General features: G+C 54.0%; 103 protein-coding genes and 1 pseudogene (1 of these 104 running past the window's edge). 62 read left to right on the plus strand and 42 right to left on the minus strand.

Annotation, left to right across the window (positions count from 1 at the left end; all coding sequences use genetic code 11):
- From HZU72_RS07735 to HZU72_RS07760, 6 genes are all read left to right on the plus strand, one after another.
- On the plus strand, positions 1 to 435 hold a 435-nt coding region (locus HZU72_RS07735), incomplete at its 5' end, for a beta-barrel domain-containing protein (protein WP_180091260.1).
- A 37-nt stretch (positions 436 to 472) separates the two neighbouring features.
- Positions 473 to 3205, plus strand: coding sequence for a M16 family metallopeptidase (locus tag HZU72_RS07740; RefSeq protein WP_180091261.1), 2733 nt, complete (start codon positions 473 to 475; stop codon positions 3203 to 3205).
- A gap of 130 nt (positions 3206 to 3335) precedes the next feature.
- Positions 3336 to 3710: a hypothetical protein gene (locus HZU72_RS07745; protein WP_180091262.1), complete on the plus strand. Its 375-nt coding sequence runs from the start codon at positions 3336 to 3338 to the stop codon at positions 3708 to 3710.
- Positions 3697 to 4014 carry a hypothetical protein gene (locus tag HZU72_RS07750; protein ID WP_180091263.1) on the plus strand — a complete coding sequence of 106 codons (318 nt, stop codon included), beginning with the start codon at positions 3697 to 3699 and terminating at the stop codon, positions 4012 to 4014. The genes HZU72_RS07745 and HZU72_RS07750 overlap by 14 nt, the downstream gene beginning before the upstream one ends.
- Positions 4015 to 4362: 348 nt before the next feature.
- On the plus strand, positions 4363 to 5511 hold the full coding sequence (locus HZU72_RS07755; protein WP_180091264.1) for a JmjC domain-containing protein: 1149 nt from the start codon (positions 4363 to 4365) through the stop codon (positions 5509 to 5511).
- 66 nt (positions 5512 to 5577) lie between these two features.
- Entirely contained in the window at positions 5578 to 7677 is a 2100-nt protein-coding gene (locus HZU72_RS07760) for a peptidase domain-containing ABC transporter (protein ID WP_268896291.1), read from the plus strand.
- Positions 7678 to 8260: 583 nt separating this feature from the next.
- Here HZU72_RS07760 and HZU72_RS07765 read toward each other — a convergent pair.
- From HZU72_RS07765 to HZU72_RS07775, 3 genes are read right to left on the minus strand one after another with little or no spacing between them, the layout of a single operon-like run.
- Positions 8261 to 9487 (minus strand): nucleoside permease, encoded by a 1227-nt coding sequence (locus HZU72_RS07765; RefSeq protein WP_180091266.1) that lies wholly within the window; start codon positions 9485 to 9487, stop codon positions 8261 to 8263.
- A gap of 40 nt (positions 9488 to 9527) precedes the next feature.
- Positions 9528 to 10604 (minus strand): sugar phosphate isomerase/epimerase family protein, encoded by a 1077-nt coding sequence (locus tag HZU72_RS07770; protein WP_180091267.1) that lies wholly within the window; start codon positions 10602 to 10604, stop codon positions 9528 to 9530.
- Positions 10605 to 10606: 2 nt separating this feature from the next.
- Positions 10607 to 11785 (minus strand): Gfo/Idh/MocA family protein, encoded by a 1179-nt coding sequence (locus tag HZU72_RS07775; protein WP_180091268.1) that lies wholly within the window; start codon positions 11783 to 11785, stop codon positions 10607 to 10609.
- Positions 11786 to 12049: 264 nt separating this feature from the next.
- Here HZU72_RS07775 and HZU72_RS07780 point away from each other — a divergent pair, with 264 nt between their 5' ends.
- The 12 genes from HZU72_RS07780 (at position 12050) to HZU72_RS07835 (ending at position 27073) form a co-directional block, all read left to right on the plus strand.
- Positions 12050 to 13048 (plus strand): LacI family DNA-binding transcriptional regulator, encoded by a 999-nt coding sequence (locus HZU72_RS07780; RefSeq protein WP_180091269.1) that lies wholly within the window; start codon positions 12050 to 12052, stop codon positions 13046 to 13048.
- A 121-nt stretch (positions 13049 to 13169) separates the two neighbouring features.
- Positions 13170 to 14180 (plus strand): DctP family TRAP transporter solute-binding subunit, encoded by a 1011-nt coding sequence (locus tag HZU72_RS07785; protein ID WP_180091270.1) that lies wholly within the window; start codon positions 13170 to 13172, stop codon positions 14178 to 14180.
- Between the two features lie 61 nt (positions 14181 to 14241).
- Positions 14242 to 14721 (plus strand): TRAP transporter small permease, encoded by a 480-nt coding sequence (locus tag HZU72_RS07790; protein ID WP_180091271.1) that lies wholly within the window; start codon positions 14242 to 14244, stop codon positions 14719 to 14721.
- Entirely contained in the window at positions 14711 to 16018 is a 1308-nt protein-coding gene (locus HZU72_RS07795) for a TRAP transporter large permease (protein ID WP_180091272.1), read from the plus strand. Before HZU72_RS07790 ends, HZU72_RS07795 begins: the two co-directional genes overlap by 11 nt.
- A gap of 311 nt (positions 16019 to 16329) precedes the next feature.
- Entirely contained in the window at positions 16330 to 17310 is a 981-nt protein-coding gene (locus HZU72_RS07800; protein WP_180091273.1) for a TAXI family TRAP transporter solute-binding subunit, read from the plus strand.
- Positions 17311 to 17467: 157 nt separating this feature from the next.
- Positions 17468 to 20062: a TRAP transporter permease gene (locus tag HZU72_RS07805; protein ID WP_180091274.1), complete on the plus strand. Its 2595-nt coding sequence runs from the start codon at positions 17468 to 17470 to the stop codon at positions 20060 to 20062.
- Between the two features lie 11 nt (positions 20063 to 20073).
- Positions 20074 to 20502: a universal stress protein gene (locus HZU72_RS07810; protein WP_180091275.1), complete on the plus strand. Its 429-nt coding sequence runs from the start codon at positions 20074 to 20076 to the stop codon at positions 20500 to 20502.
- Between the two features lie 325 nt (positions 20503 to 20827).
- Positions 20828 to 21646, plus strand: coding sequence for a DUF2189 domain-containing protein (locus HZU72_RS07815; protein WP_180091276.1), 819 nt, complete (start codon positions 20828 to 20830; stop codon positions 21644 to 21646).
- Between the two features lie 165 nt (positions 21647 to 21811).
- Positions 21812 to 22309, plus strand: a complete 498-nt coding sequence (locus HZU72_RS07820) for a putative pterin-binding protein (protein WP_180091470.1) — start codon at positions 21812 to 21814, stop codon at positions 22307 to 22309.
- Positions 22299 to 24545, plus strand: a complete 2247-nt coding sequence (locus HZU72_RS07825; RefSeq protein ID WP_180091277.1) for a hybrid sensor histidine kinase/response regulator — start codon at positions 22299 to 22301, stop codon at positions 24543 to 24545. Before HZU72_RS07820 ends, HZU72_RS07825 begins: the two co-directional genes overlap by 11 nt.
- Positions 24526 to 25692: a nitric oxide-sensing protein NosP gene (nosP, locus tag HZU72_RS07830; protein WP_180091278.1), complete on the plus strand. Its 1167-nt coding sequence runs from the start codon at positions 24526 to 24528 to the stop codon at positions 25690 to 25692. Before HZU72_RS07825 ends, nosP begins: the two co-directional genes overlap by 20 nt.
- Positions 25661 to 27073 (plus strand): ATP-binding response regulator, encoded by a 1413-nt coding sequence (locus HZU72_RS07835; protein WP_235976032.1) that lies wholly within the window; start codon positions 25661 to 25663, stop codon positions 27071 to 27073. Before nosP ends, HZU72_RS07835 begins: the two co-directional genes overlap by 32 nt.
- Here HZU72_RS07835 and HZU72_RS07840 read toward each other — a convergent pair.
- Complete coding sequence (locus HZU72_RS07840; protein ID WP_180091279.1) at positions 27070 to 27747, minus strand: response regulator; 678 nt, start codon at positions 27745 to 27747, stop codon at positions 27070 to 27072. The two genes, HZU72_RS07835 and HZU72_RS07840, sit on opposite strands and share 4 nt — an antisense overlap.
- Positions 27748 to 27863: 116 nt before the next feature.
- Here HZU72_RS07840 and exaC point away from each other — a divergent pair, with 116 nt between their 5' ends.
- Positions 27864 to 29384 (plus strand): acetaldehyde dehydrogenase ExaC, encoded by a 1521-nt coding sequence (exaC, locus tag HZU72_RS07845; protein ID WP_180091280.1) that lies wholly within the window; start codon positions 27864 to 27866, stop codon positions 29382 to 29384.
- A 137-nt stretch (positions 29385 to 29521) separates the two neighbouring features.
- Positions 29522 to 30550 (plus strand): alcohol dehydrogenase AdhP, encoded by a 1029-nt coding sequence (gene adhP, locus HZU72_RS07850; protein WP_180091281.1) that lies wholly within the window; start codon positions 29522 to 29524, stop codon positions 30548 to 30550.
- A 97-nt stretch (positions 30551 to 30647) separates the two neighbouring features.
- Here adhP and dauA read toward each other — a convergent pair whose 3' ends face one another.
- The 3 genes from dauA to HZU72_RS07865 form a co-directional block, all read right to left on the minus strand.
- A complete protein-coding gene (dauA, locus tag HZU72_RS07855) occupies positions 30648 to 32375 on the minus strand; it encodes a C4-dicarboxylic acid transporter DauA (protein WP_180091282.1) in 1728 nt (575 codons plus the stop codon).
- Positions 32376 to 32528: 153 nt separating this feature from the next.
- Positions 32529 to 34577: a choline BCCT transporter BetT gene (gene betT / locus HZU72_RS07860; RefSeq protein WP_180091283.1), complete on the minus strand. Its 2049-nt coding sequence runs from the start codon at positions 34575 to 34577 to the stop codon at positions 32529 to 32531.
- 205 nt (positions 34578 to 34782) lie between these two features.
- On the minus strand, positions 34783 to 35181 hold the full coding sequence (locus HZU72_RS07865) for a hypothetical protein (protein WP_180091284.1): 399 nt from the start codon (positions 35179 to 35181) through the stop codon (positions 34783 to 34785).
- Between the two features lie 191 nt (positions 35182 to 35372).
- On the opposite strand from HZU72_RS07865, the gene HZU72_RS07870 reads away from it, so the two are divergent.
- Entirely contained in the window at positions 35373 to 36335 is a 963-nt protein-coding gene (locus HZU72_RS07870; RefSeq protein ID WP_180091285.1) for an alpha/beta hydrolase, read from the plus strand.
- Here the strand turns inward: HZU72_RS07870 and HZU72_RS07875 are convergent.
- The 4 genes from HZU72_RS07875 to HZU72_RS07890 all read right to left on the minus strand — a co-directional run bounded on the left by HZU72_RS07875 (position 36320) and on the right by HZU72_RS07890 (position 42842).
- Complete coding sequence (locus tag HZU72_RS07875) at positions 36320 to 37015, minus strand: response regulator (protein WP_180091472.1); 696 nt, start codon at positions 37013 to 37015, stop codon at positions 36320 to 36322. The two genes, HZU72_RS07870 and HZU72_RS07875, sit on opposite strands and share 16 nt — an antisense overlap.
- Positions 37016 to 37102: 87 nt before the next feature.
- A complete protein-coding gene (locus HZU72_RS07880; RefSeq protein ID WP_180091286.1) occupies positions 37103 to 38509 on the minus strand; it encodes an ATP-binding protein in 1407 nt (468 codons plus the stop codon).
- A complete protein-coding gene (locus HZU72_RS07885) occupies positions 38509 to 41631 on the minus strand; it encodes an efflux RND transporter permease subunit (protein ID WP_180091287.1) in 3123 nt (1040 codons plus the stop codon). Before HZU72_RS07885 ends, HZU72_RS07880 begins: the two co-directional genes overlap by 1 nt.
- Positions 41628 to 42842, minus strand: coding sequence for an efflux RND transporter periplasmic adaptor subunit (locus HZU72_RS07890; protein ID WP_180091288.1), 1215 nt, complete (start codon positions 42840 to 42842; stop codon positions 41628 to 41630). The genes HZU72_RS07885 and HZU72_RS07890 overlap by 4 nt, the downstream gene beginning before the upstream one ends.
- 236 nt (positions 42843 to 43078) lie before the next feature.
- Between HZU72_RS07890 and HZU72_RS07895 the strand changes: the two genes are divergently transcribed.
- Positions 43079 to 43669 (plus strand): TetR/AcrR family transcriptional regulator, encoded by a 591-nt coding sequence (locus HZU72_RS07895; protein ID WP_180091289.1) that lies wholly within the window; start codon positions 43079 to 43081, stop codon positions 43667 to 43669.
- A gap of 22 nt (positions 43670 to 43691) precedes the next feature.
- Here HZU72_RS07895 and HZU72_RS07900 read toward each other — a convergent pair whose 3' ends face one another.
- Entirely contained in the window at positions 43692 to 44495 is an 804-nt protein-coding gene (locus HZU72_RS07900) for a helix-turn-helix domain-containing protein (protein ID WP_180091290.1), read from the minus strand.
- A 108-nt stretch (positions 44496 to 44603) separates the two neighbouring features.
- On the minus strand, positions 44604 to 45614 hold the full coding sequence (locus HZU72_RS07905; RefSeq protein ID WP_180091291.1) for a zinc-binding alcohol dehydrogenase family protein: 1011 nt from the start codon (positions 45612 to 45614) through the stop codon (positions 44604 to 44606).
- A gap of 122 nt (positions 45615 to 45736) precedes the next feature.
- Here HZU72_RS07905 and HZU72_RS07910 point away from each other — a divergent pair, with 122 nt between their 5' ends.
- Positions 45737 to 46621 carry a LysR family transcriptional regulator gene (locus tag HZU72_RS07910; RefSeq protein ID WP_180091292.1) on the plus strand — a complete coding sequence of 295 codons (885 nt, stop codon included), beginning with the start codon at positions 45737 to 45739 and terminating at the stop codon, positions 46619 to 46621.
- Between the two features lie 118 nt (positions 46622 to 46739).
- Positions 46740 to 47624 carry an alpha/beta fold hydrolase gene (locus HZU72_RS07915; protein ID WP_180091293.1) on the plus strand — a complete coding sequence of 295 codons (885 nt, stop codon included), beginning with the start codon at positions 46740 to 46742 and terminating at the stop codon, positions 47622 to 47624.
- Between the two features lie 27 nt (positions 47625 to 47651).
- Here HZU72_RS07915 and fabF read toward each other — a convergent pair whose 3' ends face one another.
- Positions 47652 to 48923, minus strand: a complete 1272-nt coding sequence (gene fabF / locus HZU72_RS07920; RefSeq protein ID WP_180091294.1) for a beta-ketoacyl-ACP synthase II — start codon at positions 48921 to 48923, stop codon at positions 47652 to 47654.
- A gap of 81 nt (positions 48924 to 49004) precedes the next feature.
- Between fabF and HZU72_RS07925 the strand changes: the two genes are divergently transcribed.
- Together HZU72_RS07925 and HZU72_RS07930 are read left to right on the plus strand one after the other, a co-directional pair.
- Positions 49005 to 49646, plus strand: a complete 642-nt coding sequence (locus HZU72_RS07925; protein WP_180091295.1) for a TetR/AcrR family transcriptional regulator — start codon at positions 49005 to 49007, stop codon at positions 49644 to 49646.
- A 191-nt stretch (positions 49647 to 49837) separates the two neighbouring features.
- Positions 49838 to 52021 carry an OsmC domain/YcaO domain-containing protein gene (locus tag HZU72_RS07930; protein ID WP_180091296.1) on the plus strand — a complete coding sequence of 728 codons (2184 nt, stop codon included), beginning with the start codon at positions 49838 to 49840 and terminating at the stop codon, positions 52019 to 52021.
- A gap of 76 nt (positions 52022 to 52097) precedes the next feature.
- Here HZU72_RS07930 and HZU72_RS07935 read toward each other — a convergent pair whose 3' ends face one another.
- Positions 52098 to 53000, minus strand: coding sequence for a LysR family transcriptional regulator (locus HZU72_RS07935; protein ID WP_180091297.1), 903 nt, complete (start codon positions 52998 to 53000; stop codon positions 52098 to 52100).
- A gap of 100 nt (positions 53001 to 53100) precedes the next feature.
- Here HZU72_RS07935 and HZU72_RS07940 point away from each other — a divergent pair, with 100 nt between their 5' ends.
- From HZU72_RS07940 to HZU72_RS07950, 3 genes are all read left to right on the plus strand, one after another.
- The gene (locus tag HZU72_RS07940; RefSeq protein WP_022522320.1) at positions 53101 to 53316 is read left to right on the plus strand and encodes a DUF2798 domain-containing protein; all 216 of its coding nucleotides are present in this window, start codon (positions 53101 to 53103) and stop codon (positions 53314 to 53316) included.
- 185 nt (positions 53317 to 53501) lie between these two features.
- Positions 53502 to 54965 carry an alanine/glycine:cation symporter family protein gene (locus tag HZU72_RS07945; RefSeq protein WP_180091298.1) on the plus strand — a complete coding sequence of 488 codons (1464 nt, stop codon included), beginning with the start codon at positions 53502 to 53504 and terminating at the stop codon, positions 54963 to 54965.
- A gap of 38 nt (positions 54966 to 55003) precedes the next feature.
- On the plus strand, positions 55004 to 56017 hold the full coding sequence (locus tag HZU72_RS07950; protein WP_180091299.1) for an asparaginase: 1014 nt from the start codon (positions 55004 to 55006) through the stop codon (positions 56015 to 56017).
- Between the two features lie 5 nt (positions 56018 to 56022).
- Here HZU72_RS07950 and HZU72_RS07955 read toward each other — a convergent pair whose 3' ends face one another.
- The 8 genes from HZU72_RS07955 to HZU72_RS07990 all read right to left on the minus strand — a co-directional run bounded on the left by HZU72_RS07955 (position 56023) and on the right by HZU72_RS07990 (position 64746).
- Entirely contained in the window at positions 56023 to 56889 is an 867-nt protein-coding gene (locus HZU72_RS07955; RefSeq protein ID WP_180091300.1) for a DMT family transporter, read from the minus strand.
- 164 nt (positions 56890 to 57053) lie between these two features.
- Entirely contained in the window at positions 57054 to 58283 is a 1230-nt protein-coding gene (locus HZU72_RS07960) for a spore maturation protein (protein WP_180091301.1), read from the minus strand.
- 87 nt (positions 58284 to 58370) lie between these two features.
- Complete coding sequence (locus HZU72_RS07965; RefSeq protein WP_180091302.1) at positions 58371 to 59708, minus strand: four-carbon acid sugar kinase family protein; 1338 nt, start codon at positions 59706 to 59708, stop codon at positions 58371 to 58373.
- Positions 59705 to 60973, minus strand: a complete 1269-nt coding sequence (locus HZU72_RS07970) for a ribulose-bisphosphate carboxylase large subunit family protein (protein WP_180091303.1) — start codon at positions 60971 to 60973, stop codon at positions 59705 to 59707. The genes HZU72_RS07965 and HZU72_RS07970 overlap by 4 nt, the downstream gene beginning before the upstream one ends.
- A gap of 18 nt (positions 60974 to 60991) precedes the next feature.
- Positions 60992 to 62266: a TRAP transporter large permease gene (locus HZU72_RS07975; protein ID WP_180091304.1), complete on the minus strand. Its 1275-nt coding sequence runs from the start codon at positions 62264 to 62266 to the stop codon at positions 60992 to 60994.
- The gene (locus HZU72_RS07980) at positions 62263 to 62793 is read right to left on the minus strand and encodes a TRAP transporter small permease (protein ID WP_180091305.1); all 531 of its coding nucleotides are present in this window, start codon (positions 62791 to 62793) and stop codon (positions 62263 to 62265) included. Before HZU72_RS07980 ends, HZU72_RS07975 begins: the two co-directional genes overlap by 4 nt.
- 67 nt (positions 62794 to 62860) lie before the next feature.
- Complete coding sequence (locus tag HZU72_RS07985) at positions 62861 to 63859, minus strand: TRAP transporter substrate-binding protein (RefSeq protein ID WP_180091306.1); 999 nt, start codon at positions 63857 to 63859, stop codon at positions 62861 to 62863.
- A 59-nt stretch (positions 63860 to 63918) separates the two neighbouring features.
- Positions 63919 to 64746: a phosphogluconate dehydrogenase C-terminal domain-containing protein gene (locus HZU72_RS07990; protein ID WP_180091307.1), complete on the minus strand. Its 828-nt coding sequence runs from the start codon at positions 64744 to 64746 to the stop codon at positions 63919 to 63921.
- A 239-nt stretch (positions 64747 to 64985) separates the two neighbouring features.
- On the opposite strand from HZU72_RS07990, the gene HZU72_RS07995 reads away from it, so the two are divergent.
- On the plus strand, positions 64986 to 65696 hold the full coding sequence (locus tag HZU72_RS07995) for a transcriptional regulator NanR (protein WP_286902811.1): 711 nt from the start codon (positions 64986 to 64988) through the stop codon (positions 65694 to 65696).
- 218 nt (positions 65697 to 65914) lie between these two features.
- Here the strand turns inward: HZU72_RS07995 and HZU72_RS08000 are convergent, their stop codons facing one another.
- The 3 genes from HZU72_RS08000 to HZU72_RS08010 form a co-directional block, all read right to left on the minus strand.
- Positions 65915 to 66847 carry a LysO family transporter gene (locus HZU72_RS08000; RefSeq protein WP_180091308.1) on the minus strand — a complete coding sequence of 311 codons (933 nt, stop codon included), beginning with the start codon at positions 66845 to 66847 and terminating at the stop codon, positions 65915 to 65917.
- Positions 66848 to 67489, minus strand: a complete 642-nt coding sequence (locus tag HZU72_RS08005; protein ID WP_235976033.1) for a hypothetical protein — start codon at positions 67487 to 67489, stop codon at positions 66848 to 66850. It abuts the gene before it with no gap.
- A gap of 173 nt (positions 67490 to 67662) precedes the next feature.
- Positions 67663 to 68586: a 2-hydroxyacid dehydrogenase gene (locus tag HZU72_RS08010; protein ID WP_180091310.1), complete on the minus strand. Its 924-nt coding sequence runs from the start codon at positions 68584 to 68586 to the stop codon at positions 67663 to 67665.
- A 304-nt stretch (positions 68587 to 68890) separates the two neighbouring features.
- Between HZU72_RS08010 and doeA the strand changes: the two genes are divergently transcribed.
- From doeA to HZU72_RS08055, 9 genes are all read left to right on the plus strand, one after another.
- A complete protein-coding gene (doeA, locus tag HZU72_RS08015) occupies positions 68891 to 70090 on the plus strand; it encodes an ectoine hydrolase DoeA (protein WP_180091311.1) in 1200 nt (399 codons plus the stop codon).
- A 37-nt stretch (positions 70091 to 70127) separates the two neighbouring features.
- The gene (gene doeB / locus HZU72_RS08020) at positions 70128 to 71147 is read left to right on the plus strand and encodes a N(2)-acetyl-L-2,4-diaminobutanoate deacetylase DoeB (RefSeq protein ID WP_180091312.1); all 1020 of its coding nucleotides are present in this window, start codon (positions 70128 to 70130) and stop codon (positions 71145 to 71147) included.
- 8 nt (positions 71148 to 71155) lie between these two features.
- Positions 71156 to 71632 (plus strand): Lrp/AsnC family transcriptional regulator, encoded by a 477-nt coding sequence (locus tag HZU72_RS08025; protein WP_180091313.1) that lies wholly within the window; start codon positions 71156 to 71158, stop codon positions 71630 to 71632.
- A gap of 221 nt (positions 71633 to 71853) precedes the next feature.
- Positions 71854 to 73350 (plus strand): NAD-dependent succinate-semialdehyde dehydrogenase, encoded by a 1497-nt coding sequence (locus HZU72_RS08030; RefSeq protein ID WP_180091314.1) that lies wholly within the window; start codon positions 71854 to 71856, stop codon positions 73348 to 73350.
- A gap of 138 nt (positions 73351 to 73488) precedes the next feature.
- Positions 73489 to 74922, plus strand: a complete 1434-nt coding sequence (locus HZU72_RS08035; RefSeq protein WP_180091315.1) for an aspartate aminotransferase family protein — start codon at positions 73489 to 73491, stop codon at positions 74920 to 74922.
- A gap of 129 nt (positions 74923 to 75051) precedes the next feature.
- Complete coding sequence (locus HZU72_RS08040) at positions 75052 to 75729, plus strand: haloacid dehalogenase type II (RefSeq protein WP_180091316.1); 678 nt, start codon at positions 75052 to 75054, stop codon at positions 75727 to 75729.
- A gap of 61 nt (positions 75730 to 75790) precedes the next feature.
- Positions 75791 to 76138 carry a putative quinol monooxygenase gene (locus HZU72_RS08045; protein WP_180091317.1) on the plus strand — a complete coding sequence of 116 codons (348 nt, stop codon included), beginning with the start codon at positions 75791 to 75793 and terminating at the stop codon, positions 76136 to 76138.
- Positions 76139 to 76155: 17 nt separating this feature from the next.
- The gene (locus HZU72_RS08050; protein WP_022522331.1) at positions 76156 to 76623 is read left to right on the plus strand and encodes an S-ribosylhomocysteine lyase; all 468 of its coding nucleotides are present in this window, start codon (positions 76156 to 76158) and stop codon (positions 76621 to 76623) included.
- Between the two features lie 162 nt (positions 76624 to 76785).
- On the plus strand, positions 76786 to 77397 hold the full coding sequence (locus tag HZU72_RS08055; RefSeq protein WP_180091318.1) for a LysE family translocator: 612 nt from the start codon (positions 76786 to 76788) through the stop codon (positions 77395 to 77397).
- Between the two features lie 114 nt (positions 77398 to 77511).
- Here HZU72_RS08055 and HZU72_RS08060 read toward each other — a convergent pair whose 3' ends face one another.
- Positions 77512 to 78666 (minus strand): methyl-accepting chemotaxis protein, encoded by a 1155-nt coding sequence (locus HZU72_RS08060; protein ID WP_235976034.1) that lies wholly within the window; start codon positions 78664 to 78666, stop codon positions 77512 to 77514.
- Positions 78667 to 79129: 463 nt separating this feature from the next.
- Here HZU72_RS08060 and HZU72_RS08065 point away from each other — a divergent pair, with 463 nt between their 5' ends.
- The 3 genes from HZU72_RS08065 (at position 79130) to HZU72_RS08075 (ending at position 83083) form a co-directional block, all read left to right on the plus strand.
- Complete coding sequence (locus tag HZU72_RS08065) at positions 79130 to 81058, plus strand: diguanylate cyclase (protein ID WP_180091319.1); 1929 nt, start codon at positions 79130 to 79132, stop codon at positions 81056 to 81058.
- Positions 81059 to 81169: 111 nt separating this feature from the next.
- Positions 81170 to 82207 (plus strand): CNNM domain-containing protein, encoded by a 1038-nt coding sequence (locus HZU72_RS08070; RefSeq protein WP_180091320.1) that lies wholly within the window; start codon positions 81170 to 81172, stop codon positions 82205 to 82207.
- Positions 82208 to 82432: 225 nt separating this feature from the next.
- Positions 82433 to 83083, plus strand: coding sequence for a peroxiredoxin (locus tag HZU72_RS08075; RefSeq protein WP_180091321.1), 651 nt, complete (start codon positions 82433 to 82435; stop codon positions 83081 to 83083).
- Between the two features lie 161 nt (positions 83084 to 83244).
- Here the strand turns inward: HZU72_RS08075 and HZU72_RS08080 are convergent, their stop codons facing one another.
- Positions 83245 to 83448 (minus strand): zf-HC2 domain-containing protein, encoded by a 204-nt coding sequence (locus tag HZU72_RS08080; RefSeq protein WP_180091322.1) that lies wholly within the window; start codon positions 83446 to 83448, stop codon positions 83245 to 83247.
- 16 nt (positions 83449 to 83464) lie between these two features.
- Positions 83465 to 84034: a sigma-70 family RNA polymerase sigma factor gene (locus HZU72_RS08085; RefSeq protein WP_180091323.1), complete on the minus strand. Its 570-nt coding sequence runs from the start codon at positions 84032 to 84034 to the stop codon at positions 83465 to 83467.
- A gap of 173 nt (positions 84035 to 84207) precedes the next feature.
- Between HZU72_RS08085 and HZU72_RS08090 the strand changes: the two genes are divergently transcribed.
- On the plus strand, positions 84208 to 84984 hold the full coding sequence (locus HZU72_RS08090; protein WP_133729851.1) for a ZIP family metal transporter: 777 nt from the start codon (positions 84208 to 84210) through the stop codon (positions 84982 to 84984).
- Here HZU72_RS08090 and HZU72_RS08095 read toward each other — a convergent pair.
- Positions 84981 to 85460: a MerR family transcriptional regulator gene (locus HZU72_RS08095; RefSeq protein WP_180091324.1), complete on the minus strand. Its 480-nt coding sequence runs from the start codon at positions 85458 to 85460 to the stop codon at positions 84981 to 84983. The genes HZU72_RS08090 and HZU72_RS08095 overlap by 4 nt on opposite strands.
- Positions 85461 to 85528: 68 nt before the next feature.
- On the opposite strand from HZU72_RS08095, the gene HZU72_RS08100 reads away from it, so the two are divergent.
- Positions 85529 to 87763, plus strand: a complete 2235-nt coding sequence (locus tag HZU72_RS08100) for a heavy metal translocating P-type ATPase (RefSeq protein WP_180091325.1) — start codon at positions 85529 to 85531, stop codon at positions 87761 to 87763.
- Between the two features lie 14 nt (positions 87764 to 87777).
- Here HZU72_RS08100 and HZU72_RS08105 read toward each other — a convergent pair whose 3' ends face one another.
- Positions 87778 to 88791, minus strand: coding sequence for an isocitrate dehydrogenase (locus HZU72_RS08105; protein WP_180091326.1), 1014 nt, complete (start codon positions 88789 to 88791; stop codon positions 87778 to 87780).
- A 500-nt stretch (positions 88792 to 89291) separates the two neighbouring features.
- On the opposite strand from HZU72_RS08105, the gene HZU72_RS08110 reads away from it, so the two are divergent.
- The 3 genes from HZU72_RS08110 (at position 89292) to cfa (ending at position 93041) form a co-directional block, all read left to right on the plus strand.
- Positions 89292 to 90782: a SulP family inorganic anion transporter gene (locus HZU72_RS08110; protein WP_180091327.1), complete on the plus strand. Its 1491-nt coding sequence runs from the start codon at positions 89292 to 89294 to the stop codon at positions 90780 to 90782.
- Between the two features lie 19 nt (positions 90783 to 90801).
- Complete coding sequence (locus tag HZU72_RS08115; RefSeq protein ID WP_180091328.1) at positions 90802 to 91659, plus strand: universal stress protein; 858 nt, start codon at positions 90802 to 90804, stop codon at positions 91657 to 91659.
- A gap of 221 nt (positions 91660 to 91880) precedes the next feature.
- A complete protein-coding gene (gene cfa / locus HZU72_RS08120) occupies positions 91881 to 93041 on the plus strand; it encodes a cyclopropane fatty acyl phospholipid synthase (RefSeq protein ID WP_371829537.1) in 1161 nt (386 codons plus the stop codon).
- Positions 93042 to 93058: 17 nt separating this feature from the next.
- On the opposite strand, the gene HZU72_RS08125 is transcribed toward cfa, so the two are convergent.
- From HZU72_RS08125 to HZU72_RS08135, 3 genes are read right to left on the minus strand one after another with little or no spacing between them, the layout of a single operon-like run.
- Positions 93059 to 94015: an arsenic resistance protein gene (locus HZU72_RS08125; RefSeq protein ID WP_180091329.1), complete on the minus strand. Its 957-nt coding sequence runs from the start codon at positions 94013 to 94015 to the stop codon at positions 93059 to 93061.
- 45 nt (positions 94016 to 94060) lie between these two features.
- Positions 94061 to 94447, minus strand: a complete 387-nt coding sequence (crcB, locus tag HZU72_RS08130) for a fluoride efflux transporter CrcB (protein ID WP_180091330.1) — start codon at positions 94445 to 94447, stop codon at positions 94061 to 94063.
- Entirely contained in the window at positions 94444 to 94845 is a 402-nt protein-coding gene (locus HZU72_RS08135; RefSeq protein WP_180091331.1) for a fluoride efflux transporter FluC, read from the minus strand. Before HZU72_RS08135 ends, crcB begins: the two co-directional genes overlap by 4 nt.
- 294 nt (positions 94846 to 95139) lie before the next feature.
- On the opposite strand from HZU72_RS08135, the pseudogene HZU72_RS08140 reads away from it, so the two are divergent.
- A pseudogene (locus tag HZU72_RS08140) lies at positions 95140 to 95337 on the plus strand (universal stress protein); the annotation flags it as partial.
- A 344-nt stretch (positions 95338 to 95681) separates the two neighbouring features.
- Here the strand turns inward: HZU72_RS08140 and HZU72_RS08145 are convergent.
- Positions 95682 to 97367, minus strand: coding sequence for a 2-isopropylmalate synthase (locus HZU72_RS08145; protein WP_180091332.1), 1686 nt, complete (start codon positions 97365 to 97367; stop codon positions 95682 to 95684).
- A gap of 263 nt (positions 97368 to 97630) precedes the next feature.
- Between HZU72_RS08145 and HZU72_RS08150 the strand changes: the two genes are divergently transcribed.
- On the plus strand, positions 97631 to 98116 hold the full coding sequence (locus HZU72_RS08150) for an Lrp/AsnC family transcriptional regulator (protein WP_180091333.1): 486 nt from the start codon (positions 97631 to 97633) through the stop codon (positions 98114 to 98116).
- 71 nt (positions 98117 to 98187) lie between these two features.
- Entirely contained in the window at positions 98188 to 98544 is a 357-nt protein-coding gene (locus tag HZU72_RS08155) for a RidA family protein (RefSeq protein WP_180091334.1), read from the plus strand.
- A 46-nt stretch (positions 98545 to 98590) separates the two neighbouring features.
- Here the strand turns inward: HZU72_RS08155 and HZU72_RS08160 are convergent, their stop codons facing one another.
- Positions 98591 to 99454, minus strand: coding sequence for a MurR/RpiR family transcriptional regulator (locus HZU72_RS08160; protein ID WP_180091335.1), 864 nt, complete (start codon positions 99452 to 99454; stop codon positions 98591 to 98593).
- Between the two features lie 214 nt (positions 99455 to 99668).
- Positions 99669 to 101024, minus strand: coding sequence for an aldehyde dehydrogenase family protein (locus HZU72_RS08165; protein WP_180091336.1), 1356 nt, complete (start codon positions 101022 to 101024; stop codon positions 99669 to 99671).
- A 198-nt stretch (positions 101025 to 101222) separates the two neighbouring features.
- Here HZU72_RS08165 and HZU72_RS08170 point away from each other — a divergent pair, with 198 nt between their 5' ends.
- From HZU72_RS08170 to lpxL, 12 genes are all read left to right on the plus strand, one after another.
- A complete protein-coding gene (locus HZU72_RS08170; RefSeq protein ID WP_180091337.1) occupies positions 101223 to 102371 on the plus strand; it encodes a GNAT family N-acetyltransferase in 1149 nt (382 codons plus the stop codon).
- A 155-nt stretch (positions 102372 to 102526) separates the two neighbouring features.
- Entirely contained in the window at positions 102527 to 102865 is a 339-nt protein-coding gene (gene ftsB / locus HZU72_RS08175) for a cell division protein FtsB (protein WP_180091338.1), read from the plus strand.
- A gap of 44 nt (positions 102866 to 102909) precedes the next feature.
- On the plus strand, positions 102910 to 103551 hold the full coding sequence (gene ispD, locus HZU72_RS08180) for a 2-C-methyl-D-erythritol 4-phosphate cytidylyltransferase (protein ID WP_235976045.1): 642 nt from the start codon (positions 102910 to 102912) through the stop codon (positions 103549 to 103551).
- A gap of 35 nt (positions 103552 to 103586) precedes the next feature.
- Positions 103587 to 104075 carry a 2-C-methyl-D-erythritol 2,4-cyclodiphosphate synthase gene (ispF, locus tag HZU72_RS08185; protein ID WP_208458005.1) on the plus strand — a complete coding sequence of 163 codons (489 nt, stop codon included), beginning with the start codon at positions 103587 to 103589 and terminating at the stop codon, positions 104073 to 104075.
- The gene (gene truD / locus HZU72_RS08190; protein ID WP_180091340.1) at positions 104068 to 105099 is read left to right on the plus strand and encodes a tRNA pseudouridine(13) synthase TruD; all 1032 of its coding nucleotides are present in this window, start codon (positions 104068 to 104070) and stop codon (positions 105097 to 105099) included. Before ispF ends, truD begins: the two co-directional genes overlap by 8 nt.
- Positions 105100 to 105268: 169 nt before the next feature.
- Positions 105269 to 106015, plus strand: a complete 747-nt coding sequence (surE, locus tag HZU72_RS08195) for a 5'/3'-nucleotidase SurE (RefSeq protein ID WP_180091341.1) — start codon at positions 105269 to 105271, stop codon at positions 106013 to 106015.
- Positions 106002 to 106679 (plus strand): protein-L-isoaspartate(D-aspartate) O-methyltransferase, encoded by a 678-nt coding sequence (locus HZU72_RS08200; protein ID WP_180091342.1) that lies wholly within the window; start codon positions 106002 to 106004, stop codon positions 106677 to 106679. The genes surE and HZU72_RS08200 overlap by 14 nt, the downstream gene beginning before the upstream one ends.
- The gene (locus HZU72_RS08205; protein WP_180091343.1) at positions 106676 to 107635 is read left to right on the plus strand and encodes a DUF368 domain-containing protein; all 960 of its coding nucleotides are present in this window, start codon (positions 106676 to 106678) and stop codon (positions 107633 to 107635) included. Before HZU72_RS08200 ends, HZU72_RS08205 begins: the two co-directional genes overlap by 4 nt.
- Before the next feature lie 6 nt (positions 107636 to 107641).
- Positions 107642 to 108721 carry a peptidoglycan DD-metalloendopeptidase family protein gene (locus HZU72_RS08210; RefSeq protein WP_180091344.1) on the plus strand — a complete coding sequence of 360 codons (1080 nt, stop codon included), beginning with the start codon at positions 107642 to 107644 and terminating at the stop codon, positions 108719 to 108721.
- 165 nt (positions 108722 to 108886) lie between these two features.
- Entirely contained in the window at positions 108887 to 109861 is a 975-nt protein-coding gene (rpoS, locus tag HZU72_RS08215) for an RNA polymerase sigma factor RpoS (protein ID WP_180091345.1), read from the plus strand.
- A 134-nt stretch (positions 109862 to 109995) separates the two neighbouring features.
- A complete protein-coding gene (gene alr / locus HZU72_RS08220) occupies positions 109996 to 111096 on the plus strand; it encodes an alanine racemase (protein ID WP_180091346.1) in 1101 nt (366 codons plus the stop codon).
- Positions 111097 to 111108: 12 nt separating this feature from the next.
- A complete protein-coding gene (lpxL, locus tag HZU72_RS08225) occupies positions 111109 to 112023 on the plus strand; it encodes an LpxL/LpxP family Kdo(2)-lipid IV(A) lauroyl/palmitoleoyl acyltransferase (RefSeq protein ID WP_180091347.1) in 915 nt (304 codons plus the stop codon).
- Positions 112024 to 112108: 85 nt separating this feature from the next.
- Here the strand turns inward: lpxL and speD are convergent, their stop codons facing one another.
- The 5 genes from speD to HZU72_RS08250 form a co-directional block, all read right to left on the minus strand.
- Positions 112109 to 112903, minus strand: a complete 795-nt coding sequence (speD, locus tag HZU72_RS08230; protein ID WP_022522363.1) for an adenosylmethionine decarboxylase — start codon at positions 112901 to 112903, stop codon at positions 112109 to 112111.
- A complete protein-coding gene (locus HZU72_RS08235; protein WP_180091348.1) occupies positions 112900 to 113328 on the minus strand; it encodes an OsmC family protein in 429 nt (142 codons plus the stop codon). The genes speD and HZU72_RS08235 overlap by 4 nt, the downstream gene beginning before the upstream one ends.
- A 71-nt stretch (positions 113329 to 113399) precedes the next feature.
- A complete protein-coding gene (locus HZU72_RS08240; RefSeq protein WP_180091349.1) occupies positions 113400 to 113822 on the minus strand; it encodes a gamma-glutamylcyclotransferase family protein in 423 nt (140 codons plus the stop codon).
- A 3-nt stretch (positions 113823 to 113825) separates the two neighbouring features.
- Positions 113826 to 114494 (minus strand): N-acetylmuramate alpha-1-phosphate uridylyltransferase MurU, encoded by a 669-nt coding sequence (gene murU, locus HZU72_RS08245; protein WP_180091350.1) that lies wholly within the window; start codon positions 114492 to 114494, stop codon positions 113826 to 113828.
- Positions 114491 to 115343, minus strand: partial view of an aminoglycoside phosphotransferase family protein gene (locus HZU72_RS08250; RefSeq protein ID WP_180091351.1) — the 3' portion only. It continues 158 nt past the right edge of the window; only the last 853 of its 1011 coding nucleotides appear in the window; its start codon lies beyond the right edge, outside the window; its stop codon occupies positions 114491 to 114493. The genes murU and HZU72_RS08250 overlap by 4 nt, the downstream gene beginning before the upstream one ends.

Genomic DNA, 115343 nt, shown 5'->3' on the forward strand with positions numbered 1-115343 from the left:
CTGAGGTACTATGAGAAATCCAGGCTAGCAAGCTTAATACCAAATGATTCAAAACTAAATGCCCATGTCTATGTCAGCGCGCGTCAAGCAGGTTTTATACAGGAAGGGCAAGAGGTGTTAATTCGGCACGCTGCTTATCCTTATCAAAAATTTGGGGTAACAAGAGGAAGCGTTGCGTCAGTTGCAATGACACCCTATGCAGCTCAAGAGCTTCCCGCCCATGTTGCTAGTACGTTGCAGCAAGAGATAGCTGATGTTTCCAGTTTGTTTTACCAAGTGGCAGTTAACTTGGATTCTCAGTATGTATCTGTATATGGAAAACCTCGGCAATTGCAGGTCGGGATGTTGTTTGAAGCGGATATTCTTCAGGACAAGCGTCGGCTTTATGAGTGGGTATTAGAGCCGATTTACTCGGTTCTTGGGAAAAGTGGTTAGTGGTCAATTTTAATTAAATTAGAGACTAGTAATAAGTATGCGGATAAAGACAGCATTTTGCTATGCAATAATTAATAAGCTGGCGGTAGCATTAATGCTATGTATATTGGCGGGCAATGCCAATGGTCATGATGCAAAGCTCGTTGGCGTTGGAAATGATATTTCCGCTTACCAGTTTGACAATGGATTGAAAATTCTGCTGGCTCCTAGTGCTAGTAATTCCATTTTTCTAAATGTTATTTACCAGGTTGGCTCTTTGGCCGACCCACAAGGGCAAAGCGGTACTGCGCACCTGCTGGAGCATCTAATGTTCAAGGGAACAGAGACGCACCCAGGAGAGCAGTGGGTTAATGCGCTTAGAGAACGTAGTTTAGCCTTTAATGCTACCACTAGTTTTGATCGTACGCGTTATACCACAGTACTCGAATCTAACCCCAACCAGTTGGATGCGCTGTTGGCCTTGGAGGCTGAGCGCATGACAAGTCTGTCTTTTAACCAGACCGCCTTGGCCTCAGAAATAGAGGTTGTATCGAGAGAACGAGAAGCCTCGCAAGAGGAGCCTTTTAACATACTAATCGATCAGATGTTTGCGGCAGCGACTCCAGGAGCTGGGTTCGGGAGGCAAGTATTGGGGCAGCCAGATGAACTAGAACGTATGACTGAAGAGAGTATCAGGCAGTTTCATGACCGTTACTATCGCCCTGATCGCGCATTTATTGTTATTACCGGTGGTTTTGAAGAAGAAACGGCTTTAAATGCGTTGGAGAACCATTTTGCCAAACTTGAACCTCCCTCGCTGCTGGATCGTGTTCCATTGGATTTGCCCAACATTGAGGGGCCAGTAACAGTTGAAGCGTATCAGGGAAGCGTCGCAAGTATTGTGCTGGGATACCCCCTGCCACCTGCTCAAGACGAAAGGCATTGGTCACTCTCCGTATTGGCGGATATATATGCTGGTGAGCCTCACGGCTCTCTTTACCAAGCGCTAGTGATGCCTGGTGATGCGCAGGGTGTGTTCGCAACGTACCTGCCTTTTGCCCAAGGCGGTTATTTTTTATTTGGAGCAACAGCGCCTCCAGAGCAGTCGCTGGAAGCGCTAGCTGAACAGTTACAAAACGCCGTGGTCACTTCCGGCCATGAGGCGATCAACGAAGAAAGCTTAAAGCGAGCATTGCGTGTAGAAAAGCAAACATTGGAGCACTTAACCAGTAGCCCCGAGATGCTCGCTGAGTATCTATCCGAGGCCGTTGTGCTGGGCGATTGGCAGCAATTGCTTTTGGGTTGGGATAGTTTGCCCGAGCGAACAGTAGAAGAGGTGCAGCGCCAAGCAGAGAATTTCTTAGTTGCTGAGCGCCAAATAGAGGGGCTGTTGCGTCCTGGCAATAAAAGAACAAATGATGTTGCTAATATTGCTAATGCAGTAATTTCCCAGCAGGAACAGGTTCATGAGCCCATTGAGCTGCCTCAACCACCCGAGATTGGCTTGGAAGGTGCGAGCCAGACAATACGTGATATAGAGCAGAGTATTGAGCGTCGCTTGATGTCTAATGGTATGCAAGTAGCGCTGCTGCCACGAAATGAGAGCGATCGCATTCAGGGAGTGATGACGCTGCACTTTGGTAACACCGCTAGTTTAAGAGGACAGCATGCCGTTACAGATATTCTAGGCACGCAGTTAATACGTGGCACGCAGTCTGCGAGCTACCAAGAAGTGGTTGACCAGATCAATCAACTGGGGGCAAGTGTATCAATCATACCCAATGGCGGCGTGCTAAAGATCCGTTTTGAAAGCCCCACGGAAAGCATAGAGACATTTCTGGGGCTATTGGCTGACATCTTGAAAACCCCTGCGCTGAGCCAGCATGAGTTCGATCTTGTCAAACGACAGCTACTTAACGCTGCGCAAACAATTGACCAGCGACCAGTGCAAGTAGCCCGCCGTGCGCTTAGGCACTATACCGACTCACCGCTCGAGCACGATGATATCCGTCGCCGACTGATGCACGAAGCCATGCAGGCGGCGATAGAAGCCACCACATTGAGTGATATTCGTGAGTTCCATGAAACTTTTTACGGTGCAGATCATGGCAAACTTGCCATCGTGGGGGACGTTGACTCAAATGCAATATTGACTCACTTAGAAACGCTGTTTGGCGATTGGAATAGTCAAGTCGCGCATGAGCGCCCGGTACGCCTTTATACCGACATGGAGCCTACGAGCCTGAATGTAGAGGCTGGCGGCACCGCTACGGGACATTACTTGAGGCGCTTTTATTTCCCCCTGACGATGGATTCTGAAGATGCTGTGCCCCTATTGGTGGCAACCCACATTTTAGGGGGCGACCCACTGAATTCCCGGTTGGGGCGTCGGATAAGAGAGCAGGAGGGGATGACTTACAACACCAGAGCGTCAGCACATATCGTGTCGCATGGGGATGCGAGCCGGATAACGATTCAGAGCCACTATCCAAAATCTGAAAAAGAACCATTTTTGGAAATAGTCAGAGATGAAGTAGACCGCTTTATAAAAGATGGGGTAACGCAACAGGAAGTGGAGTGGAGCAAAGCGACTCTTTTGCAGGGTGTTGGTGCAGCGCTGGATGATGATAATACGTTGGTTAACCTGCTACATCGGCAGCTTGAAAGAGGAATAACAATTGATCAAATGATCGAACATAGGAGGGACTTGTCAAAAGTGACAGATAAGCAAGTAAGCGAGGTGGTTGAACATTACTTTAGTGTGTTGTTTTCTGAGGTTATTGCCGATTAGATAAAATTCAAAAAATAGTATTTGTATTTCCTGTATTTAATATATTTTAAACATGACCAAGGTTGGGCCAGTTATGAGACTTTATAGTAGTGTTTTTTTCAATGTAAATTGTTTTATATGCGGAGTTTCTGTGTTGTTTGTTTTTTTAAACAAAGGTCTTAATTTTTCTGAGATTGCTTTTGTTGTTGTTGACTTGATAATGTCAATTTCTTTGTCTTTTGTTTCTTTAAGTCTTGTGGCTATTTTTTTTTATTGTGCTGGTTGCATTGGAGAACCAAATTATATGAGGAAAGTGAAAACTTCAAAAAGTATGAGTTTTCAGTCAGTTGGTTTTGGCTTAATGCTTATGATTATTGGGGTCGGAATAATTCTAATTATTCCAAACACATTTGGTGAAACATACACCTCTATCACGCAAGGAGTTTTATTTATATCTTTTGGGTTGCTTACACTTAGCGTAAGTATTTTTAGTTTTACTAAAGGGCAAAGAGATGAGAGAACTTAATCTTTATGAAATGGAGCTTGTTGGTGGTGGAGCTGATAGTGCTTCAGAAGCAGCAGCTACTGGTGTCGGTGGTTTAGCGGGTGGGAAGATTGGTGGGGCTATAGGAGGGGCGGCTGGATCAAGAGCAGGAGGTGTGGCTGGTAGTCGTTTCGGGCCTCCTGGTGTTATTGCAGGAACCGTGATAGGTCAAAGAGTAGGCGAATTCATGGGCACTGGCATCGGTGCAGGTCTCGGGGGATATGCTATGTCAAAAGCTTTTGACTCTGATGGAACCGATTATTGTGGAGACGGCACTGACTATTAAAATATTGGTATTTTATAGATATTAAGTGTTTTTTTATTCATTACTTATAATGTTTCCATGGCGATAGATGTTTTATCGCCATGAGTTGGGTGGGTTTTTTAGATTAGATAAAGTAATGAAAATAACTTTAGAATTTTTATGCTGAGCTTGTTTTGGTTTTATAATTATACGCTGATTATAGTTGAGTCTTCTATAATTTCGCATGATTTTATAAGCGTTTTTAGAGGGGTGGAGGTGATGGCGAGACATTTTTTAGGACTGATTTTTCTCCTTGGTATGCCTGCAAGAAATGCGTTAGGTGTGTTTTAAATTATAATATTTTACTCAACAGAAAGTGAGGAATGTTGAATGAAAATTGACTTCTGTTTTAACAAGGAGGATTTTTTTAATGAATATTTGTATAAAAATCCATGCTTATTTAAAAGAGCAATAAACGATATTGATCTCACTTGGAGTGATGTCAACGAAATATATGAGAGAGCGGATGCATCAGATAGAACGTTTAAATTAATGAATGGGTATGAGGTTCCAAAAAAGGAATATTTAGAATCATATATGAATGTAGGTAGATTGGAAACTCGTTATATAAAGCCTGTGATCTACGATTACATGAGAAAAGGTGCTACTCTCGTTTATAATAGGATTCAAAACGAACCTAAGATAGGTGAATTGGTGTATCAGATTGCAAATTATGCAGGTGCACAGACGATTACTAGTGGTTACGCTGCTTTTAGCTCAAAGTCATCCTATAAAAGTCATTGGGACACAAGGGATGTTTTTGCAGTACAGCTTCTTGGTAGAAAGCGCTGGATACTAAAGGCTCCTAGTTTCGATCTTCCTTTGTATATGCACCAAGCAAAAGATATGCCTTACATCGATGAGCCCGAAGAAGTCTATATGGATATAGTCATTGAACCAGGTGATATATTATATATACCAAGGGGATGGTGGCATAATCCCATCCCTGTAGGAGAGGAAACTTTTCATCTAGCTGTGGGTACATTTGCGCCAACTGGGTTTGATTTTTTAAAGTGGTTAATGAATTGCATGCCAGAAATAGAAGCCTGTCGCAAAAATTTTCATAATTACGAGAATGATAAAGAAAATCTAATTGCTATTAAAAATTCAATTAGTGATTTCCTAGATGATAAGAGTATTTATGAAAGCTTTATGTGTGACTATTTAGGCCAACAAAGAGTTGATTCTAAACTTTCGCTGGATGTGTTCGGAAATAATGAAGTCGGAGTTCTAAGTGAATCACAAAAAATAAAAGTTAACGCAAATACATTGCCCTTTTTCTCTGAAGGCTTTGTAGTGATTAATGGAAATAAAGTTAATATTGATAGTGTAAGTGGTAATCTTATTAAAAGCGTTTTTGATAAAGGTTTGTGCACAGTTGGTGACGTTGTGGAAAAATTTGACGGAAACTCTAAAAGTAAGATAAATACTTTGCTCTTTGAGCTTGGTATAAATGACGTTATCGAACTTGTTGATTGATGTTTTAAAGTAGAGGCTGGTTTTTTAGCTAGCCTTTTAATATGAATTATCTATTATTTGTTTTGAATGAAATTAATACTCCAGTCTGAGAGCCAAGAGTGTAGTTTGGCTTGTCTTGCAATGATTTCTAGCTATCATGGCTTGCACCATGATCTTATAAGCCTGAGGAGAAGGTTCTCCATCTCTCTTAAAGGCGCAAATCTTTCGCAATTAATTAAGTATTCACATGATTTGAATTTCTCTTCCCGTTCTTTGAGACTGGATCTTGGCGAAATTAAAAATTTAAGATGTCCTTGTATTTTACATTGGGACATGAATCACTTTGTAGTTCTCAAGAAAGTCGTTAACAATGTGCTGCATTTACTGGATCCTGCTGTGGGGGCTCGTAAGGTTACCGTCGATGATGCATCCCCACACTTTACAGGTGTAGCTTTAGAGTTAGTCCCAAACGCTGGCTTTGTTCCAGCAAAGTTAAAGCCTAAAATTCGGCTACGAGATTTAGTTGGTAGAGCTGTAGGTTTCAAACGAGCACTAATCAATATTTTTGCTATTGCAGTTACGATTGAAATAGTTTCTTTATTAAGTCCTCAAGTTACTCAGTGGGTAGTGGATGGGGCTTTAGTGTCAGCTGACTATGATCTACTGTTGTTGGCTGTTTTAGGTGGCGGGCTGCTTTTAATAATTGATTTTTTTCTTAAAATGGCTCGTGGATGGATGGGCCTACGCTTAAATCAGCAGCTGTCTTTACAATGGTCTTCTAACTTGATGCGGCATCTAGTAACTTTACCTTGGCCTTTCTTTGAACGGCGGCATTTGGGGGATATTACATCAAGATTTCAGTCTCTTTCAGCTATTCGTCAAGTTTTTGCGAATGGTGCTATCATGATCGTTTTAGATGGGTTAGTGGCAATGATTACTTTTGGTATGATGTTGTTATATAGCCATTTTTTAACGATGATTGTGGTGGTGGCGCTTGCTTTATACATGGTTTTGAGAGTCGCATTTTATCAACCATTGCGTAATGCTTCAGAGGAAAGAATTATCTTATCGTCAAGAGAGAATGCCTATTTTCTTGAAACTTTAAGAGCAATAGTTCCTTTGAAATTATTTAATCACTCATCTATACGATTGTCCAATTGGCAAAATATGATGGCTGATGTACAGAATAGAGATGTTACTACTCAAAAAATTCTTTTGGCATTTGCAAGTCTAAATACATTGATATTTGGTTTGGAAAGTATGTTTTTACTTTACTGGGGTGGCGTTTCAGTATTGGAGGGATCGCTTTCGCTCGGTATGCTACTAGCTTTCATTGCCTATAAGAGTCAATTCACCACGCGTGCCAGTCAGTTGATTGATATGGGATTGGAAATAAAGATGCTTTCTTTACATGCGGAGCGTTTGGCCGATATAGCACTTGAAGCGCCTGAAGAAGAGCCTGTAGCCGAAACTGACTTGTATCGTTTAGAGCCTAAGATAGAGTTTCGAGAAGTATCCTACCGTTACGCTGAGGGCGAACCATGGGTTTTGAAAAATATTTCTTTTATTATTGATGCGGGCGATTCTGTTGCGATTGTCGGACGTTCTGGCTCGGGAAAAAGTACACTATTTAAACTTGTATTAGGCCTTTTGAAGCCTACTGAGGGAGAAATTCTTGTAGGGGGCATCTCCACACGTCAGTTAGGAGCCAAGGCTGTACGTGAACTAATCGGGGCCGTCATGCAAGAAGACCAGCTAATGGCTGGATCATTAGCTGAAAATATTGCTTGTTTCGATCCTGAAGAAAATCAAGAGCATATAGAAAAAGCTGCTAATATAGCGCATATTCATAAAACTATTATTAATATGCCAATGGGTTATCAAACCCTTGTTGCCGAAATGGGCGGTGGTTTGTCAGGAGGTCAAAAGCAGAGGATCCTTCTAGCCAGAGCGCTTTACAAAAATCCCAGTATTCTAGCTTTGGATGAAGCAACTAGTCATCTCGACCTTCATAGCGAACAGCACGTCGTCCAAGCGCTGAACATTGCTAAAATGACAAGAATAACCATCGCGCACCGGCGCGAAACCGTGGCGTTTGCAAAGAGGATAATTGCAATGCATAAAGGAGCAATCGTAGAAGATATCCGTATTGAAGATGAACAGGGTTTGCTAAAAGAGTCTCATTAAAAATAGATGATTGGTTGAGATTGGTTTATTGAAGTTCCGATAGTCCAGGTTGCGTAGTTCACTTAATCCACTTGTATTGAGATGGTAACTCTTCTATATCGTGCTTATGAATTTATTTTTTAACTTTTGTAAATAGTTTAATCGCGTGTTGTATTTTAGAGATTACATATGAGCTAGGTTCTCAGTATAACTGTTGACCGGCTAGTTTATCTTTGGTAGGACAGAATGCTTCAAAACCTAGCAACGTTTAACCGAGGGAATTTTATGGACGGCTTTTTTGAAGAGATAGGCAGGGGGGGGGGTTAGGGGAATAGGTTACATACTGGCAGAGATATTCTTCAGAACAATTTGTTACTGGGTTGGCTGGCCAATCTGCAAGCTAGTTACTTTGGGAAAATATCCTTCGGCTTCTAAAGTGATATATCTCGATGAGCATAGGAGTCGAGCCGACGGCGCTTTGTGTGCAGTAGTGGGTTTGCTTGCGTTGATTGTGTTGGCTCTGTATCTGTTAGGACAGTTTTCGTACAAAGCTTAGTAAACCGGGTGCCGCCCACACACCCGGCTGTTTTTATGCTCTATATCCTTACACGTTAGGCTTAGCCGTTACGCTTTTATCGTTTTTAAAGGTGAGGTAGAACAATACCAGCACCGCGATAGCAAATACCGCTGGGAACATCCAGATGCCTTGCCAATCGTGCGCGCCGTTGGTGGAGAAGTGGTCGGTAATCTGACCGGCTACCCAGAAGCCTATCAGCATGCCTACCCCGTAAGTGGCCAGCGTGATCATGCCCTGAGCAGAGCTTTTAAACTTCTCTCCTGCGCGGGCATCGGTGTAGATCTGGCCGGTCACGAAGAAGAAGTCATAGCACACGCCATGCAGTGCAATACCGATCAAGAGCATAAACACCATCTCATCGGCGTTACCGAACGCAAACAGCGCATAGCGCAGCGCCCATGCCAACATGCCGATCAGCAAGGTTTTCTTGATACCAAAGCGGTGAATAAAGACCGGTAGCAGCAGCATAAACAGCACTTCTGATACCTGGCCCAGGGTCATTTTACCGGTTGGATTGGTCACGCCGATCTCGGCCAGAAATGGGTTTGCGTTTTGGTAATAAAACGCCAGCGGAATACAAATCAGAATAGAGGCAATAAAGAAGATGGCGTAGTTGCGGTCTTTTAGCAGGGCCAGCGCATCTAGCCCTAGCACTTCTTTTAAGCCCACCGGGCCATCTGCTTTAGGCGGCGTCGCGGGAAGGCTAAAGCTATATAGGCCAAGGGCTAAAGACGCGATGGCACACATCAAGAAGGTGTTACGCAGCATACCGTCGGCGATGCCTTGCGAAGAGTCCCAGGCGAATAAGTAGCTGATCCCCAGGCCAGCGATAATCCAGCCAATGGTTCCCCATACGCGGATTTTAGCGAACTCCTGGCCTGGGTCGCTCATTTGGCGGAAGGAGACTGAGTTAACCAGCGCCAGTGTCGGCATGTAGATAATCATATACATCAGCACCAACGGGTAGAAAGTGCTGAAATCGCTGGCGACATACAGGCCGTACATTAATGCAGCGCCCGCCAAGTGCAGAACACCGAGAATACGCTCGGCGTTGAAATAACGGTCAGCGATCAAGCCAATAATAAAAGGGGCAATAATGGCACCCCAGGACTGGGTGGAGAACGCCATGCCAATCTGGCCACCGCTAGCGTTGAGGTTGTTGGCCAGGAAGGTGCCCAGAGTGACAAACCAGCCGCCCCAGATAAAGAACTGCAAAAACATCATGATGCTGAGTCGTGTGCGTATCATAGCCATGACGTGATCCTTTGTTGTGGTTGTGATTTAAAACAGTCAATTAAAGGTGTGAAGAAAGACCAAGAATTCGGCGGTTGCGCGAAACACTGGTAGTGACACCGGCAAAATCATCGAAAGCGCGACCGGCGGGTTGAATCAGATGTGCCTCGATAAAGGGAGCACCCTCTGCAGCGCCTTGGGCGGCGTCTTTAATGCAGCACTCCCACTCAAGCACCGCCCAGCCATCAAACCCGTACTGCGTCAGGCGGCTAAAAATCCCGCTGAAATCAATCTGCCCATCGCCTAATGAACGGAAGCGCCCAGGGCGCTCTACCCAACCCTGGTAACCGCCATAAACGCCGCTGCGGCCATTGGGGTTAAATTCAGCGTCTTTAACGTGGAACATGCCGATACGTTCGTGGTAGCGGTCGATAAACTCGAGATAATCCAACTGCTGCAGCAGTAAGTGGCTGGGGTCATAAAGAATTTTCGCCCGAGGATGGTTGTCCACTGCCGCCAGGAACCGCTCGAAAGACGCACCATCGTGAAGATCCTCGCCAGGGTGAATCTCAAAGCACAGGTCAACGCCTGCCTCGTTAAAGGCATCCAGAATCGGTCGCCACCTCCGGGCCAGCTCGTTGAACCCTTCTTCGACTAGCCCATCAGGACGTTGGGGCCAGGGGTAAACAAAGGGCCATAGCAGCGCCCCGGAAAACGTCGCGTGAGCCGTTAAACCAAGTCGTTGGCTAGCTTTGGCAGCCAGTTGTAGCTGCTCAATGGCCCACTCGGTACGCTCCTGCGGCTTGCCGTGCAGCTCAGCAGGCGCGAAATCATCGAATAAGTCGTCGCAAGCGGGATGCACGGCGACCAGTTGGCCCTGTAAGTGGGTAGAGAGTTCGCTGATCACAACGCCGGCTTTTTCGCAGCGGGCGTTTAACTCATCGCAGTAACTTTGGCTTTCAGCGGCCTTATGCAGGTCGATAAAACGACTGTCTACAGTGGGTAGCTGAATGGCTTGATAGCCCTGTTCGGCCGCCCAGCGAGCGATTCCGTCGAGGCTATCGAAAGGCGCTTCGTCGCCGATAAACTGGGCCAGGAAAATGGCGGGCCCGCGGATGCCTTGGTGAGTGTCGGGCATGATTAGGCTCCTGGTAGTTGAGTAGCGGGTAGCGGCGTCCATTTCTGTTCGCTTTTGGCGCTGGTGGTGACTGCCTCGATAAACGCCATGCCACGTAACCCAGAGGCCATGCCGGGAACGCCCTCAACGTCGCCTTGCTTGCCTTGATGAATGGCGTGGGCAAAGTCGCGGTAAAGGTTGCCGAGTGCTTCCAGATACCCCTCGGGGTGGCCGCCAGGTAGGCGCAAGCGCTGCATCGCGCTGAGGAAAAGGTCGGGTTGGTCGATGCCCGCACGGAGGGTGCGCATCGGCGCTTGAAGCGGGCGGTAGAGCAGGCTGTTGGGCTCCATTTGATGCCACTCAAGCGCCCCTTTATCACCGTAAATACGAATTTTAAGTGCGTTTTCTTCCCCGCTGCAGACTTGGCTGGCAATGAGGGTGCCGCTGGCGCCTTGATCGGTGCGCAGCAGCACATCGCCGTCATCGTCCAATTGGCGGCCGTCGGCGTGGCTGGCAAGCGAAGCGCACAGCTCACTAATACGTTGCCCAGAGATAAACTCAGCGAGGCCGAAAGCGTGGGTGCCAATGTCCGCCATGCAGCCGCTGATACCTGCGAGCGTAGGGTCGGTGCGCCACGCGGCTTGCTTATTCCCCTGCTGTTCTAAACGCTCGCCTAGCCAGCCCTGGGGGTACTCCACATGAATTTTGCGAATGTTACCTATTTGGCCCTCGCTCACCATTTCCCGGGCTTGCCATACCATGGGGTAGCCTAAGTAGGTATGCGCCAAGCCATACAGGCAGCCGCTGGCATGCCAGCTTTCTGCTAAGCGCTGAGCTTCTTGGAGCGATACTGCCGCCGGTTTTTCGCAGAACACATGAAAGCCTGCCTGCATGGCCGCTTCCGCGATTGGCACGTGAAGGTGATTTGGTGTGGCGATCACTAATAACTGCATGCGTTGTTCGGCGGGAAGTTGCTGCTCGCTTGCGAGTAACTGCTGCCAGCCAGCGTAAATACGTTCGTCGGGTAGGTGGCACGCTTCGCCGCTCAGTTGGTTGTTATCCGCCGAGCGGCTAAAGGCGCCACATACCAGCGCGCAGGTGTCATCGAGACGAGCAGCTAAGCGGTGAACTTGGCCGATAAACGCCCCTTGTCCGCCGCCGATCATTCCTAAGCGGATGCGGGGTTGATTGGGTCGCGGCATAGAGAGGCTCCTGCTTTGATAAAACTTATGAATTTTCAGGTGGTGCTTGTCCAGACTGCGCTTGTATAGATGGTGATGTAACCGGTTACATTTGGCTTGAAATTAGGGCTTCACGCTATAAGCGTCAATGCGACAAAGGTCTATCGGTGTGTGCGAAGGGTTGGGAAATCGCGCGCTGAGTTTAACGCTGGGATACGTTAAGCTGATATCAATAATGCCGCGCAACCATCTGCTTACGGCGATTACCTAGTGATAAGGGAGGCCATGACCAATATACGTAAGGTCGCCGAGTTGGCGGGGGTATCGGTAGCGACCGTATCACGCGCTTTAAAGTCGCCGGATATCGTCTCACCCACCACCCGGGAAAAAGTGCTGAAGGCTGTTGATCAAGCGGGCTACAAACCTAATTTGATGGCGGTTCAGTTTCGCTCACAGCGCACTTATAACTTAGTGGTTTTAGTACCCACTATCGCAAATACCTTCTTTGCGCGGGTAATCAGCGGTATTCAGGAAGCGGCCCAAGAACGCGGCTACGGCGTTCTGCTGTGTAATACGCTCGGTAATGAGGCGATGGAAACCCAATACGCCAGTTTGGTCAGTACCCGCCAGGCAGATGGTGTGATTCAACTGCGTGCTTTTAACCCTTTTTCTGAAAAGGCGTTTCCCGATGGGGCGGTATTGCCCATGATCAATGCCTGCGAGGTGCTGGACGATGCGCCCTGTCCCACCGTCAAACTCGATAACCGAGCGGCAGCCCGGGAGGCCACCGAGCACTTAATCTCCCTGGGGCATCGTCGAATCGGCATGATTAAAGGGCCACGGCGCAGCCCCTTGACTCGTGACCGTCAACAAGGCTACCAGGATGCATTGAGCGCGGCAGACATTGCGTTAGATGAGTGCCTGCTTTGTCCTGGCGATTTCACGCCACGTTCTGGTTATCAGTCGGCTGAAACGCTTATCGCTTTAGCGGAGCGTCCCACCGCCATTTTTTGTGAAAGCGATGAAATGGCCATAGGCGCTATAAGCCGTATCAAAGAAGCGGGCCTGCGGGTGCCGGAGGATATTTCGGTGGCAGGCTTTGATGATATTGCGTTTGCTTCTTACAGCGACCCGCCGCTGACGACGATTGCCCAACCGGCGGAAGCCTTCGGACGCGAAGCTGTTGCGATGTTGATTGAGGTGTTGGAAGGGAGGCAAGTAGACAATTTGGTGTTGCCTTATACTCTGGTCTCAAGGGCCAGTACTGCCACATGCCGACCTTAGGCGACTTCCTTTCGCGCCCTAAGTGCATACAATAAGTGGGGCTTTCTCGAAAAGCTTCACAACTGCTGTCCACGCACACCACTAAACGCACATCATAAAAATAGCTAAAAAAGGATCTACCATGACGCTGACACGCCCAATGGCTCGTTTAACCGCTGGCTTGGCCGGTGCGGCTCTGCTGACCGCCTCCCTTTCTGCACAAGCACGCGAACTCTCGGTTTCTACGGTTTTGTCTGACGCTTTCCCCTGGGGGCAGGCGGCGGAGAAGTGGGCCGAACTAGTTGAGGAGCGTAGTGACGGCGAGTTAACGCTGCGCGTTTACCCCAACTCTCAACTGGTTTCCGGTGACCAAACCCGCGAATTTTCCGCCATGCGCTCCGGGTTGATTGATGCCGCTGTGGGCTCGACCATCAACTGGTCGCCCCAGGTGCCGGAACTTAATCTCTTCTCTTTACCGTTCTTCATTCCCGATGAAGCCGCCGTTGATGCGGTTACCGGTGGTGAAGCAGGGGAGTTGGTTTTTGAAGCAATCGAATCTCGTGGCGTTATCCCGTTAGCCTGGGGTGAAAATGGTTTCCGCCAGGTTTCCAATTCTCGCGGGCCGATTAGTCAACCAGACGACTTGGACGGCCTGAAAATCCGCGTTGTTGGCTCGCCGCTGTTCCAGGATACCTTCTCGGCATTGGGCGCCGACCCCACCCAAATGAGCTGGACGGACGCTCAGCCTGCGCTGACCACCGGCGCCGTTGATGGCCAGGAAAACCCACTCTCTGTGTTTGATGTCGCGCGCATTGATCAAGTCGGCCAGGAGCATTTGACACTCTGGAACTACATGAATGACCCACTGATTTTTGCGGTCAATCAGCAGGTATGGCAAACATTGAGCAAAGAGCAACAAACCCTGCTGCGCGAAACCGCGGTAGAAGCGGGTGAGTGGGAAATCGCCATGACCCGTGAAGAAGAGGGCGAGCGTCTTGCGGCGATTCAAGAGCGCGGCGTCACAGTAACCGAGCTTTCCGATGAGCAGTATCAGGCGTTTGTCGATGCCACCCAGTCCGTTTACGAAAAATGGGCGCCGCGGATTGGTGAAGAGGTGGTAGAGGCCGCACAAGCCGCTATCGACGCGCGTTAATTACCTTTGATGTTCAAACTCCCGGCCTTTAAGGCTGGGAGTTTTTTGCTGTGAGGCTGCCATGAAAGGCTTTCCTGATGCGCGCCCTGAGCGTTGGCTGGGCGCGCTGGCATTAATCATTATCTCATCGATTAGTCTTGGTAATGTGATTACTCGCTACTTAACCGGCGGCTCTTTTTCATTTACCGAAGAGTTTTCTGTGTTTTTGTTAGTAGTGCTGACCTTTGCGGGTGCCTCGGTGGCGCTGCGGCGTAACCGCCATATTCGTATTGGCTTTTTGGAACGGGCATTGCCGCTCAAGTACCGCCGTGCACTGATCCTTTTTCAAGCGCTTTGCGGTGCCACCGTGCTGGGTTTGATCACCTGGTATGGCGGCAAGATGGCTTGGCAAGAATATCAGTGGGAGTCGCTGTCACCAGGGCTTGGCTTGCCTCAGTGGTGGTATTTAGTCTGGCTGCCCGTGCTTTCTGCGGCCATGGTGTGGCGCTTATGTCAGCAAACCGCGGATCGTTTAACGGGGAGGCTCACCGATGAGCCCTGATGTGTGGATGATACTGGCGTTTGCGGGCCTGCTGATAGCGGGGGTGTCGGTAGCTTTTTCGCTGGCGCTCTCAGGGGCCGTTGGCATCGTGCTGGGTTTGTCACCGGACATGCTCGCAACGATGGGTACCAATACCTATAACAGTATTGCCAAGTACCCTCTGATTGCGATTCCTCTGTTTATCTTAACCGGGCTTATTTTTGAGCGTTCCGGCGTAGCGCTGCGTTTAGTGCGTTTTGCTCAGGCTTTGATTGGCCCGCGTCACGGTGGCTTGGCCTTGGTGGCGGTGCTGGTGTGTATGATTATGGGCGGAATGAGCGGCTCAGGCCCTGCTGATGCCGCGGCGGTGGCGATGGTGATGCTGCCGAGTATGACCAAAGCGGGCTACCCCAAGCCGTTTTCGGCCACGCTGATTGCCGCCTCTGCCTCGACGGCGATTCTCATTCCTCCCTCAGTGGCGCTGATTCTTTACTCGATCGTGGTGCCGGGCGTCGATTTACGCGCACTTTTCGCAGCAGGTTTATTTCCCGGTATTCTGGCGGGGCTGGCGCTACTGGTGCCCGCTATGCTCGTTTCCAAACGCTACGGTTGGGAGGGTGGCACACCAATCGAGGGCGCTGAACGGCTAAGTGTACGCACCACCTTTAAACAGGCGATACCGGCGCTGTTTGCCCCGGTGCTGATATTGGGTGGTTTGCGGTCAGGGCTATTTACACCCACCGAAGCGGCCGTGGTAGCCGTTGCCTATGGGGCTATTGTCGGTTTGTTTCTAACCCGCGAGCTGTCGCTGCGCGATTTATGGGAGCTATTGGGTGAGGCGGCGATTATCTCCGGCGTGGTGATGCTGATTATCGCCCTGGCGGGTATTTTTGCCTGGGCAGGCACCATGCTGGGCACCTTCCGCCACTTAGCGGAATGGATTATTAGCCTGACCGATAACGGCGTGTTGCTGCTAATTCTGGTGATGCTGGCGGTGCTGGTGGCAGGAATGCTGTTGGATGCGATCTCGATTTATTTGATCATGATGCCGATCTTGATCCCCGTGATGCAGCATTTTGAGTGGAACCCAGTGTGGTTTGGAATTCTGTTGGCGATGAATATCGCCATTGGTCAGTTTACCCCGCCGGTGGCGGTGAACCTGATGGTAACCACCGAAGTGGCCAAAATTCGCTTGGAACAGACCCTAGGATGGGCGCTGCTGTTTGTCGTTGCCATGGGCTGCGCACTAGCGCTGGTGGCTATCTTCCCTGCTATCGCGCTTTGGCTGCCGCGCGTTTTGGGCTATAACGTTGACTAATTTGGCTTACCCTATGCAAAGGCGGTATAGCAGTTAACGTTCCCTAAACGATGAAGACCGCTACACTGAGTATTAGACGTCAGCGAAATGCATTAATTAGCGTATTACATTTCGCTAATTAGGTTTTTTTCGCTAAAGTAGTGCTAGCAGGCAGCTATGAGTCGCCTGTAACCGTTTGTCTTGAAAATAGAATGTCTTGAAAACGTTTTGGAACAAGGGCACCTGAGGGAACGGTTCAACAGGTGAGACCAAAGCGTGCGATGCTCGTAATATCAAATACGCTCACAACATCAATACAAAGAGGTGTGTTCATGAAACGCCATGTATTTTCCACTACTGCCTTCTCCAGTGCGCTACTTGCCGCCGCTGCTTTCGCCTCACCGGCAATGGCACAGGATGACGAGCAATTCATCACCATTGGCACCGGTGGCCAAACCGGCGTTTACTACGTCGTGGGTCAGTCGATCTGTCGTTTGGTTAATCGTCTCGAAGACACCGATATTAAGTGTAATGCACCTTCTACCGGGGGCTCTGTTGCCAATATCAATGGCATTAAGTCTGGCGAATTGGACATGGGTGTCGCTCAATCCGATGTTCAGTATCAAGCCTACAATGGCACTGGGAACTTCGAAGGCGAGCCCTACGAAGAGCTGCGTGCGGTGTTCCGTGTCCACGGTGAACCGTTGACGCTGCTTGCGCGGGCTGACTCTGGCATCGAGACGCTCGATGATTTGGAAGGTAAGCGTGTCAATATTGGTAATCCAGGTTCGGGCCAGCGCAATACCATGGAAGTGGTGATGGAAGCCAAGGGCTGGACTGAAGATACCTTCTCGCTGGCATCTCAGCTTGATGCTGCCGAGCAAGCGGCGGCACTCGCTGATAATAACGTCGATGCCATGGTATACGTGGTTGGCCACCCCAATGGTTCCATTCAGGAAGCTACCACGACCGTTGATGCTAGTCTGATTCCGTTGAACGACGAAGACATTCAAGGCATCGTCGATGAATATCCTTACTACTCCGCATCGGTAATTCCGGGTGGCCTGTATCGCGGCAATGATGAAGATGTCGAAACTTTCGGCGTGGCAGCGACCTTTGTCACCACCGCTGAGGCTGACGAAGAAGTGATCTATCAGACCGTCAAGGCGGTTTTTGACAACTTCGATCGTTTCAAGCGTCTGCATCCGGCCTTCGAGAATCTTGATCCAGAAGAGATGGTGAGTGAAGGGCTTTCCGCGCCGTTGCACGACGGGGCAGCGCGTTACTACCGTGAACAAGGCTGGATTGAGTAAACCAGAAGCCTAAGGTGATACTACCTTAGTAAGAAATGCGCGGTTACCTCAGGGTGCCGCGCATTTTGGTTTAGAATGTTGATAGGGCGTTTAAAATGTTGATAGGGCATTTCGATATGGCAATGATGCGTCAATCGACTCGGAGCGGGGCAGGCAGATGACAGACGATAAGAACAGGCCTTCGGGAGCCGGAGTAGACTTGGAGGATATGGTCGCCTCCAGCGACACGGGAGCCCGCAAGCCAGCCGGCATGCCCGGGAAGCTTTTGGTAAGCATTGCGGCAGCGTGGTCTCTTTTTCAATTGTGGATCGCTTCGCCAGTGCCCTTCGTCCTTGGGTTTGGTGTATTTAGTGCCACTGAGGCGCGTTCTATTCACTTGGCCTTTGCGCTTTTTTTGGCTTATATGGCCTATCCGGCGCTTAAGCGCTCCCCGCGCGACCGTGTGCCGATTCAGGATTGGGTGCTTGCAGCGGCGGCAGCCTTCTGTGGCGCTTACATGTTTATGTTTTACGAGCAGTTATCCCAACGCCCCGGTGCCCCGATACTGCAGGACGTTATTATTGGTATAGCCGGGATACTGCTGCTGCTCGAGGCGACGCGCCGAGCGCTAGGCCCGCCGTTAATGATTGTAGCGTCGGTTTTTCTTCTCTATAGCCTGGCTGGCCCTTGGATGCCGGGTATTCTTTCCCATGGTGGGGTGAGCCTCTTTGGCTTGATTAATCACCAATGGTTGACGACTCAGGGGGTCTTCGGTATCGCTCTGGGGGTATCAACCAGCTTCGTGTTTCTGTTTGTGTTATTCGGTGCCCTGCTCGATAAGGCGGGTGCTGGCAATTACTTTATCAAGGTGGCGTTCTCACTACTGGGTCACTATCGCGGCGGACCAGCGAAAGCTGCCGTGGTGGCTTCGGCCATGACCGGTCTGATTTCCGGCTCCTCGATTGCCAATGTAGTAACTACTGGTACCTTCACGGTGCCGATGATGAAACGTGTTGGATTTTCCGCGGAAAAGGCGGGCGCTGTCGAAGTGGCGTCATCGGTCAATGGGCAGATTATGCCTCCGGTGATGGGGGCGGCTGCTTTTTTGATGGTCGAGTATGTGGGCATCTCTTATGTCGAGGTAATTAAGCATGCTTTCCTTCCCGCGCTGATCTCCTATATTGCGCTGGTCTACATCGTTCACCTTGAGGCCCTCAAGGCCAACATGAAGGGGCTGCAAAGCAGTAACCCACCTAAGCCGCTGGTCAATAAAGTGATTGGCTTTCTCGGTGGTTTGCTACTGATGATGGGCACCGCTCTGGCTGTTTATTACGGCCTTGGCTGGCTCAAGCCGGTACTGGGGGATGCGACCCCCTGGGTGGTAGCCGTTGGACTTACGGTCATTTATATCGCCCTACTCAAACTGGCGGCCGGTTACCCAGAGCTCGAGCTCGATGACCCTAACCAACCGATCTTTACACTGCCCCAGACCAAACCGACGGTGTTGGTTGGCTTGCAGTACATCTTGCCGGTTATTGTGCTGGTGTGGTGTCTGATGGTGGAACGTTTATCGCCAGGACTGTCGGCTTTCTGGGCCACCGTTTTCATGATTTTTATCATTATTACCCAGCGCCCCATCACATCGATTTTTCGCGGACGCAGCGATATGAGGGCAGATCTGCGTGAAGGTGCGATGGATCTGTGGAGTGGCCTGGTCACTGGTGCCCGCAACATGATCGGCATCGGCATTGCCACGGCTACCGCCGGTATCATCGTCGGTGCCGTCTCCCAGACCGGGGTGGGTCTGGTGCTTGCCGAAGTGGTGGAAACACTGGCCATGGGCAACTTGATGCTCATCTTGCTGCTTACCGCTGTGCTTAGCTTGATCCTCGGCATGGGGCTGCCTACGACAGCAAACTACATCGTCGTATCGGCACTACTGGCACCGGTCATCGTCAACCTGGGCGCTGAAAATGGCCTGCTGGTACCCTTGATTGCGGTACACCTATTCGTGTTTTACTTCGGCATCATGGCCGACGTTACCCCGCCGGTGGGGCTTGCCTCCTTTGCGGCGGCGGCAGTCTCCGGCGGCGATCCCATTCGAACCGGTTTCCAGGCGTTCTATTACAGCCTTCGTACCGCTGCGCTGCCGTTTCTGTTTATCTTCAATACCGATCTGCTACTCATCGATGTGACCTTCCTTCAGGGAGTGCTGATCTTTGTGGTGTCGACCATCGCCATGTTGATCTTCGCCGCCGCGACCCAGGGCTTTATGATTACGCGCAACCGCTGGTATGAGTCTATCGTACTGCTGCTGATTGCGTTCACGCTGTTCCGGCCCGGTTTCTGGATGGACATGATTCATGATCCCTATGAATCCATCCCGCCCGCGCAATTCGTCGAAGCGCTGGGTGATGTGGACGAAGACTCCACTTTGCGCTTGCAGATTGCGGGTCTTGATGATTATGGCGATCCCATGACCACTTACATGACATTACCGGTACCTGAAGGCGAAACAGGTCAGGAGCGACTCGATAACCTGGGCATGGAGCTATTTATTGAGGGTGGTACGGCCACCGTTGATATGGTGACCTACGGCAGCCAAGCGGCAGAGCTCGGTTTCGACTTCGATCAAGAAATCATCGAGGTTCTGGCCCCCGTCGACCGCTGGACTAAGGAGCTAATGTGGATTCCTGCCTTCTTGGTCTTTGGGCTGATCGTATTGATGCAGCGTCGGCGTCGCGATAACATGCAAGCTGCCGCCACCGCATGAAGGAGAGTGTCATGTACAGCAAGATCATGTTGCCGGTGGATTTGAACGAGGAGTCTTCCTGGTCAAAGGCGCTGCCCACAGCCCTGACGCTATGTCGAACTTTTGGCGCCTCGCTTCATGTGGTGACGGTACTGCCGGACTATCGTATGCCCATGGTGGGCTCCTACTTCCCCAAGGATTTCACCAAGAAAGCGCATGCAGCGATCACCGATGCGCTTCATGACTTTATCAAGACGAATGTGCCCGACGACATTCAGGTACAAAGCGTCATTGTGGATGGCTCACCTTGGGAGGCCATTATCAAAGCCGGTAAGAAACTGGACGTCGATCTAATAGTCATGGCCTCCCACAATAAGCGTAAGTTTGTCGATTATGTGCTCGGCCCCAATGCAGAGCACGTTGTGCACCATGCCAAAATGTCGGTAATGATTGTGCGCTAGACATTCAGAGCGTCACGTAAGGAAAACCAAAACTCCGGGCAGTTGCTCGGAGTTTTTTTATAGGTGCCCGTCGCGAGTCTTGACTATATCGGTTTTTACTAACGCAGCAATTTAATTGGCGATTCGCAGCTATTTCGTGGATTTTTTGTACGCGCATCTCAAAGCGTAGCCCCCAAAGAGCGTTGGTCAGCTACATTAAGAGTGTATTAACAAAGAATGTTAAGCCATTATTTAGTGTTAATACCGTCAACGGGTAATGAGTGTTGATGCCTTAGAGGTAAATCCTGAATTCAGGGTCTATATCAGGAACAACAGGAGTGATGCCATGAATGCGGCTACAACAAAAACAAACCACCATTCGGATCAACCCAGCGTTAAAATCACTATTAACAAGGTGGGATTGGATCGACCCAGGGCGTGGTTGGCTGCTGGCGTAGAGGATTTCCGCCGGGCGACGGTAGTGAGCCTCTCTTATGGCATGTTTTGGGTGGGTTTGAGTATTGCCATTACTCTTGGCGCCTTCACCATGGGCTACTGGTACTGGCTGTTGCCCATGATTGCCGGGTTTATGTTTATTGGCCCGCTGGTGGCAGTAGGCTCTTATGGTATCAGCCGAGCGTTGGAGCGTGGACAAGTACCTAACCTAGGTGATGCGTTTGGAAGCTGGAAGCCCCATGCTGGCCAACTGGCGATGATGGGCGTCATGATGATGATCTTCTTCCTCGCTTGGATCCGTTTGGCCACGCTGCTGTTCGCACTCTTTTTCGGTTTTGAAGTGCCTAGCCCCGCGTCGCTCTATACTGCGCTGCTGACCACCTCAGAAGGCTTGGGTATGCTGGCAGTGGGCACCGTCGCAGGTGGAATTTTAGCCTTTGGCGCCTTCGCCATCAGCGTTGTAGCGATTCCCACCTTGATGGATCAAGACCTAACCTTTATGGAAGGGATAGAAGCTAGCGTACGCTGTGTCGCGCGTAATTTTCGCGTGATGCTGTTATGGGCGGTGATTCTTACCCTGTGCGTTCTGGTTGGGGTGATGACGTTTTATATTGGGCTCGCGCTTATTTTGCCCGTGCTAGGACATGCCAGTTGGCACGCCTACGAAGATTTGGTGCGCTTTGAACCCTTCGAGAAAATCAAATCGTAACCCAGGTGTGAACAGTAAATAACGCTTCAGTGACGAAAAAAACAGTATTTGCCCTGACCTGCTTAAGGAGATGGCGTAATCTTTACGCTGTCTTCTTTTATTGTTCCTGGGAGCTATAACCAGCGGGCAACCTTGCGTGAGGTGTTTACTGTGAAAGCGTGGTTAATGGGGTGGGCCGTGCTGATGTTCAGCACTCCCCTGGCGGGGCTTGCTGATTCAGTCGATGAACTAGACGTGCCTAACGGGCCCGTTATTTTGACCGTCAGCGGTAACATTGATCTTACCAACGTAGGGAGTGAAGCGCAGTTTGACAGGGCCATGTTAGCGGCTTTACCACAGTATGAATTTGATACCAGCACGCCGTGGACAGAGGGCAGCAGCCACTATAGTGGCCCTTTAATGCGTGATCTTTTGGCGCTATTAAGCTCCGACGGTGATGCGGTTCACGTTTCCGCGCTGAACGGTTACGAAGCCGAAATACCGGTCAGTGATTTTATTGCTCACGATGTCATTTTAGCCATCGAAAAAAACGGTGAGGCGATTCCGATTCGCGAATATGGCCCTTTGTGGGTGCTCTACCCCTTTGATCAAGATGAAGCGCTGTTAAGCGAAAAAATCCGCTTTAGAGCGGTATGGCAGGTTATGCATATTAATGTTCTCTAGCGCTCCTGGTGCGCAGGCTTCCAACCTACTGCGTTATCCTCGCCGTTTTAAGCTCGTTGCCATTGTCGCGGTGTTACTGTTCGCTGCGGCGTTGGTCGTCGCTACCTTGGCCGCTTGGCGGCAGGAAAATCTAACCCAAAGCCTGCGGGAAGATACCGCCTGGGTTGTCTATAAACTGGATCGTGATGCGGTACAGCTACTTAATCATTTATTGGCAGCAACCCGTGAGCCGATAACTCCGACCGCTCATGAGGAGCTAAATCTTCGCTTTGAGCTACTTTATAGCCGTATAACGCTGCTTAACGACGGCGAAGTCAGCAACTTGCTGCAGCAGATCGATACCGCCCGTGAGCTACTGGAAGAAATTCAGCAGCAGCTTGATGTGCTGGACATCATATTCGAACCCTACGGCGTGTTTGATCAACTGCCGATAGCAGCGCTGGAAGATGAACTCCAGGCACTAACGCAACTGACTGAACGCCTGGTTATTGCTATTAACGGCTATTTAGCCGAATCGGCGACGGAGGAGCGTGCCCAGCTCAGTCTGCTTTACAAGTTGCTGATGAGCCTGATTATTGGCATGAGCTTAGCGGCGTTTCTGGTGATTGCTTTTTTGGTGCGTGAAATGCGTGAGAGTGCGGCGATAAGGCGGAGTCAGGAACAGCTTGGCCGGCAGCTGGAAGTCACCGCCAAACAGGCTCAGGCGGCGAATCAGGCAAAGTCAGACTTTTTAGCCATGGTCAGCCATGAAATTCGCACGCCGCTGAACGGTGTTATTGGCATGAGTGAGCTGCTGCGCGAATCCGCAAGCCCCGCTCAGGTAGAAGATTACGCTCATACGATCCATGACAGCGCCAACCAATTGCTGGCGATGATCAATGAAATTCTCGATTTCTCAAAAATCGAAGCAGGGCACTTAACCCTTGAAACATCGCCTACGGAACTCAAGCCGCTGATCGATAGTGTTGTCGTGCTATTTGCGCCCCGAGCAAAAATGAAAGGGTTAACGCTATCGGTCAATGTCGATGCACTGGTGCCTACCTGGGTGCTTGTCGATGCAGGTCGGCTGAGGCAAATCCTGCTTAATCTTATTGCCAATGCGATCAAATTCACCGATCACGGTGATGTCAGCGTACGAGTCTCTTCGACGGTGGAGCAGTTACTGTTTGAGGTCTGTGATACGGGCTGTGGTCTAAGCGAACAGCAACAGCAGCGTCTATTTGAGCCTTTCCAGCAGGCAGATGAATCGGTGGCACGTCGATTTGGTGGCACCGGGCTAGGGCTGGCAATTTGCAAACGGTTAAGCGAAGCCATGCAGGGGCGATTAGGGGTAAAAAGCCAATTAGGCCAAGGTAGCACTTTCTGGTGTGAGTTGCCCTTGATCGCCGCTGACCCCGTATCCAGAACGCTGCCCCCATCCCCCAAACGGGACTTTACCGGCACAACACTGCTGCTGGTAGAGGATAATGCCGTTAATCGCAAAGTCGCGATGGGCTTGTTGGTGCGCTTAGGTTGCGATGTCGTCTGGGCCGAGAACGGCCATGATGCCTTGGCCATGGCTGAATCCCAACAGGTGCATTTGATCTTTATGGATATTCAACTGCCCGATATGGATGGCCTGACGGTCACCCAGCGTTTGCGGGAACAGGGTGGCTGGCTGGCCAGTGTGCCGATTGTTGCCATGACGGCTGGAGGTGCTGAAGATGACCGTAAACGCTGCCTGGCGGCGGGTATGGATGATTACATCACAAAGCCACTGTCACTGTCGGCGTTAAGTAACGTGTTGGCGTTACAACTTTTTGCGACCCCAGACGCAACGCCTTTACAGGCATTAGCGGTTTCTCCTCCGTTAACCAAGCAGCAATCACTCCTTAACAGCGATACCCTTGGCATGCTGAAAACGACGCTAGGGGAGGCGAGCGTGACACAGCTGATCATGCTATATCATCAGCAAGTAAGCGATTACTCCGCTCAGTTGGCTGCGTGTTTGGCCGCTACTCCCCTAACGTCAGAGCAGACACAGCAGGTTGTGCGGCTTGCCCACCAACTGCGCGGCGAGTCATTGAGTATGGGGGCCGACCAGCTTGCCGAATTGGCGCAGCAGCTTGAAAAATTAGCTGAAACGCAACATGCGACATCCAAGCAGCTTGATGATGCGTTCTGCGCGTTAAGGCTTGCAGCGGCGCATACATATGCCGCACTAGAGAGGTGGTGCCGTGACCACTTATCAGGTTGAGCAGGGCATTCTTACTGCGGCCAGTCAGCAGGCTAATGCTTGCCAGGCAGCGGCGGAGTTAGCCGACGCTTTACGGCACGAGCACTTGGGGTTCGTGCTGTTCTTCTGCAGCGCGGAGTATGATTTAGCCGCCCTGGCAGACGCGCTGGAAAGTAGTTTTCCCACCACGCCGCTAAGTGGCTGTACGACGGCTGGGGAAATAACCCCGGGAGGCTATGACCGCGGTTCTATCGTGGCGATTGGGTTTGATCGCCGACTGTTTGCCATTGAAACGGCGCTGATCGATGACCTGGAGCATTTTGAACTAGCCAACGCTCAACCGCTGGTCGATACGCTGTTGGAGCAGTGCCGCCAACAAACCATCGCGCCGATTAATGAACACAGCTTTGCGCTGACCCTATTGGATGGCTTATCCAGCCGTGAAGAGCAGGTGCTCGCTACCTTAGATGCCGCCCTAGGCCGCATCCCCAGTTTCGGCGGCTCGGCGGGTGACGACAATCACCTTAGCCATACCCATGTATATACCGCTGGGCGCTTTTATACCCGTGCAGCAGTGGTGGTAATGATCAACACCCGGCTGCCTTTTGAAGTGTTTTCAACCCACCACTTAATGCCATTGGCCCACAAACTCGTAGTGACCGAGGCTGACCGCGAACAGCGGCGGGTGATAGAACTCAACGGGTTGCCCGCCGCCCAGGTATACGCCGAACTGGTAGGTAGTTCACCTGCACAGCTCAACGCTGGCATTTTTGCCCGTCATCCATTGGCCGTACGTATCGGCGGACAGCACTACGTGCGCTCTATTCAGCGTGTTAATAGCGACAGTAGTTTGAGCTTTTACTGCGCGGTGGAAAACGGCATTGTACTGACCGCCATGCAGCCCACGCCGCTATTGGATAATCTCAGCGTGATGCTTGCTGGAGTAGGTGCCCGCCTAGGCGCGCCGAGCATGATTATTGGCTGCGACTGTTTTCTACGTAGAATGGAGCTCGAGGCGTTACAACAGCTGGATCAGGCATCGCAGTTGCTGCGCCAGGCAGGTGTAGTGGGGTTCAATACGTACGGTGAACAGCATCATGGTATGCATGTGAATCAAACGTTTACGGGGGTGGCGTTTGGATCTCTTCCAGCTAACCACAAACACTGACGCAACTCATCGCACTGAAGCGTCCAATAGCAATGATGCGGCGAGCGCTGAGGCGTTGCGGGAAGAGAACCGTCGCCTGCGTAAAGTTTGCCACGCGCTGATGGAGCGGGTGGAAACGGGGGGCGGCGCCGACCCCGCGCCCTATGCCGCGTTTGAGCGCTCAGTGTTACTTGCCGAACAGGTGCGAGAGCGCACTGATGCGCTGCACCGCACCTTAGACGAACTGAGCCAGGTCAATACGCGCCTACTGGCCGCGAAAGCCGAAGCCGAAGCCGCTAACCTCTCCAAAACGAAATTTCTGGCGGCGGTCAGTCACGATTTGCTTCAGCCACTCAATGCCGCCCGGCTGTTTGCCAGTGCGTTAGAAACCCACTCGCTTCCTGATACCTCACAAGCCCTGGTCGGCCATATTGGCCGCTCGCTGAAAGATGTTGAAGGCTTGATAGGAACGCTAGTGGATATCTCACGTTTGGACGCAGGCGTACTCCACGCCGATAAAGCGCCTTTCGCGGTGAGCACGCTGCTAGATGCGCTGGCAGAGGAGTATCGCCAAGTGGCCGGGGTGCGGGGGCTGACACTGCACTACGTGCCTTCTAGTGCGGTGGTCGAGTCGGATCTAGCGTTGCTGGCGCGAGTGATCCGCAACTTCTTAAGCAACGCGGTGCGCTATACCGAGCAGGGGCGCGTACTGCTGGGCTGTCGGCGGAGACGAGATGGCCTGGAAATTATGGTGGGCGATACCGGCCCTGGGATCCCTGAGCAGCAGCGGGAAGCGATCTTTCTGGAGTTTCGCCGCGCTAATCAGTCCAATAGCGCTCACAGCCGCGGTTTGGGGTTAGGTCTAGCCATCGTTGACCGGATCAGCGCTATGCTGGGACAACCGATCTTGCTCGCTTCTCGCCCTGGTGCGGGTGCACTATTTTCGATCACCGTGCCTTACGCGACGGTCGCGCCCCCCGCAGTGGCGCGCACTCATTACACTCCGTTGCCTGACATTGCCGAGGATCCATTAAGCGGCTGTGTCATTTGGGTGATTGATGATGACCTGGCGATTATAGAAGGTATGCAGGCGCTACTGGGCAGTTGGGGGTGCCGAGTGCGCGCCGCCGCCACGGTGAGTGCGTTGGAGGCCGCCAGCGACGGTGAGCGACCGGCAGTGTTGCTGGTGGATTACCATTTGGGCGATCACCGCGAAACCGGCATTGAGTTGGCCGCACGACAGCAGCGCCGTTATCCAGGCTTGGCAGCGGTGGTGATTACTGCCAATCACGAGGCGGAGATTAAGCGCGCAACCCGCGAAGCGGGCATGTACTGCCTGCTCAAACCGTTAAAGCCCCTCCGGCTGCGCATGCTGCTAGCCACACTGCTCAATAAAGCCTAACGCGTGCGGTTGGCGCGGTGAAAGCTTAGATCTTCCTCACCGGCAATAACAATGGCGTGAACCCGGCTCGTGGCATTCAGCTTGCGCAGAATTGCCGAAACATGGGTTTTGACGGTCGTCTCGGCAATCAACAACTCCCGGGCAATATGCTTGTTCGACATGCCTGTCGTCATGCAAGCCAATACCTCTAGCTGCTTATCGGTTAAACGCGCCAACCGCTCGCTGGTCGATGCAGCATTTACGATGGGTGGCTCCGCAGAACTGCGCGGTGCTGGGCGACGCATGATATCGGGCGGCAGGTAGAGCTGGCCTTCAAGAATCTGCGTTAACGCCGCCAGCAGCGCTTCCCGAGGTGTGGATTTGGGAATATAGCCCACCGCGCCGAGGGTTATGGCATCGAGTACCAGCTGGCGCTCTTGATGTGCAGAAACAATCGCCACCGGCAACCAGGGAAATGCCTCCCGCAGTGCTGTCAGCCCCTCTAAGCCTTCCGCATCTGGAAGACTTAAATCCAGCAGCAGTAGATCTAACTCTGTTTGCGCTTCAATCAGCGTTATTGCATCAGCAAGGCTCTCTGCTTCCAATAGCAGGCTGCCTGCCAAGCCCCCGCTAATCACGGTTTGTAGCGCGTCTCGGAACAGCGGATGGTCATCCGCCACCACCAGGGAATACATGGCGTCTCCTACCAAGGGATGAGGGCTAATCCTGCCATCGGGCTATATCGCCATTTGCTTTAGTGAACAACACTGTCAATGCATCTTTAATAATCATAATACTCAGGAGCAATACAATGATCTACGCCAACCCTGGTGATACCGGTTCTGTGGTGTCATTTGAAAAACGCTATGGCAACTATATCGGCGGCGAATTTGTTGCCCCGGTGAAAGGCCAATACTTCGATAATATTAGCCCCGTCAATGGTCACGTCTTCTGCGAAATCCCCCGCTCAACGGCAGAGGATATCGATAAAGCGCTGGATGCGGCCCACAAAGCGGCACCTGCCTGGGGGAAAACATCCGCCCAAGAGCGCAGCAATATCCTGCTGAAAATCGCCGATCGTATTGAGCAAAATCTTGAAGTCCTCGCGGTGGCTGAAACCTGGGATAACGGTAAAGCCGTACGCGAAACCCTCAATGCGGATATACCGCTGGCCGTTGACCATTTCCGCTACTTTGCGGGCTGCTTGCGTTCGCAAGAAGGCACCGCGGCAGATATCGACGCCAACACCGTCTCCTATCATTTCCACGAGCCGCTGGGCGTGGTGGGGCAGATTATTCCCTGGAATTTCCCAATCCTAATGGCTGCCTGGAAGCTGGCACCTGCACTGGCGGCGGGTAACTGCGTGGTCTTGAAGCCTGCAGAGCAAACGCCTGCCTCGATTCTGAAGGTGATGGAAGTGATTGGTGATCTACTGCCGCCTGGCGTGCTAAATGTCGTCAACGGCTTTGGCGCTGAAGCAGGGCAGGCGTTGGCAAGCAGCAAGCGTATTGCCAAGATCGCCTTTACCGGCTCTACGCCTGTCGGTTCGCATATCCTGAAATGCGCGGCGGAAAACATCATTCCCTCTACCGTGGAGCTGGGCGGCAAATCCCCCAACATCTACTTTGCCGACATCATGAACGCTGAACCGACCTTTATTGATAAAGCAGTCGAAGGCTTGGTGCTGGCGTTCTTTAACCAAGGCGAAGTGTGCACTTGCCCGTCACGTGCGCTGATCCAAGAGAGCATGTACGAGGAGTTCATGGCCAAGGTCATCGAGCGTACTAAAACCATCAAACGCGGTAATCCATTGGATACCGACGTGCAGGTAGGGGCCCAGGCCTCTCAAGAGCAGTTCGATAAAATCATGTCCTACATGGATGTCGCCCGGGATGAAGGTGCTGAATTCCTCACCGGCGGTAATAAAGAGACCATGGATGATAGCATCAACAGCGGTTACTACATTCAGCCCACGCTGCTGAAGGGTAACAACCAGATGCGCGTCTTCCAGGAAGAAATCTTTGGCCCGGTAGTGGCAGTCACTACCTTCAAGGATGAAGAAGAAGCGCTGGCGATTGCCAACGACACCGAGTTTGGTTTGGGCGCAGGCGTATGGAGCCGCGATATCAACGTTGCCTTCCGTATGGGTCGAGGCATTCAAGCCGGACGCGTATGGACCAACTGCTACCACCAGTATCCCGCCCATGCGGCCTTCGGTGGCTATAAAAAATCCGGTGTTGGCCGTGAAACTCACAAGGTGGCGCTTGAGCACTACCAGCAAACCAAAAACCTGCTGGTCAGCTACGATATCAATCCGCTGGGCTTCTTCTAACCCGCCACGTTTTTCTATGTATAGCTAGCCCACACCGCCCAGCATCAGCCGGGCGGTATTGTCAGTCCCCCTGACGCTGACTTTACCGATAAGAGCAGTGCTTAAACTGCCTATCGTAAACTATTAGGAGTTGCATCATGGATAGCACAATGCGCGCGGCGGTCGTTCGTGAGTTCGGCCAGCCGTTGGTCATAGAAGAAGTTGACGTACCTCGCCCCAAGCAGGGCGAAGTATTGATGAAAGTGGCGGCCTCTGGTGTTTGCCATACCGATTTACACGCTGCTCACGGCGATTGGCCGGTCAAACCCTCGCCGCCGTTTATTCCAGGGCACGAAGGGGTTGGTCATATCGTGGCGGTGGGCGAAGGTGTCTCCCACGTCAAAGAGGGCGATCGTATCGGTGTGCCCTGGCTCTATTCGGCCTGCGGCTACTGTGAGCACTGTTTAGGCGGTTGGGAGACGCTGTGCGAGTCCCAGCAGAATACCGGCTACAGCGTTAACGGCGGGTTCGCGGACTACACCTTAGCGGATGCCGGCTATGTGGGGAGGTTGCCGGATGCCATTGATTTTATTGAAATAGCCCCGGTGCTGTGTGCTGGGGTAACGGTTTATAAAGGCCTGAAGATGACCGATACCCGCCCCGGCCAGTGGGTGGTGATTTCGGGCATTGGTGGCCTGGGCCATATGGCGGTGCAGTACGCCAAAGCGATGGGGTTGAACGTGGCGGCTGTCGATATTGATGACGGTAAGCTAGCCCTGGCCGAGCGTTTAGGTGCCACGGTAACTGTTAACGCCATGAAAACCGACCCAGCGGCCTACCTGAAGAAAACCATTGGTGGCGCTCACGGTGCCTTGGTGACAGCGGTGTCGCCGAAGGCGTTTGATCAAGCGCAGAATATGCTACGCCGTGGCGGCACACTGGTGCTTAATGGCCTACCACCGGGTGACTTCCCGCTGCCAATCTTTAGCACAGTGCTCAACGGTATTACCATACGCGGCTCCATCGTTGGCACACGCAGCGACCTGCAGGAAGCGCTGGACTTCGCCGCCGAAGGCAAGGTTAAGGCCACGGTCGCAACCGATACGCTGGACAATATCAACGATGTCTTCCAGCGCATGATCGACGGCAAGATCGAAGGCCGCATCGTGTTGGATATGGCTAGCTGACATCGTTTTAGTGACGTATTTTAGGGGGAGGAAACTCCCCTTTTTAATTCCGACAGTGTCACTGCACAGGCGTGATTTAATTCTCGCCGTTCTCCAGTCAGCCCAGCCAACGGCGCGCCATTCGCTCTGCGTGGGCAAGGTTGCTGACGACCGCTAACTTACCCGCTTCGCGTTGAATGCCTGCACGCTTTATTTTCAGCGCCAGGCGCGGCGCCAGCCCTACAAATATTACCCCCACCTCATGCTCGCCCAGCTCGCGGCGCAGTGTATCCAGCGCCACCATGGCGGTGGTATCCAGGCTGGGGACATCGCGCATATCCAGAACGACGATTTTTACGCTGTGGTCAATCACTCTGAGTGTGGCAATGGCCTTTTCTGCTGCGCCAAAAAACAGCGGCCCGCTTATCTTATAAAGTGCCACTTCCGGCGGGAAGTTCTCGCCAGTGTTGGGTGCCGCTAAGCGTTGGGTATGAGTCAGCTGTGCCATTCGACGAATAAACAGCGCGGCGGCTAGGCCAATACCCACGGCCACGGCAATCACCATGTCGAAAACAACCGTGAGTGCGAAGCAGATCACCAATACCCAAACATCGCTGGCGGGGGCGCTTTTCAGCGTATGCATAAAGTGGCTCGCCTCGCTCATGTTCCAGGCGATGATAAAGAGCAGGGCGGCCAGAGCGGCCATGGGTACATATCCCAGCACTCCCGCGAGCACGACCACGGCAAGTAGCACCACGACTGAATGCACCACCGCAGCGAGAGGTGAAAAGGCACCGCTTTTGATATTAGTCGCAGTGCGGGCAAGGGCCGCCGTGGCGGTAATGCCGCCGAAGAAGGGCACCACCATATTGCCCAGCCCCTGGCCAATTAGCTCGGCATTAGGATCATGGCGGGTGCGAGTTAAACCATCTGCCACCACGGCACACAGCAGCGACTCAATGGCCGCCAGCAGCGCAATCGCCAGTGCCGGGCCAAGCAGTGCCTGAATCAGTGCAAAGTCGATCTCAAGCGGCGTGCCATCGGCCCCAGGGAAATGCCACGGTGCGCTAAAGCCAGGCGCGAAGGGTGGAATGCCGCTGCCGCTTTCGCCCTGATACTCCCAGCTAAAGCGCGAGGCGATAGTATCGACCTCGACGCCACCCACCAGCAGCAAGGTGGCCGCCAGGGTGCCCACCGCCAAGCCAACCAGCGGGGCTGGAACTGGGGTATTCATACGGGGCCAGATTAACAGCGTTGCCAAGGTCACAAGCCCGACGCTGATTTCAGCCAGTGACAGAGTGGGCAGTGCTCGACCAATCAGCAGTAGGTTATACAGAGTGCTGTCACCTAGTTCCACGCCGGCCAAGCCAAGAAAATCAGGCAGTTGCAGCAACGCAATGACGACGCCAATGCCCGCTGTAAAGCCAAGAATGACCGGGTAGGGGACGTACTGAATCAGACTGCCCAGCCGCGACAGCCCCAGCGCGACCAAAATGGCGCCTGCCATAAAGGTAGCAATCAGCAGCCCGCCCAAACCATGATTGGCCACAATGGGAAATAGGATCACCACAAAGGCGGCGGTAGGGCCAGATATATTAAACCGCGAACCGCCGGTTAAGGCGATCACCGCGCCCGCCACGATGGCAGTGTACAACCCGTGCTGAGGTGGTACGCCAGTGGCGATGGCCAGCGCCATGGAAAGCGGTACCGCCACCACGCCAATCGTCAGACCTGCCATTACATCCCGCTTGAATTTGGCCAGCGTATAGCCTTCACGCCAGGCGTTTACTAACGCGCGGCCAGGCAGCGGGAAAACGTATCCCGAAGGTCGATGGACACGGGACATAGGGTCAGCCTCCTAAAAACAGGGAAAACAAGCCATTACGCTACGCCTGCGCTGAAATTTGCACAACAAGTCGTTAGTCGCGGAGCCGTTCGCGCACAAAAAATCCCGGCACGTGGCCGGGATTCGTCTTTTAGGCTAAGCGCAGACGCTTACTTATATCTGCGAGTCTTCCGGTGGTTCGCCGATGGTGCCAGGCATCGCCTGGACATGGCCCATCTGCTCACCGGCCAAGGTGAGGAAGTGTAAGTGGCGCTCATACTCAGCCACCAAATCACCAATCACTTGGCCACGGGTATAACCGTTAAGGTCTTTATCTTGTCCACCTTCCGCCAGATAGACATCCAGACGTACATAGAAGTCATCATCGGCAGGGATGAAGCTTGGTGTGCGCATACGGTGCGGACACACTTGGTAGACAAAGCTGGTGGCGTCACCGAAGTCGACCTGAAGCATCAGGTTTGGTAGCGTCTCGCCCTCAACGTGTTCTTCGGTCACATTGGCGGTTTGGCCACGGCTTTCAAGCTCCTGAGCAAACTGGGTCATCGCTGGGCGAATGGAGTGTTCAATCGTCGCAGCGGCACCCGCACGATTCGAGGTATCCAGGGCGCGATCCAGGCGCTCTCGCCAGTCGCCGCCGGGGGCTCCACCGGCAATCATACGGCGGGCATCGGCTTTTTTGCCTTCCAGTTTCAGCGCTTTATACATCCCCACCATCACTGCGAAAATAACTAATGAGAAGGGCAGTGCGGTGATAACGACGGCGCTCTGAAGCGCGTTCAAGCCACCGGCCATCAGCAGAGCTATAGTGATCAATCCGATCGTTGCAGACCAGAAAATACGCAGCTTTACCGGCGCATCGTGGTTCACGTCGCTCAAAATAGAGGTGAAGTTGGCCAGAACCAGCGCGCCGGAGTCCGCTGAGGTAATAAAGAAGACGATGCCCAGCACGGTGACAACTGCCGCGGTTAGGCCAACGTAAGGGTAGTACTCAAGCAGTGTGTAAAGCGTGGTTTGCGGTGTGTTAAGGGCCTGCTCACCCAGCTCGGCCACGCCTTGGTTGGCGACCAGCTCGATGCCGCTGTTACCAAATACCGACATCCACACCATCATAAAGGCCAGCGGAATGAACAAGGCGCCTGCGACAAACTCACGAATGGTACGGCCACGAGAAATACGCGCCAGGAACAGACCGACGAAAGGCGTCCAGGCAATCCACCAGCCCCAGAAGAAGATCGTCCACCACATCTTCCACTCTTGGGCGCCCTCATCGGCAAAGGCGTAGGTATCAAAACTTGCACCGACAAAACCGGATAGATAATCACCGGCGTTATTGACCACTTTATCCAGCAGTACCAGGGTGTCGCCTGCAAAGAGCACAAACAGCATCAGCGCCAATGCCAGCAGCATATTGAACTCAGAGAGGCGGCGAATGCCTTTCTCAACGCCGGTCACCACAGATATTGTTGCTAATACCACCACCAGTACAATCAAAATCACCTGCACTGTGAGCGTTTCCGGTACACCGAACATATAGGTGAGGCCGTAGTTGAGCTGCATCACCCCGATACCCAGGCTGGTAGCAATGCCGAACACGGTAGAAATGACCGCGGTAATGTCCACCGCGTTGCCAATGGGGCCGTGGATACGCTTCCCTAGAATTGGGTAGAGCGCACTACGTATCGCCAGCGGCAAGCGATGACGATAGCTAAAGTAGGCCAGCGCCATACCCATCAACACGTACAGCCCCCAGCCAGAGAGCCCCCAGTGCAGATAGGTTTGAACGACGGCGTTACGCATCGCGGCCTGGCTTTCCGGGGCTAAATCCGGCGGTGCCAAATAGTGGGCCACTGGCTCGGCAACGCTGAAGAACAGCAGGTCGATACCGATACCCGCGGCAAACAGCATGGCTGACCAGGAGAGTAGCGAAAACTCGGGGCGTGAGTGATCGGGCCCTAGGCGAATACTGCCAAAGCGTGACATGCCAATAGCAACCACAAAGACCAGGTAGGCAACAATCGCCAGCATGTAGTACCAGCCAAAGGTTTTACTGACCCAGGCAAGCCCGGCATCAAAAAAAGCACCGGCTTGCTCGGTGAACAGCATGGTGAGTACTAAAAAGATAACGATACCCGCCACACTGCCGTGGAAAACCACGGGATTGAGGCGGTCGCGGGAGGGGAGGATAGGGTTGTCTTTCGCCATGCAGGCGGACTCCTGTTGTTGAAAGATAGACTTTTATTTTGAATGAACGTTCAAATAAAATACGCGATTATGCATCCCCCTTCAAGTTAACCCCCCTTCGTTGGGTTGAATTAGCGTGGAGTTAGCAGTGTGCTGACGAAAGTACAGACACAAAAACGCCCGGAAAAACCGGGCGATGGATCTTGGTTTGAGGCTTGGCCTGCGTTTATTCGCTATCGGCGTTCTCATCACTATTACCCTCGTGATGACCACGTTTACCGTGCTTACCACGATACTCTTCATGGGCTTCTTGCATAGCGTTGCGCAGTGATTGCTGCTCTTCTTCGGTAAGAATTTCAGCTACCCGTTCGTGATGCTCTTCACGCAGGGCCTGCATGGCTTCGCGATGTTCAGCATGTGCTTCGTTAAGCTCAGCCTGTTTCTCTGCTGAGATATCAGCGTGCTCGTACACTTCCTGGCGACGCTCCTCCATGCGCTCTTCCATGCGTTCGCGATCAGGGCCTTGCCCTTCATGGTCACCGTGGCTATGTGCTTGAGCGGTAAACGCTAATGGAGCAATGGCGATAGCCAGCAGGGCGGGGGCAAACAGTTGGCGAATTGACATTTTCCTAACTCCTGAAATCTGTTTAGCACTTGAAATGTTCATAGCATCTCTCCTGGTGAGTTGACGATGACAGTATCGCTAGGCGGCGTGCAAACCGTTTGCAGATAGTGTGCAACAATCATGATCTTATTGGCTTGTTGTAGGTCGTAGTCGTTAGGTGAGGGGCCACCTACTTTTCAGGGAGAAGCATCATGTTGCGAACCGAGCAACTTCGCGTATGGCAGCAGCGTTGGGCGTTAACCTCTCTGCGCCGCGTGACTGGCCTGGGGGCCATTGCCTTAATGCTGAGTGCTTGTAGCGCTGCCCAACACGTTAGCCATGGTGAGCCCGCGATTGAAAGCAATGCGCTGCGCGACCCCCAGCCTTTTACGCGCTTGTCACCTGCCACTTATACGCCCGAAGAGTGGCCCCAGGCGTTAACAGCTGATGTTTATCTACCCGACGACTCTCTCGGTGGGTTGCGACCTGCTGCCTTAGTGGTGCATGGCGGCGGCTGGCGTAATCGTAAACCGGAAGATATGCAGGGCATTGCTGAGCGCTTAGCAGGGCAAGGCTATGTGGCGGTTAATATTGAGCACCGCTTTGCACCGGAGTATCGCTTCCCCAGTCAACTGCACGACTTGCAACAGGCGATGGCCTGGATTCACGCCAATGCCGATGAGTGGCAGGTGGATACGAGCCGTATTGTCGGGGTGGGGTTTTCATCGGGGGCGCATTTAGTGAGTTTGCTGGCAGTGGCGGGAGTAGAGGGGCCGCTGGCTGAACCTTACGGCGGTGAGCAGAGCCGTTTGGCTGCGGTATTGGCTGGAGGACTACCTAGTGATTTGCTTAAGTTTGACGATGGACGCTTAGTCGTCGACTTTATCGGTGGTACCCGCTCTGAAGAAAACGAAGCGTATCGCCTAGCCTCTCCCGCACGGCAAATTACCCCACAGTCGCCGCCATTTTTTCTGTTTCACGGCAAGTGGGATCAACTGGTGCCGGTGGATCACGCCACGGACTTCTATCAAGCCCTGCAGAATAATAACATCGAGAGCGAGTTATATCTGCAGCGCTGGCGCGGCCACTTTGCCAGCTTTCTACTCAGCAGCGGCGCCATTGATGCAGGTATTGCGTTTCTTAATCGGCAGGTAAAACTTTATCCCTCCGGCTGATACTTATAGCCGACGCCATACACCGAACGGATGATTTCCAGTTCTGGCAGCGCTTCGTGGATCTTCTTGCGCAGCTTTTTGATGTGGCTGTCTACGGTGCGTTCCGAGACGATGCGGTTGTCGCGATACATATGATCCATTAGCTGCTCGCGGCTGAAAATTCGGCCCGGCGCCTGCATCATTACCCGCAATAGCTGGAACTCCACCGCCGTTAGGCCTAAATCCTGCCCGTGGGCGAGCGCCTGCCAGCCATCTTCGTTTAATACCACTGGTGCGTTTTGCACCTTGGCTGGGGCATCGGCCGCCGCTTGGCTACGGCGTAGTACCGCTTTGACCCGTGCGACGACTTCCCGGGGGCTAAACGGCTTGCAGATATAGTCATCGGCACCTAGTTCCAGCCCTAGCAAGCGGTCGACCTCTTCTACCTTGGCGGTGACCATGATGATGGCAATGGCAGGCCACTGCTGGCGTATTTCCCGACTGAGGGTGAGGCCATCTTTTCCTGGCAGCATGATATCGAGGAGTACCAACGCAGGGGAGTGCTGCTCCAGCCACGGTATCACCTCATCGCCATGGCCCAGGGTGGTGACCTCAAAACCGTGGGTGGTTAAGTAGTCCGCCATTAGGCGGGCAATCTTCGGTTCATCCTCGACAATCAGTAAAGAGGCAGCATGAGACATAAAGGTAGACTCGCTTAACAGTGAACGTGAAAGCATGGCTTAACGGTTCTTGTCATATCAGTTATTGAAATATTAATCCCGGAAATACTAATCAGCAGCCAACAGAGGGAAACGCAGTGTCCAACGTAGCCCCCCTAGCGTTGAGATAGAGGGCGTTAGCGTTGCACCATGGGCATTGACCAGGGCGCTCGCAATGGAGAGCCCCAAGCCGCTGCCGCCGCTGGCACGGCTGCGCGAGCCTTCCACACGATAGAGCCGCTCGGTTAAGCGTACTAGTTCTTCCTCTGGCACGCCCGGCGTGCTGTCTTCCCAGGTGACCACTGCCATCCCTTGCTGGGCGGTGAGCGTGACACGCAGCTCGCCCGGGGGTTGGGTGTAGGCGCAGCTGTTATCCAACAGGTTGTTCCACAGCTGGCGCAGGCGTTGGGCATCGCCACGAATCATAATGCCAGTCTCGATCTGTTCGGTCAGCGTTAAACCGCTTTCGACTAACCAGCGGTCAGCGTCGGTCAGACGGCAGGCAAGGCAGTCGCTAAGATCCATCGGCGCCAACTGAATATCCAGCGCGCCAGCATCGCTTTGCGATAGCAAACGTAAATCCGCCACTAAGCGCTCTAGCTGCCCCACTTCCTGGGCGAGGGAGCTAAGGTTCTCCTGATTCAATGGACGAATCCCATCCTGCATGGCTTCGATCTCGCCGCGCAGCACCGCCAGCGGCGTGCGCAGCTCGTGGGCGGTATCAGAAACCCAGCGAGCGCGGGCATCGCGGCTGGCTTCCAGCGTTGCCGCTAATACGTTGAAGTCGCGTGCCAAGCGCGATAGCTCATCACGGCCACGCTCAGGCAGTCGAGCGCGATAGTCGCCCTCGGTAAGCCGCAGCGTGGCACCCGCCAGTGCCCGAGTGCGTCGCCCCAGCCACCAGGAGAGCCCGCCTGCCAGCAGCAGTGAGGCAACGCAGAGTGATATCACGATAAGCACCAAGTTACGCTGTTGGCGCTCAAGGAAGCGGCTCTCCATACGCTCCATCATTTCTCGCGGCGGCCGAAAACCCAGCGAGCCGATATCGGTATCGCCGCTGCGAAGGGTGAGCCAATGCCAACTGCCCGAACCTTCGCGCCCGCTCTTGGGCGGTACCACAAAACGGCCATCCGTCGCGCGCAGGGTGAAGTCCCGCGCCTCACCGAGTGGCGAGGGGCGGTCACTATGCTCCTGACCCAGTTCAAAGCGAACAATAAATGGCCAGCGTTCCGGTGACTGCTCCAGCCATCCCCAGCTCTGCTGGGTTTCCCAGCGAGTCACGAGGCCGTCAGCCAGCAGTGTGGCACGACGCTCTTGGGCCTGGTTGAGGTAGTCGAGAAAGCCGCGATCAATACTGTACGAGACAGCAAGAAACATACTGGCTGAGATCGCTACATTGACGCTGAGAATTATGACGAACAGCTTTAGCCCCAGCCGAGAGGGGCGCCATTGACGTATGGCTGTGAGCAAGGCCATCAGTGGGCTCCTTCTTCTTGGCTAGGCTTTTTATCTAGTGTGGGTTGGCGTGGCGCGCTGAGTCGCTCGCGAACATTCTCCATGCCTAGATAGAGGCAGGGCACCAGGATCAGCAGTATCACGGTGGCGAAAAGCATACCGAAGCCGAGCGAGATCGCCATGGGGATCATAAAGCGCGCCTGTCTGGACGTTTCCAAGATCATCGGTGCCAGACCTAAAAAGGTCGTCAGCGTGGTCATCATTATCGGGCGTAAGCGGCGGGTGGCTGCTGCCACAATGGCTTCCCGGGCGGCCATGCCCTCACGGCGTTTGCGGTTGGCGTAATCAATCAGCACCAAGGCGTCGTTAATGACCACGCCTGAGAGAGCCAGCATACCCAGCAGGCTAATGATGGATAGCCCGAAGCCCATGATCATATGTCCAGCGACGGCACCAACAATGCCAAAGGGGATCGCGGCCAGCACCAGCAGCGGCTGCAGGTAGCTTCTAAACGGGATCGCCAGCAGTGCATAAAGCGCGGCAATCATTAACCACATTGAGGTTTTCAGGGTCGCTAGGTTGTCGGCGGTGTCTTGCTGGCGCCCGCCCATGCTGACTTCCAGCCCCGGCCACGTGGAGGTGAGGTTGGGAAACGCCTCTTCCTGGAGCGTGGAGAGCACTTGATTGATGGCCACATCGCTTTCCGAGTCAGCGGTGACGGTAATAATTCGCCGCCCGTTAATGCGTTCAAGGCTGCTAGAGGCTTGGCTGATGGTAATGTCGGCCACTCGCGATAGCGGTACACTCAACCCATCGGGCGTGCGCACCGGCATGCGGTAGAGCTCATTCAAACTGTCGCGGTTGTCGTTGGGTAAACGTACCTCAACGCTGATTTCGCTACGTCCCACGTACTGTTCAAGCGCAGTGGCGCCCTGGAGTGGCCCGCGCAGGGCTTGGGCCAGATTATTACCCGTGAGCCCCAAGGCGCGGCCCTCAGCAGAAAGGCGCATTTCCAGCTGCGGTTTACCGTCTCCCAGGCCGCTGTCGATATCCGTGAGGCCATAGCCGCCCAACGTTTCCGCTAAGCGTTCGGCGGCGGCTTCCAGCACCTGAGTATCCGGGTGCGAAAGACGTAGGCTGAGGGCCGCGCCGCTACCGGGTCCGCCGACATCGGCTTCAAAACGAACCGACTGGGCGCCGAGTAAATCGCCAGTGAGATCACGCCACTCCCGGGCGATACGCGAGGGTGGCCACGCTTCCAGGCTCTCGCTAGCAATATCCAAACGCACTTCCAAACTTTCGCCATCTAAGCGGCTGCGTGAGCTGCTGAAGCTTAGCGTCTCTTCGCGATCGCTGAGGGCATCGGCGGCGTTGAGCAACTGCTGGCTAAGCTCGCGGCTAACGTTGATATTGCTACCAATGGGCAGGGTGACCGTGGCCTGCACCTGATCCGATTCGACCCGTGGCATCAGGGAAAAGCCCAGACGCCCACTCATCGCCCAGGAGAGCGCGATCAACAGAATCGCGATGCCCAGCGAAATACTGAGCAGGCGCTGATTGAGGGCGCGTTGCAAAAACGGCTCAAACTGGCGATAGGTGAAGTGATGCAAGCCGCCCTGGAGGCGTTGACGAAGTGATTCAAGTGGGCGTTGCCACACCGGGGTTTGGCGCGGTTTTCGGCTATGCGCCAGGTGAGCAGGCAGAATCACCAAGGCTTCCAGCCAGGAGATCAAGAATACCGTCACTACTACCACCGGCACGGTGGCAAAAATCAACCCCAAAAAGCCGGGTAAAAATAGCAGCGGCAGGAAGGCGACGATATTGGACAGAATCGCGAAGGTTAGCGGGGTGGCAATTTCGCTGGCACCTTTGACCGCCGCATCGCGCAGTGAGTAACCCTCCTCCCGGTAGCTGTAGATATTCTCGCCAACGATAATGGCGTCATCTACCACGATCCCCAGGGCGATAATAAAGGCGAACATCGACATCATGTTGAGCGAGACGCCGATCCAGGGTAGAAACAGCATGGCACCCAGAAACGCCGTTGGGATGCCCAGGGTGACCCAGAACGCCAACCGCGCTTCCAAAAATAGCGCCATGAGTACTAATACCAGCGCTAACCCCATCCAGGCGTTTTTTAACAGCAGGCTAAGTCGATCTTCGTAAACTTCTGAGCTATCGCGGGAAATATCCAGGCTAACGCCTTCCGGCATACCTGCGCGTAGGCGCTCAAGCTCACCGTTGACCGCTTCTGAAATACTGGTTGGGGTTTGATCACCAATCTGGTAAACATCCACAGAGAGGCCGGGCTGGCCATTATAAAACTCCTCTCGGTCGGTTTCGGCAAAGCCATCGCTGACCCTGGCGATCTCGCCCAGTGTAATCGGTGCCCCCTGGGTGCTGGTCAGAATCGGCAGCTCGGCAAAGGCCTCGGCGCTGTTACGCCGCCCCTGATAGCGAATCAGCCATTCACCTTCTTCCGTTGTGAGCTGGCCACTAGCGAGATCAAGGGCTTCTTCGGCAATGCGGCTGGCAAGTTCCTGGTGATCGAGGCCATAGCGCTCGATGGACTCTTCGTCCAAGTGGACTTGAATCTCTCGCTCGCGGTTGCCGGATAGCTCCGCACGGGAGATGCCGGAAGTGGCTTGCAGTTCACCGCGCACGTCTTCGGCCGCGTTGTGCAGTGCCTCCAGACCGACTTGGCCGTAAACCTGTAGGCTCAACACGCTGCGGGAGCGCCCCGCGAGGGTAAAGCGCGGTGGATCGGCAGCGCTGGGTAGGGTAGTGATGGCGTTCACCGCCTGCTGGATATCCTGATAGGCGCGCATCACATCCACACCATCAATCAGCGTTGCGTTGACGCTGGCGCTGCCTTCACTGGCCGTGGCGGTCAGCTCGTCGATGCCCTCTACATCGGCAATCGCGGCTTCCACCGGTAGCAGCAGGCTCTGTTCCACATCCTCCGGCGTGGCGCCAGGGTAGCTGATAGTGACTTGCACGACTTCGATGTCGAATTCAGGAAACACTTCCTTTTTAATCGCTAGCGACGCCATTAGGCCGCCGACGATAAACAGCACCATCAATAAGTTGGGGGCAACCCCGTGATCCACCATCCAAGCCAATGGGCCGCGTGGTACCTTCATGATTCATCTCCCGGTTCATCTCCTGCTTGAGCCGGGGTGTCATTGGGGCGACGAATGCGCACTAGCTGGCCTTCTCTGGGCTGGGCCAAGCCCGCGGTGACGACCTGCTGGCCGGTTTCCAAGCCGTCACGAATCAAAGCATCATCTTCCCCGCGATAAGCCAGGGTAACCGGCGTCCGGCGTAAACGATTCTCTTCATCTACCCGCCACGCGACGTCACCCGGGCGGAGAGCCGCTGAAGGTAGTGAAATAAGCTGCTCCTGAATAGCCGGTTGAAAAGAGGCGCGCAGGACATCGCCCAAACGCAGGGCAGGGCCGTCGGTCTCTAGGGCGAGCGGGTCGTTAACCGCAATCAACAGCTGTGCCTGCAAGCCATTCTCTTCAAGGCTGGGTAGCATCGAGACCAGGATTCCTTCGCGTGTGGCGCCTTCGGGCCAGCCGCGGCTGGTTAACGTAACGCTACTACCCGCTTCCAGCCACTCCGTCCACTCTCCGGGAAGCGAGGCGCGCACCCAAAACTGCTCAACGCCCACCAAGTGGACTACTTCTGTACCCTGGCTGAGCAGGCTGCCAGCGCCGAGCAGGCGCTCTTGCACCATGGCCCGCCAGGGAGCCGTGAGAGTGGCGCGTTCTACATTCAGCGCCGCTTGGTCGCGGGCCACTCGTGCTTGGGTGACTTGGGCCTGTGCTTGGCGCAGCTGCGGTTCGCGTAGTACCAGAGACCGCCGCTCTGCTGAGAGCTGACGACCAAAAGATTCGTACTCGCTGCGGGCGCGTTGCTGCTCCGCCTGCTCTAGCGCCAGTTGCGCTTGAGCATTGGCTAGTTGCGCCTCAGCATCTTCAAGGCTCAGGGCCAAGTCGGCTTGATCAATATAGGCCACCGGGGCTTGCTGCTCGACCACCTGACCGGGCACAACGTTATCAGCAAAACGCTCCAACTGGCCCGCTACACGGCTGGCCAGCATCGTCTCCTGCTCTGCTTCAACGCGCCCAAAAGCGTACAGGTTGGGTGCCTGGGAACTAGCATTCACCGTGACAACGTCTACCACACTAGGCAGAGACTCCGGCGGTGGGGTACGCTCTATGCGAGGTGGTTGAGTCATGATCCACCAAGCAAGGGCCAATGTGGTAATAAGAATCAATAATGCAGCCACAGCACCCAAACGAATGCGGCCATGTTGATTCGTAGCGTAATAGCGAGAAAGAGTCATTACCGCGCGTCATCCATTGGGAGCGAAAATTCCAGAAAAATAAGCGTATGATGCTAGCATCGCGCATTGTTAAGCAGCCATTAATCAAACAATGTGCAAATAACATGCAACTGCTACTTAACTAGGCTTTCTTACAGCTAGGTTTTCTTACAATTGGGTTCTCTTACAAATTGGTTTTCATTCACTTGGCTTTCTCTCATTTGAAAGCACTAGACTGACTGGTCTACTTTAAGCATATGAAAAATACCGCAACGCGTGACAAATTAATCGATAGCGGCGCCCAGCTGATTAGTCAGCAAGGCTACAACGCAACGGGCATTAATGCTGTTTTAAAAACCTGCGGTGTGCCTAAAGGCTCTTTCTATCACTACTTTTCTAGCAAAGAAGATTTCGGGCTGGCGGTGATCGAGCGCTTTGCCGCCAGCTATGATGAAACGTTGGTGGTGCTGCTGGAAGATAATGACACGCCGCCGCTTGAGCGTCTAAAACGCTACTTCGCGGCTGGCCGTGAGCATATGCACGAGTGCGACCACGCCACGGGCTGTTTGATCGGCAACCTTGGCCAAGAACTTTCGGGTCAGAGCGATACCTTCCGCGATGCGCTAAATCTGGTGTTTCAGCGCTGGGAGCAGCGTTTTGTGCGTTGCCTGCAAGATGCCCAGGCGCGGGGTGATATTGCCACCCATTCGGTACCAGAAGCGCTGGCCAGCTTTATTCTTACCGGCTGGGAAGGCGCTATTCTGCGCGCCAAGACGTTGAAATCCGTCGAGCCCATGGAACACTTTGAAAAGATTCTGTTCCAGCAGGTGCTGGTGCCTGCCACTTAACGTCTGCTTGAACACTCGCGCCCTAGTGGCGAGCTCGAAAGTGATGCTCATCAGCGGCCACATCATTTAGGGTTGCAGCTATTAGTGCGTCATCAAGTGAAGGGTCGTCCAGTGTTATTAAACCGCACTGTGCCAGCGCTTCGCGCAGGCTGACTTGCTCATCCAGGCGCTGATACACCACCCGCACACAGCAGGGCATACGCTCGCTGTTATCCGCCACGCCCATTTTTAAGCCGGTTAAACGCGTCACCTGGCTCTGAAAACTCGGAAACAGAATTGTCTGAGTGATCTCATGGCCGTTAAGGGTTTCGTGATCCATTAAGAACAACCGATCTGCAAGTTTAACCGCGGTGCCCACATAGCGATTGTGACATGAGCGGACGCCGGGCATGGTTTGCATCCGCTCGGTGCGCTGATAGACCACGCCACCTTCCCGTGCTTCCAGGCACACCAAAGTTCGCATTAACTGCCCCGGTCGCGACATTGAGTGATAAAGCTCAAAGTAACGGCCAATATAGCGCTCCATGCCTTCGCTGCCGCGCTGAACCAGTGCGTTCGGCCAAGGCAATGCTGCTGGGGTTGCTTCTGATATTAGTTGGCCGGTTTGCACCAGGGCACGAAAATCGTGGTGAGGAAGCGCGATATCCTCAGTGGTGACGCCAAAAAAGTGGCAAATTCGCTGAAGTGCCGCGTGGCTGGGACGGTAACGCCCACGCAGGTAGCGGTTAAACTGAGCACGGTTGATCGTTAAACGCCGACAAACCTCTGCAATAGACGGGTAGTAGCTGCAGAGCAGGCGCAGGTTGGCCACAAAATCGTCATGCATGGGGTGACTCGATTCTCTTGGTGTCGTGGCTGCCTAATGTGATGGTTCACGCCTCAGAGTGCAACGGCCCTGTGCCAGGGCCGTCGCGTCTATCAAGCGATACCTTGTTTAAAAACCTTCCAAGACCAGTTTGCCGATCGTGCGGTTGCTCTCAATAAGGGCGTGAGCGCGTTTTAGATTTTCGGCATTGATAGGGCCTAATACCTCGCCTAATGTGGTCTTTAGTCGGCCGTCATCGATCATGGCCGCTACCTCTCCAAGCAGGTCATGCTGTTTGGCGATATCTTCGGTGGTGAATAACGGGCGGGTAAACATCAGCTCCCAATGCAGTGACAGGCTTTTCATTTTGAGCTTCCGCACATCGATCAGCTCGGGGTCATCGATTAGCGCCAGTTTACCCTGGGGCTTAAGGGCTTCAATAATAGCATCGAAGTGATGATCGCTCTGGTTAAGGCTGATCACCATATCCACCCCGTCAAAGCCCGCCGCTTTAAGCGCCTGATCAAGTGGTTGGCGGTGGTCAATCACTGCGTCCGCGCCTAGCGACTTCACCCAGGATTGGCTTTCGGGCCGAGACGCCGTACCAATGACGGTAATATCGGTGAGCTGTTTGGCAAGTTGTACCAGGATTGAGCCCACACCCCCTGCTGCGCCAATCACCAACAGGCTTTTGCCTTGGGTATCGCGCATGCCCAGCTCTAGCCGGTCAAATAGCAGTTCCCAAGCGGTAATGGCGGTGAGCGGCAATGCAGCGGCCTCAGTGTCAGAGAGGCTTTTTGGCGCTAGGCTGGCGATGCGCTCATCGACCAACTGATACTCGGCGTTAGAGCCCTGGCGGGCAATATTGCCCGCATACCACACCCGGTCACCTGGCTGAAAACGCGTAACGGCGCTGCCAACGGCATCCACAATGCCCACAGAATCGTACCCCAGCACTCGCGGCTCGCCGATTTCCGGCAAGGCGCTGTTGCGTACTTTGGCATCAACGGGGTTTACGGAAATGGCGCTAACCGCAACACGAATATCGTGAACTTCTGGTGTTGGGATCGGTAACTCAATCTCTTGAAGTGCATCAGGATGATCAATAGGCAGGCTTTGGGTAAAGGCAATCGCTTTCATAATGGGGAGTCTCGTGAGTTTAGGTTGCGCCATCATGCCTGGATGTTGTTTTGCTAAAAAGAGGGGTAATCTTGCTAACAGTTTCTAATAAATTTTGAAGATAGCAGGCGCCAGGGGTTTTAATGCGTGTCGATGATTTAAAAGTGCTGACCTATGCCGCCGAGCACGGTAGCCTTTCTGCCGCTGCGCGGGAGTTAGCGATTACGCCAGCGGTGGCCAGTGTGGCCATCAAACGTTTGGAAGACGCGCTAGGCACGCGGCTATTGGTGCGCTCTACCCGCAGTTTGCGATTAACCACCGCAGGCGCGCACTACCTTGTGCACGCTAAAGCGGCGCTCAATGCTCTCAACCAAGGCGAGAAAGAACTTCACCGCGAGCGCCAAGAGATCGCTGGAGAGCTCAGTCTTGCCATGCCTTCCGACCTGGGTCGCAATGTGCTGCTGGGCTGGTTGGACACCTTTATGGCCCAGCACCCACAGTTGCATTTACGCCTGCGAGTAAGTGACCGCGTGAGTGACCTGTTCCGCCAACCCGTAGAAATCGCCCTGCGATACGGCGTTCCAGAAGACTCCAGCCTCGTCGCATTGCCGCTTAAAAGCGATAACTATCGCGTGGTATGTGCCTCTCCAGACTATATTACGCGTCATGGCCGTCCTGCTTACCCTGACGATTTACATAAGCACAACTGCCTCTGTTTCGTACTTGGCGAGCGTGTCCATAACCAGTGGAAGTTCGGCAGTGACAACATCAACGTAAAAGGCAATCGGGTGAGCGACGATGCCGAGTGTGTGCGGCGCTGGGCATTGGCTGGCGAGGGCATTGCTTACAAGTCACGGCTAGACGTTGAAGAAGATCTTCGAAATGGTCGCCTAGTGACAATGCTGGAAGACTTTCCCAGCGAGCCAACGCCGCTCTACCTTGTGTGCCCGCATCGTCTCTCATTGACGCCTGCCGTGATAGCGTTAAAAGACTTTCTTATCCAGCAGTTAAAAGGTTACAGCCGCTAGCGACTGAGGTCAGGGTTTAACATCAACTTGTATTGCGAATCACTGATATAGGCGTTTATAAAAGGGGGGGCGCGATTACGTTGTGTTAGTTACATTGCCAGCAGACCAGGAGAACACCATGTTTCATGGGTTTGAAAAACAGACACGCCACGTTAATGGCGTCGAGATCACTTTTCGAATGGGTGGCAGAGGCCCGGCACTGCTCCTGCTTCATGGCCACCCTCAGACCCACGTGATTTGGCACAAAGTCGCGGAGGAGCTTGCCCAGCACTTCACCGTTATCGCCGCGGATTTGCGCGGATACGGTGACAGCAGTAAACCCGACGATGATCCTGAGCATCTAAATTACTCCAAGCGCGCTATGGCACAGGATATGGCTGAGCTGATGAGCGCGCTGGGTTTCGAGCGTTTTAAAGTGCTGGCCCATGATCGCGGCGCGCGGGTCGCCCACCGTTTAGGTGTTGACCACGCTGCGCAAGTAGAGCGCATGGTGTTGCTGGATATCGCCCCGACGCTGGCGATGTATCGCGGCACCAACGAGGCCTTTGCACGCAGTTACTGGCACTGGTTCTTCTTGATTCGTCCCCAGCCGCTGCCGGAAATGCTGATCCAGAGCGATCCCGCCCAATATCTGAAAAGCGTAATGGGCGCCCGCAGTGCCGGTATGGCGCCTTTCTCCTCAGAAGCCCTGGCCGAATATGAGCGCTGCTTGTCGCTCCCCGGTACCGCCACCGGTATTTGCGGCGATTACCGTGCCAGTGCCACGATTGATTTAGCGCACGATCAGGCAGATATCGACGCCGGCGTAAAACTCACCTGCCCTATCAAAGTGATGTGGGGCGCGGAAGGCGCCGTTGAAGCCTGCTTCGATGCTTCAAGCGAGTGGCAGAAAGTCGCCACCGATGTAGAAGGCAAAGCGCTGCCTTGCGGCCACTACATCGCCGAGGAAATCCCCGAAATACTGCTTGAGGAAGCGCTGCCGTTTCTAGGTAAGGTAGATTGATGGCAGAAAGGTTTATCTACTGCCTCTTTAACGTTCAATACTGCTGACGATAAGCGCCGCATTAACGCCACCAAAACCGAACCCGTTGCACAATACATGCTTGGTGATGTGCTTATGATGAGTCGCCGTGACGAAGGTTAGATCCTGCATATCATCATCGCAGTGCTCAAGATTGATGGTGGGCGGAAGCTGCTGCGTATTGGCGGCGAATACAGAAAAAATACTCTCAATGCCCCCCGCTGCGCCTAATAGATGACCTGTGGCGGCCTTCGTTGCCGAAATAGGGATGGCGGGCAAGCGCTCACCAAATACGTTACGCAAGGAGGCAATTTCAGCCCGGTCGCCAACGGGTGTCGAGGTGGCGTGGGCATTGATATGGTCAATAGCATCAGTAGATAGGTTCGCCATCCCTAGCGCTGCTTGAATAGCTGCTGCTGCGCCAGCCCCATCTTTTGGGCCTGCCGTCAGGTGGTAGGCATCCGCGCTGGTACCGTAGCCGCTGATCACCGCTAACGGCGTTGCACCCCGCGCGAGGGCATGCTCAAGCGTTTCGATCACCATAACGCCAGCGCCTTCTCCCATCACAAAACCGTTACGGGCTTTATCAAAGGGCCTGGACGCGCGTTCAGGGTTGTCTGCTTCTGTGGAAACGGCCTTTAGAGCGTTGAAGCTGGTGAGTGAAAGAGGGTCAATACAAGCCTCGGCGCCGCCTACAACGGCAATATCGGCTTCTCCGTTGCGTATGATGCGCATACCGTCACCAATGGCCTGTAGGCCTGCCGCGCAAGCTGTAACCGGGCATCCCAGAGGGCCTTGAAAGCCATAGCGAATGGAGAGATTGCCAGCCGCCAAATTGGCCAGAAAGGCGGGCACAGTAAAGGGGGAGAGTTTGCGATAGCCGCGCTCAGCAAGGGTTTTTTGAGCTTGTGTAATGGTAGGGAAGCCGCCAATGCCAGAGCCAATAATGGTGGCCGTTCTGCGTTTTTGAGCCTGCCCAACGGGGAACCAGTTGGCCTGTGACAGTGCCTCATGGGCTGCTGCTAACGCATAAAGGCTGAACAGATCCATTTTGCGCTGCTCTTTGGGGTCGGCTATCTCATTCAGGTCAATACCGCCGGTGGGGTCGTGGTTAATGCTCGGCACCACCCCGGCAATTTTGATCGGGATATTGCTGGTGTCAAATCGGTCAATGGTGCTGATGCCAGACTGGCCGTCAACCAGTCGCTGCCAACTTTTATTGACGCTGTTGCCTAGCGGGCTGACCATACCCATGCCGGTAATCACGATAGGTGAGTGCATAGTGGCTCCTAATTTATTGATATGGTCACCCTAGCAATGGGCAGTATATGATCAAGATAATATTTAGCTGACGAGGTAGATATGCCTTATCCCAAGAGCCATAAATCGAAAACCAAAGAGCGCATTTTGGCTTCGGCGACGGAGCTATTTAGCCGCAATGGGTTTCAAAAGGTATCGATTGGCCAGATAATGAAGTTAGCGAAGATGACCCACGGCGCCTTTTACGCCCATTTCGCTTCAAAAGAGGCCCTTTACAATGAGTCTGTTCGCCTGACCATTGATAACAGCCGGGCGGCTAGACTGGTAAAAGGCCCGCTTTCGTTACAGCATTTAACCGAATTAGTCGCCAACTACTGCAATCTCCAAGAGTTGGAGGCTAAGCATAGGCCGGGGCCTGAAGCGGTACTGTTCAACGAAATAGGCAGTGAAAAAGCAGAAATCCGCACCCTGTTTGAAGCGTCTTATATGAGTATGAAAAAGATGCTTGAAACCCGTTTAATAGCACTGAGCAAGTTGAAACAACTCCCTTTTGCCAATGACCGCAACGCGATTGCTGATAAATCCCGGGTTATATTGGCTTCCCTGGTAGGGGCCGTCGCCATTGCCAAAAGTCTGCCGGGAGAAGTGGAGCGCAAGCAGGTGTTGATAGCCACACAACGCCAGATTTTACTAATGCTCGGGGTCAGCGAAACCGAGGCAGAGCGTATGCTGCAAGCACAGTAATTCCTTCCTCTCCTGGAGAGATCGCCAAGATGCTGCTGTAGCAAGCACTGCCGTTTTCGCACGACGAGTGGTGGATGATTTGGACAATGGCCCAAGACGAAGCGGGTGAAAAACTGGATAATGGCTGCCATTCGCCTACCGGCTTAAGTATTTAACGGCCCAGGCACACTCATTACCCCGGACGCCCGCTCATGGAAATCAAAGTTAACTATCTCGACAACCTCCGCCTGGAGGCCAAGTTCGACGATTTTACGGTCATCTCTGACCAGCCGATTCGCTATAAGGGCGACGGCTCGGCGCCTGGGCCGTTTGACTACTTCCTGGCTTCATCGGCCATGTGCGCTGCCTACTTCGTCAAGGTGTACTGCAACGCACGGAATATTCCTACCGAGAATATTCGTCTTTCCCAGAACAATATTGTCGACCCAGAAGATCGCTATAAGCAGATTTTCAAAATCCAGGTCGAACTGCCTGAAGATATTTCTGAAAAAGATCGCCAGGGCATTCTACGCTCCATCGACCGCTGCACGGTTAAGAAGGTGGTGCAAACCGGCCCTGATTTCCAGATCGAGACGGTAGAAAACATCGACGAAGACGCCCAGGCGCTATTGATGGGCGCCCCGGAAGGCGGCAGCACCTATATCGAGGGCAAAGACCTACCGTTAGAGCAGACCATCGCCAATATGAGCGCGATCCTTGCTAATCTCGGCATGAAGATCGAGATCGCCTCCTGGCGTAATATCGTGCCTCATGTTTGGTCGCTGCATATCCGCGATGCGGCTGCCCCCATGTGCTTTACCAACGGCAAAGGCGCGACCAAAGAGAGCGCACTGTGCTCGGCATTGGGCGAATTTATCGAGCGCCTGAGCTGCAACTTCTTCTATAACGACCAGTTCTTCGGCGAAGAGATGGCGAACAGCGCCTTTGTTCACTACCCCAATGAGAAGTGGTTCAAGCCAGGGCCGAATGACGAGCTGCCCGAAGGGATTCTCGATGAGCACTGCCTGGACATCTACAACCCGGAAGGCGAGCTGTGTGGCTCAAACCTGATTGATACCAACTCCGGCCGCGAAGATCGGGGCATCGTCTCACTGCCGTTTGTGCGTCAAAGCGATGGCGAGACGGTCTACTTTCCCTCCAACCTGATCGAAAACCTGTTCCTCAGCAACGGCATGAGCGCGGGGAACACCCTGGTGGAAGCCCAGGTGCAGTGCCTGTCGGAAATTTTCGAGCGAGCGGTAAAGCGCGAAATCCTCGAACAGGAGTTAACCCTGCCGGATGTGCCGCAGGAAGTGTTAGCAAAGTACCCAAGCATAGTAGAGGGTATTAACGCTCTGGAAGCTCAGGGGTTCCCAGTGTTAGTTAAAGATGCCTCCATGGGCGGGCAGTTCCCGGTGATGTGCGTCACCTTGATGAACCCGCGCACCGGCGGCGTGTTCGCCTCCTTTGGTGCCCACCCAAGCTTTGAAGTGGCGCTGGAACGCAGCTTGACCGAGCTGCTACAAGGCAGAAGTTTCGAAGGCCTGAACGATCTGCCACTGCCCACTTTTAATTCACAGACGGTTTCCGAGCCCAACAACTTTGTTGAGCACTTTATCGACTCGGTAGGCGTAGTTTCCTGGCGCTTCTTTAGTGCCAAGCCCGATTTTGAATTCAGCGAGTGGGACTTCTCCGGCAGCAACGAGGAAGAAGCCGAGACACTGTTTGGTATCTTTGAAGAGCTGGGTGCCGAAGTGTATATGGCGGTACACGAAGACTTGGGCGCGCCGGTGTGCCGAATTCTGGTACCGGGTTACTCGGAGGTGTATCCCATCGAAGATCTGATCTGGGATAACACCAATAAGGCGTTGGATTACCGCGAAGATATTCTCAACCTGCACCGCCTCGACGACGATCAGCTCACCGACCTGGTCGAGCGGCTGGAAGAGAGCCAGATGGATGATCACGCCGATATCATCACGCTAATCGGTATCGAATTTGATGAGAATACCGAGTGGGGGCAACTGACGATTCTGGAGCTGAAGCTTTTAGTCTATCTGGCACTGCAGCGCCACGAAGAGGCATTGGACTGCGTGCAGATGTTCCTGCAGTACAACGACAACACCGTCGAGCGTGGCCTGTTCTACCAAGCGGTGAACGCGGTACTGGAAATTGTGCTGGATGATGAACTGAAGCTTGAAGATTATCTGCAGAACTTCCAGCGCATGTTCGGCGAAGCCACCATGGCGGCGGTGGTTGGTTCAGTGAGTGGCGAGGTACGTTTCCACGGCCTAACGCCCACTAACATGCAGTTAGAAGGCCTAGAGCGCCACCAGCGCTTGATTGAAAGCTATAAAAAGCTCCATGCTGCTCGGGCGGCAAAAGCGGGCATCTAAGCATTATCCAAAAGTGATGATCGTTAACTGCTGGCGTTACGGCGCCAGTAGAGAACGTTCGGTGCAGCCGGCTGGTCTAATCAGCAGAGTGGAACCAGGATTGGTGGCTGAGGAATTCGATTAGCTCGCTGCGAAACAGCTTGGCCCGCGCTGAAAGGCTTCGCCGGTAGGGCCATACCAAGAAGATCTCTCTGTGGCGCCCCTGCCACTCGGGGAGCACCCGTATTAACTCGCCCGTTTGTAAGCGGCTCGCCACCATACTGGCGGGCATCAATGCGATACCAGCGCCCGATAGAGTGAGATTGAGCACAATACTCATGTCGTTACTGATATGAAAATGATTCTTGTGACAAGCATACTGGCTTCCCTCTTGGTGGAACAGCTGCCACTCGCTAAACATCTTTGCTGCCACGCTGGGGCAAGCCTGGAGTTCCTCCACCGTGCTGGGAAGAGAGTGCTTCATCGTCGGTGAAGCCACCAAAATCGGTTCTATATAGCCCAGATACTTTTGTATCAGTGTCGAATCTTTTTGTGGTCCAGAGCGTAGAGCAATATCCGCTTGGTGATCGCGAATATCGACCACGTTGTTATCTAACTCGATAGTGAGTGCAATCTCAGGATAGCGGTGGATAAAGTGACGCCAAAATGCATCTAGCGGCCCGCTGCCCAAATTGACCGGCGCCATAATTTTCAACGGACCGCTTAGGCTATGCAGCGTTTGATCCAGATCCAAAATGCGCTGATCTAGTGCGAGCACCAATTCCTCACATTCGCGGTAGTAGGATTCGCCGTGAGGCGTCAACGTCAACCCCTTGGTTGAGCGATAGAGCAACTCAACGCCTAGCGTGGCTTCTAATGCGCTTATACGCCTCGACACAGTGGCAATAGTCATCTTCAACGATGCCGCCGCAGCCGTGAGGCTGCGTTGATTAGCGGCCACGATAAAGATATTCAGGTCATCTAAAGAGGGTTTGCGCATTTTGCAATTCTGTAAAATTGATTCTTATAATTTGGCATATATTACCGTTATAGACGTTTGTTAATCTGCCTGCACTTATACATCATCCTTAGGTACTCCCATGAAACATAGAATTATCTTCGCTATTCTCATGTCGTTTACGCTATCGCTAATTATGTCTGCCTGGGTGACCTACGTGAATATCGGGATGCATGCTGATTTTGTTGGCATCTGGATGCACGCTTGGTTTCTTGCTTGGCCAGCAGCTGGGATCATTGCGTTTATCAGCGGCCCCTTTATCCATAAGTTAGCCCACCGCATTGCCGAGAAGGTCTGACGGCTTGCCTGATGCATTATGGTGCACCCACTGATGCAGCGAGTGCACACAACTGCACCGCTGCGCCAAATTTAATCCTGCCCCACACTTGGTAAAACGTTCTCCGTGGCGCGAATTCCACATGTGCGATAACAAACGACGCGAATTCAAACATAACGTTAATACAAAAACGCGGAGAGAATCACATGCTCGATATGCTCAATGACCTCCTGTGGGGGAAGGTTCTATTAGTGCTGCTGGTGGGCGTTGGCATCGGTTTTACCGTTGCGTCCCGCTTTGTGCAGTTTCGCTATTTCGGTGAGATGTTTCGCATCCTCGGTTCCGGCCAAGCCTTTAAGCGCAATAAACACGGCCATTTAAGCTCGTTTCAGGCGCTGGTACTTTCAGTTGCCGGGCGCGTCGGTGGCGGTAACATCGCCGGCGTAGCGGTTGCGATTACGCTGGGGGGCCCAGGGGCGATTTTTTGGATGTGGTTGGTGGGCTTGATGGGCATGGCCACCAGCTTTTTGGAATGCACCCTGGCACAGACCTATAAAGAAGCCGAAGGTGACGGCACCTATCGCGGCGGCCCGGCGTACTACATTGTGAAAGGGCTGGGTAAACAGTGGCGCTGGCTGGCTGCGTTCTACTCGGTGCTGCTGCTGTTGACCTTCGGCTTTGCCTTTACCGCACTGCAATCCTATGCCGTGGCAACCTCTTTCGGTGACGCCTTTGGCGTGCCAGTGCTGTATAGCGGTATTGGTCTTGCGATGCTGGTAGGGCTGATTATCTTCGGCGGCATTAAGCGTATCGCACGTATTTCCGAGGTTTTGGTGCCCTTTATGGCGGTGAGCTATATCGCCATTGCGCTGCTGGTCATCGCCATGAATATTACCGAAATCCCTGGCGTGATAGCGCTGATTGTCAAGAGCGCTTTCGGCCTTGAACCGCTGATTGGCGGCGGTATTGGCGCGGCAATTATGATGGGCCTGAAGCGTGGCTTGTTCTCTAATGAAGCGGGCTTGGGTAGTGCGCCTAACGTCGCGGCGGTGGCCTATGTGCCGCACCCTGCCAACCAGGGCATCGTGCAGGCGTTTTCGGTATTTATCGATACCGTGATTATCTGTTCCGCCACGGCGTTTGTGATTCTGCTCAGTGGTGCTTATGACCCGACCGTAGGCGCTGGTGTTGAAGGCATCGCCCTAACCCAGGCAGCGCTGGCCGACCATGTGGGCGAATGGGGTCGCACTTTTGTCAGCTTGGCACTGTTGCTGTTTGCGTTTAGCACCATTCTCTACAACTACTACTTGGGTGAGAACAGCCTCAACTTTTTTAGCCGCGACAACCAGAACCTGTTTAACGCCTTCCGCGTCGCCATCGTGTTGTTGGTTTGCTGGGGTGCGACGACTGATTTGGGCACCGTGTTCGGCTTTGCTGATGTCACCATGGGCCTGCTGGCGGTGGTCAACCTGATTGCGTTGATCATGCTGTTCAAGTGCGGCCTACGCATTTTGAAAGACTTCGATGTGCAACGCCGACAGGGGATCAAACAGCCGATTTTTGATACCAACCAGCATCCCGATCTCGATCTGGATCCGAAAGCCTGGGAGCTAGAGCCCAAGGAGGCTGAAGCGTTAAAACAGCGCCTTGAAGGCGCGCCTGCGAAGTAAGTTGTCATCTAAAATGGATCGATAGGAAAGGAGTGCCTATGCCCCGCGTACTGATGCTCTATACCGGCGGGACGATTGGTATGCAGCCATCCCCACAAGGTTATATACCCTGCGCGGGGCTGGCCGAACGCCTGGCGGCGCATTTGGCCCTAGCCGATCCTTACCGGCTGCCAGCGTTTGATGTGCTGGAAATGCAGCCGCTGATTGATAGCGCCGAGTTAATGCCCGAGACATGGAATCGTTTGGTGGCAGTATTGGAGACGCACTGGCAGGCTTACGATGCCTTTGTGGTACTCCACGGCACCGATACCATGGCGTACAGCGCCGCAGCGCTCTCGTTTGTGCTCGGTGCGTTGAATAAGCCGGTGATCTTCACCGGCTCCCAAATTCCACTGGGTGAGCCAAGAAGCGATGCGTTGAACAGTGTGGTCAGCGCGCTGCAGCTTGCTGCTCACCCAGCAACACCTTGTGAAGTAAGCCTGGCATTTCACGACCGGCTGTTGCGCGGTAACCGAGCCCGCAAGATGCGCACTCAAGGCTTAGATGCCTTCGATTCACCCAACTTCCCTTGGCTTGCCGAGCTTGGTATTGGCATTAGTTTTCCCCAACCCTCGGCGCTGCTGAGCGGTAAACCGAATTTTGCACCTATTGAGGTGGACGACGAGGCGGTGGCGGTGCTGCCGCTGCATCCAGGAATGTCGCTGCGCCGCGCAAAGGCGTTGCTGGCGGATAAAACGCTAAAAGGGCTAGTGCTTTATAGCTACGGGGTTGGCAACCCGCTTAGCTTTGAAGGCGAGCTGCTTGACGCCTTGAAGGCGGCCAGCGAGAGAGGCGTAGCGCTGCTTAACGTTACCCAGTGTGCCCAAGGCGAGGTAGTGCAGGGGGCCTACGCCACCGGTGCCGCACTCAATCAAGCGGGCGTGATTGCCGGAAGCGATATCACCCTGGAAGCCGCTATCGCGAAGCTAACCGTGCTAATTGGACAAGGGCTGTTGGGGGCAACGCTGCGCAAGGCATTGAGTGCGCCCATGCGCGGTGAGTGTAGCCGTTAAGCCAATCAGCGGGAAGAAACGCTCAGTGCGGTGACGGTTAGCAAGATGATTCCCATACCTGCCATTTGAATAACGCCCAGACTTTCGTTTAACACCGCTACGCCAAACAGGGTAGCGGTGATCGGCTCGACCATGGCAATCATGGAGGCTAGCGCAGGTGCCGCATGCTTGATACCTACCACGTATAGCAGAAAAGATAGCCCAGCGCCGAGAATGCCCAGCGCTACAAACAGCGGCAGCTCCGGTGCGCTGACGACGCAGACAGCCTGGTTAATGTCCGTTGGCAACAGCAATGCGATGGCCAGCACGGTGAGGGCAACCGAAAGAATTGCCTGGGGACTGCCATGGGGCGCGGCATATTTGAAACCAAAAATGAACACGGCGTAGGAGAACCCGGCAAGCAACCCGGTGCCCACGCCAATTAACGAGAGACCACTGGCGCTGATGGCATACAACTTGGTTAACAGCACAATACCCACCATAACCAGCGCAATGGCCAGCCACTTGGCAGTGGTGGGGCGCTCAAGTTTGAGAGCAAATGAGACGAGATAGACAAAGACAGGGGCGCAGTACATCAAGGTAGCAGCGACCGCAACGTTGCCATACTCAATACTAAGAAAATAGAACGTAAAGTTGCCAGCTACGCCTAGGCCTGCAATCACCGACCAGAACCAAAGCTGCCTGCTGTTCAAGCCGCTATGACGGCGTTGAAGCAGCAGCCACCCAAGTGCGAAGAGAAGTCCTATAACCCCCCGATAAAATGATACGACGGCTGCATCCCAGCCGTCGTCTAGCAAAATGCCTGCGATTCCCCCGGATATCCCCCAGCAGAAGGCCGCCAGCGCTATCAACATACTGCTTGCGCCTGCCATATTTCACCTATCGTCCTTGAACGGTAAACACCCGGGAGCAACGAATGTTTAAACGCCTTTCTACTGCTTAACGATGGCACCTGATCTACTTGCCTGTAGAGCTTAATGCGGCTCCCCTGAAAGGTAGACGCTGAGCCTAGTGAACGAAAGCCCGCTAACGTCAGCTATCCAAAAAACCAGTAGCACACCGCAATCGCAGTAGTGACTCCCGCCACATCGGCGATCAGCGCACAGCCTAAGCCGTGGCGAATCCGAGTGATACCCACGGCGCCAAAGTAGACGGCCAGCACATAGAAGGTGGTTTCAGTGCTGCCTTGCATGGTGGCCGCGAGTAGCCCGGCGAAGCTGTCTACGCCGAAGGTATCCATGGTTTCGATCATCATGGCGCGGGCGCCGCTGCCAGAAAGTGGCTTCACGAAAGCGGTGGGGAGGGCATCGACAAAGCGGGTGTCCCAGCCGAAGCCTTCTACTATCCAACGGATGCCGCCTAACCCTGCGTCCAAGACGCCGCTTGCGCGCAGCACGCCGACTGCTACCAGCATGGCGATCAAGTAGGGCAGCAGCGTGATGGTAAAGCTCAGCCCCTCTTTTGCGCCTTCGATAAAGGCGTCATACACCCTCACCCCGCGTAGCGCCCCTACCACTAAAAACATCATCACAATGCTAAATAGCGTCAGGTTGCCCACTAGCGTAGAGGCCGCCGCCAGCGCCTGGGTGGACATACCTGCCAACATGGTGATCAGTAGCCCCAATGCAAGCGCAGCAATCGCTAAATAGGCTAGTACCACGGGCTGCCACAGTTTTAAGCGCTGCATCACCGCCACCGCCAAAAGCCCCGCCAGGCTGGAGGCGGTTGTTGCCAGCAGAATAGGTAAAAAGACCAGCGTGGGGTCGGCAGCGCCTTGTTGGGCGCGATACATAAAAATCGTTACCGGCAATAGCGTGAGAGAAGAAGTATTGAGCACCAAAAACAGAATTTGCGCGTTGCTGGCGGTCTCACTGCTGGGGTTAAGGCTCTGCAGCGAGTGCATCGCCTTGATGCCAATCGGTGTGGCGGCGTTATCCAGCCCCAGGATATTCGCCGCGAAGTTCATACTGATCAGCCCCATGGCCGGGTGGCCACGGGGAACCTCTGGCATTAAGCGGCAGAACAGCGGGTCGAGCACCCGCCCAAGCAGGCGAATCAAGCCGGCTTTTTCGGCAATCGAGAGAAACCCCAGCCACAGCGTCATGGTGCCCAGCAGCACCAGGATAATATCAACGCTCACTTCCGCCATATCGAACAGTGACTGCACCAAGCGAGCAAATACCTCGCTATCGCCGCCTACCAACCACTGCCAGAGTGAGGCCGCGAAGGCAGCGATAAAGAAGCTTAACCAAATTCCGTTGAGCATGGGGAGAGGGCATCCTGGCAGCGAAACGTGCGATGACGCCAATCCTACCGAATTCAGGTCGCTACAACACTAGTGGGGTTAAGACGCCTAGGCTTTGCCATCACGAATAGTCACAAAATAGCTTTCACTGCCGATCTGTCCGCCTTTTAAGGCGACTTCCAAGCCATCAAAGGCTGGCTGGTTGCTATGGGCGGTGCAGAGCGGCGAGCCCGGCGTTTCCGGCAGCGGCAGGCGCGTGGTGAGGGCGTGTACGCCAAGTTGGCTAAGCGCATGGCTGGAAGTGTCGCCCCCAGCGATCACTACGCGCTTAAGCCCATGGGCTTCTACCATCTGACGTAATAATTGACCTAGCGAGCGACCAATAAGATGGCGTGCCTTTTCCCCGCCCTGATGCACAGCATCCGCATCGCTGTTTGGCCCCAGGGCAGAGTACACTATGACGCTTTTGCCATGATTGAGTGCTTCGATAGCCTCTTTCAATGCCTTGTTCATGGTGTCGGCATGCGTCCGATCGTCGATAAGTTTGACGACATCAATGGCAACGACGCGAAATTCGTTGGTTTCCGCATGTCGAATTTGCCGGGCAGTTACTTCAGAGCAACTGCCCGACACCACGGCAATTTTTTCAACCGCCCCAGGAGAGGAGAACAGCGGTGGGTTTTCGGGAATGAGCGCCTGCTTTCGCCAAGTATCTACTAACGCATACTCTACGGCGGATGAACCCACCACGTAGCTGCCATCAGGTAATCGCGTTCGCCATAGCTGTGTGCCCACTTTTGCCTGATGGTTGCGGTTCAGTGTGTCGTAGAGCAATACGTCATTCGAGCGACTTAGTTGGTCAACCTGGGAATCGGTATTGGCTGATTCGATGCACAGTACGTCGGCTAAACCGATAGAGAGTTGGGTTTGTTTAGCCAAATGAAGCCTTAAATCGGCCTCTGCCATGGGCGTTACTGGATGGCGGCTCATTACTGGGTGGCGGTCAATACGGTGAACCTCGCCATCGAAGGCGGCAAAATGTTGGCCAAAAACGGTATAGCGCTTTAGCTGAGGGGCACCTACCACCAGCGGCACGCAGCTTTGCGCAAACAGGGCTTTGCCTATTTCCAGCGCTTTGCCGATATTGCCAATATCTGGCGCGCTATCGAAGGTGGAACACACCTTGTAGTGACACATAGAAGCGTTAAGGGATTGCAACCATGCCAGGGCGTTGTTTAGGTGTGTTTCCATCCAGTCTGGGGACTCGCTGCGGCTGGTACCTGCTAGGCCAATCGCTGGAAAATCGGCAAATGGAGCTAATTGCTCTTCGCTGGGCGGTGCCAGAAAAAGCACTGTTTCCACCCCGTTCAGGCTTAACGCTTCCATCACATCGGTCGAACCAGTGAGGTCATCGCCGTAATAGGAGAGAAGAAGAGGCGTGCTCATACGCTAAAGGTCTCCATGGCCTGGGCAAGTTCTCGGTGCTCACGGGCATAGGTTGCCAGCGGAATATTCGCCATGGCTGCTTGCCACGCCTGGCGCAGGCTTGCTACCCCACCGGCAATACCGCCAGGGTGAGCCATGATGCCGCCGCCACAGCAGTAAATCAGATCGCTATTGCCAAGTGCCTGATAGGTATCAGCCACTTGGGCGGCGCTTTGCCCCGACGAGAAGACCGGCATAATCTGATAACCCGCTGCAGGTGCCTCAAACATCGCTGTTTGGCAGGCGCGAGCGCTATTGATTACGCTAGCGTCCTCTTCGCTGAATTTATTGCGCAGGCCATTGACGTGAATATGATCCACTCCCGCTAGCCGCCACAGTTTATGGTAAGCGTCAAACGCCATTCCCAAGTGAGGTGAACGGCTTAACATGCCCCAGCCTGCACGGTGACCATGCAGCGCTACCTGGGAGTGGCGGCGTAAGTGCGCGACACCTGCTAAGCCAATGCTGTTAACAGCGACCATGACGCAGGTGCCGCCAGCAGCCACCACGTAGTCATGCTGCGCGCGCATTTCGTCGATATCACCACTGATATTAAAGGCGTACATCACCTTTTTGCCGGTGCGCTCCGCATGGGCGTTGATAATCGGCATGATGGCATCGACGCGCGCTCGCAGTGGGTTATGGGGGCCGTTAGCCTGCAGCTCGTCGTCTTTAATAAAATCAATACCTCCCGCCACGAGTTGCGTCACCATGTCAGCGGTTTCAGCTGGGGATAAGCCTACGCTGGGCTTAATAATGGTGCCTAACAGCGGGCCGCTGGTAATGCCGGTTAGCTGACGTGTGCCCGACATTCCAAATTGTGGGCCAGGGTAGGCGTCTGCGAAGGCGCTGGGTAAGTCGATATCCAGTAATTTCAGTGCGGAAAACTCCTTGAGTTCAAACAGGTTGCCCGCAACGGTAGACACTAGATTCGGTAGAGAAGGGCCCATGTTTTCCAGCGGCCAGGAGAGCTCCACTAGTGCGCGCTGAAACAAAGCGTGGCCTTGCGGCGCCAAATCAGCGCGCATGGGCAGCGAAGGTGCCTCAACCGCCTCCAGTGTCTCAATGTTTTCGACGACCGCCCCATGGGCTTCCCGCAAGGCATCGGTTTCATTGGCTAAGCGAGTAAAGGTGCCGGACGATTGCTCACCGGCCATGACTTGAGCCGCGTGTTCAACCGGGTAGGGCGTCTCAATCAGGTAGCGGGCGTGAATACGTGTGCTCATCAATTAGACTCCGGCAGTTCAAAAAAGGAGATCGCGCAGAAACAGCGAGATCATCGGCACATAGGTAATCAGCATCAGGCAGGTAATGATGGTGAGTACCGGCGGCAACAAAAATCGAAATAGCTGTTCAACGGGCAGCTTGGCTACTTGCGCGGCGGCAAAAAGATTCACTCCTAGAGGCGGGGTAAACATACCCAACGCTAAATTCACGACGATCACGATGCCGAAATGCACTGGGTCAATGCCGAACCCAATCGCAATGGGGGCCAAAATGGGGGCAAGAATTAAAATAGCGGCGGAGGTTTCGATAAACATTCCGACCACCAGTAGCAACATATTGATGGCTAGTAGGAAGGTGTAGCGATTATCAAAAGTGTTTTGTGCCCAGGCGCCAATATCACTGGCCAAACCTGAACGTCCAATCACAAAACTCAGAATAGAGGCCGCGGCAATAATCAGCATGATTGACCCTGCCGAAAGGGCGCTTTCGCGGAAAATACGCGGCAAATCATTTAGTTTGATAGTGCGATAAACCACCATACCTAAAAACAGCCCATACAACACTGCCACCGTGGAGGCCTCAGTGGGGGTAAAGATGCCACCGTAAATCCCTCCAATGATAATGACCGGCATTAGTAGAGCGAGAAAGGCACTGCGAAATGCGGGCCAAATCGGCGAGCGTAAATCACCATCCTGGGTGCCATAGCCTTTTAAGCGGCACCAAATAACGACCATTACAATCAAGGCTAGCCCGATCATTAGACCGGGGCCAAAGCCAGCGAGAAATAGTTGTGTAATGGACGTTTCTGTGCTGACACCGTAGAGAATCAATGGCACTGACGGGGGGATAATAATGCCCAGTTCCGCAGAAGAGGCCTGAATAGAGGCGGCCATCGGCGCCGGGTAGCCACGGGCTACCATGGCAGGAATCAAAATGGCGCCAATGGCAAAGGTAGTTGCCACACTGGAGCCCGAGATGGCGGCAAACATCATGCAGGTAACCACGCAGGTGCAGGCCAGGCCGCCCTGAATGCCGCCTACCAGTGAGCGGGCAAACTCGACCATGCGGGTGGCAATGCCCCCGCTGCTCATTATATGGCCGGCTAGAATAAAGAACGGCACTGCCATGAGAGGAAAGCTATCCAACCCCACGAACATGCGCTGTGGGACGACCATAAGTGGAACGCTGCTGAAGAAATAAAGACCAATCACCGCGGTTAAGGCGATAGCAACCGCAATCGGTATCGACAAGGCAAACAGCGCGATCAACGCTGAGCTGATTGCCAGGTTCATAGTGTTTCTCCTACATCAGTGCGGAGAGGACTCGTCTTGTGCTGCCCGTGATGATGCTGATATTCGGCACAGAGCTGGCGCGCAACCACTGCGACAATGGCGACGGCACAGCCAGTGGGTATAGCGGCATAAAACCAGGACATAGGGATTTCGAGCATGGCGATTTGCTGTCCAGATACGCGCAAGGTGATCAGGTACCCTTGCCAGACAAGAATTGTGAGTAGTGTTAATACGGCGGCGCATACCAAACGCTGACCATAAATGCGCAAACGCGGCGGCAAGCGATCAAGGAAAAGGTCAATGGAAATCATGGCCCCGTACCAGAAAGCCGCAGCACTGACTAAAAACACGCTCCAGACAATTAATCCTCGCGCCAGGATTTCTGACCAGGCAGCGGGGTCGCCGAGAATAAAACGGGTGAAGACTTGGAAGGAGACTAAAACCACCGCAATGGCGAGGAGTATTGCAGCGAGATTATGGCTGAGCTTGATGAGCCCCTGGGCCAAGCTATTCAGTAGCGACAACATAAGCGTAAACCTCATCGTCGGGGGGGGGGGATGCCTCCCGTAAGGGAGGCGTGCAGCTGAGGATGGCTCACTCGGTTGCGCGGATACGCTCTAGTAGTTCACTGCCATACTGGTCGGCGTAGCGTTCGTAGGCAGGTTCGGCGGCGGCACGGAACTGCTCGTAGTCGATCTCAGTCACCACTTCCATGCCGTTACTGCGCAGCAGATCAACGCCTTCCTCTTCGATACGCTGGACGGCATCACGTGAGGTTTGAGCGGCTACCTGGGCGGCCTCTCGGAACCAGCCCTGCTGCTCTTCACTCAGGTCATCCCAGTAGATCTTGGACATCACTAGGGCAGTGGGGGAGTAAACGTGCCCAGTCAGTGTCAGGTAATCCTGGATCTCCCACATATTATTCACGGTCAAAATGGGTATCGGGTTTTCTTGGCCGTCGATGGTGCCTTGCTGAAGGGCCGTAATGACTTCTGTCCAAGAAATGGGCGTTGGTGCGGCGCCCAAGGCTTTGAAGGTTTCCAGATGCACCTGGTTCTCCATGGTGCGAATCTTCATGCCTTCCATATCTTCGGGCGTTTTGACCGGGCGCACACTATTGGTGAGGTGCCGAAAACCGTTTTCCGCCCAGGCTAAACCAATTAAGCCTTCGTCTTCGAATTCCTCCAGTAACGATTGGCCAATCTCGCCATCCAGTACTTTATGGGCGTGATCGTAGTCGCGGAACAAGAACGGGAAATCGAGGGCGTAAACTGAGGGTACGAAATTACCAATAGGGCCGGTGGAGGTTAGTGTCAGCTCTACTGAACCGATCTGAAGACCTTCAAGCACGTCGCGTTCGCCGCCTAATGCACTGGCAGGGCGCAGATTGATTTTAAATTCACCGTCGCTAAGCCGATCAATCTCTTCGGCAAACGCTTGGCCTGCCTCACCATAGTGGGAGTTGAGCGGCGGTGTGAAAGCTAGATTCATCTCTTGAACGGCAAACGCTGAGGTGCTGGCGGTTAGTGCAAGAGCTGAGGCGAGGGTAGCCGCAATGCTGACTGAGATTTTGTTGAGCTTGTAAGAGGTCATGTTCTACTCCAGTTTGTTGTAATTAGCGTTAGAGCTGAGGTTTTTATGGCACCTTCGTCTTAGGTAATACGCCGAATGCTTTCGGCAATTTCCTCTGGCTCAAATACGCGTTTCCAGTCATCGCGCATCAACTGGGGTTTGCCATTCTCAATCGCTTTATTGCAGGCATCGGAGAATACGCCGGGGTGCTCATCAAAAATGACCGCCGCCAGAATATTCAAATGGCCGAGCAAAAAGTCGCGCGCGCACTCTTGATCAACGCCGCGGGCGACGACTTCATCCATCGCTTCGCGCATCACCACCAGCAGCGTGGCGCACACCGTTTCAGAAAGGCCGGGCTCCAGCAGTGCCATCTGCTCAACCGACACTCGGTGCGAGCGAACCACAGGGGCATAAATGGTTTTCGCGATCGCTTCGCCTAATGCATAAAGCTCTTCAGGGCCCTGCATCAATGCATTGACGATGTGTTGCTTAGCTTTGGCGCCGCCAAAGTAGTCACGCTTGGCATCCAGATTCGTTTCATCATTAAAGATCGGAGGGTGGCAAGGGTGCGTCACGAAGTAGACCAAGTCGTCACGGCTGGGCAGGTGGCCGGCAAAAGGGGCGGCGGCATCCAGTGTGATCACCATGGTGCCGCTGGCCATTAGTGGCGATAGCTCATCGGCAACGCGGCCCACTAGTGTGTCGGGAACCGCTAGTATCACTACATGAGCCTCGGGAACCGCCTGTTTGGCATCTACACAGTTGAGCCCGAGGCCTTCTGATAGGCGCTGGCGGCCTGCATCACTCAATTCAACGTGGCTGACGTTATAATCTGACTGTTGCAGGTTGCTCGACAGGCGATAACCCATTTTTCCGCCTGCGCCGATAAGGGCAATGTTTGTCATATCAGACTCCAATGAAGGGGTTGCATGGCGCTAGCCATGTGTTGGCCGAGGGGCTAAAGAGAAAGAGCTGATTGCTCGACAACTGGTATGATGACATAATATCTATATCAGTATGTCAAATGCTGCTTTGGTCGTACTTAAGTAAATTTCGCTCAATTTATAACGCTTCAAAGCTAGGCTAGACTGCTAAAGCTCATTGGATAACCAAGCCGCTGTTTGGCTTGTGAGGAGAAATCGCCGTGCAACCAGCCCCTAAAATTACTCGGCGCAAGCTTTCAGATGAGGTGTTTGATCGACTGTATAAAATGATTGAGGCGGGCCAATACAAGCCGGGTGATACGCTGCCTTCTGAGCGCGAGCTGATGGATAGCTATGGCGTGGGAAGACCGGCAATCCGTGAGGCGATGCAAACGCTTGAACGTATTGGACTTGTCGAGATAAATCATGGTCAGCGCCCTAAAGTACTGCAGCCGACGGCGGTAGGATTGATGTCGCAGATCGATTTAACCGCTCGTCATATGCTCGCTAGCTCGCCACAGTCGCTTGAACAACTTAAAGAAGCGCGCACCTTCTTTGAGCTGGGAATGGTAGAGAAGGCGACAGGTCAGGCTTCTGCGGCAGACATTGCTCACTTGAGAGAGCTGTTAGAGAAGCAGCGCGGACACTTAAATGGCGATGCCCAAGCCTTTATAGAGGTCGATATGGCCTTTCATACTGCCATTGCCGGGATAACCCGCAATCCGATTTTTATGGCAACTAGCCAAGCCATGCTGGGTTGGTTAGCGCGTTTTCACGCCAGTTTGCTGCACTGGGAAGGGAATGAAGATATTACCCTGCTGGAGCACGCCAAAATTATTGACTGCCTCGAGCAGGGAGATAAGGAGGCTGCCGTAGAGGAGATGCGCAAACATTTAGAGCGCGCACGCCTGCTTTATAGCCTGAACAATTAGGGCCTGTTGACGTTTCATCGCGGCCGCGAGTGAAACGTCAACAGGCCCTAGTCCGAATTTCTCACAGGGGATAATAGAAAGCGGCTGAAAGTGTTATTATTTCAGTATGTTACACCAGAAAACACACCAACAGCCGCTATCCAAAGTGGTACCTGAAGGCAGTTGGCGGCATTATGACCTATTTATGCAGCTCATTGAGGTGCAGTGAGAAATCCGGGCTAGCCCGATAGCGAAAGAAAGAACAGAATTAGCGGCGGTGAGAGCAGTGAAAGGATAAATCCGCTGACCACGGCAATGGGCACGCAGGCCACACCGCCGTGTTGCTGAATGACGGGCAGGGTGAAATCCATGGAGGTGGCGCCACCATAACCAATCGCCAGGGCGGTATGGCGGTGGATCACCAGCGGAATCAATATAAACGCCAGCAGTTCCCGGGTCAGGTCGTTGAAGAACGCCACACCGCCCATCAGTGGGCCTAGCTGGTCGCCGATCAAGATGGCCGAAAGAGAGTACCAGCCAAAGCCTGACGCCATCGCCAGGCCTTCGTTCCAGCTTAATGAGAGCAGCGGGGCGGCAGCTAAGCCTGCCAGCAGCGAACTTATTGCCAACGTCACCGCAATCGCCAGCCCCATGCGGTTAAGTAAGATCTGCCTGAGTGGCATGCCGGAGTTACGCAGTTGGCAGCCAATCAGTGCCAGCAGCAGGTAGAGTACCCATTCGGCCAGTAAATCTGCGCTGTTGAAAAGCCTTTCACCCAAGTATGGCCCCAGCAGCAGGCCAGCGATAACGCCCCCAGCCACCACGACGACCAGTAACAGCGACCCCCGCATGGCCGCCAGCTTACTGGTAGGAGCATTTTTCACCACTGGTGAGCTACCGGCCTTGAGCGTTAAACGGCGCGATAGCCACCATAGCGCTGCTAAGTTAAACAGCGTGGTAATGCTAAATAACAGCAAGGCGTTGCCACCCAAGCGCGAAAGCTGGCTAGTCAGGTTTTCAAGCCCGGCAAGGCTTATGCCCATGAATAGCAGAATCAGGTAAACCGAGCCATTAACCGCTCGGTTGATCAGGTTCTGTAACTGTATGGAACGGACGCGAACCAGATAGCCAAGAAAAAGCGGTAGTAGAACAATCAATAAACCGGAAAACATTTAGGGCGTCGCGCCACCGTTTGGGTTGAAGTTAGTTAATGTCAGCTGCGTTTCGCGGCGACCCTCTTTTCGATACACTGCCGAAAGAATCAGCCCGGGCCAGTCAGGGTGAAAGCTAATGGTTAGCAGGCGGTCGGGCTTCTCGATATCAATGAGCGATACGTTCAGTGCTTCAAACTCTCCTGCGGGAACCTCAATGCTGCCTGGGTCGGTAACATAATATTGAAAGTGCTCATCGCGGCCTTTTTGATCGACAAACTCAATCGCGCAGGGCGTACTCTGTGTACAGTTTTCGTGTCCCGCCCGGCGGGAGAGATCAAATAGCGCCGCTTGGCGATCTAAAGTGGGGATCTCACCTTCGTTCAGCTGATAGCTATCACCCACGCCCAGCACCGAATAGCTGCTGCTAAAGAGCAGAGCGTTGGTGTCATCGCCATTGAGCGAAAAACGGCTGAACTCCTGGCCGCGCGCCACGGTGATTGAAAAGCGCATATCGCTTAACCAGTGATTTCCTTCGTTAGAGAGGCGGTGGGTAATGGTAGCCCCAGGCCAACCGCGAACCTCCAGCCTGTACTGTGCTTCAAAGGGCTTAGGGGCTTCAAAGGGCTGCGGCTCTTCGAATGTCTCAGTTGCTAATGCCATGCTACTTGAGCAGGAAATAGCAAAACCCAACCCCACACACCTGAGCGCGTGGCCAGGCAGTTGTGCGAAAACATTGACCAAGGACCTTTCCTCCATAAAGGGTATCTTCCTAAGAGCCTTTAGCCACTGCTTGGTTCCCAGCGCGCTAGTATAGTCTGGGCGGGGGGGGAGCGTCAGTAACCTGCCTCCGGGTTGATGGTTGAGAGTTTTTCACCCGATTCAAAGGCATGCAAGTAAGCGATCACTTGGTCGATGGCATCATTCAGCGGAGTAGGCGCCGCCATATGGGGGGTGACGATTACCTTAGGATGCTGCCAGAGCGGGTGGTCAGCGGGCAGCGGCTCTTCCTGGAATACGTCCAATAGCGCACCCCGCAGGTGACCGCTACCCAGTGCTTCCAATAGCGCCTGCTCATCAATCAAACTACCCCGGCCAGGGTTAATCACATTAGCCCCTTGGGGCAGTTGGGCCAGCCGCTCGGCGTTGAGAATATGTTGAGTGGCGCTCGTATCGGGCAGAATGGTGATCAGGCTCTGCACTTGGCCGAGCAGTTCGCTTAATCCATCATCGCCATGAAAGCAGTGCACGCCACTGATCTGCTTGGGGGAGCGGCTCCAGCCCAGTACAGGGAAACCTGCTTGCTGCAAGGCGCTGGCCACAAAGCTGCCAATGGCGCCCAGGCCTAATACACCCACTGGCCACTGGGATTTTTCCACCACCTCTTGCGGCTCCCAAGTGGCGCTTTTTTGCTGCTCTGAGTAACGATCCATGCTGCGGTAAAAGTGCAGTACGCCATAGAGTGCGTAATCGGCCATCAGCTCACCCATGCCCGCATCGCGCAATTTTACAATTGGCACGTCGCTGGGCAGGCCTGGGGTTTTCAGCAGATAATCCACCCCTGCGCCTAAATTGATGATGCCTTTGAGCTGGGTTTGCTCTTGCAGCAAATGGGCAGGGGCTTTCCAGACGGCGAGATAGTCAGCATCTTTACGCTCATCCGCTGGCGCCTCGCTGGTGAGTACGGTGGCTTGGGGTAACGCTTCCTCGAGCGCTGCTTGCCACTGCGCCGCCTCATCAATATGCACGACAATTTTCATTTCGTTTCCTCTCGCTAAACGTGTTTCCAATGCAGGTTATCATGGTGAGCGATAGGAGCCGTTGCAAGCTCGCTTAGTGCAAATAATGATGCAGTATGCACTTTTTGTCATAAAGCCTTTGACCGCTAACCAAGGGTCGGTGCTAGTATCGGCTTAAGACGACATTGGCGGGCCTGCTGCAAGTGCGGCAGATGCAACCCCGACGCCTGATCGGTGGTGGCCAGGTCGATCCTGTGGCCCAGCGTTGCGTGCCGATAGTAGGCAGTGCGCTGGTTCTTGGTGATCTTTAATGGCGAGTTGCCCGATGACTCAGGTTTCCCTGCCTTTCACGCGCGAAGAGTACGCTACCCGCCTGTGGAAAGTGCGTGCTGAAATGGCCAGTCGTGGCATTGACGTACTGATCGTCAGTGACCCTTCCAATATGGCTTGGCTAACCGGCTACGACGGTTGGTCGTTTTATGTGCATCAGTGTGTGCTGGTGGGCCTTGAAGGCGAGCCGGTATGGTTCGGTCGGCGCATGGATGCCAACGGTGCCTTGCGTACCTGCTGGATCGATCCCGAAAACATTACCTACTATCCGGATTACTACGTGCAGAATCCGGACATGCATCCCATGGAGTACCTGGCCCAGTCGATCATGCCGGATCGCGGCTGGCATCTGGGTGTGGTGGGCATGGAAATGGATAACTACTACTTCTCTGCCAAGGCATATTTGAGCCTGCTAAAAGAGCTGCCTCACGCGCGCTTTATGGATGCCAATTCGCTGGTGAACTGGTGCCGGGCAATCAAGTCGCCGCAAGAAATTGCCTATATGCGCATTGCCGCCAAGATCGTGGAAGGCATGCATACGCGTATTCTTGAGGTGATTGAGCCAGGCTTGCCCAAGAGCAAGCTGGTGTCAGAGATTTACCGCGTTGGCATAGAAGGTTTTGTGGATGAGAATGGCAAGGTATTTGGTGGCGACTATCCCGCTATTGTGCCCATGCTGCCCACCGGTAAAGATGCGGCCGCGCCGCACCTGACTTGGGACGACACGCCGTTTCGCAAAGGTGAAGGCACTTTCTTTGAGATTGCCGGGGTGTTTAAGCGCTATCATGCGCCGATGTCGCGCACCGTGTTTCTGGGCACACCGCCGATGGATTTTATTCGTGCGGAATCCGCTCTGCTGGAAGGCATTGAAAACGGCTTGGCAGTGGCCAAACCCGGTAACCGCACGGCGGATATTGCCATGGCGCTGGGGGCGGCGATGGATAAATACGGGTTTGACCGCGGCGGCGCCCGCTGTGGTTATCCCATCGGTATTTCGTACCCGCCCGACTGGGGTGAGCGCACCATGAGCCTACGCCCCTCCGATGACACTATTCTGGAGCCAGGCATGACGTTCCACTTTATGCCGGGGCTCTGGGAAGAAAACTGGGGCTTGGAAATTACCGAAAGCATCTTGATTACCGAAGATGGTTGCGAAACCCTGGCCAATTTTCCGCGCCAGCTGTTTGTGAAGTAGTGCTGATATAGCTGCCCGTAACATAAAGGAATTTTTCATGACGACGATGCGACCAAGTCCCATTTCCGCCACCGTTGATTTTGATGCCGATGGCGTTCAGCACGGCTTTTTAAAGCTACCGATTTCTACCGATGAGTCTGCCTGGGGCGCGGTGATGATTCCCGTGACCGTGGTCAAGAACGGTGAAGGCCCCACGGCACTGCTGACCGGCGGCAACCACGGCGATGAATATGAAGGCATCACCTCGCTACTGAAACTCTCTTCAACGCTGAAGGCAGAGGACGTGACTGGGCGGGTGATTATCGTGCCGTGCATGAATACTCCAGCGGTCATTGCAGGCAAGCGTACCTCGCCGATGGACAAGGGCAACCTTAATCGAAGTTTTCCCGGCGACCCCAACGGCAGTGTCACGCCGCAAATTGCCGACTACTTCACCCGCGTGTTGGTGCCGATGAGCGACGTGGTACTCGACCTTCACTCGGGCGGCCGCACGCTGGATATTCTGCCCTTTGGCGCGTCTCACGTGCTGGATAATAAAGAGCAGCAGCAGGCCGCTCTTGAAGGTGCCAAAGCATTCGGCGCCCCCTATGCCATGGTGATGTTTGAGCTGGATGCGGAAAAACTCTTCGATACCGCCTGCGAGCGCCAGAGCAAAGTCTTTGTGGCCACCGAGCTTGGCGGCGGCGGCACTTCCACTCCACAAAGCATTGCCATTGCCGAGCGCGGCGTGCGCAATTTCCTGATTCACTACGGCCTGATAGCAGGCAAAGTGGAAATGCCTACAGGTGGGCAGCTGTATCTCGATATGCCCGACGCCAGTTGCTACGTTCAGAGCCAGCACTCTGGCGTGTTAGAGCTATTGGTGGCCCTGGGTGATGAGGTGAAAAAAGGCCAAACCATCGCCTACGTGTACGATATGACCCGCAGCGGCACCGATCCGGTTGCCTATAAAGCAGAGCGCGACGGCATTCTAATGGCTCGCCGTGCACCCTCACTGATCAATATGGGGGATACCCTGGCGGTGATTGCCGATGTTGTTGAACGCCTGGAGGCGTAATCCTCGGCATGATGAAACTTGACCGTTATGATCTAAAAATTCTCGATATCCTCTCCCGCGATGGGCGAATCACCAAGTCGAAGCTGGCCGAGGCGATCAACCTCTCGGTCAGTCCCTGCTGGGAGCGGGTAAAGCGCCTGGAGAAAGCCGGCATTATTGAAGGGTATACTGCGCGCATCAACGCGGACGTGTTAGTGCCGCGCAATCCTGTCTGGGTGCAGATTGAGCTCAAGCAGCACAACGCCGAAAGCTTCACTCGTTTTGAAGCGCTAGTGATGCAAACCCCGGAAGTAACCGAGTGTGTGGCGGTGGGCGGTGGGGTGGATTACCTAGTGAAGTTTGAAGCGCGCACCATCGATAGCTATCAACGCCTGATGGATAGATGGCTGGTCTCTGAAGCCGGTATCGAGCGCTATTTCACCTATATCGTGACCAAAACCGTTAAGCGCGTTCCTATAGGCATCGATACCGACGACATTCTTTAATGCAGTTTTGGCCCCTATCGTAAGCCCACCAAAAAAAAGCACTGCCAAACGCCCTCTGACAAAAAAAGTCGCGTGATAAGTCTCGGTTTTCAAAAACACTTCGTGGCTCCTCTCCGTTAACCTTGGGGCATTCGATGGCAAGGCTAATGAGCGCTTGCTGACAATGCCACACAGTGACTGCAGCGCTCGGTTAGCCAGACTGCATTTGAGGAGAGGTTCCCATGACCACACTATCGACCACGCTCGCCAAGCGCCTGGAAGATCCGCGTCTGTTTCGGCAGTACGCCTACGTGAACGGTAAGTGGACTCACGGGGAAGGTGGCCGCGAAGAGGCTGTCTATGACCCCGCCACCAATGAAGCCATTGGTCATATCCCGTTGCTGGAATCCGAGCAGGTCACTGCCGCCGTGGATGCCGCAGAAGCGGCGTTTGTGCACTGGCGGGCGCTGCGTGCTGATGAGCGCTGTGAGCGTTTGCTGGCTTGGTACGACCTGATTCAAACCAACCGTGAAGACCTCGCCACCATCATGACGCTGGAGCAGGGCAAGCCGCTGCCCGACGCCCGTGGCGAAGTAGAGTACGGTGCCAGCTTCGTGCGCTGGTTCGCGGAAGAGGGCAAGCGTACTTATGGCGAAACTATTCCCAGTCATATCCCGAATGCGTCGCTCGGTACCATTAAAGAGCCGGTCGGCATTGCCGCGATGATAACGCCGTGGAACTTCCCGCTGGCAATGATTACCCGCAAGGCGGCCGCGGCGCTGGCGGCGGGTTGCCCGGTGATTGTGAAGCCTGCCAACGAAACGCCGTTCTCTGCGCTGGCGCTGGCGGAGCTTGCCGAGCGGGCAGGGATTCCGGCAGGGATTTTCAACGTAGTGCTGGGTGACCCCGCGGAAGTCTCAAAAATTCTCTGCGGTGAGTCGCGTATTCGGGCGTTGTCGTTCACCGGTTCTACCCGCGTGGGCCGTCTGTTGATTGAGCAGAGCGCTAATACCGTCAAGCGGCTCTCCCTGGAGTTGGGTGGCAATGCTCCGTTTATTGTTGGGCCCGATATGGATCCCAAAGAGGCGGCCTTTGCGGCCATTGACGCCAAGTTCCAAACCGCTGGGCAGGACTGCCTGGCTGCTAATCGCATCCTGGTGCACGAATCTATCCATGATGAATTCGTAGAGCATTTCAGCGAGCGTATGGCGGCGCTTACCGTGGGAAATGGCCTCCACAGTGAGATAGACCTTGGCCCGCTGATTCACCGTCAGGCGGTAGAAAAGGCGGCCGCGATTGTCGATGACGCCATTTCCAAAGGCGCCAAGATGGTGGGTGGTGATCAAAGCCAGGCACCGGGGGAAAACTTCTTTATGCCGGTGATGCTGACCGGCGTGACGGCGCAGATGAAGGTGTGGCGGGAGGAGAACTTCGCGCCTGTGGCCGGTATCACCGCCTACAGCACCGACGACGAAGTGATTGAAATGGCCAACGACACCGAGTACGGCCTGGCGGCGTATATCTATACCCACGATATTCGCCGCATCTGGAAGCTGATGCGCGCCCTGGAGTACGGCATGGTCAGCGTTAACTCGGTTAAGATGACCGGCCCGCCGGTTCCCTTTGGTGGCGTGAAGCAGTCTGGCCTTGGCCGTGAAGGCGGTGCCACGGGTATCGATGAATACCTGGAAACAAAGTATTACTGCCTGGGCGCGCTGGGCTCAGTATCGGGTAGTTAAGCCCGGGAACTTGAGTTGGCCCTGTGGGAGCCCGGCTTGGCCGGGCGAAGGCACCGCTAGGTGCCCAAAGTCTAGTCAGTCATCAAAGATAAAACACCTCCCCCAACAGCGGGTGGGTTACCGTACAGAGAGAACACTATGAGCTTGCATCAGGATTTGATCGAACGCGACCGTAAAGTCACTTTCCACGCCTCTACCCACTTGCGCGATTTCGCCCATGGCGATGCGCCGGGCCGCGTGATTACCGGCGGCAACGGCATCAATATCGTGGATAAGGACGGCCGCGAATTTATCGACGGCTTTGCCGGGCTTTACTGCGTCAACATCGGATACGGGCGCACCGAAGTCGCCGAGGCGATCTATAAGCAGGCACTTGAACTCTCTTACTACCATACCTACGTAGGTCACTCCAACGAGCCGCAGATCGAGCTTTCCGAGCGTATTCTCAAAATCGCCGGGATGAATATGTCCAAGGTCTACTACGGCATGTCTGGTTCTGACGCCAACGAAACCCAGCTCAAGATCGTGCGTTACTACAACAACGTGCTGGGCCGCCCGCAGAAGAAAAAGGTCATCTCACGCATGCGTGGTTACCATGGTTCGGGCATTGCCTCGGGCTCGCTGACCGGCCTGAAAGCGTTCCACGACCACTTCGATCTGCCCATCGATACCATTCGCCATACCGAAGCGCCGCACTACTACCTGCGTGCCGCCGAACAGCAAGGCATGACCGAGCTTGAGTTCTCTGCGTATTGCGCCGACAAGCTGGAAGCGATGATTCTGGAAGAGGGCCCAGATACCGTGGCCGCCTTTATCGGTGAGCCGGTACTAGGTACTGGTGGTATCGTACCGCCGCCGGAAGGCTACTGGGATGCCATTCAAAGCGTGCTGGCGAAGTATGACGTGCTGCTGATTGCCGATGAAGTGGTCTGTGGCTTTGGCCGTACCGGTTCTGACTTCGGCAGTCACCACTACAACATGAAGCCAGATCTGGTCACCATCGCCAAAGGCCTGACCAGCGCCTACCAACCGCTTTCCGGCGTCATCGTTGGTGAAAAAGTCTGGCAAGTGCTTGAGCAAGGCACCGGCGAATACGGCCCCATCGGTCACGGCTGGACTTATTCAGGCCACGCTCTGGGCTGTGCGGCAGGGCTTGCCAACCTGGATATCATCGAGCGTGAAAACCTGGTGGGTAACGCGTCGGAAACCGGTGCTTACTTCCAGCAGCAGCTAAAAGCCAATTTCGAAGGTCATCCGCTGCTGGGCGACGTTCGCGGTGTAGGCCTGATGGCGGCACTGGAGTTCTCCCCGGATGCCAAGCAGCGCCTGCACTTCGACCCGGCACTCAAAGTCGGCCCCCGCGTGGCAGCTGCCGCTATGGAAGAGAACCTGATTGCTCGCGCCATGCCCCAAGGCGATATTCTCGGCTTTGCGCCGCCGCTAACCATTAACCGTGGTGAGGTGGATGAGATGATTGGTCGCGCCAAGCGGGCCATTGACCGGGTTACCGATGAACTAGTGCGCTCTGGGGACCTGAAAAGCGGTGAAAAAGAGGCCGCGTTTACGGTCTGATCGAGTGTTGTAGCCTTTTAAGCGCCGCTGCCTGTGCAGCGGCGCTTTTGTTATTGAAGGTGTCGTCTATGCTAAAGATATAAGCTGAACTCAGGTCACAATTAATTGAAAGTTAAGGAGTAGCCAACGATGCAACCGGTCTTAGCCTTCGATGTATACGGTACGCTGATCGATACCCAAGGCGTTACCGTTGAGCTTGAGCATCGCCTAACGGATGCTTCCAAAGCTGGCGAATTTGCTCGCCGCTGGCGCGATAAGCAGCTTGAGTACAGCTTTCGCCACGGCCTGATGGGGGCTTACGTGCCGTTCTCGGAGTGCACCCGCGAAGCACTGGTGTTTATTGACCGAGCACTGCAAACCGGGCTTTCGGATAATGACCAAGATCATCTGATGGCGGTGTACGCTGAACTGCCCGCGTTTGACGATGTAGTGCCTGCGCTCGATCAGCTTCGCGAAGCGGGCATACGCTGCGTGGCGTTTTCGAACGGTACAGCAGATGCCGTGTCCAAGTTGCTCACCCGAGCAGGCGTTGAGAGCCATATGGACGATGTAATCAGCGCCGATGAGGTAAAACGCTTTAAGCCAGACCCCGCAGTGTACGCGCATTTGCGTAACCGCTTAGAGACACGCCCCGAGCACACATGGTTGGCTTCCAGTAACCCTTTTGATGTGATTGGTGCCACCTATGCAGGCCTACGCAGTGCCTGGATACGGCGCAGTTCCGATGCCCCTTTCGATCCTTGGGGTGTCGAGCCGGATATGACGGTTACCGATCTAGAGGCATTGGCAGAGCGCATAATCCGCTAGGTTGTTAACCTACGTCGACAAGCCGCATAATGACGTACGCTTAACGACTTAGGGGATGACCATGTCAGAAAAAATTTACTGTGTTGCCGGTTTTAAGCCCAAACCCGGCAAAGAAGAAGCGGTATTCAAAGCGCTTCAGTCGTTAGAGCCGAACACCCACCGGGAAGATGCGTGCATTCACTACACCGTAACCCGGCAGATTGATAACCCCTTCGCCCAGGGCTCCAGTTATCCGATTGTTTTTCATGAAATCTGGGCCAGTCGCGAAGAGTTTGAAGCCCATTGTCAGCGTAAAGAGATTCAAGACTTCTTTGCCAAGCACGTTGAAGCGCCGGATGGCGATATCGAAGATGCCAACGTGTGTGTTTATACCGACGAACCATGGAATTTTGACGCGCCCAAGGTTTAAGCGAAAAAGGAGCCAACATGACCGATAAAAAGATGAACGTCGAGAGCTTTAATCTGGATCACACCAAGGTAAAAGCCCCGTACGTTCGGTTAGCCGATATTAAAGAAGGCCAGAACGGCGACCGTATTCATAAATATGACTTGCGTATCTGCCAGCCCAATAAAGAGCATATGGAGATGCCGGCGCTGCACTCACTTGAGCACTTGATGGCTGAGCTGTCGCGCAATCACACCGATAAAGTGGTCGATATCAGCCCCATGGGCTGCCAAACCGGCTTCTACATCGCGATGATCAACCACGACGACTACGACGGTGTGATCACTATCATCGAACAAACCCTGAACGACGTGCTCGAAGCCACTGAAGTACCTGCCTGCAACGAAATGCAGTGCGGCTGGGCCGCCAGCCACAGCCTGGAAGGCGCTAAAGAATTGGCCAAAGGCCTACTGGCCAAGCGTAGCGAGTGGACTGAAGTGTTCGCCTAAGCGTTATGTGGCAGTAAAAGGGTTATTAGACGGCGCCTCCCCCATGTTACATGTAGCAAAGGGAAGGCGTTCTTATTGAGCGTACTTTAACGAATGGAAAACGCCAACCAACAGTGACATGCTGGCTCATTAAAGGCTTTTTTTCATGGGGGAGGCGTTGCTATGCTGTTGGACACTTGGCTGTTATACCTAATCGCCTGCCTTGGCCTTTCGCTTTCGCCTGGGCCAAACGGCCTGCTAGCACTAACCCACGGCGCGCTACATGGCAGCCGTAGAACCCTATTTACCATCGTAGGCGGCGCCACAGGATTTATGCTGATTATTGCCCTGTGCATGTTTGGCATTGGTGCGCTGCTCAAGTCGTCGGTAGTGTGGTTAACAGTGCTGAAATGGGTCGGCGGGGGGTATCTTATTTGGTTGGGTATCCAGGTATGGCGCTCACCACCGATTACGGGTGAGGTGGATGTGAGCGCAAGCCCAGCGAGCGGGTGGCATCTGTACCGCCAGGGGGTACTGGCATCGGTTACCAACCCCAAGGTGTTGTTGTTTTTTAGCGCTTTTCTCCCCCAGTTTATCGATCCACAGCGCAGCTTGATGCTGCAATATTTCGTGCTGGCAGGCACGTTTGTGGCTATCGAATGTATGGTGGAAGGCCTGCTTGCCAATATGGCTAACCGCATTCGCCACTGGCTGAAACGAGTTGGCCGCGGCTTCAACCGCACTTGCGGCGGCATCTTTGTTGCCATTGGTGCCGCGTTGCCGCTGAGGACATAAGGCGCCAGGAAGCGACGCTTTTTTGCACTTCCCCCACTTACCTGTATCAACGTCATTTGCTGCCGGTATTCAGTTGTAAAGGCGGCGCATCCCTGTGCATGAAAATTGATGTTGCTAGATATGCGTATCTGCAGCGAGCAGTTCGATAGAGCTGGAAACGTTGCGTGCATCGTGAAGAATTCTGTTCACGATGGCATCAATTTCACTGACGCTGGTTTGGCTGGCCTTGCCTTGTTCGATGACCTGTTGCATGGCTTGGGACGTGCGTTCCACCAGACTGCTATTGTCGTTCAGTACTTGGGTTATTTGAGCCACCGCCTCAGTGGCTCCCTTGGCGAGCTGTCGTACCTCGTTGGCAACCACCGCAAAACCACGCCCCTGTTCGCCCGCACGGGCGGCTTCCACTGCAGCGTTAAGCGAGAGCAGGTTGGTTTGGCTGGCAATTTTCGCAATTGATGCGGTAATGGTATTGATGCTTTGAGACTGCTTATGCAGGGCATCAATCAGTTCCTGAGCTTTGGACAGGGTTAGCGCTGCCTGTTCAGACCCTTTCACCATTTCATCCAGATGATCGAGACTATCTTTTGCGGTTTGCTCAATTTGTGATGTACTGCTCTGTGCAGAGCTGATTGTGCCGGATGTCGCAGTGGCTTTTTCGACCAGAGGCGTGATATTGCTGGCGAATTTGACGACTTCAATGACATTTCCCTCTGCGTCCGTGACAGGGTTATAGGTTGCTTCAAGCCATACTGACTTGCCTTGTGCATCCACTCTTTCAAAGCGCCCGCTGGTAAATTCACCGCTGGCAAGGTTCTGCCAAAAGTGAGGCTGTTGGCGATAGAAATCGGGTCGACAAAACATCTTGTGATGCTTGCCGATCAGCGCTTCCCTACGGTAGCCCATGACTTTCTCGAAGTTGTTGTTCAAATCCAGGATATAGCCTTCAGGGGAGAACTCGATCACGGCCATGGAACGGTGGAGCGCATGTAACAGCGCATCCTGATGCCTGGCTTCCTGATGGCTGGCGGTGACTTCATTCGCCACCTTGATGATCTCAGTCACCTTCCCCGTGCGAGTACAGATAGGCAGATAGGTTGCTTCAAGCCATACCTCTTCGCCATTCTCTTTGAAGCGACGAAAACGCCCATGGTGGCTTTTACCAGCGGCAAGCGAAAGCCAAAATGACTGGTACGCTGGGCGTTGTGTTTCGGTATGATCGCAGAAGATACGGTGATGTTGTCCCTTGATGTCCTGCAGACGGTAACCCATAACCTCCAGAAACCGCTGGCTGGCGTGCTTGATAGCTCCCTGTGGTGTAAAAAAATACAGGCTGTATGATTTAGTAATGCTTCATAGAGAGATGCATTAAGAAAATGGTTGTACATTTGACCTTCTCTGTATTTTTAGCTGGATTATGCATGTTCAGGCAGAGGTGGTGAACTAAAATTAACTATGGCATGTTTTAAAAAAATTTCTACTTTTTTAGATTTCCTGATAGCAGCATGAAAAATTCTTTATGTTTTCTATCAGCTTGTGTGTTTTAGTTTCGTATAAATTTCAATTGGTGCCTTTAGGTTTGATAGATAACTCTCCCTGAGAGGCTTTAGCCTTTGTAGGTAAAAATTAAATTATTGATTTATATTTGCGATGGCAAATATTGATTAGCTACTTGATAAAGTATAGCTTGGTAGGTAATGGGAGATGACCCAAGGCGGCGGAGGAAAGCATTGTCATGTTAAACAAACGATGGCAATACATCAGTCAATACAAACTTACCTATGGTGTTGACACAGATGCGCTTGACAGGCTGGTCGCCTCTGTAGCCGATTTCTTTGAATTCCCCATCGCACTGATTTCGATTATTGGTCAACAGCAGTGGTTTATTGCAAAAGCAGGCTTGGATGTCGACATTACCTCGTTAGAGGATGCTTTTTGCCGCCACGTAGTGGCACTGGGTTCACCGCTTGTCATTGAAGATGCAAGCCTGCATCCGGATTTCCGTGACAATCCGCTGGTCGTTGCGGAGCCGAAGATCCGTTTTTATGCGGGAGTACCGCTGATGGCTGGTGGCCGAGAGGTTGGCGCTGTCTGTTTGCTGGATAACCAACCCAATACGCTTTCCCCCAAGGATCTACGCTTTCTGGAATCGCTTGGTTATTTTATAAGTGACTATATCCGTCTCAACGGGGAGCCGGGGGCCGGGCTCCGGAGTGCCGATTTTGCAATGATGATTGAGTCCGCTGATGTAGGCGTCTGGGACTGGGAGATTGTCAACGATTACAATGTGTTCAACCAGCATTGGTGCGAGCTTCTAGGACTGCGGCTGGACGAGGTCGAAAGTCGTTCCCGCTTCTGGAAAAGCCTGGTGCATGATGAGGATACCGCTCGACTCAACAGGGAGATTAGCGCTCCTCTAGCCGAGGAGGGCTCGGTGCTCAATGTGGAATATCGCATGCGTCATGCCCAGGGCCACTGGGTATGGGTCAGCACCTGTGGTCGCGTGGTGGCTAACGACAGTAACGGGCGTCCGCTGCGAATGACCTGTGTGACGCGCGATATTTCAGAAAGGAAGAGGGCTGAGCTGCGTGAACAAAAGCAGGTACAGCTACTGGATTTTATGAATCGGGCGCAAAGCGTTTTTCTTCATGAAAAGAATATTCGCCACTCCTGCGAGCTTATTTTCGATGAGCTCCTTTCGCTTGCAGAGAGCCAGTTTGGGTTGATCGGTCAAGTAGTAATGCAAGAAACAGGCGAAAAATCACTGTTTATACACGCACTTTCCAATATCAGCTGGAGTGCAGAAACAAATGAGCAGTATCGTGCCTACCAGCGTGGTGAACTGTTCTTCAACAGCCTGGATAACCTTTTTGGCCATGTCATCACTAGCGGTGGTGTGGTAATGGCGAACCAGCCTCGGTGTCACCACGCGTCTAGAGGAACGCCGGCAGGGCATCCGCCGTTACTTCGCTTTTTAGGGCTGCCTATCAAGATTGGTGATGAAACGGTAGGGATGATTGGGCTGGCAAATAAAGAAGAGGATTACACAGACGAAGACGCCCAGTTTCTTCACCCCTTGTTAGATACATTGGGGGCACTGTTTTATGCATTGGAAGTTGAGAAATCAAGATTGAATGCAGAACAGAAGTTACGCTACTTAGCTGAAACGGATGTGTTGACGAAACTGCCTAACCGTCGAGCCTTTATAGAACGTGTACATGGTTTCTATTCTCAATCATCATTAACCTTTACTATTGCCATTATTGATATTGACTATTTTAAGTCGATTAATGACAAGTATGGGCATCAAGTGGGGGACGAGGTGTTGCAAGAAGTCGCTTTTCGCTTAAGTAGCTATCTGCGATCTGATGATCTCGTTGCCCGCATGGGCGGAGAAGAGTTCGGTGTTTGCCTGTATGATACCCAAGGTGCGCCGACGCTTGAGGCATTGCGAAAAGCGATAGCTGCAGAGCCTGTATGGACGAGTGAAGGGGCAGTCAATGTGACCGTCAGTATTGGCGCGGGCCAAGTGAGGCCCAGCGACTGCACCGATCATTGGGAGGCTGATTTACGCTATGCCGACCTTGCGTTGTATCGCGCAAAAAATGAGGGGCGCAATCGTGTTAAGTGGCATATGCCAAGCGTGATGACGAGTCTTACATGAGCATCCCTTTTTTCACTAAGCCTTGACCGTTTGTTGAAGGGCAGTCTGGGTCATTGACAGCCGAGAGACTTACCCCTATAAACGCCTGACAACCCACCACCCTAGGCGACCATGTTCCTCCTAATCACGATTGCTACCCTTTCAATCGCGTTCTCGTTTTTATGTTCCATCCTTGAAGCGGCGCTTCTTTCAATTACGCCCAGCTACATTGCTAAACAGAAAGAAGATAACCCCAAGCTGCACGCCTCGCTTACGCGCCTGAAGGCTAATATCGACCGGCCCCTAGCCGCTATTTTGACGCTCAATACGATTGCTCATACCGTGGGTGCAACTGCAGTGGGTGCTCAGGCGGCGGTCGTGTTTGGCGAAGCCTCTATTGCCATCGTTTCGGCGGTAATGACAATGGCGATTTTAATACTGTCGGAAATTATTCCGAAGACCATAGGCGCGACGTACTGGCGCGGCTTGTCCCCGTATTTGCCACGCTTGTTAACCCCGATGATCATTGGCTTGCTGCCTTTTATCTGGATGTCGGAGCAGATCACCCGCCGGCTAGGTAAGTCAGAGCATGATGTCGATCTGCGTGATGAAATTAAAGTACTTGCCCGCGTCGGCCTGGAAGAGAAGGTGCTGGACGCGGACGAGTCGCGCACCATTATCAATATGCTCAACTTGCACGATATTGTCGTCAGCAAAGCGATGACGCCGCGCACGGTGTGTGAAACCGTTTTGCCTGACATGACCGTAAAAACGTTCGATGAGCAGTATGGCAAAGCGCCGTTCACGCGCTTCCCAGTGATGGACAACGGTGAGCAGGCCTTTGGTTATGTGCATAAAGCAGATATGTATCACGCCGACGATGCCAAAACGATGCGCGAGTTGATGCATCCGATTAGCAGCGTGGACGTCTCACATAACATCGAGCAGGTATTCACCTCTATGCTAAAAGATCACCTGCACATGCGGGTTGTCTACGATGAGCACGGCACCTTTGTAGGTTTAATCACTTTAGAAGACATTATCGAAACCATTCTGGGGCAAGATATTGTCGATGAGACCGACAATGTGGCCAATCTACGCCACTATGCTAAACAGCAGTGGATAAAGCGGGTTAAGCGGGAAGATAAAGACGCCAAAACAGCCGAGTAATCCCCAAGAAGGTACTCACTGTTTGTTGGTCTAAAGCGGCGCCTTCGGGCGCCGTTCTGCTTTTACAGGCATTTATATTCAGGCTTTTACGCCGTTAGACTACGCTTGGCAGAGCGAGTGAACGTTGTGCTACGACTCGCTGTCTTAGCGCTGAATGATCTATAGTGAAGGTGTTGAAAGTCAAATAAGCTATTAGGGCGTCTAACGCCCATTGAGGAGGAAAGCATGTCATTACGTATTAATGCCGTCGTGCCCGATTTCGAAGCGGAGACGAGCCAAGGGCCGATTCGTTTTCATGACTGGATTGGCGACAGCTGGGCGATCCTGTTTTCGCATCCTAAAGATTTTACCCCGGTTTGCACGACAGAATTCGGTGCCGTCGCGCAGCTGAGCGCAGAGTGGAAGAAACGCGGTACCAAAGTGATCGGTGTTTCCGTGGATGGCGTTGAAGACCACAAACGCTGGGGCAATGACATCCAAACCGTCAGCGGTAGCGAAGTCGATTTTCCGATCATCGCCGACGACGGCCTTACGGTGTCAAAGCTTTATGACATGCTGCCGGAAGACGCCTACCTGCCCGATGGCCGCACGCCAGCAGACAGCGCAACGGTGCGCTCGGTGTTTATTATCGGGCCCGATAAGCAGTTGAAGCTTTCCATGACCTATCCAATGACCGTAGGGCGAAACTTTGCGGAAATCCTACGCGCCCTAGATGCGCTGCAAACCACGTCGAAGCACGGTGTTGCCACCCCAGCCGATTGGACGATAGGTCAGGATGTAATTATTCCGCCTAGCGTTTCTGACGCGGATGCCAAGCAAAAGTATGGCGAGTACGAAACGGTTCTGCCTTACCTGCGCAAGACGCCACTACGTTAATAGAGTGATGTAAAAAGCGAAAAGCCAGCGCCTATGCGCTGGCTTTTGTATGGGCCATTAAATGGACTCTATACAATGTTTTTGTTGGGCATACGTAGGAATTCGCTGACGAAGAAGCGAAGCAGGAGAGAGTAATGGTTTGCTGTATCTAGCCGAAAAAGCTAATCGTCTAGCGTTTTGCGGGAAGAGAGTCGCGAGGCGGGGTGGTGGTCGCTAATGTTGTGCAACAGATCGAATTGGCGGGCGCAGTGACGGCAATCCCGGCACATCGATAGGTGAAGACGAAGAGCCATCTTCTCACGCAATGTTAATATTTTGTCCTGTTTTAAAGACATCAACTCCGTGGCTTCGCGGCACATAAGCATATCAGGCTCCCCTCAGCTAATTTAACCAACCATGATCCAAGCACTCTCTTAGCCGTAAACGCGCACGGTGTAAGATAACCCAACAGTTGGTTTCAGTAATGCCGATTTCCTTACAGATCTCTGTGGTGGAAAGCCCCATGAGTTCACGCAAGGTAAATACGCGTGCGATACTCTCCGGTAAGGCTATCAAGCAGGCATCAAATACTTGCCAAAAACGCTGGTTTTCTAACACCTGCTCAGGTTCTCCCCAGTGGCTGGGGCGGGCAGCGCTCTGCCAGTGTCCATCCTGTTGAAATAGACGGTCAAGGGTGTCCTCATCTAAGCCCAGGCCTAACGGTTGCCAGGTTCCTTGACGGCGCTGTTGACGCAGTTGATCCAGAATTTTGTATTTTAAAATGCCAAATACCCACGTCTCGAACTCGGAGCGCCCTTCAAAGGTGGCGCTTTTCTCAAAGGCGGTGAGGAGGGTCTCCTGTACAGCATCTTCAGCGGCGGTAGCATCGCGTAACTGCAGGCGCGCAAAGGCCACTAAGCGGGGTCGTAGCTGCGTAAAGTGGGCGGCGGCGAACGTAGCGGAATGAGGCACGAGAATCCCTTTTTAATGTTCCCAAGGCGCACTAATGGCATCGTGCTAATGAAGACCATCGTTATTTATTCATTAGGCATTAATGCGTTAAAGTACGTGTTGATACCACGTTAGACAACAACGTGTCGTTCTCATTGATGCCTTTCTGATTGCCAACCGAGTTTATGCTGTCCATGGAAAATACGTTGTTATTAGGGTTTTTGGGCAGCTTAATTGCTGGATTGTTGACGGCGGTGGGTGCGCTACCGGTGCTGCTGGGTAAAACGCCTAGCCGTGGCTTTCGCGATTTGGCGTTAGGTTTTGCGGCAGGGGTAATGCTGGCAGCGTCGTTCTTTTCGCTGATTATTCCAGCGCTCGACGCTGCGGAAATCTATTATTCCGGTGGCCCCGTGCCCGCCGCAATTGTCTGTGCAGCTATTTTGTTAGGGATGGGCGCGATTGCGCTGCTTAACGAGCATCTGCCCCATGAGCATTTTGCCCAGGGCCGTGAAGGGCCGGAGGCTGCATCGCTTCGACGGGTGTGGCTGTTTGTGTTTGCGATTACTATCCACAACCTGCCGGAAGGCATGGCAGTGGGCGTCGGCTTTGGGGCCAATGGGTTAGAGGGCGGTATGCCGCTGGCGATCGGTATTGGCCTACAGAATATGCCAGAAGGGCTCGCCGTTGCGGTAGCCTTAATGGGCGAGGGCTACTCAAAGTGGCGCTCCTGGTCGATTGCAGCTTTAACTGGCCTAATTGAGCCCGTTGGTGGGCTATTTGGTGCCAGTATTGTCAGCGTTTCCCAAATACTGCTGCCTTGGGGCCTGGCCTTTGCCGCTGGCGCGATGCTGTATGTGATCAGCCACGAAATCATTCCCGAAACTCATCGCTGCGGCCACCAGAAAAAAGCCACCTTTGGCTTGGCGATGGGTCTGGTGATTATGCTGTTCTTAGATGTGTGGCTGGGTTAACCGATGACATCGGCGCCACCGTGAGGCCCCGTTTGGTGGCACAGGCGGTGGTCGCTGAGCACGTCAATAATATAGCACTGGCCAACACTGCCTCCCGCACACTGATTGATCATGCGTTTGAGCTCATCGCGTACAGAGGTGAGGCGCGCGAGTCGAGCCTCGACCTCGGCAAGATGACGCTTTGCCAATCTATCGATCTCCTCGCAGGGCATGTCGGGGTAATCCGCCATTTGTAAAAGCTCTCGTACCGCCTCCACCGAAAAGCCAAAATCCCGCGCATGACGAATAAACGTCAAACGGCGGATGGAGGCTGTGGTGTAGCGCCGCTGGTTACCTTCGTTGCGCGGTGCTGAAGGCAGCAGCCCAATTTGTTCGTAGTAGCGCACCGTTTCTGGCTTGCAGCCGGACTCGCGTGCCAGTTCGCCAATGCCGATATAGCGCTCAGTAGTGGCTAGCTCAGGATTTTGATCTTTCATTACTTGAACCTCTAGTGACTATAGGTATTACGCTGCTCTTAAGATAGACGAACTTGGAGCGAAGAGCGATGAGTGACACCACACCTGCTAAAACGACACAACACCAGACGCCACAAGCGGCGAACGCATCTACCACCTTGCGCGTGCAGGGCATGGACTGCGGCGGCTGCGAACGTAAGGTAGAAACGGCGCTAAAGCGCTTAAGTCACGTTGAACAAGTTTCAGCGAGTTCTGTCGCCGGCTCGGTGCGATTAACCGCACCGCCTGGTAAAAACCTGCCACATTCCGATATTGAGTCAACGATCACGGCCCTGGGCTACCAGGTAATTGATGAGTCGGTGAACACAGCTGAATCGAAAAAGCCGTCCTCATGGTGGCAGTCGTCTAAAGGACGTTTGGTGATTATCAGTGGTGTATTGCTGGCGCTTGCCTTGGGGCTGAAATTCGTCTGGCCCACCCTGGGCAGTTGGCCATTCATCGCCGCAACGGTCGTTGGCCTTGTGCCGGTTATTCAGCGTGCTTGGCAGGCGCTAAAGATGGGTAACCCCTTCACCATTGAAATGCTGATGAGCATCGCAGCCCTAGGGGCGCTGGCGATAAACGCCGCCGCTGAAGCGGCAGTGGTGGTGTTTCTATTTGCGGTGGGGGAGATGCTGGAAGGCGTCGCTGCCGCTCAAGCACGCCGCAGTATTTCGGCGCTTTCCAAGCTGACTCCCTCTACTGCGCGGTTACTGGAACAGGGCGAAACTCGGGAAGTCGCTGCCGCGTCTCTGATGCCGGGGCAACGGGTGCAGGTACGCCCCGGTGACCGGCTGCCCTGTGATGGGCAAATTATTGCTGGTCACTCCTCAATCGATGAATCGCCGGTCAACGGCGAGTCGGTGCCGCGGGAGCGTGGCGAAGGCGAGACAGTGTTTGCAGGCACCGTCAACCTGGATGGGGTGCTTGAGGTCGAGGTAACCCGTAGTGCTGAAAACAACACCATCGCCCGGGTGATTAAGCTAGTGGAAGAGGCTCAGGCGGCGAAAGCACCGGTGGCGCGTTTTATTGACCGCTTCGCGTTTTACTATATGCCTGCGGTCGTCGGGGTAGCACTTCTGGTCGCTGTCATACCGCCTCTGGTGTCGACGATGCTGTGGTCTGAGTCCATCTACCGCGCCCTAGCGTTACTGCTCATTGCTTGCCCCTGTGCGCTGGTGATCTCGACACCCGCGGCCATTGCGGCTGGGTTATCGGTGGGCGCTCGCAATGGTCTGCTGATGAAAGGCGGCGCGGTATTAGAGCAATTAGGCAAACTCAAGCGGGTCGCGCTGGATAAAACCGGTACGCTAACCGCGGGCAAACCCACGGTGACGGATGTGGAGAGCCTTGAAGCTGGTAGCCATCTTGATAAAAGCCGTTGCGCTGAGATAGTGCGTCTTTCTGCCGCTCTGGAGCAGGGCTCGAGCCACCCCCTAGCTGTGGCGATCAGTAACTATTATGACCAGCAGAAGGGAGCTCCGGTGCCTACTGTGCAAGGTGCCCGTGCGCTAGCAGGGCAGGGCGTTGCCGGGCGCGTCGAAGGACGCGAGTTAATGCTGGTGAGCCCGCGCTATTTACAATCTTTCACCCAGCAAACCGGTGAGATAGAAACCCGTATTGCGGCGTTGGAAGCGCAGGGCAAAAGCTTGGCCGTATTGCTAGAAAGAGGGATAGAAACAGGGATAGAAAGAGAGGACGGGATAGAAAGTGAGCGCCTTTTAGGACTAATCGCACTGCGTGATGAACCCCGTGAAGATGCTCGCGAAGGGCTTCAAGCGTTAGAGCGCCTAGGCGTGCAGGCCGTGATGCTTAGCGGAGACAACGCCCGCACCGTTGCTGCCATCGCTGAGCAGCTTGGGATTGAAGCAGAAGGGGAGCTAATGCCGGAAGATAAAGCCCAGCGCGTGCGCGATTGGCAGGCGCAAGGGCTTGGGCCGGTGGGTAAAGTGGGCGATGGTATTAACGATGCACCGGCACTCGCAGCGGCAGAAGTGGGCATAGCCATGGGTAGCGGTACCGATGTGGCGCTTGAAACCGCCGACGCCGCGCTGCTTAAAAACCGCGTAGGCGGAATAGCCGAGATGATCGCACTTTCCCAGGCGACCATGCGCAATGTAAAAACCAACGTGGCCTTGGCGCTTGGCTTCAAAGCACTGTTTTTGGTCTCTACGGCGCTGGGGATTACGGGGATGTGGGTCGCGGTAATGGCGGATACTGGGGCGACCGTGCTGGTCACCCTCAATGCGTTGCACTTGTTGCGTTACCGTTTTAACAATGTTTAAGCCAAACCAAACCGTTAGCTTTGTACGTACTCAACCAACGCCTGGGCGAAGGAGTCGGTAGAGCCAGTGCCGCCCATATCGGGGGTGACCATATCGCGGCGGGTTTCCAGCACGGTACGGATACCCTGGCGGATGGCGGTGCCTTTCTCTGTCATGCCCAGGTGATCAAGCATTTGTGCTGCGGCGAGCAGCAAGGCGCAGGGGTTGGCGATGTTTTTGCCTTCGATATCCGGCGCTGAGCCATGCACTGCTTCAAAGATCGCAGCCTTTTCGCCGATGTTCGCTCCCGGGGCTAAACCTAAACCGCCGACTAAGCCAGCGCAAAGGTCAGAGAGAATATCGCCAAACAGGTTGGTAGTGACCACCACATCAAACTGATGTGGGTTCATTACCAGTTGCATACAGGCGTTATCGACGATCATCTCTTGGAATTCGATCTCGGGATACTCTTTGGCAATTTCCCGCGCTACGTCCAGGAACAAACCCGAGCTGGTTTTGATAATGTTGGCTTTGTGTACCGCGGTGACTTTTTTGCGACCGTTGTTTTTGGCCAGCTCAAAGGCGTAGCGCATAATGCGCTCGGAGCCTTTGCGAGTTACTTTGATCACCGAAATGCCTGTATCGCCGTCGTCGATCATCTCCTGGCCGGCGGAAAGGTACGCGCCTTCGGTATTTTCGCGCACGGTGATCATGTCGATGCCGTCGTAACGTGAGCGGGTGCCGGGGAAGCTAATCGCCGGGCGCACGTTAGCGTAAAGATCAAAGTGACGGCGCAGCTGTACGTTAATAGAGGAGAAGCCTTTGCCAATCGGCGTGGTTAGCGGGCCCTTCAGCGCAATGCCGTATTTCTCGATGGCATCCAACGACTCCTGGGGAATCAGCGTGCCATGCTTTTCAAGGGCGCCTAAACCAGCATCGATGTGGTGGTAGGTTAAGCCGCAATCTAAGGCGTCGAGTACTCGCAGCGTGGCCTCCATAATTTCGGGGCCGATACCGTCGCCCTTGATGACTGCAATAGATTGGCTCATGTGCTGCTCCTCTTTGATCGACAAGTGTGTTGCGTATGCCGCTTCAACGTAAATAGTTGGGACTTGATAAGACATCATTTTCGAGCGCAATGGTACGCCAAATTCAATCTAGAGGGCACCCTGCAAAGGATGTAGCAAGAATGCAAAGAGCGCTAATTGCTGCTAGAATGCCGCGGCTTATGGCACCACGCTTTAACTTTGCGTTCTTCTTACAGCAAGGCATAACGGTAATGACCCTCTCAAATGCAACACAAGCACTATCCACTTCAGGGCTGATGACTCCGCCCTAGGTTTTCCCCTCCTCAAGCGATACGTCTAGACACGTTAATTGCGTTGTCATGGCGTTACGGCATGCTATTGCCATTCTTCCGCCGATTGGCGGGCCGAACCTTTGATTGCTCCAGCACTGGCTTATTAGTCTGATATCGCGCGTCTTACGTGCGCCACTGTCTCGCGTCGAGGGTTTGTCATATTTTAACCTGCAGCCATGGACTCCCTGAATGTCTCTCTATAGTAAGCAAGAGTGGTTTTCCAACATTAAAGGCGACACGCTCTCGGGAATCGTGGTCGCCCTTGCACTGATTCCCGAGGCGATAGCCTTTTCAATCATTGCAGGCGTTGACCCCAAAGTTGGTCTTTACGCTTCATTCTGTATCGCGGTGATCATTGCGTTCACGGGGGGGCGCCCTGGCATGATTTCGGCAGCGACTGGTGCTATGGCGTTACTGATGGTGACGCTGGTGAGAGAGCATGGGCTTGAATATCTGCTGGCCGCCACGCTGTTGACTGGTGTACTCCAGATTATTGCTGGTTACCTGAAACTCGCGGATTTGATGCGCTTCGTGTCGCGTTCAGTGGTTACCGGGTTTGTTAATGCGCTGGCGATTTTGATTTTCATGGCACAGCTACCGGAGTTGACCGATGTGACTTGGCATGTCTATGCCATGACGTTGGCCGGATTGGGCATTATCTACCTGTTCCCCTATTTACCTGTCATCGGTAAGTCCATCCCCTCACCGCTGGTCTGCATTGTGGTGCTTACCGCGGTCTATATGATCAGCGGTATGGATATCCGCAGCGTCGGTGATATGGGGGAACTGCCTGATACGCTGCCTGTATTCCTGTGGCCCAATGTGCCGCTGAACCTGGAAACGCTATGGATCATTCTGCCTTACGCGTTGATGCTGACTGTGGTGGGCCTGCTTGAGTCGATGATGACCGCAACCATTGTCGATGACCTGACCGATACGCCGAGTAATAAAAATCGCGAATGTAAGGGGCAGGGGCTTGCCAATATTGGCTCTGGCCTACTGGGTGGCATGGCGGGCTGCGCCATGATTGGTCAGTCGGTGATCAATATTAAATCCGGTGGACGTACGCGCCTTTCGACACTAATAGCAGGTGTGGTGTTGCTGATGATGGTGGTCTTCCTGTCGGATTGGGTGTCGCAGATACCCATGGCGGCGCTGGTGGCGGTAATGATCATGGTATCAATCGGCACCTTTAGCTGGGAATCGATCCGAGACCTGAAAAAACACCCCCTAAGCACCAATATCGTCATGTTGGCTACCGTGGCGGTCACGGTCAGTACGCACAATCTGGCGATCGGTGTGTTTGTCGGTGTGCTGCTTGCCGCGCTGTTCTTCGCTAACAAAGTGGGCAACATTCTCTACATCGGTTCACGAGAGATCGAAGCTGGCAAAGAGCGTGAATATCAAGTAGTGGGCCAAGTGTTCTTCGCCTCTTCTGAGCGTTTCACGGCCGCTTTCGATCTCAAGGAAAGTATCGAGAAAGTGACGATTGATCTTTCCCGAGCACACTTCTGGGATGTGACTGCCGTACAGGCGCTGGATCGGATCGTGATTAAATTCCGCCGTGAAGGTACCGAAGTAGAGATGGTCGGTTTGAGTGAAGCCAGCGCAACGGTAGTGGATCGCTATGCGGTACACAATGACCCCGAAGCAGTTGAAAAGCTGATGGGCGGTCACTAACCAACGCAAGGAGCGCAACATGACAGATCAGGTATTAGCCGCTATTGACGGCTCCCAGTTTTCTGAAGGCGTCTGCGATTACGCTGCCTGGGCAAGCTTGGCTATGGATGCACCGTTAACCTTTGTGCATGTGGTCGACAACCACTCAGAAGTACCCGAAGAGCAGAATCTTTCCGGTAACCTGCGCTTCGGTGCCCGTGAACGGCTGATGAAAGAGCTTTCCGAGCTTGATGAGCAGCGCGCTAAAGTGAATCGCGCGCAGGGCAAGCTGATGCTGGAAGCCGCCAAAGAGCGCGCAATAGAGGATGGGGTCAGTGAGCCCGCCACGCGCCAGCGCAATGGCACCCTGGTGGAAAGCCTGTTAGAGCTTGAGAAAGATATCCGTTTGCTGGTGGTAGGCAAGCGCGGTGAAACCGCCCACCAAGCCAGCGGTCATCTTGGCTCTAACCTTGAGCGGGTGGTGCGTGAATTGCACCGGCCGATCCTGATGGTGCCGAAAACCTTCACACGGCCTGAAAAAATATTAATGGCCTTTGACGGCAGCAAAACCTCCCGTAAGGGCGTCGAGATGCTGGCCCGCTCGCCGCTTTTTGCGGGCACCGAGTGTCATGTGCTGATCGTGGGTGCGGAAACGGCTGAGCGTCGTTCCGAGATTGAATGGGCGTTAAGCACATTGCGTGAAGCGGGCCATCAAGCAGAAGGCGCTATTCGTGCTGGCGAGGTAGATGAAGCCCTACAAGCCTACGAAACAGAGCACAGCATTGACCTGCTGGTGATGGGCGCCTACGGCCACTCGCGTATTCGCCACTTACTGGTAGGTAGCACCACAACGGCCATGCTACGTGGTAGCCGCATACCGGTGCTGATTTTGCGCTAGGGCTCAATAAGCTAAAACTCAAAAAAGCAGCAGCGCATAACCGTTTAGCTCGCTTTGCGTATTACCTTCGCAGCCGGCCCTCTTTCTTGAGTGAGCCGGCTTTTTAACCTCTGCAGTGAATAAATTATTTCCATCAAATGATGCTAATGTTGCAATGCGCTTCTATGCTAGTAGTCAGGTTGTGACCTATTCACCCACTGGAATAGCGTAAGGAGCCTGCTGTGAACATGCCTATGTTGGAAAAAAAGCCTGTTGGCTTCGACGAAGCCTCTACTTCCCACCGTTTTGTTGCTGAGCTACTGGCCCAAGCCAATATTCATTTCGATGGGCACCGCCCCTGGGATATCCAATTGAATGCCCCTGGCGTTATTGATAGCGCTCTTACGCGAGGCAATCTTGGGTTTGGTGAAAGCTACATGAAAGGTGACTGGGACGCCGATCGGCTTGATGAGTTGTTTTACCGCTTAATGCGTGCCCAGCTCGGGCAGCGTATCAAGCCCACTCAATTGATTTATCACTCTCTGCGTTCGCGCCTATTGAATCGTCAAACGGCGAAGCGTGCCTGGGAAGTGGGCGAAAAGCATTACGATCTGGGTAATGACTTCTATGCGGCCATGCTCGATCAGCGCATGACCTACACCTGCGGCTACTGGAAAGATGCCAAAACCCTAGACGAGGCCCAGGAAGCCAAGCTCGATCTCGTCTGCCGTAAATTGCAATTAAGGCCAGGCATGCGGGTGCTGGATATTGGCTGCGGATGGGGGAGCTTCATGGCCTACGCGGCCGAGCACTATGGAGTTGAGTGCGTGGGCCTGACTATCTCCAAAGAGCAAGCGGAGTTTGGGCAGCGATTGATCAAAAAGGGCTTGCCGGTAGAGTTTCGACTGCAGGATTATCGAAATGAAAGCGAGCAGTTTGATCGTATTGTCAGCATCGGCATGTTTGAGCATGTGGGGCATAAAAATTATCGCGAGTATATGAGCGTGGTTAACCGCTGCTTAAAGGATGACGGCCTGTTTTTGCTGCATACCATCGGCAAAAACTTGAGCAACACGGTGACTGACCCTTGGATTGATAAATATATTTTCCCCAATGGTGAATTGCCCACCTTGGGGCAAATAGCTGATGCCGCCGAGGCACTGTTTGTGGTGGAGGATGTGCATAACTTTGGGGCTGATTACGACCGTACCCTGATGGCATGGCACAATAACTTTGAGAGGCACTGGCCCACCTTTGAAAGCCAGTATGGCGAGCGTTTCTATCGTATGTGGCGATACTACTTGCTATGTTGCGCCGGTGCTTTCCGAGCCAGAGAAATTCATCTTTGGCAACTGGTGATGAGTAAGCAGGGGGTGCTGGGCGGTTATTCCCGCGTTAGCTAATCGCTATCTAACACAAGCTAGGGTTCCGGCAGTAAGCTATTTGGCACCCAGCGTAGGAATGCCACCATGCCGAATAGCTCTACCAGTGATTGAAATACCACCACCACGACTGCTGCCTGCCAGGCGTTGGGTAGCGTCAGGGCGATGGGCAGCATCACAAAGGAGTTTCGTGTGCCGAAACTAAACGCTAGCGTTCTCGCGCTGGCGGTGGGCAGTTTGAACAGCTTGCCAAGCCCCTTACCCAATAGAGCCGCGAAGAGTAAAAAGCCAATAAAAATAAACACCACCTGAACCAACACTTGGCTAAGGCCGAACACGGTGTTGACCTGGGAGGCGGCAATCATAAACACCACCAAGGCCAGTAAGGGTACTGGTAGTATTCCCAGGTAATACGCGGTGCGTTTAACTGCCTTGTGGCGCGAGGCTATGTACTCGGTTAACCAGGCAAGTGCTAAAGGTGTGAGAATAAGCCCTGCAAAAGCGCTCAATAGTTCTTTAGAGAGCGTTAGTTGAAACCATTCGCTGCCCAGAAACAGCCACAAATAAACAGGTAACGCGACTAACTGCACCAGCAGCAGTAGTGGGGCGGCGGCAACTGCCCGAGCGCTATCGCCTTTGCCTAAATGTGTGAAGGTGATAAACCAATCGGTGCAGGGCACCAGCAGTACCAGTAAAACGCCTGCCAGCACGGCGGGGGAGAGTGGTAGCCAAATAACGGTAAGGGCTAAAAAGGCCGGAATGGCAATAAAGTTACCGACCATCAGTGCGGCCATAAAGCGTGTGTCAGCGAAGCTACGGGCAATGTGCAGCAAAGGAATTTGCGTAAAGGTGGCGTAAAGCAGTACCGCTAACAGTGGCCATAAAAAATGCGCTAGCGGCTCAGCGAATTTCGGTGCTCCGATGCCTAACGCTAGGCCTAAGCCAATGAAAATCAGGTAGAGCCAAGACTGATGCTTTTCCATCTGATCGCGCATGCTGGCATATCCTGTCGCTAACGGTTTTGCAATCGGGGCTATTTGCTAACGAAAAAGCGCCATGCGCTCACCCACCACGGCAGCGCCCAGCCAAAGGGGTAGGCTAACCACAATATAAATCAGTGCAGCCCCCGGTCGTCCTAACTGCACCAGATGCAGCGTCTCTAAGCTAAATAGCGAAAAGGTGGTAAAACCGCCGCAAAAACCGGCCACCAGTAATGGCTGAAAACGCGCTAGTTGGCCGCGGGGAGCGCTCGCGAGGGTGGCGGCCAACCAGCCGATTAAGCACGAACCCAGTACGTTTACGATAAGTGTTCCCCAGGGGAAATACCCCCCTAGCGCTGCCTGGGATAATAGCGAAACGCCGTAGCGCAGCGCGCTGCCAATGCCACTGCCGACACCCACCGCAAGGTAAGCCTTCCAGGCGCTCATAAGGTCGCTCCTGACAGAGAAGCGCCTGATGATAACCAGCCCAGGGTGACCATGGCTAAACCAAGCAGCAGCGTGGTACCCACATTAATGCCTGCACGGAGTTGTTGGCCGCCCTGCCATAGCTCAATGGTCTGCAAGCTAAAAGAGGAGATAGTGGTGTAGCCTCCCAGCACACCGGCGACAGTGAACAGCCATACAGGAGAGGGGGCGCTGGCGATACCTAGGCTGCCGAGCAGCCAGCCCGCTAGAAAGGCTCCGCTGGCGTTCACCGCCAGGGTTCCCCAGGGGAAGGCTTTGCCGAGATAGCGGGCGAGTAGATTGGAAACCGCAAATCGTCCCATCCCGCCCAGCGCGCCGCCTAACGCGACTAACAGTACGCTTGTTAAGCCATGCCCCATGCCTTCCTCCGAGTCGCCAATTTCAATAGGCCGCTAAGTTTAGCATGTGCGTTTTATAACGTCCGAAGCACGTAAGAACGTTTTAGGGTTTGTACGAAAAGTCGGCGAGCGAAGGCTAGACAAGGCAAAAATCAACGAACAAAGGATCGGACTCGCGCACGAGATGATTTTTAACGCCGTATAGGCGAGCGTAGGCAGTTTTTGTACAAAGCCTAGGGTGTCGCGGGTCAGTGAGTTCGTGTAGAAAAGGATGAGAATATAAAAACAATGTTGATGCTCAAGGAGAAGTACCTCATGTCAGATCGCGTGTTGGCAGCTATTGATAGTTCTCAGTTTTCAGAGGGCGTGTGTGATTATGCGGCTTGGGCCGCCCAAGCCCTGGATGCTCCGCTCAGTTTTATTCATACCGTGGATAACCATGCCCAAGTCGCCGAGCCGGATTTAACCGGTAACTTAGGATTAGGTACCCGAGAGCACCTGCTGGAAAAGCTGTGATGATAAAGACCAGCATGCCCAATAGAAGTGCATGAAAAGGTGCGCCTGCGCTGATGGCTGGCAGGCGCGATGCCGGAGGAAAACACCATGGCACCGCTAAGCGCGGAACGTACCCGGCCTAGATGTTCAGCTCCCCAAAGCTGAATCAGCAGACCTGAAACAATGAGTTCTTGCGCGCCCATGGCCAGTCCGCCGCCGACCATTAGTACCCAAATAGTGATATTCCCGCCGATGGTTAGCACCATTAGCATAGCGATGGCGCGTGTTACCCAAGTGGGTCAACATGCCCTGTCAGCACGTTCACGAGAGTTATATTTCTAACTGCAATAACTTTTAGCAGCTTACGCTTCGGCGGCAGCTTCTTTCTGCTGATGTTGCTCAGATGCCTGGGCTGCGTTAATACCTGATAACAGCGCCTTGAGCGATGCACTTACGGTGTCGCTATCCTCGGCAACCGCGCAAAGCCGCTGGCCATCGATATTGAGCTGGACAAAGGCAATGGCATTGGCCTCACTGCTGGCACCGAGGGAGTGCTCGCTGTAATCGATAATCCCTACACTGCTGCCGGAGTGGCGTTGCCACGCATCGGTAAACGCAGACATCGCGCCGTTGCCCTTGCCAGAAAGGCGCAGCGTTTCGTCACCCTGGTTCAGCGTCAGCTCAATGCCTTCCTGCTGGCCTTTGGAGAGCTGATAATCCACGAGAGATAAGGGCGCTTCCTGGGTGAAATTGTCGAACATCACCTGGCGAATCATTTCACTGGAGAGTTCGCTGGCGCGCCGCTCGCTCTCTTGCTGAACAAAGGGTGCCAAGGCCAGCATCATCCAGCGCGGCAGGTTAATGCCGTAATCCCGCTCAAGCAGGAAAGCCATGCCGCCCTTGCCGGACTGACTATTGACGCGAATCACCGCCTGATAGTCGCGGCCGATATCGTGGGGGTCGATGGGCAGATAAGCCACTTGCCAAGGCTCGTCGGGCTTTTGATGCTTGAGGGATTTACGAATCGCATCCTGGTGGCTGCCCGAGAAAGCGGTGTAGACCATCTCGCCCACCCAGGGGTGACGCGGATGTATAGCGATACCGGTGCACTCGTTGACCACCTGAATGATTTCATCAGGGTTGGATAGATCCAGTTCAGGATCGATGCCCTGGCTGTAGAGATTCATCGCCAGGGTGACGATATCCATATTGCCCGTACGCTCGCCATTTCCCAGCAGGGTGCCTTCTACTCGCTCGGCGCCGGCCAGCAGGGCGAGTTCAGCAGAGGCTACCGCGCCACCGCGGTCATTATGGGTGTGCACCGAGATAATCACGCTGTCACGGCGACTGATGTGCTGGCAGAAGTACTCAATCTGATCGGCGTGATGGTGCGGCCCGGCCACTTCCACCGTGGTGGGCAGGTTGAGAATGCATTTGTTCTCTGGCGTTGGCTGCCACACATCCATCACTGCTTCGCAGATATCCAGCGAAAAATCGATCTCGGTGCTGGAGAAACTTTCCGGGGTGTACTCGAAACACCACTCAATCTCGGGGTATTGGTCGGCGTAGGTTTTGACCCAGGTAGCCCCTTGTACCGCGATATCGACAATCCCGGCACGATCCATCTCAAACACCCGCTCGCGCTGAATGGTGGAGGTGGAGTTATATAGGTGAACAATGGCGCGCTTGGCACCCACCAGCGAGGCAAAGGTTTTCTCAATCAGGTGTTCACGGCACTGCACCAGTACCGCAATGGTGACGTCATCGGGAATTTGATTCTCTTCGATCAGCCAACGCACGAAGTCGTAGTCGGGCTGGCTGGCCGAAGGAAAGCCTACCATGACTTCTTTAATGCCCACTTTAACGATCTGCTGCCAGAAGCGTTGCTTTTGCTCAACGGTCATCGGCTCAAGCAGCGCCTGATTGCCGTCGCGTAGGTCTTCGCTCACCCAGATCGGGGCATGATCTAGATCACGATCTGGCCATTGGCGATTGAAGGCAGGTACGCGGGGCGCAGGGCGGTATTTGCGATGATCAAAAGCAGACATGGTGAGCTTCCTATAGGCGATGAGTTGTTAAAAGCGGCCGCTTGTGGCGTATGCCGCATTGCTGCAGTGCCAGGGTGAGGCACCTTAAGGGGCTGCTTGTGGCAATGACTCTTGTGGTACTGAGCTATCTGTTACTAGCTATCTCGTACTGGACATAGTGTATGCGGAGAGCGACGAAAGGTTATTGCGAAAATGTAGTGTTATCGCCAATAATTGACATTAAATATCGCATAATTTTCTTTTATTGGTAGGAGCTGCTTTCTATGGCCGTAATACCACTGTCGCTTGATCGATTTGATCGCCATATTCTGGATATTGTGCAGCAGGAGGGGCGCATCAGTAATCAGGAGTTGGCTGATCGAATCGGGCTTTCGCCTTCTCCCTGCTTGCGCCGGGTGCGGGCTCTGGAGGAGCACGGCCTAATACTACGCTACCGTGCGGAGGTCGATTCCCGCCAACTGGGCTATCAGTTAATGGCGCTGCTGCATATTTCCATGGATCAGCATACACCGGAGCGCTTCGATAATTTTGAGCGCCATATTCGAGAGATACCCAACGTCATCGAGTGCCTGATCATTACCGGTCAGGCGGCGGATTTTCAGCTCAAAATCCTGGTACGCGACATGGATGACTACCAACACCTGCTGTTGCATGTGATTAACCGCATCGAGGGTGTTACCGGCGCGCATACCAGCTTTGTGCTGCGGCGGGTCTTTGAGCATCGGCCGGTACCTACGGATCGGCTTTGATAACAAGGCATAGTCAAGGATAAGCCAAGCGGTTTAGACTGCTTTTCTTAAACCTACTAGGAACTTTCCCTATGACTATTCAACGCCACGATACAAAAGCCCGTATGAGCCGTGCGGTAATTCACCTGAGTGTGGCCTATCTGTGCGGCCAAGTGGCTGGCCCGGAGGCCCGCGAGGGCGACATTACTGCCCAAACGGAAAGCATGCTGGCGCGGGTGGATGCGCTACTGAAAGAGATTGGTTCAAGTCGTGAGCAGCTGCTTAGCGCAACGATCTACCTGAAAGAGGGCGGTGACTTTGCCGCTATGAACGAGGTATGGGATGTCTGGATGCCCGCAGGCTACGCTCCGGCGCGCACCTGCGTCTGCGCGCCCATGCCCGCCGATGAGCTTAAAGTGGAAATTACGGTGACTGCCGCGGTGAGCTAACTGCTTTCTATTCGCTCCTCACCATTCACCCCTCACTATTTTCCATTCACTTCCCAGGCTTTTCTACCGGAAAGCGGGTGTCGCGCAGGCTGTCTTTGATTTTCTTAAGGTGGGGTAAGAAGTCTTCACCACGCCTTAAGGTCACTCCAGTGGCCAGTGCATCAATCAGCGTTAATTGAATTACCCGCGAGGTCATCGGCATGTAATGGTCGGTGTCTTCGGGGGTAGCGACATCCAGGGTGGAGGTGCATTCGTTGGCCAGTGGCGAGTTTGGCGCGGTTATACCAAGAACGACGGCCCCTGCATCCCTCGCCAAACGGGCGATATCCACCAGCTCCCGGGTGCGCCCGGTGTAGGAGATAATCACCACCACATCCCCCGTATGGCAAGCGGCGGCGACCATACGCTGCATCAGCACATCAATGTAGGCCATCACCGGCAGGTTAAAACGGAAGAACTTATGTTGGGCATCCTGGGCCACCGCGCCAGAGGCACCCAAGCCAAAAATGTGGATCTGCTTGGCCTGGGTCAGATAGTCGACCATTCGCTCGACGGCATTCATATCGATGTCGCGCTGGGCTTCATCGAGGGCGGCGATGGTGGCGCCAAAAATTTTGTGTGTGTACTGGGTGGCGGAGTCGCCAGGCTCCACTGCGCGGGTCACATAGGGCGTTCCGCCAGCTAAACTCTGGGCCAATTTGATTTTAAAATCGGGATACCCCTTGGCGCCAAAGTTACGGCAAAACCGGTTAACCGTGGGTTCGCTGACGCTAGCCGCCTGGGCCAGACTGGCAATGCTTAGGCTGGTGGCGACCGTTGGGTCTTCAAGAATTACATTGGCGACTTTACGCTCTGAGCGGTTGAGTTCTTCTAAACGTTCGCGTAAGCGGTCAAGTAAGTCATGAGCCATTAACGGTCTCCGTGTCGTGTATGGAAAGCAGCAAATTTCCTATGCTTACAAAAGTTCTCCCACGAGTTTCAGTAAGCTGTTGCAAATGCTCAGGGCAGTTTCTGCTGTGCTTACGTGGGCTTTGTAGATAATTCCAACGTAGAGCGTATGTGAAATATATCATAAGGGCATTGTGAAAATTTGTTATTAGCAAACGATCATCAGCTCTTAAGCTTTAACCGACTCCTAAAAATTTCATTAGCCAGCGCCGGTAAGGTGGGTAAAGCAGTCGGCTAGTGGTTCTTTTGGCTTGATAAAAAACGCTGCGTAAGTGGCTAAAACGCTCAAAGCCGTGACGGCCATGGTAGGCACCCATGCCGCTCTCGCCGACACCGCCAAAGGGCAGTGAAGGGACGGCGTGATGAAGCAGCGTGGCATTAAACACCAGTGCGCCAGAGCGTGTCGTTTGCAGCAACTGCCGCTGTAAGCCCTTATCATGTGTGAAGGCATACAGCGCCAACGGGTGAGGGCGAGCATTCACATAACGTATTGCGTCTGACATATCGCTAATGCCAATTACCGGTAGACAGCGGCCAAAAATCTCTTCGCGCATCACCTGGAGCCCCTGGTGGGGGTCGATAATCAGCGCTGGGGCATGAGCACCGTGATCAATGACTCTGCAGCCGTGGTCGTGGGCTTCTTGTAGCATGGCATCGAGCCGCTGCTGGTGGGCCGCGTTAATCGCATGGGTGGCCGCATGATCATCGGGGCGCTGATGTTGAATGGCTTCGCTCAACGCTTTAACCAAGGCACTAATATGGCGGCTCTCAACCAGTACGTAGTCGGGGGCGATACAGGTTTGCCCGGCGTTCATGCCTTTTCCAAAAATAATATCTGCTGCCGCTTTGTCGAAATCTGCATCGCCTGCCACGATCGCGGGCGACTTGCCGCCCAGTTCAAGCGTCGTTGGGGTCAAATTCGCCGCGGCTGCTTGGGCCACTTGTCGACCTACCGCGCTGGAGCCGGTGAACACCAGGTGATCGAACGGCAAACCGCTAAAACGACGCGCCACCTCTACATCGCCTGCTACTACCTTGAGTTCCTCAGGGGTGAAGTATTGCGGCACCAGTCGCTGCAGTAGAGTGCTGGTAGCGGGGGAGTGCTCGCTGGGTTTAAGCATCACCACATTGCCCGCTGCAAATGCATCCACTATCGGCATTAACGCCAAACTCCAAGGGTAATTCCAGGGTGACATCACACCGACAACGCCCAGCGGCTGCGGCGCGATGCGTGCCCGGGCAGGCACCAATCGCCACGGCATGCTGACCGACCAAGGGCGCATCCAGCGCCATAGATGCAGTCTGGTATGGCGAATGGCGTGGAGCACCGCGCTGATTTCAGCCATGCGTATTTCCACCTCGCTGCGCTGACCAAAATCCGTTTGAATCGCGCGGATAATCTCAAGCTGGTGATGCTTGGTCATACGCGCGAGGCGGGCCAGCCGGTCACGACGCACCGTTAACGTCGGGTAGGGCATTTGATCGACAGCGTGGCGCTGCGTTTGAAAGTCACCCGTCATATCGCGCGTCATGGACTCTCCTCATAGGCCGTTACCGGCGTGGCGTTAATGTTAAATACTGCAGTTCAATCGCCGTATCTGCTTTCGTTGGCATAGCCCGGTGATTTAGCCAGTTGATTTAGACATCGGTGTAGATGGTTAGTGTAAACGGTTTATATAAACAGTTAGTGTAAAGTGACCTTTTAGCCCCCACACGTTCGGGAAGGTGCTATGCCGTTACCCCCACTATCGATCACCATTCTACCCACCATCGAGGCCGTTACGGCAAGCCAGTGGGATTCACTGGTCGATAATGATCAGCCCTTTTTGCGTCACGCGTTTTTACACGCCCTGGAGGCAAGCGGCTCGGTCAGTGAGGCCACGGGCTGGGAACCGTGCCATCTGAGCGTATGGCAAGGCGGTCAGTTGGTAGCGGCGCTGCCGATGTACCGCAAGCACCACTCTTACGGTGAGTATGTGTTTGATTGGGGCTGGGCGGAAGCGCTAGAGCGTGCCGGTGGCCGCTACTATCCAAAAGCCCTCAGTGCGATACCGTTTACGCCAGTGCCTGGCGCGCGCACGTTAATCGCCAGGCATGTCGATGCCCGCGCCGTCCGTGGGCTGCTGGCTGGCGCATGGCGTGAGCAGTGTGAAAATCTCGGTCTGTCTAGCTGGCACCTGCTATTTGCCGACGAGGCGGATGTCACCGCCTGGCAGGCGCAGTGTCCTGAACTTATTACGCGTGAAGGTGTACAGTTTCAGTGGTGTGATCGCGGCTTCGGTGATTTTGAGGGCTTTCTAGCCAGCCTGACCTCGAAACGGCGCAAGATGATCAAGCGCGAGCGACGCTTGGTCGCCGAGCAGGGGCTACAGGTAGCGCACCTTGAGGGTGATGCGATTACATCAGCGGATATGGCGCATTTCTATCGCTGCTATGCAATTACCTACCATGAGCGCGGCAGACCGCCTTACTTAAACTATGACTTTTTTGAGCGCCTGCGCCAAACCATGCCCGAGGCGCTGGTGCTGGTGCAGGCTTACATTGAAGGGCGCCCGGTGGCGGCAGCACTCTATTTTCGTGGCAGTAGCACGCTCTATGGGCGCTACTGGGGGAGCGAAGTCGTCGCCGATTGCCTGCATTTTGAGGCATGTTACTACCAAGGTATCGAGTACTGTTTGCAGCGCGGCTTAACGCTATTTGATCCGGGCACCCAGGGCGAGCACAAGCTGGTACGCGGGTTTGCCCCCCAGCGTGTGCGCTCGCTGCACTATATTAGCCACCCGGGGCTTGCCGCAGGTATTGCCCAGTTTTGTCATGAAGAGGGCGAGCAGGTCAGCACCTACCGCAATGCGGCCCATCAAGCGCTGCCATTTAAGTAGTTATTTAAGCTGTCATTTTAACGATGTGCGGCTCGCTGGTGCTGCCCCTTAATGGCATAATACGCGCCGATAAGCACTTTTTAGTGAATCAACGCTGCTTTTGATCAAAACAGGGCTTTGAATAAATCCAGCCGATATTTCCAAGGAGTGCCGTGATGCGTAAATGGTTAGTGATGACATTGCTCGCTGTCTTGGCGCTGCTTCAGTACGAGCTGTGGTTGGGCAACGGCGGCTGGCACGATTTGCAGCAAGTGGAGCAGCGGGTCGCGGTGCAAGAGGCGGCCAATGTGCCCATGCGCGAGCGCAATGCGCGGCTGGCGGCCGAAGTGACGGATTTAAAAAACGGTTTAGACGCCATTGAGGAGCGGGCACGTAGCGATATGGGCATGGTGCGCACCGATGAGCAGTTCTTCTGGGTGCCTGGTGTAGCGATTGAGAATGAGCTTATCGGTATTAATGCGGGTCTGGTCGCTCCCCAGGAGCCGCCACAGTGAGTCAAATCTGGTTAATTGTTCCCGCGGCGGGTCAAGGGCGCCGTATGGGGGCCGATAAGCCCAAACAGTACTTAACCTTGGCCAATGAGCAACCAGTGTTGGCACATACCTTGGCACGCCTTCATAGCGCCTTTCCTAGCGCCCGCTTGGTGCTCTGTTTAGATGCCGATGACCGCTGGTTCTCACCCCGCTGGGTGCCTTTTACTGACTGGCAGCGCGTGACCGGGGGCAATGAGCGAATGGATAGCGTCTTAAATGCCCTGCACGCAATGGCTGCCGATGATAATGACGTAGTGATGGTGCATGATGTGGCCCGCCCCTGTATCACTGTGGATGATCTTCAGGCGCTGTACCAAGCTGCCGCGACCCACCCCGCAGGCGCGCTTTTGGCGATGCCGGTGGCGGATACCATGAAGCGTGCTGATGATCAGTGCCAAAGCGCGCGAACCGAACCGCGGGATGACTTGTGGCACGCGCTAACGCCTCAAGGGTTTCGCTATGCGCTACTGCGGCGAGCCTTAGAAACCGCCCGCCAGCAGAGAACCTTGGTAACCGATGAAGCCTCGGCGGTTGAAGCCTTGGGCGAATGCCCACAGTTGGTAAGCGGACGGCGCGACAACCTGAAAATTACTCACCCGGATGACTTAGCGCTGGCAGCCGCGATTATGGCGGCACAAACCCGCTAACACGCCTGACAGGCTTTAATCACTAGGAGCTTATAATGCGTATCGGCCACGGATTCGATGTACACCGCTTCGGCCCCGGCGATCATTTGATGATCGGCGGCGTTAAGCTGCCGTTTGAACACGGTTTCGTAGCCCACTCCGACGGCGATGTACTGCTTCACGCAATTAGCGATGCACTGTTGGGCGCCTGTGCGCTGGGTGATATTGGCCGCCACTTCCCCGATACTGACCCGGCGTGGGCGGGGGCTGATAGCCGCGAGCTGCTGCGTCATGTAGTCACGCTAATTCAAGGTCAGGGCTATGGGGTGGTCAATATCGACGCCACGCTAATGGCTCAAGCACCTAAAATGGCACCGCATATTGAGGCAATGCGAGAAGTCATTGCTGCCGATCTAGGCGTCGCGCTTGGTCAAGTCAACGTTAAAGCCACCACCACCGAACGATTAGGTTTCACTGGGCGCGGTGAAGGTATTGCCGCGGAGGCGGTGGTGCTGCTTAACCGTGCTGAGGCGCTTAATGATTAATATGCCTGAGTGGCAGCGCTGTCTCGATGCACAGTTCGGTTCTCCCAAACCGGGCCAGTATCGTGCCCAGCCGGAAGATTTTTGGGTCGACGAGCAGCTGGATTTTACCCCTGAAGCATACGGGGAACATCTGTGGTTGCGAGTTGAAAAGCGTAATCAAACCACGTTAGATGTCGTCAATACATTAAGTCGGCTTTGTGGCGTAACGCCCCGTGATATTGGTTACTCCGGCATGAAAGACCGCATTGCCGTCACGCGCCAGTGGCTGAGCGTGCATCTGCCCGGCCGTGACGCGCCCCCGGAGCTTGAGCAGTCGCTTAATGCGCTGGGGATCACTGTCGTTGAGCAGGCGCGCCACCCACGTAAGCTGAAGCGTGGCGTTCACCGCACTAACCGTTTTGTATTGCGCCTGAGCGGTGAGGCCATTGAAAACGAAGATTTTGTCAGCCGCTGGGAAGCCCTTTGTCAGCATGGCGTGCCTAACTATTTTGGCCCCCAGCGCTTTGGGCCCGAAGGACGTAATCTTCAGCGTGCCGAAGCATTACTTAACCGAGGTTGGCGAAAACGCGACGATCGCCAGGGTATGATGCTCTCCACGGCGCGCAGTTTTTTGTTTAACGAATTGCTCAGCGCGCGCATTGCGGATGGCACCTGGTCGCAGCCGCTGGCGGGAGACACGTTGATGTTGGACGGCACCCAAAGTGTGTTTCGTATCGATGCCTCCGACCATACGCTTCAGGCCCGCGCCGTTGAACTGGATGTGCATCCCACTGGGGTGCTTTGGGGCGTTGGTGAAGCTGGCCAGGGCGACGCTGCTGGCTATGAAGCCCGTTTGCTGGAGCACTACCCTGGGCTATGCAGTGGCTTACAACGCAGCGGAGTAAAGCAGGCGCGCCGTGCACTTCGTATGCGGCTGCTGGAACCTCAGTATGCCAGGGAGCCAGGCGCTGCCCGGCTTTCGTTTTCGCTGCCGCGGGGCAGTTTTGCCACCGCCGTGCTGGGTGAGCTGATGTTAGCGAACTGATTTAGCTATTAGATTTGAGATTAGCATACAGAAAAGTTAGTAAAAGAGAGGGATATGAGCGGCCGCGTTTCGTGCATATGCTTTTGTGCTCACGTCTCTTGTGGCTATAACTCTTGGCTTACGACTCTTGTGCTTATAACTTTTGTGTTTAAGAACAGGGAGACCCACTATGCGGCGACTGCTGCTTTCCAATGATGATGGTGTGCACGCGCCTGGACTGCGTGCGCTGCACGATGCGCTGTTGGCCCATGCCAATATTCGTGTAGTGGCGCCTGATCGAGACCGCAGCGGTGCTAGCAACTCGCTTACTCTGTCACGGCCTCTCTCGTTGACGCCTCTGGATAACGGCTTTTATAGCGTCGATGGCACACCCGCGGACTGCGTCTATTTGGGTGTTCACGGCGTATGGGATGAAAAACCCGATTTAGTCATCTCCGGCATCAATCACGGCAGTAACCTGGGTGATGACGTGCTCTATTCAGGCACTGTCGCGGCGGCAATGGAGGGGCGTAATTTAGGCATGACGGCGATTGCCATGTCGCTGTGCGGCGAGCGTCATTTCGCCACCGCTGCCAGGGTCGCTGCCACCTTGATTGGTGCTGCCGATCAGCTCTCACTTCCGCCGAGAACGCTGCTGAATGTCAATGTGCCCGATGTGCCCTGGGAGGAGATTAAAGGCGTAAAAGTGACCCGTTTAGGCTATCGTGGGCCAGCCGAGAAACCGTTAGCGGTAAAAGACCCACGGGGGCGTACGCGCTACTGGATTGCGCCGGTAGCGGCCAATGCCGATGACGGTGATGATACCGATTTTGCTGCCGTCGAGACGGGCTATGTGTCGATTACTCCCCTACAAACAGATCTAACGCGGCACCCCGCGCTTAACGATGTGCAGGAATGGTTGGATGTTTTTGCCTGATATCTCTCCAGGAGAGCTGCGCGGTCGCGGTATGACCTCCCAGCGTACCCGTGACCGCATGGTCGAGCGCCTCATGCAGCAGGGCATCAGCGATGCCCGGGTGCTGGAAGTCATGGCCAGAGAGCCGCGTCATCTATTTGTTGATGAAGCGCTGGCCCATCGCGCTTACGAAGATACCGCGCTACCGATTGGCTTTAGCCAAACGCTGTCGCAGCCGTTCATCGTGGCGCGCATGACGGAGCTTGTGCTGCGCGCCGAGCCGTGCAGGGTATTGGAACTGGGGACAGGGTCTGGCTATCAGACGTTAATACTGTCGCGCTTGATCGAAGAGCTCTACTCCATTGAGCGCATCAGTGCGCTACACGAGCGTGCGGCGGAGCGGTTAAGACGGCTAGCAGCACCTGCCAGACTAGCGGTGGCAGACGGCGGCTATGGTTGGCCAGACGTTGCGCCGTTTGACGTTATTTTGCTAACTGCCTGTGCCCAGACGCTACCCACACCGCTACTAGAGCAATTGAGCCACGACGGGGTGCTGATTGCTCCGTTGGAAGAGCCCGATGGCAACCAGTGGCTTACTCAGGTAAAGCGCATTGGCAGTGCCTTTGAAAAACGTCGGCTTGAGCCCGTGCGTTTTGTACCCTTACTGCAAGGAGTAGTGGATTGAAGCGGCAACCCTTGGGAATATTTTTACGAGGCGCAGGGATGGGCGCCGCCGACGCGGTGCCCGGCGTGTCGGGAGGAACGATTGCATTTATTAGCGGTATTTATGAAGAGCTGATCAATACGATCAAACAGTTTGGCCCCGGTGCCATCGGCGCTTGGCACCGCGGTGGCTGGGGGGCTCTTAGCAATCATTTGAATCTCGCCTTTCTGGTGCCGCTATTGGCGGGGGTCGCGGTTAGCCTGTTTAGCGTAGCGCATTTAGCGCTTTGGTTGATGGAAGCGCACCCGCTGCTGCTGGATGGCTTCTTTTTTGGCCTGGTGGCAGCCTCTGCTCTGGTGGTCGGGCAGGCGAGTAACGGCTGGAAGCTGTGGTATCTATTGCCGCTACTGGTGGGACTAGTGCTCGCCCAGGCGTTACCGGGCATGATGCCGCTGGTGTTATTAATTGGTAATGAAGCGCTGGTAGTCATGGTGGCAGGCAGCATCGCGATTAGCGCCATGCTGCTACCGGGCGTGTCAGGTAGCTTTCTATTGCTGACTATGGGCCTCTACGGCACCATTATGGGCGCAATTCGCAGTTTGGATCTGGGCATTATCGTGCTATTTGGCATGGGCTGCATAGTCGGCTTAGCGCTGTTTTCACGGCTGCTGTCCTGGCTGTTACGGCGCCACCATACTCCAACGATGCAACTGCTATTGGGGTTTATTGTCGGTTCGCTGCCGGTTCTCTGGCCATGGCGCGAGCTGTTACGCTACCAAATCGGGCCAGAAGGGCAAATGATTCCTCTGGAGTACCGCTATTTATTGCCCGCTGACTATGCCGTGTTGACCGGCGCTTCGGCACAAGTGGCCGGTGTTGTTGCGCTAATGGCCGTGGGTGCCCTCATTGTCGTGTTACTCAACCGGCATGCGGATCGTCGGCCAATCGATACCCAGCTTGGCGCTGAAAAGGAGTAGGTTTGAATGCGTAAAGGTCATATACCTAAAGTACTCATGATGTCGGCGCTGGCCTTAGCCATTGCTGGCTGTGCCAGCCAGCAAGGCGGAAGCCCTCAGGTGCGCGATTTAAGCCAAGCACGCCAGGCGGTGGAAAACTCGCCCCAGTATACGGTGAAAGCGGGCGATACCTTGTATGGCATTGCTTGGCAGCACAATTTGGATTATCGCCAGCTCGCGGCAATCAATAACATCGATCCGCCCTACCAAATTCGGCCGGGGCAAACGATTGCACTGCGTGAAGGCGCTGCGTCGGCATCCACGGCCAGTAACCAACCCACGACGAATACCTCAAGTGGCGCAGTGGCGACCGGGCTGAGCCCACAGACGGCCTCAGTGGCCGGTGACGACCAGGAGTTGGATTGGCTACTGCCCGATGAATCTGCGATTCAACGTAACCAGCGCCTTACCGCTGAACGCAATGCAGCGGAGCAAGAGACTGATGAACCGTCCTCAACACCTCAGCCTGAAGTCGTCGCGGCGGCTGAGCCTGAGCCCGCCGAGCAACCTGAGCCACAGCCATCATCAGAACCCGAACAAGCTGAGCCCGAGCAAGCGCCGGCACCGCAGCCCGAAGCTGAGCCCGAACCACAGCCCGAACCACAGTCTGAAGCAGCGCCTGCCACACAAAGTGACAGCGTAGACCGCTCATCGCGTACCTATACGCCCGCCGAAAACATCGACTGGCAGTGGCCTGCCGATGGTAATGTGGTCGGGGCATTTGGTCAGGGTGATAGCATCACCGCTGGGATTGATATCGCTGGTGAAAAGGGGCAACCTGTTAAAGCGGCAGGCCCCGGTATTGTGGTCTATGCGGGCAGTGGCGTCAGGGGGTACGGCAACCTCATCCTTCTTAAGCACAACGATCAGTTCCTGAGTGCGTATGCTCATAACGACAGCTTACGGGTCAGTGAAAATGACGTAGTAGAGGCTGGTGAGGTGATTGCCACAATGGGGGATAGCGATGCTGAAAACGTCAGATTACACTTTGAAGTTCGCCGTGATGGGCAGCCGCAAGATCCCATGGACTTTCTGCCTTCTCGCTAATGCACTCACCGGGAGAGTGAGCAGTCAGCGCATAACTTGGACGTTGCCCGAATCGCAGCATTCGAGCGTCATATAACAATCGTCACATAACAATATGGTGTGCGTCCTAGAACGCACCCTTTGACTTTCTAAATGGCGGGTAGGCGACAAACGAGGGGTAAGGCCATGAGTATGTTGGAGAAAGATCTACAGGAGGTTGACCTGGACGCTGCTGAGGAGGCACTTGATGATACCGATGACGATGTCACGATAGAAGAAGATGCCTTCGAGAAAGCGCTAGGGCGTGAGGATCGTCAATCGACCCAAAGCTTGGATGCGACGCAAATCTACCTCAACGAAATCGGCTTTTCGCCACTGTTAACGCCAGAAGAGGAAGTTTACTACGGCCGCTTAGCGCGTAAAGGCGACCCCTTGGGTCGCTCACGAATGATTGAATCCAACCTGCGGCTGGTAGTGAAAATTGCCCGCCGCTACCTAAACCGCGGCTTGACGTTGCTGGATTTGATCGAAGAGGGCAATTTAGGTTTGATTCGCGCGGTAGAGAAGTTTGACCCCGAACGGGGCTTCCGTTTCTCGACCTACGCCACCTGGTGGATCCGTCAAACCATCGAGCGGGCGTTGATGAACCAGACGCGGACGATCCGCTTGCCCATTCATGTGGTCAAAGAGCTCAATATTTACCTGCGTGCGGCGCGTGAATTGACTCAAAAGTTTGACCATGAAGCCACCGCCGAAGAGATCGCTGATCACCTTGATAAACCGGTCGATGTGGTCAAAAAGATGCTCGGTCTTAATGAGCGCGTATCGTCTGTCGATTACCCCATGGGTGGTGAGAGTGATAAACCGCTGATCGATACATTGGCTGACGATGAAGTGCAGGGGCCTGAGGCGCGGCTAGTGGATGGTGACGTTAAAGAGCATGTGGATCTTTGGCTGGATGAGCTGAGCGAAAAACAGCGCGAAGTGGTTGTGCGCCGTTTTGGCTTACGCGGCCACGAGTCGGCCACCCTGGAAGAAGTGGGCGCCGAAATCGGTTTAACCCGCGAGCGAGTTCGCCAGATCCAGGTCGAAGCACTCAAAAAACTGCGCCGTTCGCTGGAAAAACAGGGCCTTTCTCTGGAAGCACTGTTTGAAACCTAAGTGAAGCTTAGGCGAACGTAAATCGCGTTATCTCTCTAAGCCGGGCGAGCGCCAGTGAGCGCTTACTCGGCTTTTTATTGCTGGCAGTTTTATTAATAAACTTTTATTGCTAAATCAGGTAAGTGAGAAAGCACATGCGCCCCCTTGTGGCCGATATTGATCTGGACGCGCTGCGTCACAACTATCAATTGGCGTGCCGCTGCGCGCCGCAAAGCCGCTCAGTGGCAGTTATCAAAGCCGATGGGTATGGGCATGGCGCACTGGCCTGCGCTCGGGCGCTGGAAAGTCAGGCTCCCGCGTTTGCCGTTGCCTGTATCGAAGAGGCCCTTACCCTGCGCCAAGGCGGCATTACCCAACCCATTATCCTGTTGGAAGGCATCTTTAGCGCCGACGAGCTGGCGCTGGTGGATTCCCACGGCTTCTGGATTACGGTGCACAGCCAATGGCAGGTCGATGCCCTGCTAGCCGCTTCTCCTAAAAAGCCAATTCCTGTCTGGTTGAAAGTTGACTCCGGCATGCATCGCCTGGGGTTTGCCATCGACGAGGCCGCCGCCATCTGGCGTCAGCTAAGTACCGCGCCAAGCGTGGCCTCGCTCCACCTTATGAGTCACTTTGCCAGCGCCGATTCCCGCGATAACCGCTACTTCAACCAGCAAATGACCCGGCTGGAAGGTCTTGCCAGTGAGCTGGCAGCGCCGCTGTGCCTGGCCAACTCACCGGCTACCCTGGCGTGGCCGGTGGCCCATGGTGACTGGAACCGGCCAGGTGTGATGCTCTACGGCAGCGACCCCTTGGAAGATGCCAACGAAATCACTCAGCAGCTGCAGCCGGTGATGACCCTGCGCTCGGAAATAATTGCCCTGAGGGAGCTGGAAGAGGGCGAGCCCGTGGGCTATAGCGGGCGCTGGCGCGCACCGCGGCGTTCACGCATTGCCGTGGTCGCCTGCGGCTACGGCGATGGCTATGACCGTCATGCTCGCGATGGCACGCCGGTACTGGTCAACGGCCAGCGCTGTGCGATTGCCGGGAAAGTCTCCATGGATATGTTGACCGTTGATGTGACGGACGTACCCGACGCTGCGATTGGAAGCGACGTTGTATTGTGGGGCAGGGCCAGCAACGGCGAGGTGCTGTCGGTGGATGAAGTGGCCCGCTACTGCGATACCATCAGCTATACGCTGCTAACAGGGGTACTGCCTCGGGCGCCGCGGCGTTATCATGGACGTTCTGCTTAAACGGTTGTTTGCATGTCGAAATCACGTTATCCGCGCTCATTCGCCCACCCGCGGTATTGGCCCACATGGCTGGCTATTGGTGCCATGTATATCGCTGCCTGGTTGCCTTGGCGATTAAAAATGGCCATTGGCAAAGGGCTTGGACTGCTCGCCTGGCGCTTTGCCAAACGGCGGCGCCATATTACCGAAACCAATATAGCGCTCTGTTTCCGCGAAAAGAGTCCCGAACAACAGTATCAGCTCGTCAAAGATACCTTTATTGCCAATGGCATTGGTCTGATTGAAACCGCAACCGGCTGGTGTCGCGATGGTGAAAGCCTGCGCCACCGGGTCGCTTACATCGGCGAAGAGCATATGGCCCTCGCCGAGGCCCGGGGTAAAGGCGTGATCATTGTGGGGGTTCACTTCTCTTCCCTCGATTTAGGGGGTGCCCTGCACGCGCTGTTTTTCTCTGCCGATGCGGTCTATCGACCGCATAATAACCCGCTGTTTGAGCGTTTTATGACCCGCGCCCGCGGGCGCAATTTTGGTGTTGCACTCGACCGTTATGACCTGCGCGGTGCGGTGCGTCAGCTCAAGGCTGGCCGTATGGTGTGGTACTCACCGGATCAGGATTTTGGCCGCGATGTGAGCGTATTTGCGCCGCTATTTGGCCAGCAGGCCGCGACTATTCGCTTAACGGCCAAGCTTGCGCGTATGACCGGCGCGTCGGTGGTGCCGATGATGTTTCACCGCAACCCGGATAACGCCACCTATACCATTGAAAGCCTGCCTGCCCTGAAAGGGTTTCCCAGCGGTGATGAAGTGGCCGATGCCACGCAGGTCAACCAGTTTATTGAGCTGGCCATTAGTAAGCACCCAGAGCAGTACCTCTGGCTACACCGACGTTTTAAGACTCGCCCTGAAGGCGAGCCAAGCGTTTATTAACCATTCGAGGAAGCCATAAAAAAGCCAGTTCATTATGAACTGGCTTTTTGGTGTCCTGGTGCTGCGTTGAGTCCAGTTTGGGGGCTTAATCCAGATTGCGGGAGTAGAAAATTTCCAGCATTTCTTTACGCAGACGGCCCTCGATATCCCGGGCTTCTTCAAAGGTAATATCGCGACGCGACGTGCCGAATAGGTAGTTATCCAGTTCGAAGTCTTTGAGCAGCATCTTGGTGTGGAACATGTTCTCCTGATACACGTTGACGTCCATCATCTGGTACGCATTCTTGGTGTCTTCAGCGAGGTAGTCTTGAATGGAAGTAATACCGTGATCGATAAACAGTTTTTTGCCATCCACATCGCGGGTAAAGCCACGCACCCGGTAATCCATGGTGACGATATCGGAGTCGAAGCTGTGGATCAGGTAGTTCAGCGCTTTTAATGGGCTGATATGACCACAGGTGGAGACATCGATATCCAGGCGGAAGGTGCTAATACCGTTGTCGGGGTGCGACTCGGGGTAGCTGTGCACCGTAACGTGGCTTTTATCCAGGTGGCCAACCACCGTCTCTGGTAGCGGGCCGGGACCTGGCTCAATTTGCTCAGGCGCCGCCTCATCAAGCTCATGTTCGGCAATCAAAATCGTCACGCTCGCGCCGTGGGGCTCGTAATCCTGACGGGCGATATTGAGAACATGGGCGCCGATGATATTGGTGACGTCTTTAAGAATCTGCGTCAAACGTTCGGCGTTATACAGCTCATCGATATAGTCGATGTAAGCCGCCGTCTGCTCTTCGGTTTTGGCATAACAGATATCGTAAATGTTGAAGCTCAGCGAGCTGGTCAGGTTGTTAAACCCGTGGAGTCGGAGATTGTCTGTCACGTCCGAGCCTCCTCAATAATCTCAAAGGAATGGGTGATCTCAACGCCGCCGTTAACGAGCATGATCGAGGCACTGCAGTATTTTTCAGCGGAGAGCTCAACCGCGCGGGCCACCTGTTTCTCTTTCAGCGCACGACCGGTCACCACGAAATGGACGTGGATCTTGGTAAAAACGGCGGGCACTTCATCGGCGCGTTGAGCATCTAGCTCAGCAACGCAGTCGGTCACATCGGCACGCGCTTTATCAAGAATATTCAAGATATCAAAAGCGGTGCAACTGCCCATGCCCATTAGCAGCATTTCCATTGGGCGAGGCCCTGTGTTACGACCGCCGTGGTCGGGCGGGCCGTCGATCACAACGCTGTGCCCGCTACCGGATTCCGCCACGAATTGGCGGCCTTCTGTCCATTTTACCCGTGCTTTCACGTTGCTCTCCTCATCTAGGCGACGAAAGGTAAGTCGCGCAGCATAACATTTCTTGGCCTGCGCGCCTCTTCTCAGCGCCGCTGTTGAACATTGCTAATGTTCGGCATGCGCCAGCCACCCTCATAAATGGCTGTTTTACCTGTCACACTCGGATTGTAAAGATAGACCCAGGCGAGGCCAAAACAGGTGGTTATCTGCTGGCGGTCATACTCACCCTCTGACGGCGCATCAATGCGGTAATCCTCTAGCCGGTCTAGCTGGGCCAAGTGGTCAATACTGATCTGATAGACTTCAATCGTCACCCCTTTTGACCGCTGCCATTTGGCGCCGGGGTAGGGGCCAATATCGTACAGCGTGAGCGCTGGGGTAACGTCGCTCCCGAGCAGAGTGGCTCCGTTTAGCCAGTAGGCATTGTTGAAACCTTGTTTGAGCGTGCCGTAGACCGCTACCCGTGGAGTGGTGGCGATCGCTTCACGTAAGTAGTGCGGATGCATAGGCTAACCCCTGTCGACCTGTAGCTGGCGTTCCAGCGCAGCCAGTCGTTCAGGGGTTCCGACGTCGACCCAATGCCCCTTATAGTGCTCGCCGCTTACCCGGTTGTTATCGATAGCAGTTCTCAGCAGTGGCGCCAAGGCAAAGGCGCCCTGGGGCTGCCCGGCGAGCACCTCAGGGTGAATCACGCTGATGCCTGAGTAGGTTAAACGCTGAGTGCTGGTTTGATTCACGCGCCTTCCTGCTAGTCCAAAATCCCCACTGGCGTGGTGAAAAGGGTTTTCTACCAGCATCAGGTGAGCCAGATCATCGCCTTGCAGCGCGTGCTGGGCAGGGAGCGCTGCGCACCAAACGTCGCCGTTAATCAACAGAAACGGCGCCTCGCCAAGCATCGGCAGCGCTTGCTGAATACCGCCTCCGGTTTCCAATGGTTCGGTTTCGCGACTCCAGTGAATGTGCAGTCCATAGGCGTCACCATCGCCGAGCGCTGCGATAATCTGCTCTGCACGGTAGCTGACATTGATGACGACCTCATGAATACCTGCCTGGCGAAGACGCGCCAGGTGGTGCACGATCAGCGGCTTGCCCGCCACGGGCAGCAGCGGCTTGGGGCAGTGGTCGGTGAGCGGGCGCATTCGCTTGCCTAGGCCTGCGGCTAAAATCATCGCTTTCATGACGGTATTTCCGCTAGTCGTTTCATAATGGCAGGCCGTAAGGTGAGTTGGAGCCACTCAGCGAACTCAGCCTGCTCGGTCAGAAACGAAAAACTATCTTCCAGATGATCCAGAAAGTGGGGTAAGCGCCCAAGATAGCCACTTTTTTGATCGCGCAGGGTTAAGCGGCAGAAAATCCCTAGCACTTTTAGTGAGCGCTGGGCGGCCATCGCGTGGCACTGGAGCAGAAAAGTGGCAAAATCGACACTGCTGGGCAGTCGGCCATCGTTGCGGGCCTGGTGATAAAAAACCTCGACAAAGCCTGCGAACTGCTCATTGCTAAAGCGGCAGTAGCGCCCCCGTAGCAGCGAGATCACATCGTAGCTGAGCGGTCCAGCCACGGCGTCCTGAAAGTCGATCATAAACAGGCGCTGATCGTGCATCATCAGGTTCATGGCATCAAAATCACGGTGCACAGTCACTACCGGCTGCGCTAAGGCATGCTGGATAAGCTGCTCACGAACGACGTGCCAGCTCTCTGGCGATGGCAGCGTTAACCAAGCGCTGAGACACCACTCTGGGAACAGATCGAGCTCGCGGCCCAACAACGCCGTATCATACGCGGGCAGCGAGTCTGGGCCTGCGCGATTTTGCAGCTCGGCGATCAGCGTGAGAGCCTGCTTATGGTAAGCCTGTGTGGTAGCGTCATCGCTAAACAAACACTGCAGGGGGGTGTTACCCAAGTCTTCAAGTAGCAGAAAGCCGTCCGCCAGGTTGGTGGCGTGCACCTTGGGTACCGGCAGTCCGGCGCTTCGCCAGCGCTTGGCAATGGTTACAAACGGCTGGGAGTCCTCTTGCTCAGGCGGGGCA

The sequence above is a fragment of the Vreelandella sedimenti genome, assembly GCF_013416325.1.
Lineage (GTDB): Bacteria > Pseudomonadota > Gammaproteobacteria > Pseudomonadales > Halomonadaceae > Vreelandella > Vreelandella sedimenti.

Excerpts from the sequence above, each read along its gene's own strand:
- HZU72_RS08125 (WP_180091329.1), bottom strand. The coding sequence starts at position 94,015 with ATGCGCGATCAGATGGAAAAGCATCAGTCTTGGCTCTACCTGATTTTC.
- HZU72_RS08210 (WP_180091344.1), top strand. The coding sequence starts at position 107,642 with ATGCGTAAAGGTCATATACCTAAAGTACTCATGATGTCGGCGCTGGCC.
- HZU72_RS07915 (WP_180091293.1), top strand. The coding sequence starts at position 46,740 with ATGTTTCATGGGTTTGAAAAACAGACACGCCACGTTAATGGCGTCGAG.
- HZU72_RS07770 (WP_180091267.1), bottom strand. The coding sequence starts at position 10,604 with ATGCCCGACACTCACCAAGGCATCCGCGGGCCCGCCATTTTCCTGGCC.
- HZU72_RS07965 (WP_180091302.1), bottom strand. The coding sequence starts at position 59,708 with ATGAGCACGCCTCTTCTTCTCTCCTATTACGGCGATGACCTCACTGGT.
- ispF (WP_208458005.1), top strand. The coding sequence starts at position 103,587 with ATGCGTATCGGCCACGGATTCGATGTACACCGCTTCGGCCCCGGCGAT.
- HZU72_RS08145 (WP_180091332.1), bottom strand. The coding sequence starts at position 97,367 with ATGTCTGCTTTTGATCATCGCAAATACCGCCCTGCGCCCCGCGTACCT.
- HZU72_RS07945 (WP_180091298.1), top strand. The coding sequence starts at position 53,502 with ATGCTCGATATGCTCAATGACCTCCTGTGGGGGAAGGTTCTATTAGTG.
- HZU72_RS07765 (WP_180091266.1), bottom strand. The coding sequence starts at position 9,487 with ATGGCTATGATACGCACACGACTCAGCATCATGATGTTTTTGCAGTTC.
- HZU72_RS07815 (WP_180091276.1), top strand. The coding sequence starts at position 20,828 with ATGAATGCGGCTACAACAAAAACAAACCACCATTCGGATCAACCCAGC.
- HZU72_RS08000 (WP_180091308.1), bottom strand. The coding sequence starts at position 66,847 with ATGTTTTCCGGTTTATTGATTGTTCTACTACCGCTTTTTCTTGGCTAT.
- HZU72_RS08105 (WP_180091326.1), bottom strand. The coding sequence starts at position 88,791 with ATGAGCCAATCTATTGCAGTCATCAAGGGCGACGGTATCGGCCCCGAA.
- HZU72_RS08090 (WP_133729851.1), top strand. The coding sequence starts at position 84,208 with ATGGAAAATACGTTGTTATTAGGGTTTTTGGGCAGCTTAATTGCTGGA.
- HZU72_RS08070 (WP_180091320.1), top strand. The coding sequence starts at position 81,170 with ATGTTCCTCCTAATCACGATTGCTACCCTTTCAATCGCGTTCTCGTTT.
- HZU72_RS08045 (WP_180091317.1), top strand. The coding sequence starts at position 75,791 with ATGTCAGAAAAAATTTACTGTGTTGCCGGTTTTAAGCCCAAACCCGGC.
- HZU72_RS07930 (WP_180091296.1), top strand. The coding sequence starts at position 49,838 with ATGGAAATCAAAGTTAACTATCTCGACAACCTCCGCCTGGAGGCCAAG.
- HZU72_RS08100 (WP_180091325.1), top strand. The coding sequence starts at position 85,529 with ATGAGTGACACCACACCTGCTAAAACGACACAACACCAGACGCCACAA.
- HZU72_RS07875 (WP_180091472.1), bottom strand. The coding sequence starts at position 37,015 with ATGTCTCATGCTGCCTCTTTACTGATTGTCGAGGATGAACCGAAGATT.
- HZU72_RS07795 (WP_180091272.1), top strand. The coding sequence starts at position 14,711 with ATGAGCCCTGATGTGTGGATGATACTGGCGTTTGCGGGCCTGCTGATA.
- HZU72_RS08025 (WP_180091313.1), top strand. The coding sequence starts at position 71,156 with ATGATGAAACTTGACCGTTATGATCTAAAAATTCTCGATATCCTCTCC.
- HZU72_RS07780 (WP_180091269.1), top strand. The coding sequence starts at position 12,050 with ATGACCAATATACGTAAGGTCGCCGAGTTGGCGGGGGTATCGGTAGCG.
- HZU72_RS07760 (WP_268896291.1), top strand. The coding sequence starts at position 5,578 with ATGAAATTAATACTCCAGTCTGAGAGCCAAGAGTGTAGTTTGGCTTGT.
- crcB (WP_180091330.1), bottom strand. The coding sequence starts at position 94,447 with ATGAGCGCCTGGAAGGCTTACCTTGCGGTGGGTGTCGGCAGTGGCATT.
- truD (WP_180091340.1), top strand. The coding sequence starts at position 104,068 with ATGATTAATATGCCTGAGTGGCAGCGCTGTCTCGATGCACAGTTCGGT.
- HZU72_RS07880 (WP_180091286.1), bottom strand. The coding sequence starts at position 38,509 with ATGGCCTTGCTCACAGCCATACGTCAATGGCGCCCCTCTCGGCTGGGG.
- HZU72_RS07785 (WP_180091270.1), top strand. The coding sequence starts at position 13,170 with ATGACGCTGACACGCCCAATGGCTCGTTTAACCGCTGGCTTGGCCGGT.
- alr (WP_180091346.1), top strand. The coding sequence starts at position 109,996 with ATGCGCCCCCTTGTGGCCGATATTGATCTGGACGCGCTGCGTCACAAC.
- HZU72_RS07985 (WP_180091306.1), bottom strand. The coding sequence starts at position 63,859 with ATGACCTCTTACAAGCTCAACAAAATCTCAGTCAGCATTGCGGCTACC.
- ftsB (WP_180091338.1), top strand. The coding sequence starts at position 102,527 with ATGCGTAAATGGTTAGTGATGACATTGCTCGCTGTCTTGGCGCTGCTT.
- HZU72_RS07895 (WP_180091289.1), top strand. The coding sequence starts at position 43,079 with ATGAAAAATACCGCAACGCGTGACAAATTAATCGATAGCGGCGCCCAG.
- HZU72_RS08010 (WP_180091310.1), bottom strand. The coding sequence starts at position 68,586 with ATGAAAATTGTCGTGCATATTGATGAGGCGGCGCAGTGGCAAGCAGCG.
- HZU72_RS07980 (WP_180091305.1), bottom strand. The coding sequence starts at position 62,793 with ATGTTGTCGCTACTGAATAGCTTGGCCCAGGGGCTCATCAAGCTCAGC.
- HZU72_RS08055 (WP_180091318.1), top strand. The coding sequence starts at position 76,786 with ATGCTGTTGGACACTTGGCTGTTATACCTAATCGCCTGCCTTGGCCTT.
- HZU72_RS07820 (WP_180091470.1), top strand. The coding sequence starts at position 21,812 with ATGGGGTGGGCCGTGCTGATGTTCAGCACTCCCCTGGCGGGGCTTGCT.
- HZU72_RS08165 (WP_180091336.1), bottom strand. The coding sequence starts at position 101,024 with ATGACGCGCGATATGACGGGTGACTTTCAAACGCAGCGCCACGCTGTC.
- HZU72_RS08075 (WP_180091321.1), top strand. The coding sequence starts at position 82,433 with ATGTCATTACGTATTAATGCCGTCGTGCCCGATTTCGAAGCGGAGACG.
- HZU72_RS07910 (WP_180091292.1), top strand. The coding sequence starts at position 45,737 with ATGCGTGTCGATGATTTAAAAGTGCTGACCTATGCCGCCGAGCACGGT.
- HZU72_RS07885 (WP_180091287.1), bottom strand. The coding sequence starts at position 41,631 with ATGAAGGTACCACGCGGCCCATTGGCTTGGATGGTGGATCACGGGGTT.
- HZU72_RS08080 (WP_180091322.1), bottom strand. The coding sequence starts at position 83,448 with ATGCTTATGTGCCGCGAAGCCACGGAGTTGATGTCTTTAAAACAGGAC.
- HZU72_RS07805 (WP_180091274.1), top strand. The coding sequence starts at position 17,468 with ATGACAGACGATAAGAACAGGCCTTCGGGAGCCGGAGTAGACTTGGAG.
- adhP (WP_180091281.1), top strand. The coding sequence starts at position 29,522 with ATGGATAGCACAATGCGCGCGGCGGTCGTTCGTGAGTTCGGCCAGCCG.
- HZU72_RS07890 (WP_180091288.1), bottom strand. The coding sequence starts at position 42,842 with ATGACTCTTTCTCGCTATTACGCTACGAATCAACATGGCCGCATTCGT.
- HZU72_RS07955 (WP_180091300.1), bottom strand. The coding sequence starts at position 56,889 with ATGGCAGGCGCAAGCAGTATGTTGATAGCGCTGGCGGCCTTCTGCTGG.
- exaC (WP_180091280.1), top strand. The coding sequence starts at position 27,864 with ATGATCTACGCCAACCCTGGTGATACCGGTTCTGTGGTGTCATTTGAA.
- HZU72_RS07970 (WP_180091303.1), bottom strand. The coding sequence starts at position 60,973 with ATGAGCACACGTATTCACGCCCGCTACCTGATTGAGACGCCCTACCCG.
- HZU72_RS07790 (WP_180091271.1), top strand. The coding sequence starts at position 14,242 with ATGAAAGGCTTTCCTGATGCGCGCCCTGAGCGTTGGCTGGGCGCGCTG.
- HZU72_RS07810 (WP_180091275.1), top strand. The coding sequence starts at position 20,074 with ATGTACAGCAAGATCATGTTGCCGGTGGATTTGAACGAGGAGTCTTCC.
- HZU72_RS07775 (WP_180091268.1), bottom strand. The coding sequence starts at position 11,785 with ATGCCGCGACCCAATCAACCCCGCATCCGCTTAGGAATGATCGGCGGC.
- HZU72_RS07925 (WP_180091295.1), top strand. The coding sequence starts at position 49,005 with ATGCCTTATCCCAAGAGCCATAAATCGAAAACCAAAGAGCGCATTTTG.
- HZU72_RS08170 (WP_180091337.1), top strand. The coding sequence starts at position 101,223 with ATGCCGTTACCCCCACTATCGATCACCATTCTACCCACCATCGAGGCC.
- HZU72_RS08060 (WP_235976034.1), bottom strand. The coding sequence starts at position 78,666 with ATGGGTTACCGTCTGCAGGACATCAAGGGACAACATCACCGTATCTTC.
- HZU72_RS08115 (WP_180091328.1), top strand. The coding sequence starts at position 90,802 with ATGACAGATCAGGTATTAGCCGCTATTGACGGCTCCCAGTTTTCTGAA.
- betT (WP_180091283.1), bottom strand. The coding sequence starts at position 34,577 with ATGGCGAAAGACAACCCTATCCTCCCCTCCCGCGACCGCCTCAATCCC.
- HZU72_RS07940 (WP_022522320.1), top strand. The coding sequence starts at position 53,101 with ATGAAACATAGAATTATCTTCGCTATTCTCATGTCGTTTACGCTATCG.
- HZU72_RS07750 (WP_180091263.1), top strand. The coding sequence starts at position 3,697 with ATGAGAGAACTTAATCTTTATGAAATGGAGCTTGTTGGTGGTGGAGCT.
- doeA (WP_180091311.1), top strand. The coding sequence starts at position 68,891 with ATGACTCAGGTTTCCCTGCCTTTCACGCGCGAAGAGTACGCTACCCGC.
- HZU72_RS08035 (WP_180091315.1), top strand. The coding sequence starts at position 73,489 with ATGAGCTTGCATCAGGATTTGATCGAACGCGACCGTAAAGTCACTTTC.
- dauA (WP_180091282.1), bottom strand. The coding sequence starts at position 32,375 with ATGTCCCGTGTCCATCGACCTTCGGGATACGTTTTCCCGCTGCCTGGC.
- HZU72_RS08155 (WP_180091334.1), top strand. The coding sequence starts at position 98,188 with ATGACTATTCAACGCCACGATACAAAAGCCCGTATGAGCCGTGCGGTA.
- lpxL (WP_180091347.1), top strand. The coding sequence starts at position 111,109 with ATGTCGAAATCACGTTATCCGCGCTCATTCGCCCACCCGCGGTATTGG.
- HZU72_RS08200 (WP_180091342.1), top strand. The coding sequence starts at position 106,002 with ATGTTTTTGCCTGATATCTCTCCAGGAGAGCTGCGCGGTCGCGGTATG.
- HZU72_RS07870 (WP_180091285.1), top strand. The coding sequence starts at position 35,373 with ATGTTGCGAACCGAGCAACTTCGCGTATGGCAGCAGCGTTGGGCGTTA.
- doeB (WP_180091312.1), top strand. The coding sequence starts at position 70,128 with ATGACGACGATGCGACCAAGTCCCATTTCCGCCACCGTTGATTTTGAT.
- rpoS (WP_180091345.1), top strand. The coding sequence starts at position 108,887 with ATGAGTATGTTGGAGAAAGATCTACAGGAGGTTGACCTGGACGCTGCT.
- fabF (WP_180091294.1), bottom strand. The coding sequence starts at position 48,923 with ATGCACTCACCTATCGTGATTACCGGCATGGGTATGGTCAGCCCGCTA.
- HZU72_RS08095 (WP_180091324.1), bottom strand. The coding sequence starts at position 85,460 with ATGAAAGATCAAAATCCTGAGCTAGCCACTACTGAGCGCTATATCGGC.
- HZU72_RS08050 (WP_022522331.1), top strand. The coding sequence starts at position 76,156 with ATGACCGATAAAAAGATGAACGTCGAGAGCTTTAATCTGGATCACACC.
- ispD (WP_235976045.1), top strand. The coding sequence starts at position 102,910 with ATGGGGGCCGATAAGCCCAAACAGTACTTAACCTTGGCCAATGAGCAA.
- HZU72_RS07740 (WP_180091261.1), top strand. The coding sequence starts at position 473 with ATGCGGATAAAGACAGCATTTTGCTATGCAATAATTAATAAGCTGGCG.
- HZU72_RS07975 (WP_180091304.1), bottom strand. The coding sequence starts at position 62,266 with ATGAACCTGGCAATCAGCTCAGCGTTGATCGCGCTGTTTGCCTTGTCG.
- HZU72_RS08005 (WP_235976033.1), bottom strand. The coding sequence starts at position 67,489 with ATGGCATTAGCAACTGAGACATTCGAAGAGCCGCAGCCCTTTGAAGCC.
- HZU72_RS08150 (WP_180091333.1), top strand. The coding sequence starts at position 97,631 with ATGGCCGTAATACCACTGTCGCTTGATCGATTTGATCGCCATATTCTG.
- HZU72_RS07800 (WP_180091273.1), top strand. The coding sequence starts at position 16,330 with ATGAAACGCCATGTATTTTCCACTACTGCCTTCTCCAGTGCGCTACTT.
- HZU72_RS08135 (WP_180091331.1), bottom strand. The coding sequence starts at position 94,845 with ATGGGGCATGGCTTAACAAGCGTACTGTTAGTCGCGTTAGGCGGCGCG.
- HZU72_RS07935 (WP_180091297.1), bottom strand. The coding sequence starts at position 53,000 with ATGCGCAAACCCTCTTTAGATGACCTGAATATCTTTATCGTGGCCGCT.
- HZU72_RS08040 (WP_180091316.1), top strand. The coding sequence starts at position 75,052 with ATGCAACCGGTCTTAGCCTTCGATGTATACGGTACGCTGATCGATACC.
- surE (WP_180091341.1), top strand. The coding sequence starts at position 105,269 with ATGCGGCGACTGCTGCTTTCCAATGATGATGGTGTGCACGCGCCTGGA.
- HZU72_RS07905 (WP_180091291.1), bottom strand. The coding sequence starts at position 45,614 with ATGAAAGCGATTGCCTTTACCCAAAGCCTGCCTATTGATCATCCTGAT.
- HZU72_RS07990 (WP_180091307.1), bottom strand. The coding sequence starts at position 64,746 with ATGACAAACATTGCCCTTATCGGCGCAGGCGGAAAAATGGGTTATCGC.
- HZU72_RS08030 (WP_180091314.1), top strand. The coding sequence starts at position 71,854 with ATGACCACACTATCGACCACGCTCGCCAAGCGCCTGGAAGATCCGCGT.
- murU (WP_180091350.1), bottom strand. The coding sequence starts at position 114,494 with ATGAAAGCGATGATTTTAGCCGCAGGCCTAGGCAAGCGAATGCGCCCG.
- HZU72_RS07825 (WP_180091277.1), top strand. The coding sequence starts at position 22,299 with ATGTTCTCTAGCGCTCCTGGTGCGCAGGCTTCCAACCTACTGCGTTAT.
- HZU72_RS07900 (WP_180091290.1), bottom strand. The coding sequence starts at position 44,495 with ATGCATGACGATTTTGTGGCCAACCTGCGCCTGCTCTGCAGCTACTAC.
- HZU72_RS07840 (WP_180091279.1), bottom strand. The coding sequence starts at position 27,747 with ATGTATTCCCTGGTGGTGGCGGATGACCATCCGCTGTTCCGAGACGCG.
- HZU72_RS08160 (WP_180091335.1), bottom strand. The coding sequence starts at position 99,454 with ATGGCTCATGACTTACTTGACCGCTTACGCGAACGTTTAGAAGAACTC.
- HZU72_RS08065 (WP_180091319.1), top strand. The coding sequence starts at position 79,130 with ATGTTAAACAAACGATGGCAATACATCAGTCAATACAAACTTACCTAT.
- HZU72_RS07865 (WP_180091284.1), bottom strand. The coding sequence starts at position 35,181 with ATGTCAATTCGCCAACTGTTTGCCCCCGCCCTGCTGGCTATCGCCATT.
- HZU72_RS08240 (WP_180091349.1), bottom strand. The coding sequence starts at position 113,822 with ATGCATCCGCACTACTTACGTGAAGCGATCGCCACCACTCCACGGGTA.
- HZU72_RS07960 (WP_180091301.1), bottom strand. The coding sequence starts at position 58,283 with ATGCTCAACGGAATTTGGTTAAGCTTCTTTATCGCTGCCTTCGCGGCC.
- HZU72_RS08110 (WP_180091327.1), top strand. The coding sequence starts at position 89,292 with ATGTCTCTCTATAGTAAGCAAGAGTGGTTTTCCAACATTAAAGGCGAC.
- HZU72_RS07755 (WP_180091264.1), top strand. The coding sequence starts at position 4,363 with ATGAAAATTGACTTCTGTTTTAACAAGGAGGATTTTTTTAATGAATAT.
- HZU72_RS07950 (WP_180091299.1), top strand. The coding sequence starts at position 55,004 with ATGCCCCGCGTACTGATGCTCTATACCGGCGGGACGATTGGTATGCAG.